This is a genomic window from Pseudomonas sp. SL4(2022) (genome assembly GCF_026625725.1).
Classification (GTDB): Bacteria; Pseudomonadota; Gammaproteobacteria; order Pseudomonadales; family Pseudomonadaceae; genus Aquipseudomonas.
This window is the reverse complement of record NZ_CP113060.1, coordinates 395854-509794: the sequence shown is the minus strand read 5'-3', so window position 1 is coordinate 509794 and position 113941 is coordinate 395854. Positions and strand designations below refer to the sequence as shown.

General features: G+C 59.2%; 99 protein-coding genes, 2 tRNA genes, 3 rRNA genes and 5 pseudogenes (2 of these 109 running past the window's edge). 60 read left to right on the top strand and 49 right to left on the bottom strand.

What is annotated here, in order from left to right; genetic code table 11:
* Together OU997_RS02455 and OU997_RS02450 are read left to right on the top strand one after the other, a co-directional pair.
* A pseudogene (locus OU997_RS02455) lies at positions 1 to 621 on the top strand (heme ABC transporter ATP-binding protein); it begins 146 nt to the left of the window's first position.
* A gap of 10 nt (positions 622 to 631) precedes the next feature.
* On the top strand, positions 632 to 1510 hold the full coding sequence (locus OU997_RS02450; RefSeq protein ID WP_267808782.1) for a ChaN family lipoprotein: 879 nt from the start codon (positions 632 to 634) through the stop codon (positions 1508 to 1510).
* Positions 1511 to 1980: 470 nt separating this feature from the next.
* Here the strand turns inward: OU997_RS02450 and OU997_RS02445 are convergent, their stop codons facing one another.
* From OU997_RS02445 to OU997_RS02425, 5 genes are all read right to left on the bottom strand, one after another.
* Positions 1981 to 2781, bottom strand: coding sequence for a Crp/Fnr family transcriptional regulator (locus OU997_RS02445; protein WP_108488656.1), 801 nt, complete (start codon positions 2779 to 2781; stop codon positions 1981 to 1983).
* 106 nt (positions 2782 to 2887) lie between these two features.
* Positions 2888 to 3160, bottom strand: a complete 273-nt coding sequence (locus OU997_RS02440) for a TfoX/Sxy family protein (protein WP_108488657.1) — start codon at positions 3158 to 3160, stop codon at positions 2888 to 2890.
* Positions 3161 to 3555: 395 nt separating this feature from the next.
* Complete coding sequence (locus OU997_RS02435; RefSeq protein WP_267808779.1) at positions 3556 to 3828, bottom strand: methyltransferase domain-containing protein; 273 nt, start codon at positions 3826 to 3828, stop codon at positions 3556 to 3558.
* Positions 3829 to 3947: 119 nt separating this feature from the next.
* A complete protein-coding gene (locus OU997_RS02430; RefSeq protein WP_267808777.1) occupies positions 3948 to 4292 on the bottom strand; it encodes a pentapeptide repeat-containing protein in 345 nt (114 codons plus the stop codon).
* 84 nt (positions 4293 to 4376) lie between these two features.
* The gene (locus tag OU997_RS02425) at positions 4377 to 5939 is read right to left on the bottom strand and encodes an AAA family ATPase (RefSeq protein ID WP_108488660.1); all 1563 of its coding nucleotides are present in this window, start codon (positions 5937 to 5939) and stop codon (positions 4377 to 4379) included.
* Between the two features lie 118 nt (positions 5940 to 6057).
* Here OU997_RS02425 and mrcB point away from each other — a divergent pair, with 118 nt between their 5' ends.
* Genes mrcB through OU997_RS02410 form a run of 3 tightly spaced genes read left to right on the top strand, consistent with a single transcriptional unit; the run spans position 6058 to position 9413 of the window.
* Positions 6058 to 8376, top strand: coding sequence for a penicillin-binding protein 1B (gene mrcB, locus OU997_RS02420; protein WP_267808775.1), 2319 nt, complete (start codon positions 6058 to 6060; stop codon positions 8374 to 8376).
* Between the two features lie 15 nt (positions 8377 to 8391).
* The gene (locus OU997_RS02415; RefSeq protein ID WP_267808774.1) at positions 8392 to 9084 is read left to right on the top strand and encodes a tetratricopeptide repeat protein; all 693 of its coding nucleotides are present in this window, start codon (positions 8392 to 8394) and stop codon (positions 9082 to 9084) included.
* Entirely contained in the window at positions 9084 to 9413 is a 330-nt protein-coding gene (locus OU997_RS02410; protein WP_108488663.1) for a YqcC family protein, read from the top strand. Before OU997_RS02415 ends, OU997_RS02410 begins: the two co-directional genes overlap by 1 nt.
* 15 nt (positions 9414 to 9428) lie before the next feature.
* Here the strand turns inward: OU997_RS02410 and OU997_RS02405 are convergent, their stop codons facing one another.
* A complete protein-coding gene (locus OU997_RS02405; RefSeq protein WP_267808772.1) occupies positions 9429 to 9872 on the bottom strand; it encodes a DUF4124 domain-containing protein in 444 nt (147 codons plus the stop codon).
* Positions 9873 to 10278: 406 nt separating this feature from the next.
* Between OU997_RS02405 and OU997_RS02400 the strand changes: the two genes are divergently transcribed.
* Together OU997_RS02400 and ilvN are read left to right on the top strand one after the other, a co-directional pair.
* A complete protein-coding gene (locus OU997_RS02400) occupies positions 10279 to 12003 on the top strand; it encodes an acetolactate synthase 3 large subunit (RefSeq protein WP_108488670.1) in 1725 nt (574 codons plus the stop codon).
* A gap of 2 nt (positions 12004 to 12005) precedes the next feature.
* Positions 12006 to 12497, top strand: a complete 492-nt coding sequence (gene ilvN / locus OU997_RS02395; protein ID WP_108488665.1) for an acetolactate synthase small subunit — start codon at positions 12006 to 12008, stop codon at positions 12495 to 12497.
* Positions 12498 to 12593: 96 nt separating this feature from the next.
* On the opposite strand, the gene ilvY is transcribed toward ilvN, so the two are convergent.
* Positions 12594 to 13475 carry an HTH-type transcriptional activator IlvY gene (ilvY, locus tag OU997_RS02390; RefSeq protein WP_267808771.1) on the bottom strand — a complete coding sequence of 294 codons (882 nt, stop codon included), beginning with the start codon at positions 13473 to 13475 and terminating at the stop codon, positions 12594 to 12596.
* Positions 13476 to 13599: 124 nt separating this feature from the next.
* Between ilvY and ilvC the strand changes: the two genes are divergently transcribed.
* From ilvC to OU997_RS02340, 10 genes are all read left to right on the top strand, one after another.
* Entirely contained in the window at positions 13600 to 14616 is a 1017-nt protein-coding gene (ilvC, locus tag OU997_RS02385; RefSeq protein WP_267808769.1) for a ketol-acid reductoisomerase, read from the top strand.
* Positions 14617 to 14771: 155 nt separating this feature from the next.
* Positions 14772 to 15584 carry a CDP-diacylglycerol--serine O-phosphatidyltransferase gene (gene pssA, locus OU997_RS02380; protein WP_108488671.1) on the top strand — a complete coding sequence of 271 codons (813 nt, stop codon included), beginning with the start codon at positions 14772 to 14774 and terminating at the stop codon, positions 15582 to 15584.
* A gap of 679 nt (positions 15585 to 16263) precedes the next feature.
* A 16S ribosomal RNA gene (locus OU997_RS02375) occupies positions 16264 to 17799 on the top strand.
* Positions 17800 to 17864: 65 nt separating this feature from the next.
* A tRNA-Ile gene (locus OU997_RS02370) sits at positions 17865 to 17941 on the top strand.
* A 31-nt stretch (positions 17942 to 17972) separates the two neighbouring features.
* Positions 17973 to 18048: transfer RNA gene (locus OU997_RS02365), tRNA-Ala, on the top strand.
* A 242-nt stretch (positions 18049 to 18290) separates the two neighbouring features.
* Positions 18291 to 21181: ribosomal RNA gene (locus OU997_RS02360) — 23S ribosomal RNA — on the top strand.
* Between the two features lie 133 nt (positions 21182 to 21314).
* A 5S ribosomal RNA gene (gene rrf, locus OU997_RS02355) occupies positions 21315 to 21430 on the top strand.
* Together the 16S, 23S and 5S rRNA genes with 2 tRNA genes alongside form the textbook arrangement of a ribosomal RNA operon.
* A 146-nt stretch (positions 21431 to 21576) precedes the next feature.
* On the top strand, positions 21577 to 22236 hold the full coding sequence (locus OU997_RS02350) for a paraquat-inducible protein A (RefSeq protein ID WP_267808767.1): 660 nt from the start codon (positions 21577 to 21579) through the stop codon (positions 22234 to 22236).
* Positions 22223 to 22843, top strand: coding sequence for a paraquat-inducible protein A (locus OU997_RS02345; protein WP_108487056.1), 621 nt, complete (start codon positions 22223 to 22225; stop codon positions 22841 to 22843). The genes OU997_RS02350 and OU997_RS02345 overlap by 14 nt, the downstream gene beginning before the upstream one ends.
* A complete protein-coding gene (locus OU997_RS02340) occupies positions 22836 to 25139 on the top strand; it encodes a PqiB family protein (protein ID WP_267808766.1) in 2304 nt (767 codons plus the stop codon). Before OU997_RS02345 ends, OU997_RS02340 begins: the two co-directional genes overlap by 8 nt.
* A 52-nt stretch (positions 25140 to 25191) precedes the next feature.
* Here OU997_RS02340 and mksF read toward each other — a convergent pair whose 3' ends face one another.
* Genes mksF through mksB form a run of 3 tightly spaced genes read right to left on the bottom strand, consistent with a single transcriptional unit; the run spans position 25192 to position 29965 of the window.
* Positions 25192 to 28026 carry an Mks condensin complex protein MksF gene (gene mksF / locus OU997_RS02335; protein WP_267808765.1) on the bottom strand — a complete coding sequence of 945 codons (2835 nt, stop codon included), beginning with the start codon at positions 28024 to 28026 and terminating at the stop codon, positions 25192 to 25194.
* Positions 28023 to 28718 (bottom strand): Mks condensin complex protein MksE, encoded by a 696-nt coding sequence (gene mksE, locus OU997_RS02330; protein ID WP_267808763.1) that lies wholly within the window; start codon positions 28716 to 28718, stop codon positions 28023 to 28025. Before mksE ends, mksF begins: the two co-directional genes overlap by 4 nt.
* Positions 28715 to 29965 (bottom strand): Mks condensin complex protein MksB, encoded by a 1251-nt coding sequence (gene mksB / locus OU997_RS02325; protein ID WP_267808762.1) that lies wholly within the window; start codon positions 29963 to 29965, stop codon positions 28715 to 28717. Before mksB ends, mksE begins: the two co-directional genes overlap by 4 nt.
* Before the next feature lie 274 nt (positions 29966 to 30239).
* Here mksB and OU997_RS02320 point away from each other — a divergent pair, with 274 nt between their 5' ends.
* The 12 genes from OU997_RS02320 to OU997_RS02265 all read left to right on the top strand — a co-directional run bounded on the left by OU997_RS02320 (position 30240) and on the right by OU997_RS02265 (position 44930).
* Positions 30240 to 31271 carry a DUF6160 family protein gene (locus OU997_RS02320; protein WP_108487061.1) on the top strand — a complete coding sequence of 344 codons (1032 nt, stop codon included), beginning with the start codon at positions 30240 to 30242 and terminating at the stop codon, positions 31269 to 31271.
* Between the two features lie 2 nt (positions 31272 to 31273).
* Entirely contained in the window at positions 31274 to 32467 is a 1194-nt protein-coding gene (locus OU997_RS02315) for a hypothetical protein (protein ID WP_108487062.1), read from the top strand.
* A 22-nt stretch (positions 32468 to 32489) separates the two neighbouring features.
* Complete coding sequence (locus tag OU997_RS02310; RefSeq protein WP_267809850.1) at positions 32490 to 33062, top strand: hypothetical protein; 573 nt, start codon at positions 32490 to 32492, stop codon at positions 33060 to 33062.
* An 11-nt stretch (positions 33063 to 33073) separates the two neighbouring features.
* Entirely contained in the window at positions 33074 to 35395 is a 2322-nt protein-coding gene (locus tag OU997_RS02305; protein ID WP_267808759.1) for a DUF6160 family protein, read from the top strand.
* A 257-nt stretch (positions 35396 to 35652) separates the two neighbouring features.
* Complete coding sequence (locus OU997_RS02300; protein ID WP_108487064.1) at positions 35653 to 36750, top strand: carboxynorspermidine decarboxylase; 1098 nt, start codon at positions 35653 to 35655, stop codon at positions 36748 to 36750.
* A gap of 134 nt (positions 36751 to 36884) precedes the next feature.
* Positions 36885 to 38129 carry a saccharopine dehydrogenase family protein gene (locus OU997_RS02295; RefSeq protein ID WP_267808758.1) on the top strand — a complete coding sequence of 415 codons (1245 nt, stop codon included), beginning with the start codon at positions 36885 to 36887 and terminating at the stop codon, positions 38127 to 38129.
* Between the two features lie 208 nt (positions 38130 to 38337).
* Positions 38338 to 39885 carry a 2-isopropylmalate synthase gene (locus OU997_RS02290; protein WP_108487067.1) on the top strand — a complete coding sequence of 516 codons (1548 nt, stop codon included), beginning with the start codon at positions 38338 to 38340 and terminating at the stop codon, positions 39883 to 39885.
* Positions 39882 to 40703: an energy transducer TonB gene (locus OU997_RS02285; RefSeq protein ID WP_267808757.1), complete on the top strand. Its 822-nt coding sequence runs from the start codon at positions 39882 to 39884 to the stop codon at positions 40701 to 40703. Before OU997_RS02290 ends, OU997_RS02285 begins: the two co-directional genes overlap by 4 nt.
* A 56-nt stretch (positions 40704 to 40759) precedes the next feature.
* Positions 40760 to 41212, top strand: a complete 453-nt coding sequence (gene rimI / locus OU997_RS02280; protein WP_108489490.1) for a ribosomal protein S18-alanine N-acetyltransferase — start codon at positions 40760 to 40762, stop codon at positions 41210 to 41212.
* Between the two features lie 139 nt (positions 41213 to 41351).
* Positions 41352 to 43262 carry a bifunctional metallophosphatase/5'-nucleotidase gene (locus OU997_RS02275; protein WP_267808755.1) on the top strand — a complete coding sequence of 637 codons (1911 nt, stop codon included), beginning with the start codon at positions 41352 to 41354 and terminating at the stop codon, positions 43260 to 43262.
* A 102-nt stretch (positions 43263 to 43364) separates the two neighbouring features.
* Positions 43365 to 44009 carry a carbonate dehydratase gene (can, locus tag OU997_RS02270; protein ID WP_108489488.1) on the top strand — a complete coding sequence of 215 codons (645 nt, stop codon included), beginning with the start codon at positions 43365 to 43367 and terminating at the stop codon, positions 44007 to 44009.
* 3 nt (positions 44010 to 44012) lie between these two features.
* Positions 44013 to 44930 carry a DMT family transporter gene (locus OU997_RS02265; RefSeq protein ID WP_267808751.1) on the top strand — a complete coding sequence of 306 codons (918 nt, stop codon included), beginning with the start codon at positions 44013 to 44015 and terminating at the stop codon, positions 44928 to 44930.
* A gap of 436 nt (positions 44931 to 45366) precedes the next feature.
* Here the strand turns inward: OU997_RS02265 and OU997_RS02260 are convergent, their stop codons facing one another.
* Entirely contained in the window at positions 45367 to 46044 is a 678-nt protein-coding gene (locus tag OU997_RS02260; RefSeq protein ID WP_267808749.1) for a DUF4197 domain-containing protein, read from the bottom strand.
* A 204-nt stretch (positions 46045 to 46248) separates the two neighbouring features.
* Between OU997_RS02260 and OU997_RS02255 the strand changes: the two genes are divergently transcribed.
* Positions 46249 to 47709: a transglycosylase SLT domain-containing protein gene (locus OU997_RS02255; protein ID WP_371920668.1), complete on the top strand. Its 1461-nt coding sequence runs from the start codon at positions 46249 to 46251 to the stop codon at positions 47707 to 47709.
* 1 nt (position 47710) lies between these two features.
* Here the strand turns inward: OU997_RS02255 and OU997_RS02250 are convergent, their stop codons facing one another.
* Both OU997_RS02250 and plsB read right to left on the bottom strand, forming a co-directional pair.
* Positions 47711 to 47932 (bottom strand): hypothetical protein, encoded by a 222-nt coding sequence (locus OU997_RS02250; RefSeq protein ID WP_267808746.1) that lies wholly within the window; start codon positions 47930 to 47932, stop codon positions 47711 to 47713.
* Positions 47933 to 48095: 163 nt separating this feature from the next.
* Positions 48096 to 50579, bottom strand: a complete 2484-nt coding sequence (plsB, locus tag OU997_RS02245; protein WP_267808744.1) for a glycerol-3-phosphate 1-O-acyltransferase PlsB — start codon at positions 50577 to 50579, stop codon at positions 48096 to 48098.
* Positions 50580 to 50790: 211 nt separating this feature from the next.
* Between plsB and OU997_RS02240 the strand changes: the two genes are divergently transcribed.
* From OU997_RS02240 to OU997_RS02220, 5 genes are all read left to right on the top strand, one after another.
* Complete coding sequence (locus OU997_RS02240) at positions 50791 to 51090, top strand: hypothetical protein (protein WP_108489482.1); 300 nt, start codon at positions 50791 to 50793, stop codon at positions 51088 to 51090.
* A gap of 23 nt (positions 51091 to 51113) precedes the next feature.
* Positions 51114 to 51956: a DUF692 domain-containing protein gene (locus OU997_RS02235; RefSeq protein ID WP_267808740.1), complete on the top strand. Its 843-nt coding sequence runs from the start codon at positions 51114 to 51116 to the stop codon at positions 51954 to 51956.
* Positions 51953 to 52660, top strand: a complete 708-nt coding sequence (locus OU997_RS02230) for a DNA-binding domain-containing protein (protein WP_267808738.1) — start codon at positions 51953 to 51955, stop codon at positions 52658 to 52660. The genes OU997_RS02235 and OU997_RS02230 overlap by 4 nt, the downstream gene beginning before the upstream one ends.
* 45 nt (positions 52661 to 52705) lie before the next feature.
* Positions 52706 to 53305, top strand: a complete 600-nt coding sequence (locus OU997_RS02225) for a DoxX family protein (protein WP_267808736.1) — start codon at positions 52706 to 52708, stop codon at positions 53303 to 53305.
* Between the two features lie 225 nt (positions 53306 to 53530).
* Complete coding sequence (locus OU997_RS02220) at positions 53531 to 54868, top strand: OprO/OprP family phosphate-selective porin (protein WP_108489478.1); 1338 nt, start codon at positions 53531 to 53533, stop codon at positions 54866 to 54868.
* A 630-nt stretch (positions 54869 to 55498) separates the two neighbouring features.
* Here OU997_RS02220 and OU997_RS02215 read toward each other — a convergent pair.
* Positions 55499 to 56068: a hypothetical protein gene (locus tag OU997_RS02215; RefSeq protein ID WP_108489477.1), complete on the bottom strand. Its 570-nt coding sequence runs from the start codon at positions 56066 to 56068 to the stop codon at positions 55499 to 55501.
* 173 nt (positions 56069 to 56241) lie between these two features.
* Between OU997_RS02215 and OU997_RS02210 the strand changes: the two genes are divergently transcribed.
* Both OU997_RS02210 and OU997_RS02205 read left to right on the top strand, forming a co-directional pair.
* Positions 56242 to 57363, top strand: coding sequence for a GNAT family N-acetyltransferase (locus tag OU997_RS02210; RefSeq protein ID WP_267808734.1), 1122 nt, complete (start codon positions 56242 to 56244; stop codon positions 57361 to 57363).
* A gap of 73 nt (positions 57364 to 57436) precedes the next feature.
* On the top strand, positions 57437 to 58177 hold the full coding sequence (locus OU997_RS02205) for an MgtC/SapB family protein (RefSeq protein ID WP_267808732.1): 741 nt from the start codon (positions 57437 to 57439) through the stop codon (positions 58175 to 58177).
* 37 nt (positions 58178 to 58214) lie between these two features.
* Here OU997_RS02205 and OU997_RS02200 read toward each other — a convergent pair whose 3' ends face one another.
* Genes OU997_RS02200 through OU997_RS02190 form a run of 3 tightly spaced genes read right to left on the bottom strand, consistent with a single transcriptional unit; the run spans position 58215 to position 60536 of the window.
* A complete protein-coding gene (locus OU997_RS02200) occupies positions 58215 to 58769 on the bottom strand; it encodes a peptidylprolyl isomerase (protein WP_108489475.1) in 555 nt (184 codons plus the stop codon).
* Between the two features lie 12 nt (positions 58770 to 58781).
* A complete protein-coding gene (locus OU997_RS02195) occupies positions 58782 to 59594 on the bottom strand; it encodes an alpha/beta fold hydrolase (protein ID WP_267808729.1) in 813 nt (270 codons plus the stop codon).
* A gap of 15 nt (positions 59595 to 59609) precedes the next feature.
* Entirely contained in the window at positions 59610 to 60536 is a 927-nt protein-coding gene (locus tag OU997_RS02190; RefSeq protein WP_108489473.1) for a LysR family transcriptional regulator, read from the bottom strand.
* 74 nt (positions 60537 to 60610) lie between these two features.
* On the opposite strand from OU997_RS02190, the pseudogene OU997_RS20915 reads away from it, so the two are divergent.
* From OU997_RS20915 to rarD, 3 genes and pseudogenes are all read left to right on the top strand, one after another.
* Positions 60611 to 60721 (top strand): annotated as a pseudogene (locus OU997_RS20915) (3-phosphoglycerate kinase); the annotation flags it as partial.
* Positions 60722 to 61086: 365 nt separating this feature from the next.
* A complete protein-coding gene (locus tag OU997_RS02180) occupies positions 61087 to 61686 on the top strand; it encodes an FMN-dependent NADH-azoreductase (protein ID WP_267808727.1) in 600 nt (199 codons plus the stop codon).
* A gap of 204 nt (positions 61687 to 61890) precedes the next feature.
* On the top strand, positions 61891 to 62787 hold the full coding sequence (rarD, locus tag OU997_RS02175; protein WP_108489470.1) for an EamA family transporter RarD: 897 nt from the start codon (positions 61891 to 61893) through the stop codon (positions 62785 to 62787).
* A 3-nt stretch (positions 62788 to 62790) separates the two neighbouring features.
* Here rarD and OU997_RS02170 read toward each other — a convergent pair whose 3' ends face one another.
* Positions 62791 to 63444, bottom strand: a complete 654-nt coding sequence (locus tag OU997_RS02170) for a 7-cyano-7-deazaguanine/7-aminomethyl-7-deazaguanine transporter (RefSeq protein ID WP_267808724.1) — start codon at positions 63442 to 63444, stop codon at positions 62791 to 62793.
* 252 nt (positions 63445 to 63696) lie between these two features.
* On the opposite strand from OU997_RS02170, the gene OU997_RS02165 reads away from it, so the two are divergent.
* The 3 genes and pseudogenes from OU997_RS02165 to OU997_RS02155 form a co-directional block, all read left to right on the top strand.
* Complete coding sequence (locus OU997_RS02165; protein WP_108489500.1) at positions 63697 to 65046, top strand: DEAD/DEAH box helicase; 1350 nt, start codon at positions 63697 to 63699, stop codon at positions 65044 to 65046.
* Positions 65047 to 65050: 4 nt separating this feature from the next.
* A pseudogene (locus OU997_RS02160) lies at positions 65051 to 65152 on the top strand (hypothetical protein); the annotation flags it as partial.
* Between the two features lie 147 nt (positions 65153 to 65299).
* Positions 65300 to 65572, top strand: a pseudogene (locus tag OU997_RS02155) (DUF1294 domain-containing protein); the annotation flags it as partial.
* Positions 65573 to 65607: 35 nt separating this feature from the next.
* On the opposite strand, the gene OU997_RS02150 reads toward OU997_RS02155, so the two are convergent.
* Positions 65608 to 66588, bottom strand: a complete 981-nt coding sequence (locus OU997_RS02150; protein WP_108489467.1) for a zinc-dependent alcohol dehydrogenase family protein — start codon at positions 66586 to 66588, stop codon at positions 65608 to 65610.
* Between the two features lie 160 nt (positions 66589 to 66748).
* On the opposite strand from OU997_RS02150, the gene OU997_RS02145 reads away from it, so the two are divergent.
* A complete protein-coding gene (locus OU997_RS02145) occupies positions 66749 to 67471 on the top strand; it encodes a substrate-binding periplasmic protein (RefSeq protein WP_267808723.1) in 723 nt (240 codons plus the stop codon).
* Here the strand turns inward: OU997_RS02145 and OU997_RS02140 are convergent.
* The gene (locus tag OU997_RS02140) at positions 67465 to 69717 is read right to left on the bottom strand and encodes an LTA synthase family protein (protein WP_267808722.1); all 2253 of its coding nucleotides are present in this window, start codon (positions 69715 to 69717) and stop codon (positions 67465 to 67467) included. The genes OU997_RS02145 and OU997_RS02140 overlap by 7 nt on opposite strands.
* Positions 69718 to 69924: 207 nt before the next feature.
* Entirely contained in the window at positions 69925 to 70113 is a 189-nt protein-coding gene (locus OU997_RS02135) for a hypothetical protein (protein ID WP_169852821.1), read from the bottom strand.
* A 322-nt stretch (positions 70114 to 70435) separates the two neighbouring features.
* On the opposite strand from OU997_RS02135, the gene OU997_RS02130 reads away from it, so the two are divergent.
* Positions 70436 to 71278, top strand: coding sequence for a S1 RNA-binding domain-containing protein (locus OU997_RS02130; protein WP_108489466.1), 843 nt, complete (start codon positions 70436 to 70438; stop codon positions 71276 to 71278).
* Positions 71279 to 71501: 223 nt separating this feature from the next.
* Here OU997_RS02130 and OU997_RS02125 read toward each other — a convergent pair whose 3' ends face one another.
* On the bottom strand, positions 71502 to 72191 hold the full coding sequence (locus OU997_RS02125; protein WP_267808721.1) for a thermonuclease family protein: 690 nt from the start codon (positions 72189 to 72191) through the stop codon (positions 71502 to 71504).
* A 131-nt stretch (positions 72192 to 72322) separates the two neighbouring features.
* Here OU997_RS02125 and OU997_RS02120 point away from each other — a divergent pair, with 131 nt between their 5' ends.
* Complete coding sequence (locus OU997_RS02120; protein ID WP_256583026.1) at positions 72323 to 72658, top strand: hypothetical protein; 336 nt, start codon at positions 72323 to 72325, stop codon at positions 72656 to 72658.
* Positions 72659 to 72860: 202 nt separating this feature from the next.
* Here the strand turns inward: OU997_RS02120 and OU997_RS02115 are convergent, their stop codons facing one another.
* The 6 genes from OU997_RS02115 to OU997_RS02090 all read right to left on the bottom strand — a co-directional run bounded on the left by OU997_RS02115 (position 72861) and on the right by OU997_RS02090 (position 76521).
* Positions 72861 to 73298, bottom strand: a complete 438-nt coding sequence (locus tag OU997_RS02115; protein ID WP_108489464.1) for an ABA4-like family protein — start codon at positions 73296 to 73298, stop codon at positions 72861 to 72863.
* Between the two features lie 121 nt (positions 73299 to 73419).
* Positions 73420 to 74082, bottom strand: coding sequence for a peptide-methionine (S)-S-oxide reductase MsrA (gene msrA, locus OU997_RS02110; protein WP_108489463.1), 663 nt, complete (start codon positions 74080 to 74082; stop codon positions 73420 to 73422).
* Positions 74083 to 74084: 2 nt separating this feature from the next.
* Complete coding sequence (gene msrB, locus OU997_RS02105) at positions 74085 to 74600, bottom strand: peptide-methionine (R)-S-oxide reductase MsrB (RefSeq protein WP_267808719.1); 516 nt, start codon at positions 74598 to 74600, stop codon at positions 74085 to 74087.
* A gap of 118 nt (positions 74601 to 74718) precedes the next feature.
* On the bottom strand, positions 74719 to 75756 hold the full coding sequence (locus OU997_RS02100; protein ID WP_267808717.1) for a GGDEF domain-containing protein: 1038 nt from the start codon (positions 75754 to 75756) through the stop codon (positions 74719 to 74721).
* A 130-nt stretch (positions 75757 to 75886) separates the two neighbouring features.
* Positions 75887 to 76366 (bottom strand): GNAT family N-acetyltransferase, encoded by a 480-nt coding sequence (locus OU997_RS02095; protein ID WP_108489460.1) that lies wholly within the window; start codon positions 76364 to 76366, stop codon positions 75887 to 75889.
* Between the two features lie 23 nt (positions 76367 to 76389).
* Positions 76390 to 76521 (bottom strand): hypothetical protein, encoded by a 132-nt coding sequence (locus OU997_RS02090; protein WP_256583036.1) that lies wholly within the window; start codon positions 76519 to 76521, stop codon positions 76390 to 76392.
* A gap of 280 nt (positions 76522 to 76801) precedes the next feature.
* Here OU997_RS02090 and OU997_RS02085 point away from each other — a divergent pair, with 280 nt between their 5' ends.
* The 4 genes from OU997_RS02085 to OU997_RS02070 all read left to right on the top strand — a co-directional run bounded on the left by OU997_RS02085 (position 76802) and on the right by OU997_RS02070 (position 81540).
* On the top strand, positions 76802 to 77575 hold the full coding sequence (locus OU997_RS02085) for a PP2C family protein-serine/threonine phosphatase (protein WP_108489459.1): 774 nt from the start codon (positions 76802 to 76804) through the stop codon (positions 77573 to 77575).
* Positions 77576 to 77598: 23 nt separating this feature from the next.
* Positions 77599 to 79101: a serine/threonine-protein kinase gene (locus tag OU997_RS02080; protein WP_267808715.1), complete on the top strand. Its 1503-nt coding sequence runs from the start codon at positions 77599 to 77601 to the stop codon at positions 79099 to 79101.
* 133 nt (positions 79102 to 79234) lie between these two features.
* The gene (locus OU997_RS02075; protein WP_267808714.1) at positions 79235 to 80092 is read left to right on the top strand and encodes an FHA domain-containing protein; all 858 of its coding nucleotides are present in this window, start codon (positions 79235 to 79237) and stop codon (positions 80090 to 80092) included.
* 122 nt (positions 80093 to 80214) lie between these two features.
* On the top strand, positions 80215 to 81540 hold the full coding sequence (locus OU997_RS02070) for a phospholipase (RefSeq protein ID WP_267808713.1): 1326 nt from the start codon (positions 80215 to 80217) through the stop codon (positions 81538 to 81540).
* Here OU997_RS02070 and OU997_RS02065 read toward each other — a convergent pair.
* The 7 genes from OU997_RS02065 to OU997_RS02035 form a co-directional block, all read right to left on the bottom strand.
* The gene (locus OU997_RS02065) at positions 81515 to 82402 is read right to left on the bottom strand and encodes a substrate-binding periplasmic protein (protein WP_108489456.1); all 888 of its coding nucleotides are present in this window, start codon (positions 82400 to 82402) and stop codon (positions 81515 to 81517) included. The genes OU997_RS02070 and OU997_RS02065 overlap by 26 nt on opposite strands.
* Positions 82403 to 82517: 115 nt before the next feature.
* On the bottom strand, positions 82518 to 84260 hold the full coding sequence (locus tag OU997_RS02060) for an N-acyl-D-amino-acid deacylase family protein (RefSeq protein ID WP_256583024.1): 1743 nt from the start codon (positions 84258 to 84260) through the stop codon (positions 82518 to 82520).
* Positions 84261 to 84374: 114 nt separating this feature from the next.
* Entirely contained in the window at positions 84375 to 84701 is a 327-nt protein-coding gene (locus OU997_RS02055; RefSeq protein ID WP_108489494.1) for a DUF2025 family protein, read from the bottom strand.
* A 141-nt stretch (positions 84702 to 84842) separates the two neighbouring features.
* The gene (locus OU997_RS02050; RefSeq protein WP_108489455.1) at positions 84843 to 85421 is read right to left on the bottom strand and encodes a hypothetical protein; all 579 of its coding nucleotides are present in this window, start codon (positions 85419 to 85421) and stop codon (positions 84843 to 84845) included.
* A gap of 14 nt (positions 85422 to 85435) precedes the next feature.
* Complete coding sequence (locus tag OU997_RS02045) at positions 85436 to 86044, bottom strand: hypothetical protein (RefSeq protein WP_108489454.1); 609 nt, start codon at positions 86042 to 86044, stop codon at positions 85436 to 85438.
* Positions 86045 to 86149: 105 nt separating this feature from the next.
* Complete coding sequence (locus OU997_RS02040; protein WP_267808710.1) at positions 86150 to 86770, bottom strand: hypothetical protein; 621 nt, start codon at positions 86768 to 86770, stop codon at positions 86150 to 86152.
* Between the two features lie 189 nt (positions 86771 to 86959).
* Positions 86960 to 87661, bottom strand: coding sequence for a YebC/PmpR family DNA-binding transcriptional regulator (locus tag OU997_RS02035; RefSeq protein ID WP_108489453.1), 702 nt, complete (start codon positions 87659 to 87661; stop codon positions 86960 to 86962).
* Positions 87662 to 87931: 270 nt separating this feature from the next.
* On the opposite strand from OU997_RS02035, the gene OU997_RS02030 reads away from it, so the two are divergent.
* A complete protein-coding gene (locus tag OU997_RS02030; protein ID WP_267808708.1) occupies positions 87932 to 88816 on the top strand; it encodes an EamA family transporter in 885 nt (294 codons plus the stop codon).
* Here the strand turns inward: OU997_RS02030 and OU997_RS02025 are convergent.
* From OU997_RS02025 to sstT, 3 genes are all read right to left on the bottom strand, one after another.
* Positions 88813 to 89061 (bottom strand): hypothetical protein, encoded by a 249-nt coding sequence (locus OU997_RS02025; protein WP_267808706.1) that lies wholly within the window; start codon positions 89059 to 89061, stop codon positions 88813 to 88815. The two genes, OU997_RS02030 and OU997_RS02025, sit on opposite strands and share 4 nt — an antisense overlap.
* A 139-nt stretch (positions 89062 to 89200) precedes the next feature.
* On the bottom strand, positions 89201 to 89482 hold the full coding sequence (locus OU997_RS02020; protein WP_108489450.1) for a peptidylprolyl isomerase: 282 nt from the start codon (positions 89480 to 89482) through the stop codon (positions 89201 to 89203).
* 126 nt (positions 89483 to 89608) lie between these two features.
* Positions 89609 to 90829, bottom strand: a complete 1221-nt coding sequence (sstT, locus tag OU997_RS02015) for a serine/threonine transporter SstT (RefSeq protein WP_108489449.1) — start codon at positions 90827 to 90829, stop codon at positions 89609 to 89611.
* A 267-nt stretch (positions 90830 to 91096) separates the two neighbouring features.
* On the opposite strand from sstT, the gene OU997_RS02010 reads away from it, so the two are divergent.
* On the top strand, positions 91097 to 91756 hold the full coding sequence (locus tag OU997_RS02010; protein WP_267808703.1) for a YceH family protein: 660 nt from the start codon (positions 91097 to 91099) through the stop codon (positions 91754 to 91756).
* A gap of 50 nt (positions 91757 to 91806) precedes the next feature.
* Here the strand turns inward: OU997_RS02010 and OU997_RS02005 are convergent, their stop codons facing one another.
* Positions 91807 to 92241 (bottom strand): phage infection protein, encoded by a 435-nt coding sequence (locus OU997_RS02005; RefSeq protein ID WP_267808701.1) that lies wholly within the window; start codon positions 92239 to 92241, stop codon positions 91807 to 91809.
* A gap of 446 nt (positions 92242 to 92687) precedes the next feature.
* On the opposite strand from OU997_RS02005, the gene OU997_RS02000 reads away from it, so the two are divergent.
* From OU997_RS02000 to OU997_RS01985, 4 genes are all read left to right on the top strand, one after another.
* Complete coding sequence (locus OU997_RS02000) at positions 92688 to 93929, top strand: glutamine synthetase family protein (RefSeq protein WP_177480006.1); 1242 nt, start codon at positions 92688 to 92690, stop codon at positions 93927 to 93929.
* A gap of 224 nt (positions 93930 to 94153) precedes the next feature.
* Entirely contained in the window at positions 94154 to 95482 is a 1329-nt protein-coding gene (locus OU997_RS01995) for an MFS transporter (RefSeq protein WP_267808700.1), read from the top strand.
* On the top strand, positions 95479 to 96171 hold the full coding sequence (locus OU997_RS01990) for a TIGR04283 family arsenosugar biosynthesis glycosyltransferase (protein WP_218278418.1): 693 nt from the start codon (positions 95479 to 95481) through the stop codon (positions 96169 to 96171). Before OU997_RS01995 ends, OU997_RS01990 begins: the two co-directional genes overlap by 4 nt.
* Positions 96168 to 96779 carry a TIGR04282 family arsenosugar biosynthesis glycosyltransferase gene (locus OU997_RS01985; RefSeq protein ID WP_108487582.1) on the top strand — a complete coding sequence of 204 codons (612 nt, stop codon included), beginning with the start codon at positions 96168 to 96170 and terminating at the stop codon, positions 96777 to 96779. Before OU997_RS01990 ends, OU997_RS01985 begins: the two co-directional genes overlap by 4 nt.
* 2 nt (positions 96780 to 96781) lie before the next feature.
* Here OU997_RS01985 and OU997_RS01980 read toward each other — a convergent pair whose 3' ends face one another.
* The 4 genes from OU997_RS01980 to flgA all read right to left on the bottom strand — a co-directional run bounded on the left by OU997_RS01980 (position 96782) and on the right by flgA (position 99424).
* Positions 96782 to 97531 (bottom strand): flagellar brake protein, encoded by a 750-nt coding sequence (locus OU997_RS01980; RefSeq protein ID WP_108487584.1) that lies wholly within the window; start codon positions 97529 to 97531, stop codon positions 96782 to 96784.
* Between the two features lie 80 nt (positions 97532 to 97611).
* A complete protein-coding gene (locus OU997_RS01975; protein ID WP_267808697.1) occupies positions 97612 to 98079 on the bottom strand; it encodes a flagella synthesis protein FlgN in 468 nt (155 codons plus the stop codon).
* An 87-nt stretch (positions 98080 to 98166) separates the two neighbouring features.
* A complete protein-coding gene (gene flgM / locus OU997_RS01970; RefSeq protein ID WP_108487588.1) occupies positions 98167 to 98511 on the bottom strand; it encodes a flagellar biosynthesis anti-sigma factor FlgM in 345 nt (114 codons plus the stop codon).
* Between the two features lie 154 nt (positions 98512 to 98665).
* Positions 98666 to 99424 (bottom strand): flagellar basal body P-ring formation chaperone FlgA, encoded by a 759-nt coding sequence (gene flgA / locus OU997_RS01965; RefSeq protein ID WP_108487589.1) that lies wholly within the window; start codon positions 99422 to 99424, stop codon positions 98666 to 98668.
* 74 nt (positions 99425 to 99498) lie between these two features.
* Between flgA and OU997_RS01960 the strand changes: the two genes are divergently transcribed.
* Positions 99499 to 100431, top strand: a complete 933-nt coding sequence (locus OU997_RS01960) for a chemotaxis protein CheV (protein WP_108487591.1) — start codon at positions 99499 to 99501, stop codon at positions 100429 to 100431.
* A 44-nt stretch (positions 100432 to 100475) separates the two neighbouring features.
* Complete coding sequence (gene cheR / locus OU997_RS01955; protein ID WP_108487710.1) at positions 100476 to 101303, top strand: protein-glutamate O-methyltransferase CheR; 828 nt, start codon at positions 100476 to 100478, stop codon at positions 101301 to 101303.
* Positions 101304 to 101361: 58 nt separating this feature from the next.
* On the opposite strand, the gene OU997_RS01950 is transcribed toward cheR, so the two are convergent.
* Positions 101362 to 104451 carry a transglycosylase domain-containing protein gene (locus tag OU997_RS01950; RefSeq protein ID WP_267808694.1) on the bottom strand — a complete coding sequence of 1030 codons (3090 nt, stop codon included), beginning with the start codon at positions 104449 to 104451 and terminating at the stop codon, positions 101362 to 101364.
* A 290-nt stretch (positions 104452 to 104741) separates the two neighbouring features.
* Between OU997_RS01950 and OU997_RS01945 the strand changes: the two genes are divergently transcribed.
* Positions 104742 to 105428 (top strand): class I SAM-dependent methyltransferase, encoded by a 687-nt coding sequence (locus OU997_RS01945; protein WP_267808692.1) that lies wholly within the window; start codon positions 104742 to 104744, stop codon positions 105426 to 105428.
* Between the two features lie 97 nt (positions 105429 to 105525).
* On the opposite strand, the gene OU997_RS01940 is transcribed toward OU997_RS01945, so the two are convergent.
* The 5 genes and pseudogenes from OU997_RS01940 to metR form a co-directional block, all read right to left on the bottom strand.
* Positions 105526 to 108672 carry an efflux RND transporter permease subunit gene (locus OU997_RS01940; protein ID WP_267809849.1) on the bottom strand — a complete coding sequence of 1049 codons (3147 nt, stop codon included), beginning with the start codon at positions 108670 to 108672 and terminating at the stop codon, positions 105526 to 105528.
* A gap of 42 nt (positions 108673 to 108714) precedes the next feature.
* Positions 108715 to 109755 (bottom strand): annotated as a pseudogene (locus OU997_RS01935) (efflux RND transporter periplasmic adaptor subunit); the annotation flags it as partial.
* Positions 109756 to 109760: 5 nt separating this feature from the next.
* On the bottom strand, positions 109761 to 110417 hold the full coding sequence (locus OU997_RS01930; RefSeq protein WP_267808690.1) for a TetR/AcrR family transcriptional regulator: 657 nt from the start codon (positions 110415 to 110417) through the stop codon (positions 109761 to 109763).
* Between the two features lie 107 nt (positions 110418 to 110524).
* A complete protein-coding gene (locus tag OU997_RS01925) occupies positions 110525 to 111289 on the bottom strand; it encodes a substrate-binding periplasmic protein (protein WP_267808689.1) in 765 nt (254 codons plus the stop codon).
* 36 nt (positions 111290 to 111325) lie between these two features.
* Positions 111326 to 112246: a transcriptional regulator MetR gene (metR, locus tag OU997_RS01920; RefSeq protein WP_108487605.1), complete on the bottom strand. Its 921-nt coding sequence runs from the start codon at positions 112244 to 112246 to the stop codon at positions 111326 to 111328.
* A 150-nt stretch (positions 112247 to 112396) separates the two neighbouring features.
* Here metR and metE point away from each other — a divergent pair, with 150 nt between their 5' ends.
* A protein-coding gene (metE, locus tag OU997_RS01915; RefSeq protein ID WP_108487607.1) for a 5-methyltetrahydropteroyltriglutamate--homocysteine S-methyltransferase crosses the window boundary here: on the top strand, positions 112397 to 113941 show its 5' portion. The gene runs 774 nt beyond the window's last position; 1545 of the gene's 2319 nt are visible here — the first part of the coding sequence; its start codon is at positions 112397 to 112399; its stop codon lies beyond the right edge, outside the window.

Here is a 113941-nt window from a genome sequence, read left to right as displayed (position 1 = left end):
CGAGTTGCAGCCGAGCCATGGCGACGTCTGGCTGGATCAACGGCGCTTGCAGGACTGGCCCGGCAGCGAGCGCGCGCAACGTCTGGCGGTATTGCCACAGACCTCGACATTGAACTTTGCCTTTCGTGTGGAAGAAGTGGTTGGCATGGGCCGCTTACCTCACGCCAGTGGGCGTGTGCGCGATGCACAGATCATCAAGCAGGCGCTGGAGGCGGCCGATGCCTTGCATTTGGCCGGACGCAGTTACCTGGCGTTATCCGGCGGCGAGCGCCAGCGCGTGCACCTGGCGCGGGTGCTGGCGCAGCTCTGGCCGGGGGGGAAGGGCAGATACTGCTGCTCGATGAGCCGACTTCAATGCTTGATCCGCTGCATCAGCACACCACATTGCAGGCCACCCGCGCTTTCGTCGAGCAGGGCGCCGCGGTACTGGTGATTCTTCACGACCTCAATCTGGCCGCGCGTTACTGCGACCGTCTGTTGCTGCTGGAGCGAGGCCGCCCCCATGCGCTCGGTAGTCCTGAGGCCGTGCTGCGCGCCGAGCCATTGCAGGCGGTGTTTGGTCTCGAAGTGCTGGTGCAGCAGCATCCGGAACGGGGTCACCCTTTAATCGTTGCTCGTTAAGGTCTTGTTTATGCGTATTGTGTTATTGCTGGTTGCTGCGCTGTTGAGTGCCTGTCAGGCGTTGCCGGCGTTACCCGTCTGGCAAAGCCCCGAGGGGCTGCAGCATCCTGAATTGGGGCAGATTGTCGAGTTGCGTACCGGCGCGCGGCTGACGCCTGAGCAACTGCTGACGCGTCTGGCTGCTGCGCCCAAGGTGCTGGTCGGCGAGCGGCATGACAACCCCGATCACCATGCATTGCAGCTCTGGTTGTTGCGGGCGCTTGCTGCGCAGCGACCACAGGGCAGTCTGCTGCTGGAAATGCTGACGCCGGATCAGCAGGTCAAAGTCGATCAGGTGCGTGCTGCCATCGTTGCCGGACAGGCGCCGCAGGACATGCTGGGTGCTTTGAACTGGCAGCCGGGCTGGGCTTGGTCGCTGTACGGCCCCCTCGTACAACATGCGCTGCGTCAGCCGTATCCGTTGCTTTCAGCCAACCTTGAGCGCCGCGAAGTTATGCAGATTTATGCCCGGGTACCACAACTCCAAGGTCCGGCATCCACGGCTGCGCCGGTGCGCGAAGCGCTGTTCAAGCAGATTCGCGAGTCGCATTGCAACCTGCTACCGGACAGTCAGTTGCCGGCCATGCTCGCCGTGCAGCAACAGCGGGATCGGCGTATGGCCGAAGCCCTGCTGGCTGCGCCTGAGCCTAGCCTGCTGTTTGCCGGCGCCTTCCATGTGCGCCGTGAGTTGGGTGTGCCGCTGCATTTGCAGGATTTGGGTGAAGCTGCAGGTGTGCAGGTACTGATTCTGGCGGAGGTTGGTAGCCAGGTGGCTGCGCAATCGGCCGATTACGTCTGGTACACACCGGCTCAGCCGGAGCAGGATCACTGCGCAAAACTGCGCCCATAGCCAGGCTGGCCAGCGGCTGAGCATTTGTCTGCGGGTTCTCCGGAGATTGTCCGCTCAGCCGTTGTATCTGCGCGAGGCTCGCAATAGGGCGTCGCATTGCATTTTAGTCTGAGTGCATCGGATTACGTGTCTGACGGATGTGCCCAATGCCGCCAGCCCTTATTCAATTCCAGGCTGGAGTCGATCTCTTTCCGGATTTTGTCCTGTGCGCGGTGCTTTCCCGTAGGCAAAAAAAGACCCGGCAGAAGCCGGGTCAATAACCGTGATTAGCCTGATGAGGAGATAATCTGAAGAGGCCGACTGAAGGTCTCTTAAGCTTATCGGCTGATCTCGCGACCAGTTGAGGTAATAATAACAATTCTCATTTTCAAGTCAATGTCTTTGCTAAAACTTTTTGCGGTGATGGCTGATTTTGTGACGGCCATTAACAACAAACCCGGCGCTAGGCCGGGTTTGTTAGCGTGCCGCATTCAGGCATCTGCAGCCGGCAAGCGTAGCTGTGTGACTTCTTTATTGAGCAGGTCGATGCGCTTGGCCATGCTCTCGATCAGGCTGTGGGCAATGCGTGGGTTGCTCTGCATCAGGCTGAGAAATTGCTCCTTGGGGATCACCATCACGGTGCAAGGTTCGCTGGCCAGTACGGTGGCGCTGCGCCGTTCGCGAGTGAATACGGCCATGGCACCGAAGATTTCATCTTTCTGCACGTCGCCGACCTTGTGCCCGTCTACATAGGCCTCGGCATGGCCCTCTATGATGATGAATACGTTGTCGGCCACATCGCCTTGGTGGATCAATTCTTCTCCTGCGGCAAAGTGTTGGAAGCCAGTGGAGGGGCGTATTTCAGGTTGTTTCAGACGAGCCAGTGCATCTGACAGCAAAGCGGTATGGCCAATCAGGTACTGGATAAAGAGTTCCTGGCGCTGCTCGCTGGCATAGATGTGCTGAAACACCTCACTGCGCGAGTAGGGAATCAGGCTCAGCTGTTCTTCGCTGCTGTAGCGGCAGCTCGGCATGTCCAGGCCCTGCCGCAGGCCGACCAGATCACCTTCTTGCAGATAGAACAGAGGTCGATCATCAACGACTGCATGTAAGAGACCGTTTTCAATGATGAACAACTGGTTGCTCGGCAGAATTTTGGCCAGATCATCCGCACGCTCGAGATGCAGTGGTGATGCCGCCGGGGCAAGGCCCTCAAGCAATTGCATCGGGATGCTTTGTAATCGGTTGATCAGCTGGTCGGCGTAAGCCGGTTGCTCCCCGAGTAAGTACATGAGTGAATTTCCTTGAACTGGCTGGGCATACTAAACCGTACGAACGTCCCTAAAACAATAGTTGCCAGCGGGCTTCCGGTAAATCGTTAGCCTTAGAGGTTGTGAGCTAGCTCTTGTTGTGGTGAGAAGTTTCATTGAGCTGGCCGTTCAGATCCGCTTTCAGGCTGGGTGGTAGTTCATTCCAATGAACATCCAGCAATGCTCCTTCGATTGCGTACAGCAGTACTTTCGATGCTCTAAAGCCTCGCGCTCTCACTGCTCGGTATGCGCTGACCGATCCCAGGCGGCGCAGGTCATTGGCGCTATGGATCCCCACTGCATGTAACCATTGGGCTGAGGTTTTACCGAGATTTTTCATGTGTTGCAGTTCATCGTTCATTAGGCCTCCTTGCGCTGCTGGGCAGTCGTGCGGATAGGGCAGTTTGGCGTACCTGCAAGAAAGTGTAGCGGCCACTGGATAAAGTGTGGTTGCCTGGTATACCCGCAGGTTCTGCGAGTCTCAGGCTCTAGTTGCTGCAACGGGTTTTGGCTGTGGTGTTGTACATAGCGCTGCAATGCTGATCACGTCCGCAGATACCCCTGTAATTGATCCAGTGACCAGTATTTTTGGACGGATGAGCTCGTTGGTTTCAGTCCGCTAAAGGGATTGGGCATATCACGGTAACCCGCATCAACACTGGCCCGACCTGCCGGCCAGAAATCGTCCAGCGTTTGCCAGTAAATATGGTCGATCAGTTCATCCAGCCCTGCGTTGATGCGCAGCGGGCCGTAACACTAAGCACAGTCGATCACGCCAGGTTTGAGCAGGCGGTGCATATTCTTGAAAAAGACCGGGGTGGCGAACCCATGCAATGCCTGCGCAATCACCATCAGGTTGATACTTTGGTTGGTTAATGGCTCGGCCTGTGCGTGCGTCGCAAAGAGCTGCACATGTGAGCGTGTTCGGCTTGCCTGCAGTTGTTCAATACTGCGATTGCATGTCAGAACCTGCTCCAAGTGTTCTAACCGCAGATAACTTGCCTGGCCATTGCCGTAAGCGATGTCCAAGGCGAGCAGGCACTGTGGGGGTCGGGCTGCCATCCAGGCAGATATGTGTGCTGGATAATGCGGGCGAAAAGTGGGGTAAGCGGCTGCCAGCGCGCCGAAAAGTTGGCTGACGTTGATGCTTACCGTGTCTTGTAGCGCAGGCGTGTACCAAAGTTTACGGACATGAGGATTTCATCTGCGGTCAGTTCGACAGGGAAGTAGGCTCCTGATATTTGCGCATGGGCAATACTGGCACCTTCAAGTTGAGAGTAGCGCAGATCCAGGCCACGCAAGTCGGCACCGCGGAAGTAGGCGTTGGTGAAATTGATGCCGTGCGCATCAAGAGCACGTAGATCCAGTCCGCGAAAGTCACCGTCGCTCAAATCAACGACGGTGTCTTTAGGCTTCTGCGCATTGAATGCCGATACTTTTTCATTGTGAATCAGTGCGTACAGTGGATTGTCCAACTGTTTGGGCTGGCTCATGGGCTATCTCCGTGTTGGGGCTTACTCCAAGTATAGAAGCCGTGGCGCAGTCTGCTTCCAGCAGTACTACGTCCTATGTGTCAATCAGATTCCCGGAAGGCGTTGGCGAATGCGCGCGATCAGGGTGTCCAGGCTGGCGCTTTCGTGGGTGTCGACACGCTTGCTGTGCAGCAGTTCACCGTCACTCAGTGCTTCGCGGCTCGCCTTTTGTGCGAGCACAACATCCATGGTGGCATCGGATGGGTCGCTACCAGCGGCTTTGCGCTGCTCCAGCCAACTGGCGATAACTTCGTCAGGGGCGCTGCACTCCAGAATGATGAAGGGAACGCCGCAGGCTTCGGCCACCTGACTGGCTGCCTCGCGCTGTGCCTGCTTGAGGTAAGTGGCGTCGATGATTACTGGAAACCCGGCATGCAGGGTCGCTTTGGCGAGTTGGTGCAGGCGCTGGTAAGTGGTGGCGCTGGCGTTCTGGGTGTAGATGCCGGCGCTCAACTTGCCGAGGTCTGCAAGCGACTGTTCGCCGAACAGTCGCTTGCGCTCTACATCCGAACGCAGTCGAATAGCACCCAGTGCCTCGACCAGGCGCATGGCCACATGGCTTTTTCCCACGGCAGAAACACCGTGGGTGATAGCCAGGAAACAAGAGGGGATGGCGCTGTAGCTTTCCGCCAGGTTGGCGTAGTTACGGTATTGGCGCAGGGTTACGGCTTTTTGCACCGCATCGGTCTGATGGGCCAGGCTGAACAGCGCGACTTTGGCGCGTACCAGGGCGCGGTAGGCCTTGTAGAAATTCAGCAACTCCAGTGCTGCGTAATCACCGGTGTGCTCCAGCCAGGCATTGATGAAGCGCCAGGCATGCGCCTTGAGGCCACGGTCTTCCAGATCCATGGCGAGGAAGGCCGCGTCCGAGGCGATATCGATCAGGCGGAATGGCTCGTTGAATTCGATGCAATCGAACAGCACGACCTGGCCGTCGAGCAGGGTGGCGTTGCCCAGGTGGATGTCGCCATGACATTCGCGGATCGAGCCACTGTTGGCACGTTCGGCAAGCAGTGGCTCCAGGCGGGTGTAGGTGGCTTCGGTCCAGTCTTGCAGAGCCGCCAGCTGCTGCAGGTCGGCGGCATCATTGAGCAGTGGGCGGATCTGCTCGAAGTTCTGCCGCATTGGCGCAACGATGGCGTCTGGCGAGCACAACGCATGGCTGCTTGCCACGGCAGGTGTGGTGCCATGGAAGTCTGCGATCTGCTTGGCCAGGTCGTCGATGTGCGCTTCAGTCAATTCACCGCGTGCCTGTACATCACTGAGCAATTGGCTTTGCGGGAACTGGCGCATTTTCAGCACATACTCGATGGCCGTTCCGCTACCGCCGAGTTGTGGTGCCTCGACACTGCCGCTGATCGGCAGCACGTCCAGGTAAAGGCCTTGAGTCAGGCGCTGATTGAGGCGCAGCTCTTCCTTGCAGAAGTGCTCGCGGGCGCTTAATTCGGTGAAATCGAGAAAGCCGAAATTCACTGGTTTCTTGATTTTGTAAGCGAAGGGGCCGGTGAGTATCACCCAGGAAATATGGGTTTCGATGACCTGAAACTGCTCCACCGGATGAGGGTAGAGTGCCGGGTTTTGCAATGCGGCGATCAGAGCTTGGCTCACGGGCGATCCTTGGCGTTGTACTGAAATAAGAGGCGTCCATTATGGCCGCTCAAGGCCAGTCTGCAAACCGTAGCGGCGGCCTGCTGGCAAGTGGGCAAAGTGCGTATAATGCCGCGCCATGACTCGTACCCGATCTTCCCGTCCCCGTTCTAAACGCCGCACCGGCGGTATGCGCCCTTGGCTGGGCTGGGCTCTCAAGCTCAGCCTGGTCGGTCTGGTGGTGCTCGCCGTGTTTGCGGTTTATCTCGATGCTGTGGTCCAGGAGAAATTCTCCGGCAAGCGCTGGACCGTGCCCGCCAAGGTCTACGCTCGGCCGCTGGAACTGTTCGTGGGGCAGAAGCTGGCCAAGGATGACTTCCTCAAGGAGCTGGATGCCCTGGGCTATCGCCGGGAAAACACGGTGGTCGGTCCCGGTGGCGTTTCGGTAGCGGGCAATAACATCGAGCTGCATTCGCGTGGCTTCCAGTTCTATGAAAGCGCGGAGCCTTCACAGCGTGTGCGTGTGCGTTTTTCCGGCGATTACGTTGCTGGGCTGACTCAGGCTGGCGGTGGCAACCTAGCTGTGGCGCGCCTTGAGCCGCTGCTGATCGGCGGGTTGTACCCAGCGCATCAGGAAGACCGCGTGCTGATCAAGCTGGAGCAGGTGCCGCCTTATCTGGTTGAAACCCTGGTGGCGATCGAGGATCGTGAGTTCTTCAATCACTTTGGTGTGTCGCCCAAGGGTATCGCCCGTGCGGTTTGGATCAACGCCACCGCCGGTCAGCTGCGTCAGGGCGGCAGTACCCTGACTCAGCAGTTGGTAAAGAACTTCTATTTGACCAATGAGCGCAGCCTCTCGCGCAAGGCCACCGAAGCCATGATGGCCGTTTTGCTTGAGCTGCATTACGACAAGAAGGACATTCTTGAAGCCTACCTCAACGAGGTTTTCCTCGGTCAGGATGGCCAGCGCGCGGTGCATGGCTTTGGTCTGGCCAGCCAGTATTTCTTCAGCCAGCCCCTCTCCGAGCTGAAGCTTGATCAGGTCGCCCTGCTGGTCGGTATGGTCAAGGGGCCGACCTACTACAACCCGCGGCGTAACCCGGAGCGTGCACTGGAGCGCCGTAATCTGGTGCTGGATGTGCTGGCAGAGCAGGGTGTTGTCAGTGCGGCAGATGTGAGCGCCGCGAAACAGAAGCCGCTGGGTATCACCCGTCGAGGCAGTCTGGCGGACAGTTCATTTCCGGCTTTTCTCGATCTCGTCAAGCGTCAGTTGCGCGAAGATTACCAGGAGCAGGATCTGACCGAAGAAGGCCTGCGCATTTTCACCAGCTTCGACCCGATTTTGCAGCTCAAGGCGGAAAGTGCTCTGGCGGACAGCCTCAAACGTTTATCCGGGCGTAAGGGGGTCGACCAGGTTGAGGCGGGCATGGTCGTGACCAGCCCGGAAAGTGGCGAGGTGCAGGCCATCATAGGTAGCCGTCAGCCGCGCTTTGCTGGGTTCAACCGGGCGCTGGATGCGGTACGGCCGATCGGCTCGTTGATCAAGCCGGCGATCTACCTGACCGCACTCGAGCGACCGAGTCAGTACACCCTGACCAGTTTGCTTGAAGATCAGCCGTTCTCCATCAAAGGCCAGAACGGCCAGGTTTGGAGCCCGCAGAATTATGACCGCAAGGCTCATGGCACGATTTACCTGTATCAGGGGCTGGTTAACTCTTACAACCTCTCGACTGCCAAGCTGGGGCTGGAAATCGGTGTGCCGGAAGTGCTGAAGACCCTCAGTCGTCTGGGTGTCGAGCAGGAGTGGCCGGCTTATCCCTCTATGTTGTTGGGAGCGGGTGGCTTGAGTCCGATGAGCGTTGCCAACATGTACCAGACACTGGCAAATGGCGGCTTCAATACGCCCTTGCGCAGTATCCGCAATGTGCTCACAGCAGACGGGCAGCCCCTCAAGCGCTATCCGTTTCAAATTCAGCAGCGTTTCGACAGTGGTGCCATCTACCTGCTGCAGAATGCCATGCGGCGCACGATGTCTGAGGGCACAGGGCGCTCGGTATACGGTCAGTTGCCGCGCTCGCTGGCGCTGGCCGGCAAGACTGGCACCAGTAACGACTCGCGAGACAGCTGGTTTGCCGGCTTCAGTCAGGATGTTCTGGCGGTGGTCTGGCTGGGTCGTGATGACAACGGGCCTACGCCGTTGACTGGCGCCACAGGGGCGTTGCAGGTGTGGACGGATTTTATGCGCAAGGCCGATCCGTTGCCGTTGGACATGCCGGTGCCGGAGAATGTGGTGCAGGCTTGGATCGATACCAGTAGTGGACAGGGCACTGATCCGAGTTGTCCGAATGCGGTACAGATGCCTTATATTCGCGGCAGCCAACCCGCTGCTGGGCTTGGCTGTGGCATTCAGGCGCCGGCCAATGAGGTGATGGATTGGGTACGCGGCTGGTTGGATTAAGTGAGAGGGTGTGTTGTGAATAAATGGTTGATTCCTGCTGTAACGGCCACTTTGGTTCTCGCGGGTTGCAGCAGTGTGCCGCGCGGTTCGATTCCTGTGGTTGAGGGCGGTTCTTCAGTCTCTTCCGGTCAGGCTTCTGCTGCTACCGGTTACCCGGCCGCAACGCCTCAGGTGAAAGCATTGCCGGAAGATTCCGGTGTGGTGGTGATGGTTCCAGGGGGTGGCACAACTACGCCGATTCAATCCTTCCCGGCCGGTAACGCGCCACTGGATGTCGGTGCGTCGAGCCAGCCTTGGAGAGCCACGCCGCCGGCTACCCAGGGTGGTTATGTTGCGCCGGCACCCAGCGGAATTCCCAGTAGTGGCCTGGCCATGGACGAACAGCTGGATGGTCCGGTGCTCGCCCTGCTGACCACCGCTCAGCAACAACAGGGTGGTGGCGATCTGAATGGCGCTGCCTCGAGTCTGGAGCGTGCCCAGCGGATTGCTCCGCGTGAGCCGCAGGTGCTCTACCGCCTGGCAGAGGTACGTCTGGCGCAAGGTGATGCCGCGCAGGCCGAACAGTTTGCCCGGCGTGGTTTGAGCTATGCCAGTGGGCGTCCAGCGTTGCAGGCCAGTCTATGGAACCTGATAGCTCAGGCTCGTGAGCGTCAAGGTGATACGGCGGGCGCAGCGCAAGCCCGTGAGCAGGCGAGAGTCAGCTTGTGATGGATGCGCGTATCCCGTTGCTGGCGGAGCAGTTGCTGCTGATCGAGCGTGAATTGCGCCTGCAGAACTGGTGGAGCGAACAGTCGCCAGCGGCTGAGGCGCTGGCCAGTCAACAGCCGTTCTGTGTTGATACTCTGGCGTTTGAGCAGTGGTTACAGTGGATTTTCCTGCCGCGCATGAAGCAGTTGCTCGAGTCTGCAGCTACCTTGCCGACAGCATCTGGCATCCAGCCAATGGCCGAACAGGTTTATCAGGGTGAGATGAAGCGTGCACGGGAGTTGATCAGGCTGTTGGGTGACTTCGATCAGTTGATTGCTGGCGCGACCTGAGTCGCGCCTATTATTTCACTCGCAGTTGTCGGTAATCGACTTCTGCGTTTCGCTGATGCGTGCTTGGCGTTCGTCTTCAGTCAGGCGGCGCACTTCACCGTCCACTTCCATGCTCAGGCGTGGATTGTTCTGCAGTTGCGCCAGATTGGTGCGCACGTTCTCACAATATTTTTTGCGTTCGGCTTCCTTGGTGGCAACGTCCTTCTTAACTTTTTCGTCAATCGCCGCCTGTTCGGGGTTCGCAATGCTTTCGAATGTCGGTGCGGGTTTCGGTTCTTCGTTGGCTGCTGGCTTGGGGGCCGGCACGGCGGTATTGATGCTGGTCGCCTCTTGCCCCTGCGGGGGCTGCGCGCTGAAGTGTGTCACGCCCTTGGCGTCGACCCACTTGTAAACCTGACTGGCCATTGCGGTGGCGCTCATGGCGAGCATCAAGCTGCTGGTGATCATCATGCGGCGCATGCGGTTTCCTTATGTTGAGCTGCGGTGCCTGCTCACTACTATAACCAAAATGTTTGAATCGTCATCCTGCGCTGCGTCACAGCAGAAGATTGCAGATTCAGTCACGGATTGCTTGACTTGGCCGCGCCGAATCTCAACAATTCCACGCTCACTGTAGTGGAGTCCGCCGCAAGCAGGCTTTAGCTCAGTAGACATGAGGTGCACACCCGCGCCGACCTGTTACACCCGCAACGCGTTACCTCGCGCTGGGTGGGAAAATCCCGCAACACCAAGGGACTTTCCCAATACTTGCTCAGTAGTAGCTGACGTAGTCGGCGACCACCGTCGCTCATGCTCTGCTGACAGTAAACCTATCTTAGGCCGTCCCTCTGTTGGACGGTTTTCTGGCGTTTTAGAGGTGAACAACGTGGAGCTTTTATCCGGCGCTGAAATGGTCGTCCGCTTTTTGCGTGACGAAGGCGTTAAGAACATCTATGGGTACCCGGGCGGTGCTCTGCTGCATATCTACGATGCCCTGTTTAAAGAACCGGAAGTGAATCACATCCTGGTTCGTCACGAGCAGGCCGCAACTCATATGGCTGATGGTTATGCCCGTGCCACCGGTAAAGCCGGTGTGGTGCTGGTGACCTCTGGCCCTGGCGCAACCAATGCCATCACCGGTATTGCCACTGCCTACATGGATTCCATTCCGATGGTGGTGCTGTCGGGCCAGGTGCCCAGCAACATGGTCGGCACCGACGCCTTTCAGGAAACCGACATGATCGGTATCTCTCGGCCGATCGTGAAGCACAGTTTCATGATCAAGCATGCCTCGGAAATCCCGGAAGTCCTGAAGAAAGCCTTCTACTTGGCGCAATCCGGCCGTCCAGGCCCGGTGGTTGTGGATATTCCCAAGGACATGACCAACCCGGCTGAAAAGTTCGAGTACGTCTATCCGAAGAAGGTCAAGCTGCGCTCCTACAGCCCTGCGCTACGCGGTCACTCCGGGCAGATCCGCAAGGCGGCCGAGCTGTTGCTGGCGGCCAAGCGTCCAATCGTCTACTCCGGTGGCGGTGTGATCATGGGCGGTGCTGCAGCGCCGCTGACTGAGTTGGCGCAAATGCTTAATCTGCCCGTCACCAATACCCTGATGGGATTGGGTGGCTATCCCGGCACTGATCGTCAGTTCCTCGGCATGCTTGGTATGCATGGCAGCTACACCGCTAACCTGGCGATGCACCATGCTGATGTGATTCTGGCAGTGGGTGCGCGGTTTGATGACCGGGTGATCAACGGGGCGAGCAAGTTCTGCCCGAATGCCAAGATCATTCACATCGATATCGATCCAGCCTCCATCTCCAAGACCATCAAGGCCGATATTCCAATCGTTGGCCCGGTTGATAGCGTGATGACCGAGATGGTCGCCATCCTCAAAGAGATCGGTGAGCAGCTGAACAAGGATGCTTTGGCGAGCTGGTGGAAGCAGATTGACGAATGGCGTGGCAGCGGTCGTCTGTTCCCCTATAACGAGGGTGACGGTAGCGTTATCAAGCCGCAGGCTGTGGTTGAGATGCTCTCTGAAGTGACGAAGGGCGATGCCTTTGTGACCTCGGACGTTGGTCAGCACCAAATGTTCGCCGCGCAGTACTACCGCTTCAACAAGCCGAATCGCTGGATCAACTCCGGTGGTCTGGGCACCATGGGCTTCGGCTTCCCGGCCGCCATGGGGGTGAAGTTGAGCTTCCCTGATGAAGAGGTAGCCTGTGTTACCGGTGAAGGCAGCATCCAGATGAACATTCAGGAACTGTCGACCTGCCTGCAATACGGTTTGCCGGTGAAGATCGTCAACCTGAACAACGGCGCGCTGGGTATGGTGCGTCAGTGGCAGGACATGATGTATAGCAGTCGTCACTCGCACTCCTACATGGAGTCGTTGCCGGACTTCGTCAAACTGGCCGAAGCCTATGGTCATGTTGGTATCCGCATCACTGATCTCAAGGACCTCAAACCGAAGATGGAAGAGGCTTTTGCGATGAAGGATCGCCTGGTGTTCCTCGACATCCAGGTTGATACCAGTGAGCACGTCTACCCGATGCAGATCAAAGACGGTGCAATGCGCGATATGTGGCTGAGCAAGACGGAGCGTACCTAATCATGCGACACATTATTTCCCTGCTGCTGGAAAACGAGCCCGGCGCATTGTCCCGCGTGGTCGGTCTGTTCTCGCAGCGCAACTACAACATCGAAAGCCTGACTGTGGCGCCGACTGAAGACCCGACCTTGTCGCGTCTGACCCTGACCACTGTTGGCCATGATGAAGTTATCGAGCAGATCACCAAAAACCTCAACAAGCTGGTCGAGGTGGTCAAGCTGGTTGATCTGTCAGAAAGTGCTCATGTCGAGCGCGAGCTGATGTTGGTCAAGGTCAAGGCCACAGGCGCTCAGCGTGCCGAGGTCAAACGCACCACCGACATCTTTCGTGGGCAGATCGTCGATGTGACCAGCAGCGTCTACACCATCCAGCTGGCGGGTACGAGCGATAAGCTCGATAGCTTTATCCAGGCCATCGGCACCACGTCTATTCTGGAAACCGTGCGCAGTGGTGTCACCGGCATTGCCCGCGGTGACAAGGTGCTGAGTATCTGATTGCGTTGCACTGATATAAGCAAAAGCCCCCGGGGGAATTTCTCCGGGGGCTTTTTCATTTCGAGAGTAAGTGCCTTGCCTATTGCGTAGCCGTTGTTAGCGTTGGCGATTCCAGAAAGCATTGATCAACGGCTCTTTCAGGCGCTTTTCCAGCGCGAACAGGCCGATGTCGTAGGCCGTCAGTGGCGGCTGAATATCGTAGATGCGGATGCGTGCCGTCAGCGGGCTGTTATCGAGGACGATCTGCGGCACGACGCCAATGCCGAAGCCCAGGCTGACCATGCTGACGATGGCTTCGTTACCGCTGACCTGGGCATAGATGCGCGGTTTGATGGTGTGGTTTTTCAACCATCGGTCGGTGCGAGTTCGGGCGAGCCCTTCTTCTGAGAGAATCATCGGTACGTCTTTCCAGGTTTCTGTGCCGGGGTGCTTCAGTTGCTCCTCGGTTAGCAACTGGGGAGACAGTGGGCCGATAAAGCACAAGGCAGAACGGGCAATCGATTGAAATGCGACGCCAGTTGGCAAACTGTCGGGGCGGGCGCCGATGGCCAGGTCCTCCAGCCCTTCCTGTACGCGTTCAACGGCTTTTGCCGGGTCACCTGTGTGCAGCTTCATTTCAATGCGAGGGTAGTCCTGGCGAAAGCTGCTCAGGATGTCATAGAGGAAGCTATAGCTGGCGGTTACCGAGCAATAGAGCGAGAGCTCCCCATGCAGAATTAATTGATCCTGTTTGAAGGTTTGGCGCATGGCTTGCCAGCCGTTCATGACCTCGCTGGCATACTCGCGAAATTGCTGTCCTTCGCGGGTCAGGCGTACCGAGCGGTTGTCGCGTAGAAACAGCGGTGCGCCGAGTTCATCCTCAAGCTGCTTGATGCTGCGGCTAAGTGCAGAAGGACTGACATGCTGCTCGCGGCTGGTTTTGCCGAAGTGCAGGTTGTCGGCCAGGGAGAGAAAGAGCTGGAGTGTGTGGCTGTCCATTATTGTTTCAATTATCGGCATATTGTGTTGCAAATATATCATTTTACGCAACGGTGCGAATCACTTAAGGTGTCTTCGTCGCGGTGCATGCACCCCATCTCCTTCGATTAAAAGAGCCAAAAACATGAAAGTTTATTACGACAAAGACTGTGACCTCTCGATCATCCAGGGCAAGAAAGTTGCCATCATTGGTTACGGTTCCCAGGGCCACGCCCAGGCGTGCAACCTGAAAGATTCCGGTGTCGACGTCACTGTTGGTCTGCGTAAAGGTTCGGCTACTGTTGCCAAGGCAGAAGCCCATGGCCTGAAAGTATCCGACGTGGCCACTGCTGTTGCCGGTGCTGACCTGGTCATGATCCTGACTCCGGACGAATTCCAGTCCCAGCTTTACAAGAACGAGATCGAGCCGAACATCAAGAAGGGCGCCACTCTGGCTTTCTCCCACGGCTTCGCGATCCACTACAACCAGGTTGTTCCGCGTAGCGATCTCGACGTGATCATGATCGCGCCGAAAGCGCCGGGCCACACTGTGCGCTCCGAGTTCGTCAAAGGTGGTGGTATCCCTGACCTGATTGCTGTCTATCAGGATGCTTCCGGGAATGCCAAGAACGTTGCCCTGTCTTACGCTTCCGGCGTAGGTGGCGGCCGTACCGGTATCATCGAAACCACCTTCAAGGATGAGACTGAAACCGATCTGTTTGGCGAACAAGCGGTTCTGTGTGGTGGTTGCGTTGAGTTGGTCAAAGCTGGCTTCGAAACCCTGGTAGACGCTGGCTACGCGCCAGAAATGGCCTATTTCGAGTGCTTGCACGAGCTGAAGCTGATCGTTGACCTCATGTACGAAGGCGGTATCGCCAACATGAACTACTCGATCTCCAATAATGCCGAGTACGGCGAGTACGTGACCGGCCCTGAAGTGATCAATGCCGAATCTCGTGCCGCCATGCGCAATGCGCTGAAGCGTATCCAGGATGGTGAGTACGCCAAGATGTTCATCCAGGAAGGTGCTACCAACTATGCATCCATGACGGCCTACCGTCGCAACAACGCGGCTCATGGTATTGAAGTGGTCGGTGAGAAGCTGCGTTCCATGATGCCGTGGATCTCGGCCAACAAAATCGTCGATAAGACTAAGAACTAAGGTTTTATGATGTAAGAAAAAACGCGGCCAAGGCCGCGTTTTTTCATGGTGTAGCAAGGCTTCTGGTATAAAGCCTGGGTGTGCATGGGTGCTTTCGTGAACGCTTAGCGTTGGTGCCTGTCGAATCTATCCAAATCCGTTGCAAGGTGTTGTTCATGAATGAACGTCCAGATGAGCCCAAGTCTCCCGTCGACGCCGAAGGTCTGCTGCCTATCGATGAGCATGTGGAGGAGGGGCGCGACGCAGAGGGGCGTAAGGTGCGCCACCGTGGCATCTATCTACTGCCAAATCTCTTTACCACGGCCAACCTGTTTGCTGGTTTCTACGCCATCATCAATGCCATGAACGGCAACTTCTATGTGGCTGCGGCGGCTGTGTTTGTGGCGATGGTGCTTGATGGTCTAGATGGGCGTGTGGCGCGCCTGACCAATACGCAGAGTGCGTTCGGTGCCGAGTATGACTCGCTGTCCGATATGGTTGCCTTTGGTGTGGCGCCGGCACTTCTGGCGTTTGAGTGGGCGCTGGGTAGCATGGGTAAGGTTGGCTGGATGGTTGCCTTCATCTATGTAGCGGGTGCAGCGTTACGACTGGCGCGCTTCAATACGCAGATTGGCAGTGTTGATAAGCGCTACTTCATCGGCTTAGCTAGTCCAGCAGCAGCTGGTGTGGTGGCGGGAACGGTTTGGGCTTTCAGTGATTTCGGTATAAAGGGCTCGAACATGGCCTTTGTGGTCGCGATCCTGGTCGCAGCTGCTGGCATGCTGATGGTCAGCAATATCAAATACAACAGCTTTAAGGATCTCGACTTGAAGGGGCGTGTGCCTTTTGTGGCGATTCTGGCTGTGGTGCTGGTATTCGCGGTTGTGTTCAGTGATCCGCCGCGGATTCTGCTGATCATCTTCCTGGCCTATGCGGCCTCGGGGCCTGTTCAGTACCTGCTGCGTTTGCGTCGCGGTAAGGGCGCCTAGTTACTGTGCTGTTGGTTCGACAAAGCCGTTGAAGCGCAAGCTTCAACGGCTTTGTCGTATCTACAGGCTGTGCGGTGCTTGGTTCTGTTCGCAGTGGCTGCCGTGTCGGCGAAACAAATATGAAACAATCAGTTGACCTCAGGGTTTGAGTCCCTATAATGCGCAGCTCTTAAGGCACATGCGGCTCCTTAAACTTCTTATAAAACAAGAAGTTAGATTTAAATAAGGGGTTGCAAAGCAGCGAAAGCTGCGTAGAATGCGCCTTCTCTTCAGGGGTGATGTTTGAGTCTGAAGGGTTCGGTCGAGGTGATCGGAAGCGGTAAAAGAGGATGTTGACAGTGGTTTTAAACGCTGTAGAATTCGCCTCCCGCTGACGAGAAGCTAGGTGTTGATCGAAAGCGCAAGTGGTTGAGATTGAAAAGAAATTTTCGAAATCGCTTGACGGAGAATGAGGCTGCTGTAGAATGCGCGCCTCGGTTGAGGCGAAAGACTTAACCAACCGCTCTTTAACAACTGAATCAAGCAATTCGTGTGGGTGCTTGTGAGGTAAGACTGTTAGTCGCAAGATTATCAGCATCACAAAGCAACACTCGTTAATTCGAGAGTTACCTTTCATTAAATTGAAAGTTTTGCGATTGCTGAGCCAAGTTTAGGGTTTTCTCAAAACCCAAGCAGTATTGAACTGAAGAGTTTGATCATGGCTCAGATTGAACGCTGGCGGCAGGCCTAACACATGCAAGTCGAGCGGTAGAGAGAAGCTTGCTTCTCTTGAGAGCGGCGGACGGGTGAGTAATGCCTAGGAATCTGCCTAGTGGTGGGGGATAACGTTCGGAAACGGACGCTAATACCGCATACGTCCTACGGGAGAAAGCGGGGGATCTTCGGACCTCGCGCCATTAGATGAGCCTAGGTCGGATTAGCTAGTTGGTGAGGTAATGGCTCACCAAGGCGACGATCCGTAACTGGTCTGAGAGGATGATCAGTCACACTGGAACTGAGACACGGTCCAGACTCCTACGGGAGGCAGCAGTGGGGAATATTGGACAATGGGCGAAAGCCTGATCCAGCCATGCCGCGTGTGTGAAGAAGGTCTTCGGATTGTAAAGCACTTTAAGTTGGGAGGAAGGGCAGTAACCTAATACGTTATTGTTTTGACGTTACCGACAGAATAAGCACCGGCTAACTTCGTGCCAGCAGCCGCGGTAATACGAAGGGTGCAAGCGTTAATCGGAATTACTGGGCGTAAAGCGCGCGTAGGTGGTTCAGTAAGTTGGAAGTGAAATCCCCGGGCTCAACCTGGGAACTGCTTTCAAAACTGCTGAGCTAGAGTACGGTAGAGGGTGGTGGAATTTCCTGTGTAGCGGTGAAATGCGTAGATATAGGAAGGAACACCAGTGGCGAAGGCGACCACCTGGACTGATACTGACACTGAGGTGCGAAAGCGTGGGGAGCAAACAGGATTAGATACCCTGGTAGTCCACGCCGTAAACGATGTCAACTAGCCGTTGGAATCCTTGAGATTTTAGTGGCGCAGCTAACGCATTAAGTTGACCGCCTGGGGAGTACGGCCGCAAGGTTAAAACTCAAATGAATTGACGGGGGCCCGCACAAGCGGTGGAGCATGTGGTTTAATTCGAAGCAACGCGAAGAACCTTACCTGGCCTTGACATGCTGAGAACTTTCTAGAGATAGATTGGTGCCTTCGGGAACTCAGACACAGGTGCTGCATGGCTGTCGTCAGCTCGTGTCGTGAGATGTTGGGTTAAGTCCCGTAACGAGCGCAACCCTTGTCCTTAGTTACCAGCACCTCGGGTGGGAACTCTAAGGAGACTGCCGGTGACAAACCGGAGGAAGGTGGGGATGACGTCAAGTCATCATGGCCCTTACGGCCAGGGCTACACACGTGCTACAATGGTCGGTACAAAGGGTTGCCAAGCCGCGAGGTGGAGCTAATCCCATAAAACCGATCGTAGTCCGGATCGCAGTCTGCAACTCGACTGCGTGAAGTCGGAATCGCTAGTAATCGTGAATCAGAATGTCACGGTGAATACGTTCCCGGGCCTTGTACACACCGCCCGTCACACCATGGGAGTGGGTTGCACCAGAAGTAGCTAGTCTAACCGCAAGGGGGACGGTTACCACGGTGTGATTCATGACTGGGGTGAAGTCGTAACAAGGTAGCCGTAGGGGAACCTGCGGCTGGATCACCTCCTTAATCGAAGACTTCAGCTTCTTCATAAGTTCCCACACGAATTGCTTGATTCATTGAGAAAGACGATTGGGTCTGTAGCTCAGTTGGTTAGAGCGCACCCCTGATAAGGGTGAGGTCGGCAGTTCGAATCTGCCCAGACCCACCAATTGTTGTGGGGTTTGGCCTTGTAAGAATATGGGGCCATAGCTCAGCTGGGAGAGCGCCTGCCTTGCACGCAGGAGGTCAGCGGTTCGATCCCGCTTGGCTCCACCATACACAGTCTCGTTTAGAGTTCAGAAATGAACGTTCCTGCTTGTCAGATGAATGTTGATTTCTGGTCTTTGACCAGTAACAAATCGTTCTTTAAAAATTTGGGTATGTGATAGAAGTGACTGATTGATTACTTTCACTGGTAATTAATCTGGTCAAGGTAAAATTTGTAGTTCTCAATTGCAAATTTTCGGCGAATGTCGTCTTCACGTTAGAGACAATAACCAGATTGCTTGGGGTTATATGGTCAAGTGAAGAAGCGCATACGGTGGATGCCTTGGCAGTCAGAGGCGATGAAAGACGTTGTAGCCTGCGATAAGCTCCGGGGAGTCGGCAAACAGACTTTGATCCGGAGATCTCTGAATGGGGGAACCCAGCCAGCATAAGCTGGTTATTACACACTGAATACATAGGTGTGTAAGGCGAACCAGGGGAACTGAAACATCTAAGTACCCTGAGGAAAAGAAATCAACCGAGATTCCCTTAGTAGTGGCGAGCGAACGGGGACTAGCCCTTAAGTTGATTTGAGAATAGTGGAAGGCTCTGGAAAGTGCCGCCGTAGTGGGTGATAGCCCCGTACACGAAATTCTCTTATCAATGAAATCGAGTAGGACGGAGCACGAGAAACTTTGTCTGAATATGGGGGGACCATCCTCCAAGGCTAAATACTACTGACTGACCGATAGTGAACTAGTACCGTGAGGGAAAGGCGAAAAGAACCCCGGAGAGGGGAGTGAAATAGATCCTGAAACCGTATGCGTACAAGCAGTGGGAGCCCACTTTGTTGGGTGACTGCGTACCTTTTGTATAATGGGTCAGCGACTTATATTCAGTGGCGAGCTTAACCGAATAGGGGAGGCGTAGCGAAAGCGAGTCTTAATAGGGCGTTTAGTCGCTGGGTATAGACCCGAAACCGGGCGATCTATCCATGGGCAGGTTGAAGGTTAGGTAACACTGACTGGAGGACCGAACCGACTACCGTTGAAAAGTTAGCGGATGACCTGTGGATCGGAGTGAAAGGCTAATCAAGCTCGGAGATAGCTGGTTCTCCTCGAAAGCTATTTAGGTAGCGCCTCGTGTATCACTGCTGGGGGTAGAGCACTGTTTCGGCTAGGGGGTCATCCCGACTTACCAAACCGATGCAAACTCCGAATACCAGCAAGTGTCAGCACGGGAGACACACGGCGGGTGCTAACGTCCGTCGTGAAAAGGGAAACAACCCAGACCGTCAGCTAAGGTCCCAAAGTTATGGTTAAGTGGGAAACGATGTGGGAAGGCTTAGACAGCTAGGAGGTTGGCTTAGAAGCAGCCACCCTTTAAAGAAAGCGTAATAGCTCACTAGTCGAGTCGGCCTGCGCGGAAGATGTAACGGGGCTCAAACCATACACCGAAGCTACGGGTTCAACGTAAGTTGAGCGGTAGAGGAGCGTTCTGTAAGCCTGTGAAGGTGAGTTGAGAAGCTTGCTGGAGGTATCAGAAGTGCGAATGCTGACATGAGTAACGACAATGGGAGTGAAAAACTCCCACGCCGAAAGACCAAGGTTTCCTGCGCAACGTTAATCGACGCAGGGTGAGTCGGCCCCTAAGGCGAGGCAGAAATGCGTAGTCGATGGGAAACGGGTTAATATTCCCGTACTTCTAATTACTGCGATGGAGGGACGGAGAAGGCTAGGCCAGCACGGCGTTGGTTGTCCGTGTTTAAGGTGGTAGGCTGATTTCTTAGGTAAATCCGGGAAATCAAGGCCGAGAACTGATGACGAGTTATCTTTTAGATGACGAAGTGGTTGATGCCATGCTTCCAGGAAAAGCTTCTAAGCTTCAGGTAATTAGGAACCGTACCCCAAACCGACACAGGTGGTTAGGTAGAGAATACCAAGGCGCTTGAGAGAACTCGGGTGAAGGAACTAGGCAAAATGGCACCGTAACTTCGGGAGAAGGTGCGCCGGTGAGGGTGAAGTATTTACTACGTAAGCCCATGCCGGTCGAAGATACCAGGCCGCTGCGACTGTTTATTAAAAACACAGCACTCTGCAAACACGAAAGTGGACGTATAGGGTGTGACGCCTGCCCGGTGCCGGAAGGTTAATTGATGGGGTTAGCTAACGCGAAGCTCTTGATCGAAGCCCCGGTAAACGGCGGCCGTAACTATAACGGTCCTAAGGTAGCGAAATTCCTTGTCGGGTAAGTTCCGACCTGCACGAATGGCGTAACGATGGCGGCGCTGTCTCCACCCGAGACTCAGTGAAATTGAAATCGCTGTGAAGATGCAGTGTATCCGCGGCTAGACGGAAAGACCCCGTGAACCTTTACTATAGCTTTGCACTGGACTTTGAGTTTGCTTGTGTAGGATAGGTGGGAGGCTTTGAAGCGTGGACGCCAGTTCGCGTGGAGCCATCCTTGAAATACCACCCTGGCAACCTTGAGGTTCTAACTCTGGTCCGTTATCCGGATCGAGGACAGTGTATGGTGGGTAGTTTGACTGGGGCGGTCTCCTCCTAAAGAGTAACGGAGGAGTACGAAGGTGCGCTCAGACCGGTCGGAAATCGGTCGTAGAGTATAAAGGCAAAAGCGCGCTTGACTGCGAGACAGACACGTCGAGCAGGTACGAAAGTAGGTCTTAGTGATCCGGTGGTTCTGTATGGAAGGGCCATCGCTCAACGGATAAAAGGTACTCCGGGGATAACAGGCTGATACCGCCCAAGAGTTCATATCGACGGCGGTGTTTGGCACCTCGATGTCGGCTCATCACATCCTGGGGCTGAAGCCGGTCCCAAGGGTATGGCTGTTCGCCATTTAAAGTGGTACGCGAGCTGGGTTTAGAACGTCGTGAGACAGTTCGGTCCCTATCTGCCGTGGACGTTTGAGATTTGAGAGGGGCTGCTCCTAGTACGAGAGGACCGGAGTGGACGAACCTCTGGTGTTCCGGTTGTCACGCCAGTGGCATTGCCGGGTAGCTATGTTCGGAAAAGATAACCGCTGAAAGCATCTAAGCGGGAAACTTGCCTCAAGATGAGATCTCACTGGAACCTTGAGTTCCCTAAAGGGCCGTCGAAGACTACGACGTTGATAGGTTGGGTGTGTAAGCGCTGTGAGGCGTTGAGCTAACCAATACTAATTGCCCGTGAGGCTTGACCATATAACACCCAAACAATTTGATGTTTGTGTGTCTCTATGAAGACTGCAACAGCCGAAAATTTGCTCAACTACAAACCAAGACATCACATACCCAATTCGGGATAGCGTCTCGCGACGATATCCCAGCTGAATCGCTTGACGACCATAGAGCATTGGAACCACCTGATCCCATCCCGAACTCAGTAGTGAAACGATGCATCGCCGATGGTAGTGTGGGGTTTCCCCATGTGAGAGTAGGTCATCGTCAAGCACCTATACCAAAACCCCCGACCGTGAAAACGGTCGGGGGTTTTACTTTTACCCGCAAAAACAAACCAGCCACAGTCGCGGCTTTGATAGGCAACATTACGGCACGTCGCTATCATGCTCTTGCGCACTTCCAGCAGAGTTCTTTACATGGCCGACCCGGCATCCCCTGACGCTTTCACCGAGCTTGAGCTCAAGCAGCTGATTGCCTGTCATGAGTGTGATCTGTTGATGCGTAAACCACCGACTGCAGCTGGTGATCGGGTTGAATGCCCGCGTTGCGGCTACGAGTTGTATACGCACCGCACGCAGGTTATCCGGCGCAGTATGGCGTTGGTGATTACCGCTTTGCTGCTGTATGTCCCAGCCAACTTCCTGCCGATCATGCGTCTTAATCTATTGGGGCAGGCGACCGAGGATACAGTCTGGAGTGGCGTTCTCGGGCTGTATAACAACGGTATGCAGGGCATCGCTGTTGTGGTCTTTTTGTGCAGCATGGCCGTGCCATTGCTCAAACTGTTGTGTCAGTTGGCTGTGTTGCTGAGTATCCGCCTGGATATTGGCCGCAGTTATGGCCTTTTGCTCTACCGTATTTATCATCACATGCGTGAGTGGGGCATGCTTGAGGTCTACCTGATGGGCATTCTGGTGGCCATTGTGAAGCTGGTCGATCTGGCCGAACTGAGTATTGGACTGGGGCTGCTGTGTTTCGTCGCGCTGTTACTGGTGCAGGTCTGGTTGGAGGTGACGATGTCGCCCCATCAGATCTGGGAAGCCCTGTCGGGAGAGGATGAGCATGCGTGCGATTGATGCTGGGCTGCTGATTTGTCATGAATGCCACCAGCTCAACCCGCAGCAGCGTGGTCACAAGCAGTTCTGTACACGTTGCGGTGGCCGCCTGCATGAGCGCAGACCTAACAGTCTGATACGTACCTGGGCGTTGCTGCTGACGGCTGCTGTGCTGTATATCCCAGCCAATCTACTGCCGATCATGACGGTCAACTCATTGGGCAAAGGACAGTCCGATACCATCATGTCGGGTGTCATCGAATTGGTGAACTACGGCATGCTGCCGATTGCCGCGGTGGTCTTCATTGCCAGTATTCTGGTGCCGACGTTCAAGCTGGTGGGCATTGCTCTGCTGCTGTATTCGGTGCAGCGCCATCAGCCGATGTCGGCGCGACAGCGGATATTGATGTACCGCTTTATCGAATGGATTGGGCGCTGGTCGATGCTCGACATCTTTGTCATCGCCATACTGGTGGCGGTGGTCAACTTCGGCAGCCTGGCCAGTATCGAACCTGGCTATGGCGCAACGGCTTTTGCCAGTGTGGTGGTGCTGACCATGCTCGCCGCTCTAACTTTTGACCCCCGCCTGATATGGGATAACACGGATTCGGATGACGACCATGAATGATTTGCCGTTAGCCAAGGCACGCCCAGCTTCGAACTGGTCGGCTATTTGGGTGCTGCCGCTGATTGCGCTGCTGATCGGCGGTTGGCTGGGATGGCGAGCCTATAGCGAAGCGGGCATCGAGATTCAGGTGACTTTCGAGACCGGTGAAGGCCTCCAGGCCGGCAAGACGGAAGTCATCTACAAGGGCATGTCGATTGGCAAGTTGACTGCGATGGAGCTGGACGACAGCGGCGAGCGGCGTGGCGTAAGAGCGACGCTGGAGATGGACAAGCGTGTGGAGCATCAACTGCTCAGCAACACCCGCTTCTGGCTGGTCAAACCGAGCGTTTCGCTGGCAGGGATTACTGGTTTGGAAACCCTGGTGTCAGGTAATTACATTGCCGCCAGCCCGGGTGATGGTGAGCCTACGCGCAAGTTCACTGCACTCAATGAGCCGCCACCGCTGGCCGATACCGCTCCCGGCCTGCACCTGACGCTCAAGGCCGAGCGCCTGGGTTCGTTGAATCGCGACAGTCCGGTGTTCTACAAGCAGATCCAAGTTGGCCGGGTTAAAAGTTACGCGCTGCTAGAGGACCAGAGTCAGGTTGAGGTGAAGGTGTTTATTCAACCGGAGTTTGCCTCCCTGGTACGCAAACACACGCGCTTCTGGAACGCCAGCGGTGTGTCCATCGATGCGGGGCTCTCGGGGGTGAAAGTGCGCACCGAGTCGCTGGCGAGCATCGTGGCGGGTGGTATTGCCTTTGCTACCCCGGAACACCGCAAGGACAGCCCACCGACCGATCCGTCCTTGCCATTCCGCTTGTATGAAGACTTCGACGCGGCGCAGGCCGGCATCCGCGTCAATCTCGCCCTGCATGACTTTGAAGGGCTGGAGCCTGGACGCACACCGGTAATGTACAAGGGCATCCAGGTCGGGCACATGAAGACGTTCAAGATCGATGACGACCTCAGCGGTGCGCGGGTTGAACTGATGCTGGACCCGCGCACAGAAGACTATCTGGTGCAAGGCACCGATTTCTGGGTGGTTAGACCATCGATTTCCCTGGCCGGTATTACCGGGCTGGAGGCACTGGTCAAGGGCAACTACATTGCCATTCGCCCGGGTGAGAAGGGCGCTGCGCCCGCGCGTGATTTTGCTGCCAGGGCCAAGGCGCCACCGCTCGATCTGGCCGCGCCTGGCTTGCACCTGGTGTTGTTCAGCGACGCGCGTGGCTCGCTGGAGGTCGGCAGCCCGATTTTGTTCAAGCAAGTCAAGGTAGGCTCGGTGCAGAGCTATCAACTGTCGCGGGATAACACACAAGTGGCGTTTGGTGTGCACATTGAGCCTGAGTATGCCCATCTGGTGAACAACAGTACGCGCTTCTGGAATGCCAGTGGCATTACCCTCAAAGGCGGTTTGTCCGGTGTCGAGGTCAAGAGCGAGTCCTTGCAGACCCTGCTTGCTGGGGGGGTCGCCTTCGAGACACCAGATCCAAAAGCCGCCAAGGATGATAAGCGGGTGCAGCGCTTCAACCTCTACAGCAGCCAGGAGCAGGCGTTGGAGAAAGGCGTGGCCTTGACCATCCGTGTGCCTCGTGGAGATGGGCTGAATCCGGGTACGGCGATTCGTTACAAGGGCCTGGACGTTGGCAAGGTTGAGCGTATCGAGCTCACCGATGATCTGCAGGCGGTGGTACTCCACGCCCGGGTTACCCAGGCGACGCAGCAGATTGCCCGGGTAGGCACGCAGTTCTGGGTGGTCAAGCCAGAGGTCAGCCTGACCCGCGCCGCCAACCTGGAAACTCTGGTCACCGGCCAGTATCTGGAAGTGCAGCCCTCAAATCAGAAGGGCGCTGCGCAGCTGAGCTTTACGGCTGCCGAAGCACCGCCTAAAGCCAATGCCCGTGAGCAGGGCCTGCGTCTGGTGTTGAGTGCCGCACGGCGTGGGTCGATCAAGCCGGGTGTGGTGGTCAGTTACCGCGAGGTGCCGGTGGGCAAAGTCACCGATTTTGAGCTGGGACCGACCTCGGATCGCGTGTTGATCCATATCCTGATCGAGCCGCGTTATGCACCGCTGGTGCGTACTGGCAGCCGCTTCTGGAATGCCAGCGGCATTGGTGTGGATGCCGGGTTGTTCAGTGGCGTGAAGGTGCGTACCGAGTCGCTGGAGGCTTTGCTGGAGGGCGGTATTGCCTTTGCTTCGCCGGATAACCCGCAAATGGGCGGGCCGGCGCAGGCTGGGCAGACCTTTGCCTTGCATGATGAGGTCAAGGAAGAGTGGTTACGCTGGGCGCCGAAGATCGCGCTGGAGAAATAACCGACGAGGGCCGCCATTGCGGCCCTCGTGCTTTATGGCGTGTGAGCCAGCGTTAGGCTGGCTCGATGGCTGCGGTTGTGGTTTCTGCCTTGTTCTTGGCGCTGTCACGGCGCTGGATGTATTTCCAATCCGCTTCGTCGATATAGATGCCATTGGGCCCACTGCCGCCTTCCAGGTCGATGGCCACGTGAGCCGAGACCTGCGGTTTCACCGAGGCAAGAATCGGCACAAAGCCCAGTTGCAGGCTGGTCTCGATCAGCGCCTGCTGGTTCTTTTCATCGATATCCGCTGCTTCGTCCAGGTAGTAAGGCAGGCGTACCTTGCCGGCTTGGTCGCGGTCCATCAGGTGCAGCAACAAGTACATGTTGGTCAGCGCCTTGATGGTCATGGTGGTGCCGTTCGACGCCGCGCCATCGATGTCGGTGTGGATCACCGGCTGGCCATGCACCTTGGTGATCTCGAAGGCCAGCTCGAACAGATCCTTCAAACCCAACTGGTTATGGTTGGCGGCGACCAGACGCGACAGATAGTCCTTGGCCTCCTCGTTCTTGCTGTCCTGTTCGCTGCTCTGTTGCAGGTCGAACACCGAGAGGGTTTCGCCTTCTTCGTACTGGCCGGCGCTGTGGATGATCTGGTCGATGTGTTTAAGCGCATCTTTATTCGGGGCGAGGACAATGCGGAAGCTTTCCAGGTTGGACACCTGACGCTTGTTGATTTCGCGGTTGAACAGCGCCAGTTGGTGTTCCAGGTTGTCGTAGTCGCTGCGGATATTGCGCAGGGTACGGGCGATGTCAGTGACCGCCGCGCGGCGCGCCTTGGCCAGGGTAATGGCTTCATCCTGGCGGTGGGCGTAGGCGTTGACCAGCAGGTGCAGACGGCGCTCGACGTCGTCTTCGCTGTCAAACTTGGCCACACCTTTGAGGCGAACCTGGGCGTACAGCGCCTCGATCTGCCCGTCGACACGTTGCAGGCCTTGCCAGGCGTCTTGGTAGTCGTTGAGCAGCGGCAGCAGGTTATCCAGGCTGTCATCCACCGGGTCGGTAAACGGCGTGCCGAACGGCAGGTTGGCCGGTAGCAGTTGGCGACGACGCAGGGCATCTTCCAGCGTGCGTTCCTTGGCTTCCAGATCGGCGAGCTGACGGCCGACCAGTTGCAGCTTGGCGGAGAGCTGCTGCACGCGTTCGGTAAAGGCATCGGCGGCGCGCTTGAGCTCGTCCTGGGCGGCTTCCAGTTGAGCCAGCTGCTCCAGCTTGTGCGGCTCTTCCACGGCCAGGGTCTGGCTGCGGCGGAAGTCTTCCAGGGCTTTCTGCGCATCCAGCACGGCCTGGTAGAACTGCTCGGCCTGGGCCTTGCTCGCTGCGCGGTCGGCCGCTACGGCCTGTTGGGTTTTCAGCTGTTTGTATTCGCGATCGAGGCGGTCTTTCTGGTCGCGCAGGGCGGCGCGGTCGGCCAGGGCTTGCAGGGCTGGCGGTTCGATATGGCTGAGGTCGATGGTGAGGCCGGGTACTTCGAAGTGTTCACCTTTAAAACCATCAAGGATGGCTTCGAGGGATTTGACCCAAGCATCACCCTCGGCCACCTGAATGCCTTTCTCACCCAGCGGCAGGCTAAACAGTTGGCCGTTGAACAGGCGCATCAGGCGGTCGACGTCCTGCTGGCTGAACTCTTCGCGCAAGCGTGAGTAGCTGTTGTTGTCGGCGTGTTCGAGTTGCTGCTTGACAGACTTTAAGCGCTTCTCCAAGTCGCGCAGACGCTCATCTAAGTCCTCGGCGGAGAACTGCCGTGACTGCGCCAGTGCGCCGGCCAGTTCGTCGTGGGCGTCCTTGGCGGCCAGCAGCTGTTCTTCCAGCACCTTGGCGTCGGTGACCAGGGCGAAACGGTTTTTCAGCACTGATAACTCGCCGAGCCAGCGCTGGATTTCGCTGATCTCGCGCTCCATGCGCATCAATTCCTGGGTGCCGCCACGTTGTTCATTTTGTAGACCGTCCTGCTCGCCGCGGTAGTGTTCGGCCTGGATCACCAGTTCCTCGCGGCGTGCGCCGGCGTAGTCCTGCCAAGTGCCGAGCAGCGAATCGAGCAGCGGCGAGAGGCGATGCAGTTTGCCGCGCAGCAGTTCGCGCTGAGCCACGCCAGCGGCCAGCGCTTCAATCAGCGGGCCGGCGGTAACCAGGGCTTGGTAGTCCTGTTCCATGCGCCGCACATCGCGGAAGGCTTCTTCGGTGGCGGCGATGTAGTCGACGCTGCCCGAGCGCAGGCTGTGCTCGAAGGCATCGAGGAACAGCTGCTTGAGTTTGGCCGCGGTGATTTCGCGCATGTGCAGCAGGTTGATAAACAGCGCGCGGAAGGTTTTCAGGCTCTGCTCGCTGGTCGAACGCAGCGGAATCAGCGTCAGGTCCAGCGGAATCGAGGTATGCCCGCCGACCAGCAGGCGGCGCAGCTCTTCCGGCTTCAGTTCGTAGGCCTTGATGCCCTCGCGCTCCAGGTTGTTGAACAGCTCGCGTTGACGCAGGCAGGTGCCGTTCTTCTGGTAGTGCTCCAGATTCAGGGTGCCCTGGTAGGCGAAGAACTGGTGGCCAAAACCGCCGCCCGGGCCGCGACCGGCCACGCCGATTACATGCGGGCCATGGGGCAGGGCGACTTCGACGAGGATGTAGCTGGTGTCGCTGGCGAAGTAGAACTTACGCGATTGCTCCAGGCTGTACTTGCCGAAGCTCATGTCCGACATGCGCGCCAGAATCGGGAACTGCAGGGCGTTGATCGAGGCGGATTTACCGAGGTTGTTGGCCCCGTAAACCGACAGCGGGTTTTCCAGTGGGAACAGGCCGAGGCTGTAACCGGCGGTATTCAGTAGGGCGAAGCGGCGGATGCCGTAGCGTTCCTGGCTCATGCATCCATCTCCTGGGCGTTACGTTCTTCAGCCATGGCGCGGGCCAGGGCGTCTTCTTCGGATTCGTCGGCATCGTTCTCTGCGAGGCTGATGATCTCATCTTCGACCTCTTCATCTTGCAGCACCGGTGTTGGCAGCGGCAGGCTGCTGTGCAATGTGGCGGCCAGGTCACGGTCTTGCTGCACGGAGAGGCACACATCGAGGAAGCGATGCATCGGCGCGAGGAAGCGGTAGATGCCGTTGTCTTCGCTGGCAAAACCGAGCTGCGTCAGGCGGCGCATGACTTTTTCTTCCAGTTCATCCTGGGTGGTGACTTCGGCCTGCAGGAACAGGTCGCGGTACTTTTCCAGTAACGCCGGCAGCTCGTCGCGCCCCAGGCTGCCGCCGTCGAGCACAGCCAGCGGGTCGCGGCCCTGGTCGGCCAAGTGTTCGACCAAAATGAAGGTGAACAGCGCCAGGCGTTGCGCGGTTTTGTTGACCTGCGCGCCCATTTGCTCGGGCACGAAATAGTAGAAACCACGGCTGTCGCACGTCAGTTCATAGCCGAGCGCCTTGAACAGGGCGCGGTACTGATCCTGCTGGCCGGCCAGCTGGGTATAGAGTTCTGGATTGCTGCGGCTGATGTGGTAGCCCTTGAACAGCTCGCGGAAGATCGGCGCGAGCTGGGTCAGTTCTTTTAGGTCGATATTCATAGGGCGGTGGTCCCGGCCGGCTTGATCAGGGCAAAGGAGCTCAGGCTGACCTGATGCTCGCGGGTGAGGTAGTCGCGGCGCTCCAGGCGCTCGCGCTGGAAGCGGCCATCGCGCGACAAGCGCGAGAACCAGTAGAGCAATTCGTCGGTGGCGCCTTCGGGCTCCTGTTCCAGCAGCCAGACCATCAGGTCCGGCAGCGGCAGGGCCTGCTCGCAGCGTTCGATCATCTCCCGCGCGGTGCGTGGCGCGCGTGGTGCTTCGCCTTTGCGGCTGCTGTGCGCTTTGGGGAACTGCGCCGGTTTTGGCTCGAAGCGGGCTAGGGCGTAGACATAGGCCTCAACCTGCGAAGCGGTGCCGAGAAAGGTGCTTTGCGGGCGGCTGAACAGCGGCAGTGAGGCTTGTGGCACGGCGTCCAGGCCCTTTTTGCGAATGGCCGACAGGGCGAGTGCTGCGCCACGGGTCACGGCGTTATGCCGGCGTGCTTCTTCGCGCAGTGGCAAGAGCAACTCGCGGGCGCGGCGCAGGGTCAGCTGAGCGGTGGTCTGCATTTCCAGTATGCGCGCATGGGTGCGTAGCAGCAGGTCGTCATCCACCAGCTGGCCGAGGCGCTGCTGTTCGCCTAGCAGGCGCAGCAGCACGTGTTCGACGCGGTAGACGCCCTGTTCGAAAGCGCCGTCGGCGGCGACCAGCTGGATCATCGGCTCGACGTATTCGTCCCAGGTGGCCAGCACTTCGGCGTAGCGCTGACGCAACGGAATCTGCCGGTCGCTGGTTTTGGCCCGCTCGGCCACTGCCACCAGGGCCTGCTCGTCGTTGGCCAGCTTCTTCAGCACGTCGCGCACGCGCATATCCAGCAAGCGCAGCTGGCGCGCCAGGTCGGCGGCGTCACGTACCTCGAAGGCGTCCTTGATATAGCCGGCCAGGCGCTCCAGATGGCGCAGGTAGGCTTCGATTTCCAGGCACAGGCCCAGGCGGTGTTCGCGGCGCAGGTAGGCGAGGAAGTCGTGAATCTGTGCGTTCAACTCGAAGCGATTGGGGCTCTTGGCCACCGGCACCAGGATATCCAGGCGAATCCACTGGTCGAGCAGGGCGGTGATGTCGGTGGGGCTGCCGTCTGGCAGTTGCACGGCCAGTTGGTTGCGCAGCTCCACCAAGCTCAGGGTGCCGGCATCGAAGCGCTCGCACAGCGGCTCCAGCAACGTCCAGTGTTCAGCAAGGGCGCGCAGTACGCGCTTGGGATCAATCATCGGGGCATCCGCTCCGCGGGCTTTCGCAAAAAACGCCGATTGTACTGCAAGGCGCGGCCAAGGCTTGAGTGTCAGTCATCGTCTGTGCGCCGCTCGGGCGGATGTAACCCGTGGTGTGGTGATGGGTAACAGCCTGACGGCTGCCTGTGACGAGTTTCTCGGGTTTTCTCGACTATGGGTCGGCACATTCAAAGGGCGAGCTTTTTATAGTGCTAATCAAGGCGTGGAGTCTTACAGAGACCTGCCACCGATAATAAAAAACAAGGAATTTGCCATGCGCCCAGCTTTGCGCTTTGCCAAGACTGCCTGTGTGTTGATCAGCTCGGCGTTAATGAGTGTGGCTGCCCATGGGGCAATGGTTGAGTTGGCCGACAGTGAATTGTCAGAAGTCACTGGCCAGGCTTTCATCAACCTGGCCACTGATAGCTATGCAGGGGTCAATTACACCCGCATCAATTTCGGCATGGACATTGAAACCCAGTTGAATATGAACAAGCTCAAGCTGGGCTTGTATGGCCGCACGGGTGAGGCTGCCAATACCGCAGATATCAATATCGACAATTTTGCCCTGGGGTCGGTGAATGCGAACGACACAATTAACCCATTCCGTATTTCCAACCCCTTTCTAGAGCTGGCCTACAAAGACAACAAGGTAGTGGGTGTGCGCCTCGGCTTTGGTGAAGCGCAGGGGCATTTATCCGGCAATATCAATACTTACACCGGTAATCTGGCCATCGATATCTTTGGCAAAGGTAGTTATCTGGGGCCGAAAATGAATTGCGGCTGGGATCCAATCTGCGGCATCGCAAAGTCACTTGTAAGTGGCACTTGGGCAAATGATGAGTTCAAAGCGCAGGCATCACTGGTCAACGGGGCCGGCAATGCAGATCCTGTGCGCGGCACCATGGCTGGCCTGCCTGATGGCACAACCCTCTCCATGCCCGCTTCAGGTGCTGTTGCTAACTTTCTGCTGGGGTTATTTAAGTCGCAGGACTGCGGTTTGCTGGGCGTTAGTACCTGCTTCAATCTTTCCGATTACGGCAGCATTCCTGTGGGTAAGTTTGACAATCAGACCCAGCAGTTTGTCGGCACTGCCAATGGTGTATTCCTCTCGATGCAGACGGAAAACGTGCAGTGGCGCGATCAGCAGGATGCCAGCAAGTTCATCACGGCCCTGGCGGGTGCTTTTATGAACTTGCCGCGCAATGCCGATGGTACGGCAGCCATTAACCTAAGCTTCCAGCAAGCGCTGGAAGGCATTGCACGCAAAGATACCTGTCTCGGCTCTGCGACTCACGGGTGCTAATCATGCTTCGATCAATTGGTTTCTGCGTATTGCTTTCGGTGACCACCTGCAGTGTTGCGGAGCTGCAGGAGTTGGCTGACGAAGAGCTGTCAGTGGTTCAGGGGGCCGGATTCGGTTTCGTGCTGGACGGCATCATGCTGGATGCGTCAGCCGCCAATATCACCATCAATGATATTGAGCGGGTCAAGGCCGACGGCACCAAGGAGAACATGCCGGTCAAATTATCGGAGTTCTACCTGAGCGGCAGCGGCAGTAACAAAGGAGCCAACAAGACTCCGGTTACATTGGGGCGGCTGAACCACCCCTTTACCGTAACCCTGGGTAAGGGCGAAGAAATGCGTGCGCTCAGTGACACCTGGGAACTGCGCAGTAAGGTCGTCCGCGAGGGGGGCGTCAACAAGACGGTTCAATACTGGGCGCCCAGTGGTGCATCGCAATGGGTGCAGACCACGCCGAGCAATGTGGCGGTGCTAACACTGGCCTTTCCGGAACGCATGACCTCGGGCGGTTCAAGCTGTATCAGCGGTTTCGCCGGTGCAGGGTTGAACTGCTCAAGTGACCCAAGCGGTCGTGCTGATCTGGGCATGCGCTTTGATTTCAGCGTGGGGGGAGGGCGTAAGGATATTCTCGATTTTGACTTGGCCCAGTTGACCATGGATGGCTCTTATTTGCGGTTGTGGGGGGATAACAGTCGCAAGCAGTTGGTGGGCGAAGCCTTGATCAATATCTTTGCCAAACACCTTGATATCAGTGCCTGTACAGCACCGGAGGCAGCTGCCAATTGCAGCGCTGCGGCGGCCTTGGGCGGCACGCTGTATCTGACCAATGCCTACGCCAATATTGCGCTGGGCTATGGTAAATCGCAGCCGCTGCAGTTTGATGTGAACAGCAACGGTCAATTTGTTCTGGAACTTAGCAACCCTGTGAATACCAGCGGTACGGCTGCCCAGCGCAATGCTCAGGCGGCAGATTTCTATGCCAATACCCCGCGCACCAATCTGGTATTCGACAACATGAATATCGGTTACGGACGGCCACCCGCCAACGGGTTCGCCAACATGCCGGGGGCGGTGGTGAACTCGAATGGTCAGGCCGTGGTAGGGGCTGGCGGCTTGAACGGCGGCTTTAACTTCGGTCGCAATGAAATTTCGGGGCTGAGCTTCAACTATCTGAAGGTGACCAGCCGTGATCTCTAGATTCGGGATAGTCGTGGTGTTCATGTTGGCAATGCCGGCGCTTGCCGAAATGCAGGCGCTGGATGACAACACGTTGAGCAGCATGAATGGTCAGGGCGGGGTGTATCTGTCTGGCGAGTTCAGTATCAACAAGGATGGCGGTGTGTTGTGGAGCAAACCGGCCAGCAACAACCCCAGCACGTGGACGGCCAGCCAACGTAGCTGCGCCAATGCGGGCGCCAGTACAGCGGAGAACTGCGGTATGCGCATCGCTATTCGTTCGGAAGAAGTTGGCGGATGGTATGTACTGGACAACCTCAAGGGTGTGTTCAGTTTCGAAGGGCTGACGTTGCGTACGCGGACTATCAACAGTGGTTTTAATGGTGATGGCGCAGCCTTCAATAAGGATGTATTGGAGTTCGGCCTGCCCAACGAGGTGAAGTTCAAGGATGGCAGCTTTGCCTTTGGCGTGGCTAACCAGGGCGGCTGGCAGAACAAGTCGCTGAGTGTGGCCAACGGCGGCAATCCGTCGTATCAGCAGACCAATATTTTCTCGGCGAAGATTGATGGCACCATCCGCATGCAAGGCAACGTGCTGATCTTTCCGCAGAACTGAGGAGCAGAGCCATGCACCGTCACTCGCTGTTGTTGCTCGCACTTCTGAGTCCGCTTACGCAGGCCATGCAGGCGCTGGATGATCAAGCGTTGTCATCCGTCAGCGGACGTGACGGTATCAGCCTGCAAACCAGTGGCGGTGGCTGGTCGGCGGGTAGTGTGAATTACACGCAGGATGGCCAGACCCTTAGCCTCAAGGGTGTCAGTGGCACACCGCAAACAGCGGGCAGCAACTCGACCACCACGCTTGATGTAGTCGGCGATCAATTGCAGGTGCAGCACAGCGGCAGTGCCCAGGTGCTGAGTGTGGATAACATCGAATTGGCTGGCAGCAGCAAAAGCTTTGGCGCCTTTCGTGCATTCTTCACCCTGGGCGCCAGCCTCAAACTGAGTGGCGGGGGGGCCAGCGGTGTCAGTGGTTTCAGCGTGGATGACAGTCAGCTGTCGCTGAGCGCGGCGACCTTCTATTACCGCGACAATGGCTTTGACCTGATTGTCAAAGGCCTGTCGTTCGATACCTACCTGAACAACGCCTACCTGGATATTGTTAGCGGCGGCAGTGGCCAGGAGATCAAGCTGGACCTGGGTACCTCGCGCTTTGTTGGCTCGATTGCCGGCATCAGCCTTGATCTGGCCCATGGCGACCCGACGCCAGGTGTGGCGGTGACGCCGAGCACTCCCGATCTGCGTGACGTGGATGCCCCGCGCAGCTTCGGCAAACTGAACATGGACTTGCGCCTGGGCGGCAGTATCAGCATTGCGGGTGGCGGGGCCAGTGGCGAAGGACTGCGGATCAAACCGAATATCACCATCGCCAACAGCCTGTTCCAGTATCAGGATGAAGGCGTGCTGCGCGCCGAGAACTTTGCCGGCAGCCTGATCAGCAATTCCGGTTTGACCCTGGATCTTGAACAGGATGGTGTTGGCAGTTACGCCAAAGTCGCCTTTCAAGATTTGAATCTCAACGCCACGCTGGGCGGTCTGATCATGGGCAACCCGAGCAATCAGAAACTCGGCGGCCTGGCGGTGGATCTGAACTTCCTCGACCAGGGCGCACGGCAAAACTGGCTGAAGCTGCGCCCGGGCGGTGACCCTAACTCGGGGCAAAAAGGTATCAGCGCCGACCTCAGCTGGAACATGGTCAACAGCTCGTTGGCGCTCACCGATAACGGTAACAGCATGTGGTTCAGCGGCCTGCGCACCCATGGCACGGGGCAGTTTACGTTTGACCTGACCAAGAGCTGCGCGGCGGGTGTCTCTGCCAGTTGTTATGCCGGTACCAATACCGACATGAACAGCGGTGGTTATAACGGTCACTTCGACGGCATGCGCTTGGGTTTCAAGAACGTGGTCGGTAGTTATAGTTTTGATGGTCTGCGTGTCGGCACACCTGGCGCACCGCTGCAGGGCGGTACCGAACTGCTGGTTCTAATGGAAATATTCCCGGCCTATGACTTTACCCTCAATGGCCACATCACCCTCAAGGCGGGCGGGGCGACGGGCGATGGTCTGCGTTACAACGCCGACTTCTATATGAGTGAAGCCAATGCGGCGATTACCGTCGACGAGAATGGCCGAGGCCTTTGGTTGGCAGGTAGCAGCTATGACATCCACTTTCGTGATGGCTCGCTGGATATCAGCAATAACGGCGTCGAGCTGCGCAAGGGGACGTACTGGTCCAAGCTTGATGTGAACGATGTGCGCTGGGGTGACCGGCAAACCGGTAGCAGCATTGGTCGTTTAGTGCTCAAACGCTATGAGCAAGGTTCGACCCTGGCCATTAATTCGGGCGGTGCTGGTGCGCTGTGCGTCGGCGGCAGCGGCAGTACTTCCAGCGCCTGTGTGGCCAGTGGCGGGCGTTGGGAAGATCGCGGTGACGAAGGCATCTCGGTCAAGCTGAAGAACGTGTTTGTACGTGATGGCTCCGGTAACCCGGCCAATAGCGTATCGAATAACGAGAAGCGCAATCAGATCATCATTGAAACCGGGCGGGTTAATAAGGTGAACGGCACAGGCAGCCAGTTGGTGGTGGACAACTTCCACACGTCTGACGGTAACCCGAGTAACCCGAACGCCAATGCCTATGGGTTCAATGTCGACCTCAACCTAGACGTGGCGCCGACCAAGGTCTGCAATAAATCAGCTGCCGGTTGTACGCCAGTCAGCCCCGATCCGCTTGGCTTTGCGGTCAACGGCCGGGTGCATTTCAAGGAAGTGAACATCGACCGGATTCAGAATGTTCATCCCACTGGCGGTGCCGTGACTTCGATGTACGGGGTCAAGCTGCAGAACGCCGATATCCGCGCCAACCTGACGGCCACGCCGATCAATTGATCCGCACAACCCCGGCGCGTTAACGCTGGGGTACGTCATACCCCTGTCACTCTGACTGGTCATCCTGCGGCGCGTGGGTTGTTTCACGTTGGCCGCGCAGTCGTTGCCGATAGTCACTGAATCGACGAAATATCCCCACTGCTCTTTCGGTATGTGCCGGTTGTCGGCACAATTCGCCTCCACTTTTCGGGGAGGGGTCAGCTTTGCTGATTGCCTGCCGGCCGACTTTGCATAGCATTCGGGGCACAGACACGCAGATGATCAAGACGCCGTACTACCTCATCGACAAGCAAAAGCTCTTGGGCAACCTGGAGAAGATCGCCTACGTACGCGAGCACTCCGGGGCCAAGGCGCTGCTGGCGCTTAAGTGCTTCGCCACCTGGTCGGTGTTCGACCTGATGCAGCAATACATGGACGGCACCACGTCCAGCTCGCTGTACGAGCTCAAGCTCGGTCGGCAGAAGTTCGCCGGCGAAACCCATGCCTACAGCGTGGCCTGGGCCGATGATGAAATCGAAGAAATGGTCGCCAACTGCGACAAGATCATCTTCAACTCCATTGGCCAGCTTGAACGCTTCGCCGAAGCCACCGAAGGCACCATTCGCGGCCTGCGTGTTAACCCGCAGGTGAGCAGCTCCGATTACCTGCTGGCCGACCCGGCGCGCCCATTCAGCCGCCTGGGCGAGTGGGACCCGGAAAAGATCGCCGCCGTGATGGATAAGATCAGCGGCTTTATGTTCCACAACAACTGTGAGAACGGCAGCTTCGAGCTGTTCGACCAGATGCTGACGACCATTGAAGAGCGCTTCGGTCATCTGCTGGAGCAGGTCGAGTGGGTCAGCCTCGGTGGCGGCATTCACTTCACCGGCGACGACTACCCGCTGGACAAGTTCTGTGCGCGGCTCAAGGCCTTCTCCGAGCGCTTCGGGGTGCAGGTGTATCTGGAACCGGGCGAAGCGGCCATCACCCTGAGTTCCTCGCTGGAAGTCACGGTGCTCGACACCCTGTACAACGGCAAGCACCTGGCCGTGGTCGACAGCTCGATCGAAGCGCACATGCTTGACCTGCTGATCTACCGCCTTAACGCCAAGATGGAACCGTGCAACGGTGAATACACCTACATGGTGTGCGGCAAGTCCTGCCTGGCCGGTGACATCTTCGGTGAGTATCAATTCGACACGCCACTGGCCATTGGTGATCGCCTGTCGTTTATCGACGCCGCCGGTTACACCATGGTCAAGAAGAACTGGTTCAACGGCCTGAAAATGCCGTCCATCGCGGTCAAGCAACTCGACGGCAGCGTCGAAGTGGTGCGCGAATTTGGCTTTGACGATTACCTGTCGAGCCTGTCTTAACCCCGTAGGGTGGGCGGCGCTTTTCCGGCCACCGCTCTGCAATCACACAGGTGGATGCAAACAGCGTCATCCACCCTACGTGTTTAAACCCGCTGCAACGCTCTCAATAACGCAGTACTCAGGAGGTGAAACAATTGAAGAAGAATGTTCTGATCATTGGTGCAGGAGGTGTCGCCAAGGTGGTGGCCCACAAGTGCGCGCAGCACAACGACGAATTGGGTCGGATTGCTATCGCGTCGCGCAACATCTCCAAATGCCAGGCCATCATCGACAGCGTTAACGCCAAGGGCAGTCTGAAACAGCCGGCCGAGATCAAGGCCTTTGCCCTCAATGCGCTGGATATTGAAGCAACCAAAGCACTGATCCGCGAAACCGAATCGCAGATCGTCATCAACGTGGGTTCGGCCTTCCTCAATATGTCGGTGCTGCGCGCCTGCATCGAGACCGGCGCCGCCTACCTCGACACCGCCATCCACGAAGAACCGGGCAAGATTTGCGAAACGCCGCCTTGGTACGGTAACTACGAGTGGAAGCACCTGGCCGAATGCCAGGAGAAGGGCGTGACCGCCATCCTCGGCGTCGGTTTCGATCCGGGCGTGGTCAATGCTTACGCCGCACTGGCGCAGCAACAGTACTTTGACAGCATCGAGTCGATCGACATCCTCGACGTCAACGCCGGTTCCCACGGCAAGTACTTCGCCACCAATTTCGATCCGGAAATCAATTTCCGTGAATTCACCGGCCAAGTCTGGAGCTGGCAGAACAGCCAGTGGACCAGCAACCGCATGTTTGAAGTCAAACGCACCGACGATCTGCCGGTAGTCGGCGAACAGAATCTGTACTTGACCGGGCATGACGAAGTGCATTCCCTGTCCAAACACCTGAACGTGCCCAACGTGCGTTTCTGGATGAGTTTCGGCGAGCACTACATCAACGTGTTTACCGTGCTGAAAAACCTCGGTCTGCTGTCCGAACAGCCAGTCAAAACCGCCGAAGGCCTCGAAGTCGTGCCGCTGAAAGTGGTCAAGGCCGTGCTGCCCGATCCGTCCTCGCTGGCGCCGGGTTATAGCGGTAAAACCTGCATTGGCGACTTGGTCAAAGGCACCAAAGACGGCAAGCCAACCGAGTTGTTTATCTACAACGTCGCCGACCACAAAGATGCCTATGTCGAGACCGACAGTCAGGGCATTTCCTACACCGCTGGCGTACCGCCGGTCGCCGCTGCGCTGCTAGTCGCGCGTGGTGACTGGGATGTGGCGCGCATGGCCAACGTCGAAGAACTGCCGGCTGAGCCGTTCCTCAAACTGCTGGACGTAATGGGTCTACCGACCCGGATTAAAGACGCCAATGGCGACCGTCCCTGGGATCAGGCGCTTTGATTGGCCTGATCTAGCGGCGCTCTAGCTCGCTTAATCAGCAAAACGCCCGCCATTTAGGTGGGCGTTTTGCTTTCTACCGTTTTATCCGCGACCTGGCATCCATATGCGCCGCGCTTCCCGCCTGCGGCATTTCACGCGACAATCATTCCTTATCGACACGCGCCCCCACGTCGGGTGTGTGCTCCGGCGACTCCGTGAGGACACCAGCATGAGCAGCAACGATCGCGTCATTATTTTTGATACCACCCTGCGTGACGGCGAGCAGAGCCCCGGCGCGTCGATGACCGGTGAGGAAAAGTTGCGTATCGCCAAGGCGCTGGAGCGCCTGCGTGTCGACGTGATTGAGGCGGGCTTTGCTATCGCCAGCCCGGGCGACTTTGCCGCGGTCAAGGCGATTGCCGACAGCATCAAAGACAGCACCGTGTGCAGCCTGTCGCGGGCCCTGGATGCGGACATTGATCGCGCCGCCGAAGCCCTCAAGGGCGCCAACAGCGGGCGTATCCACACCTTTATCGCCACCAGCCCGATCCATATGCAGCACAAGCTGCGCATGCAGCCGGATCAGGTGGTGGAACAAGCCGTCCACGCCATCAAACGTGCGCGCAACCTGTGCAGCGACGTGGAGTTTTCCTGCGAGGACGCCGGCCGTTCTGAGCTCGATTTCCTCTGCCGCATTATTGAAGCGGCCATCGATGCCGGTGCGCGCACCATCAATATTCCCGATACGGTTGGCTATGCCATACCGCATCAGTACGCCGAGACCATTCGCCAGTTGCTCAACCGCGTGCCAAACGCCGACAAGGCGGTGTTCTCCGTGCATTGCCACAACGACTTGGGCTTGGCCGTGGCCAACTCGCTGGCGGCGGTGGTGGCCGGTGCGCGCCAAGTGGAGTGCACCATCAACGGCCTCGGTGAGCGCGCCGGTAACGCCGCGCTGGAGGAGATCGTCATGGCGATCAAAACCCGTGAAGACCTGCTCGGCGTGCACACCCGCATCGACACCCCGCATATCCTCAGTACCTCGCGGATGGTCTCGGGCATCACCGGTTTCCCGGTGCAGCCAAACAAGGCCATCGTCGGTGCCAATGCCTTTGCCCATGAGTCGGGCATTCACCAGGACGGCGTGCTCAAGCACCGCGAAACCTACGAAATCATGTCAGCGCAGTCGGTTGGCTGGCACACCAACAAGTTGTCGTTGGGCAAATTAAGCGGGCGTAACGCCTTCCGCTCACGCCTGGATGAGCTGGGCATCGTGCTCGCCGGCGAGGCGGAGCTGAACGCTGCGTTCGCCCGCTTCAAAGACCTGGCGGACAAGAAGCAGGAGATCTTTGATGAAGACCTGCAGGCCCTGGTGTCCGACACCCTGACCGAGGAAGCGCCGGAGCATTTCAAGCTGATCACCCTGGAGGTGGCGAGCAAAACCGGTGAGGTGCCGCAGGCTCAGGTGGTGGTCAGTGTTGCGGGGACCGAGCACAGTGGTAATGCCCAGGGGTCGGGGCCGGTGGATGCCACCTTCAAGGCCATCGAGTCGATTGCCCGCTCCGAGGCCAACCTGCAACTGTATTCGGTTAATGCCATCACCCAGGGCACCGACTCGCAGGGTGAGGTAACCGTGCGCTTGGAGAAGGGCGGGCGCATCGTCAACGGCAACGGCGCGGACACTGACATTCTGGTGGCCTCGGCCAAGGCCTATATCAATGCGCTGAACCTGATGCAGGCCGGGCAAAAGGCGCACCCACAGGCGGCTGACGTTTGATCGCTGAACTGCGCCGCCGTGCTTACCTGAGTGCCATGCAGGTGGCCAGTTGGCTGCCGCGCGTGGAATTGCCCTTTGCTGCGCCCTCGCGGCCGGAGTTGCTACAGCCGCTGGTTGAGGCCGAGCCCGAGCCGGAGGTAGCCGCTGCCGTGCCACCGGCGGTGGCTGAAGCGGCGCCGGCCTATGAGCCGCCGCATGCCGAAACCGCCGTTGTCGCGCCAGTTACCCGGCCCAAGATCGACGTGCCGCGTCCGGCGCCTCAGGGGCGCATGGCCAAGGTGGAACCGGCTACAGTCGACGCCGAAACGCAGATCACTTCCCAGCCAACGCCCGTTGCCCCCCCGCGCTTTGCCTTGCAATTGCTGCGCGCCGGTGCCTGCGCGGTATTGGTCGAGTTGCCCACCGGTGAGCCACTGCAAGGGCGCGACCCCGCGTATCTGCTGCTCAAGGATCTGCTGCGCGCCGCCGGTCTGCCGGACAGTCCGCAACTGATTGGCGAGCCGGTGCGCTGGCCACTGCTGGTGCGCGGGCAGATCGACCAGGGGCCGCAAGCGGCGCTGGAATATGTGCAGAGCTTTGTTGGCGCGCGGCTGGAAGAACAGGAGCCTTGCAGCTGCCTATGGCTGGTGGGGTTGCCGGCGATTCGGTTTGCCGGTGAAGCGGATGCCGAGGCCTATAACCGTGAGCTGCAGGTCGAGGGGCTGGGCACTGCCTGGGCGCTGCCGGGCCTGGAACTGCTGATGGACGAACCCGAGCGCAAGCGCGAGCTGTGGCAAGCCATGCGGCGCGTGCGTCAGCGCTGGTTGGCTGCCAATTGAAGACTTCTTTCCCGGCCGTTTGGCCGAGGTTTCTACCGTTTGCCGAGTCAACCTGAATGAGTGATGCAATCAGCTTCCGCCCGATGACGGCGGCGGATATCGATGCGGTGCTGAAAATCGAATATGCCGCCTTTAGCCACCCTTGGACGCGCGGCATCTTTACCGACAGCCTGACCGCCTACAACTGCTGGGTGATGTTTGAAGGCCAGCAGCAGGTCGGCCACGGCGTGATCCAGATCATCATGGACGAGGCGCACCTGCTCAATATCACCGTTAAGGCAGAAAGCCAGGGCCGTGGCTTGGGCTTGAAGCTGCTCGAACACTTGATGCAGCAGGCCAAGAAGCAGGGCGCCAATGACTGTTTTCTGGAGGTGCGTGCGAGTAACCAAGTGGCTTACCGCCTGTATGAGCGCTACGGCTTTAACGAAGTGGGCCGGCGCCGCGACTACTACCCGGCCGTTGGCGGCCGCGAAGACGCGTTGGTGATGGTCTGTCCGCTGTTCGATTAGGCCTGCCCATCGCCTGCTGACTCGATTAGCTACCGCCTACGGCGCTATTCGCCGCTGACCTGACGCAGAGCTTGTCGCATACTGGCGCGTGCTGCCATCAGCGGTAGCGGTATTCGGCCCATTGCCCCAAGGACTTGTCATGCGTCTGTCTGCTTCGTTGCTTGCGGTGTTCTGCCTATTCATCAGCGCTCAGGCCTCCAGTGCCGAACGCAGTTTTACCATCCTGCACACCAACGACTGGCAATCACGCCTGCTCGGCTTTGGCCCGAACAACGAATATTCCCCCGCGACCACCGGCGATGACGATACCGTCGGCGGCGTCGCGCGCCTGGCCACCTTGCTGGAGCAGCGCCGCGCTGCTGCTGGCGAGCAACCGGTGCTGCTGCTCGATGGCGGCGACTTCAGTATGGGCACGCTGTTTCATACCGTGACCCGCGAAACCGGCGGCGAGCTGCGCCTGATGACCGAGCTGGGCTATGACGCAGCGACCCTGGGCAACCACGAATTCGATTTTCGTCCGGCCGGCTTGGCCGCGATGATCAGCTCGGCGCACAAGATCAAGGGCGATGCGCTGATGCCGCTGCTGTCGAGTAACCTCGGCTTTGACCCCGCGCGCAAGGAAGATGACAGCCTGCAGGCCCACTACGAGGCTGGACGCATTGCGCCGTACAAGCTGATCGACAAGGGCGGCATTCGTTTTGGCCTGTTCGGCCTACTCGGTAACAACGCCGTGGCAGTCAGCCCGATGATCAAACCGGCGGTGTTTGCCGATCCGGTCGCGACTGCTCAAGCCATGGTCGCCAAGCTGCGCGAGGAGGGTGCCGAGGTGGTGATTCTGCTTTCGCACATGGGCGTGGTGCAGCAGGAAGACGGCAGCTGGCGCGGTGAAGAGGTCGAGCTGGTCGAGCAGGTGCCGGGCATCGATATCGTGGTTGGCGGTCACTCGCACACGGCCCTGGCGCAGCCTGTGCTGGTCAATGGGCGCACCCCCGTGATGCAGGCTGGTTCCGAGATTCAGCACCTGGGCGAGCTGCGCATGCGTCTGCCGGCGGACGGCAAACCGCAGGTGGTCGATTACCAGCTGCACCCGATCAATGACCAGATTGCCGGCAGCGCTGCGGTGACTGCCAAGGTCGAGGACTTCAAGCAGGTGGTCAGCGCGCAGATGCTGGCGCCAAAGGGATACACCTTCGACCAGCCGCTGGCCAAGGTCGACAAGACCCTGACCCGCGCCCATGACGATCCGATTCTTGGCAATCTGGTGACCGATGCACTGCGCCATGCGACGGGCAGCGATGTGTCATTTACCGGCAACGGCACTATTCGTGACAACCTGATCATGGGTCGGCATGGCGTGCAGGCGGTGTCCGACCTGTTCCGCATCGCTCCGCTGGGCGTTGGCGAGCTGGATGATGCGCCGGGTTATCCGCTGATCAAGGTGTACGTCAGTGGGCAGGAGCTGAAGAGCCTGCTTGAAGTGCTGCTGCTGGCCTATCAGGTCCGTGAAAGTAAAAGCTATTACCCGCGCGTGTCGGGCCTGCGCTTCAGTTACAACCCCTGGCGGGTGCCATTTGACCGCGTCAGCCGAATTGAGCTCGGCGACCCGATCAAGGGCTATACGCCGCTCGACCTGGCCGACCAGCGCCTTTACAGCATTGGCGCCACCAGCTATGTCGGCAGCTTTACCTGGCTGGTCAGCGACCTGACCAAGGGCCTGCTCAGCGTGCAGCCCAAGGATGCCGAGGGACGGCCACTGGCGGCGATCAAGGATGCAATCATTGATGCTGATCCGCAGCAGCCCGGCGTGCAGGAATATAAAGAGTGGCAGGGCCTGCTTGACCATATTCGCAGCATGCCGGACCTGAACGGCGATGGCCTGGCTGATATCCCGACCCAGGGCGCGGCCGCCGAGCAACGCATGCTGCGTGTGCCCAGTCTGCAGCCAGCCGAGCTTTACCGTTACGCCGGGCCGCTGCAATGGGGCGTGAGCCTGGTGCTGTTGGCGGGTGTGTTGCTGATTCTCTGGTTGTTGCGTCGTCGCCGCGCCTGATCAAGCCTGCTGCCGGCTGTTCGCTGTGAGGGCAGCTACTCCGTGCTTGTCAAAAGCCGGTGGCGCTCCTATGGTGCGCATCGACGAATCCGGGAGTGACGCATGAGCGACCTACAGCACCTCTTCGACAACAACGTGCGTTGGGCCGAAGCGATCAAGGAAGAAGATCCCGAGTTCTTCGCTAAGCTGGCCCAGCAGCAGGTGCCCGAGTACCTGTGGATCGGCTGCTCCGATGCGCGTGTGCCGGCCAATGAGATTGTCGGCCTGCTGCCGGGCGATCTGTTCGTGCACCGCAACGTCGCCAACGTGGTGCTGCACACCGACCTCAACTGCCTGTCGGTGATCCAGTACGCGGTCGATGTGCTCAAGGTCAAACATATCCTGGTTACCGGGCACTACGGTTGTGGCGGCGTGCGCGCATCGATGCAGGACACCCAGTTCGGCCTGATCGACGGTTGGCTGCGCAGCATTCGTGACCTCTACTACGAGCACCGTGAACACCTGGCGCAGTTGCCCAGCGAAGAGGATCAGGTCGATCGCCTGTGTGAGCTCAACGTGATCCAGCAAGTGGCGAACGTCAGCCACACCACCATCGTGCAGAACGCCTGGCATCGTGGGCAGCCGCTGGCGGTGCATGGCTGTATCTACGGCATCAAGGACGGCCGCTGGAAGAACCTCAACGTCACCGTCAGCGGCATGGAGCAGCTGCCACCGCAATACCGCCTGCGTCCTCTCGGTCAGCGTTGAGGTATGCCGTCCTCCGTGCGCATCGCGCTGGCCGGTTTGCTGCTGGCGACGCTGTGCTGGTCCGGCAATGCCCTGGTGGCGCGGGCGTTTGCCGGCGAAATCCCGCCGTTCGCCCTGTCATTCTGGCGCTGGAGTCTGGCACTGGTTCTGCTGTTGCCCTTTGTGGCCAAGCCGCTGTGGCAACACCGCGCGGCATTGCATGCGGCCGGCTGGCGTTTGCTGGTGCTCGCCGGCATCGGTATCGCGGGCTACAACAGCCTGCTCTACGCCGCCGCGCAAACCACTGCAGCGATCAATATAACCCTGGTCAATACCTGCCTGCCGCTGATGACCTTTATCGGCGCGGGCCTGCTGCTTGGCGAGTGGCCGCACAGTCGCGCCTGGTGGGGCATGGCAGTGGCCGTAGTTGGACTGCTGGTGCTGATCAGCACAGGCAGCTGGGCCAGCCTCCGCGGTCTGGCATTCAATCAGGGTGACCTGGTCATGCTGCTGGCGGTGGCTGACTGGGCGCTCTACTCATTGCTGTTGCGACGCTGGTCGGCTCACCTGCTGCCGATTCCGCCACTGGCGCTGCTGGGCGTGCTGATGCTGCTGGGTGTGCCGTTGATTCTGCCGTTCTATCTGTATGAACTGGCCCAGGGCGCACGCTTTAGCTTTACCACAGCCAACCTCGCGGCTATAGGCTACACCGCGATCTTCGCCTCACTGCTCGCCTACCTGGCCTGGAACCACGCCATCCGTGTACTCGGCGCCGCCAAGGCGGCACTCTCCAACTACCTGATGCCGGTGTTTACCGCCGTACTGGGGTGGTTGCTGTTGGGGGAGGGCTTGCAGCCTTATCACTGGCTTGGCGCAACGCTGATCTTTACTGGCCTATTGTTTGGTACGTACGGTGCAGTTAAGGCCGCAAAAGGCGGGTAGGCCAAAGAAACGGCAATTGTGAAGGCTGTGCAGTCAGAGCATGCTGTTAACTAGCAGGCGTTACTTGACCCAGCTATACGCAATGTTTGGCAGTTCGACTACCTGGGCGTTTCTGTCATCAATCCTTGGGAAGCCTAGATATTGAGGTCGCTGCGCTCATTAGGCGCGAGTGAATAAAACAGGCACGCAACAATAACGATTAAAAAGCTAAGCGCTGCTTTTTCCAGGGAAACCAAAGGTATGAGAGTACAGCTAGCGCAGCAGCAATAAACAACAGATACCTGCTTACAGTGATCGCGACTGCGTAGCAATAAATGACAGGGTGAAGGGTGCGATTTCAAACAGGGATAGATGTGTTTTCCGATAAGGCAGGTTGCTGCAGTGCCCAAAAAGCCAGATCTCATTGTCTGGCTTTTTCATATCCATCCCCGCCTTCTTACAGCGCTCCAAACACCTTCTTCGCCAAATTGGTCGCCGCACCCGCCGGGTTCTCACGGATGCTGGCTTCCTGCTCGGCGATCATGGCGAACAGGCCGTCCAGCGCCTGCTCGGTTACATAGTTTTCGATATTCGCGCTTTTCGCGTCGATCACGCCGAAGCTCGCGGCTTGGCCGGCGAAGCTGTTGTATTGCTTGGCCAGACCGACCTGGTCGGTGGCTTGCTTGACGATAGGCAGGAACTTGGCGCGGATCTGTTCGCGGCTGGTCTTGTTCAGATACTGGGTGGCGGAGTCCTGCGGGCCACTGAGGATGCTTTTGGCGTCCTGCAAGGTCATCTTTTTCACCGAGTCCACCAGCAGTGCCTGGGCTTGCGGCACGGCGGCTTCGGCGGCCTTGTTCATGCTCGCTTCCAGCTGATCCACCTGCGCGCCCATGCCCATCATTTTCATGGTTTTTGCGGCTTTACCGAGGTTGCCCGGCAGTTCGATGCGTACGTCCGGGTTGTTGCTGAAACCACCGGGTTTGCCCAGCTGCTGAACGGCCACTTTGGCGCCTTGGCTGAGGGCATCCTTGAGTCCGCCGCTGGCGTCGCTTTGCGAGAGGTCGGCGAGGGACAAGGCCATGGCATTGGAGGAAAGAACAAAACCGGCAGCCAGGGTCAATAGACGAAGCATGATGAGCATCCTTGTAGGTGAGAGGCCAGCGTTGGAGCTTAACGGAGAGTGCTAGCCCAGACTACCGGCACCGCGGCTTGGCGACGATAGCGGGCCTGAGCCAGTATTGTTAAGGGCGGGCGCAGCAGGTCGATTAACTCGGGTGAGGGAGCATGCATGAGGGGTTATGGTTGGGTGATGAAGGTACTGCTGGTCGGGGTGCTGATGGTGGCGATTTCGCTGTCGGCACAGGCGAGCGTGCTCGACTGGCTGGCGGTTGAGCTGGATGAGGCCGAAGAGGCGGAAGTGGAAGAGCTGGTGTTGCCGGTGCCGGACGACTGGATTGGCGACTTCGACGGCATGCGGGAGCGTCGCTTGGTGCGGGTGCTGGTGCCTTACAGCAAGACCTTTTTTATGGTCGACCGTGGCCGTCAGCAGGGCATCAGCTATGAAATGGGCAAGGCGCTGGAGGTGTGGCTGAACCGGCATCACCCCTACCCGCAGAAGTCGCTGCGCTGGCAGGTGATGTTTATTCCGGTGGCGCGCAACGAATTGATGCCCAAGTTACTCAGTGGTATTGGTGATATAGCCGCTGGCGGTCTGACCATTACGGAGGGGCGGCTGCATACGGTGGATTTTGCCGCGCCGTTTTCCAGCAATATCCGTGAGGCGGTCATCACCGGGCCATCCAGTGCAGCGCTGAGTCGGCTGGAGGACTTGTCCGGGCAAGAGGTGACCGTACGCGCTTCCAGCAGCTACTTCGAACATTTGGTGGGGATTAACCGGCAGTTCAAGGCGCGTGGGTTAAAGCCGATCAAGATCATCCCCGCAGATGAAAATCTGGAATCCGAAGACCTGCTGGAAATGCTCAACGCCGGCTTGCTCAATGCCGTGGTGGTGGACCGCTACATTGCCGAGGCCTGGAGCCCGCTGTACAAGCAGTTGAAGATTCATGACAGTTTTTACATCCGTGAGGGGGGCGAATTCGCCTGGGCGATTCGCAAGAGCAGCCCGCTGCTCAAGCAGGAACTGGCAGCCTTTGTGGACAAGCACAAAGCGGGTACTGCATTCGGTAATAGCCTGCGTAATAAGTACGTGAAAAACAGCACGCGTGTACTCAATGCCACTACGGAGGCGGAACTGCAGAAGTTCAATGCCCTGGTGGGGCTGTTTGAGAAGCATGCCGGCACCTATGACTTCGACCATCTGATGTTGATGGCTCAGGGGTATCAGGAATCGCAGCTCAATCAGGCTGCGCGTAGTCCGCGCGGTGCGGTGGGGATTATGCAACTGTTGCCCAGTACCGCCGCAGACCCGGTGGTGGGCATCAGGGGCATCGACAAAAGTGCAGATAAAAACATTGAGGCCGGCAGCAAATACATGCGTGTGCTGGCCGATAAATACCTCAACGACCCCGAGCTGACGCCAATGAACCGCACCCTGCTGAGTTTTGCCGCGTACAACGCCGGGCCGGGCAATTTGCGCAAATTTCGCCGTTTGGCCGAGAAGTCAGGTTTGGATAAGAACGTCTGGTTCGGTAACGTCGAACATTCAGCCGCGCGGGTGGTGGGGCGTGAGACGGTCGATTATGTCGGCAATATCTACAAGTACTACGTGGCGTACAAACTGGCCGAAGCCAAGAACCGCACCCGTCAGGAACTGACGCAAAAGTCCGCGCGCCCTTGAATCAGGGGGCGTCGCTTAGCCGCTGCAGTTCACGGCGCACCATCTGTGCATAGGCCGCGGGTTTGAGGGCGTACAGCTCGGCGGCGACCCAACTCAGCCAGCGCCCACCCAACTCGGGCTTGGCCGCCAGCAGGCGCTGGGCTTCAGCTTCGGCGCGCGCCTGGTTGGCCTGGTGAAACTCGGCGCGGGAGGGCTTGCTGGTTTGATCGTTGTCTGGATGCATGAGTGACTGGATGTCTAGGGGCGATCTGGGTGTTATCTACAGGCTTCTCGAACCGTAGGGTGGATGGCGCTTTACCCATCCACCGGATCGGTCGCAGGGTGGATGAACAGGGCGTCAGCTACGCGCCCCGATCCACCCTACGTCGCATTTACGATTGGGTGGTTTACACCGGCTCGGCGACATCCTCGTTGCGGTCCATGGCCACTTGGCGAATCGACAGGCGAATCTCCGCAGGCAGCACGCGCTTGGCCGCGCCTTCGGCCAGTTCGCTGAGCAGCGGGTGGTGGCTGAGCTTGCCGGCCTCATCCTGACGCAGCACGCCTTGATCCAGCAGGCTCTGGATAAAGTGACGGAACAAGCTCTTGTCGAAGAACTCCGGGGCATTCAGGCCATGCAGGATCGACAGGCGCTGGGCCATCACGGTGCAGAGGTCTTCCAGCTCTTCGGCGCTGATGGCGTTCTGCCCGGCATTGAGCAGCAGGGCGGTGGCCATGTAGAAGCGCTGCAGGGTCTGCACGATGGCGCGGGCCAGCAGGGTCAGCAGGACGAATTCGCGCGAGCTGGGTGCCGGGCGCACGTACATGTCGCCATCCAGCTTGAGCAGGCCTTGCTCGACAAAGGCGGCCAGCCACTGATCGACCACGCCGTCCAGCTCTTCCAGGTTCCAGCGGATAAACAGCTCGGACTGCAAGTAGGGGTACAGTGCACGGGTAAAGCGCAGGATCTGTTCGCGGCTCATCCGTGAACTGCTCTGGAAGAAGCTCGCCAGCAGCGCCGGCAGGGCGAAGATGTGCAGCACGTTGTTGCGGTAGTAGGTCATCAGAACGGCGTTCTGCTCGTCCAGATAGAGGATCTTGCCGAGGGCGTCCTTCTGTTCGGCGAGCAGGTCCATCTTCTGTACGTATTCGATCAGCGCCTGGCCGTTGCCCTCCGGCAGGGTGGTGTGCGGCGAGTAGGGCACGCTGCGCAGCAGGGCCAGGTACAGGTCGAGCACCCGCGACAGGGCGCGCTCGTCCAGCGCCAGTTTGCTGGTGGAGAGCAGCGCCAAGCCCACCAGATTGACAGGATTGATCGCCGCCGCTTCGTTCAGATGCTGCGCCACGCGCTCGCCAAGGCGGCTGGTGGTTTCATTCAGCCACGCCGGGCGGAACTGCGTGCCGTAATCCTGTTCGCGCCAATTGGGCTGCTCGCCGTCGAGGAATTCCGCCAGTTTGATTGGCTCGCCAAAATTCACCCAGACATGGCCAAAGCGCTGCTTGAGCGCGCCGATGACTTTGAAAATGTCGAAGATCGATTCTTTCTTCTTGCTCGCGCCGCGCAGCTCGCCCAGGTAGGTGCGGCCTTCCAGCACGCGCTCGTAGCCGATGTACACCGGCACAAACACCACCGGCAGGCGGTTGCTGCGCAAGAAACTGCGCAGGGTGATGGCCAGCATGCCGGTTTTCGGCTGCAGCATGCGCCCGGTGCGCGAACGGCCGCCTTCGACGAAGTACTCGACCGGGAAACCCTTGCTGAACAGGGTGTGCAGGTATTCGTTGAACACCGCGGTATAGAGCGGGTTGCCCTTGAAGGTGCGGCGCATAAAGAACGCGCCGCCACGGCGCAGCAGGCCGCCGATCAGCGGCATATTGAGGTTGATGCCGGCGGCGATGTGCGGCGGCGTCAGGCCGTTGCGGAACAGCAGGTAGGACAGCAGCAGGTAGTCGATATGGCTGCGGTGGCAGGGCACATAGATCACCTCATGGCCCTGGGCGACTTCCTGCACGCCCTCGATATGGTTGACCTTGATGCCGTCGTAGATCTTGTTCCAGAACCAGCTCAGCACCAGTTCGAGGAAGCGAATGGCGGTGTAGGTGTAGTCCGAGGCGATTTCGTTGCCATAGCGCAGGGCTTGGCCTTCGGCCTTCTCCAGGCTGATGTTCTCGCGTTCGGCTTCTTCGATGATCGCCTGACGCACCTGCGGACCGTGTACCAAGCCTTTGACCAGGTTGCGTCGGTGCGAGACGTCCGGGCCGATCACGGCGGCTTTCTGGTTGCGGAAGTGCACGCGCAGGATGCGCTGGACCATGCGCAGGGTGCGCTCGTGGCCTTTGTCCTGCTCGACCAGCTCGCGCAGATGAATCGGCGTGGAGAACTGCACGCGGGTCTTGCGGCCGAGAATCAGAATGCTCACCAGTCGGCGCAGGCGTCCGGTCACCGCCCAGCTGTCGGCGAACAGCAGCTTCCACGGGCTGGTTTCACGGTCCGGCGATTGGCCCCAGAACACGCTGACCGGAATGATCTGCGCATCGTCCACGGCATGCTGGCTCAGTGCGCTGACCAGGCGTTGCAGGGTCGGCGAGATGCCGCGTTTGTCCTGCCGGCCGAGCCAATCGGGCTCCGGGGTCAGGTAGAAGAAGGCGGCAGGCTCCAGCAGTTCACCTACGGCCGCCGGCAGCACCGGGCGCGGCAGGCCGGCCTTGCGGCATTCCGTATCGACCACTGCCAGGTCACTCAGCGACGGCTGTTGCAGCACGTAGAACACCGGCTTGCTGCGGTCGAGCTTGAGGGTAAAGGCGGACTGGTTGATGGTTTCCGAGCGCACCCAGAGGTACAGCACGCGGCGCAGGGTGCCAAAAACGAGACGGCGGAGCGGAGATCGGGTCATACGGAGTCTGCAGGCTTGAAAACGAGCATTTGCTCGGGAGGCGTAGTGTGCCGGATCGGCTGCCTGGCGGCAAAAATCTTCTAGGGTTTAGCAGCCGTCAGCTGGGTTGCGAATTTTTTCCGGTGCAGCTGTAACAGCCGCCGGTCGGGCGCGTCTATTGGGCCGAGGCAGCCAATCGGCCGCCACTGTAAACCACCATTGGAGCGTTGCCATGAACCATCTGAACACTGTTGTTGCTTCCCTGGGCGCGGTACTGCTGAGCAGCGCTGCATTGAGCGTGCAGGCCGCGAGCAACCCGTTTGCCGCACAGGAACTGAGCAGCGGCTACAGCCTGGCTGCTGGCGAAAAATCCGCTGAAGGCAGCTGCGGCGAAGGCAAATGCGGCGGCGAAATGAAGAAAGCCGAAGGCGAAGGTAAGTGTGGCGAGGGTAAATGCGGTGGCGAAGCCAAGGCCGAAGGCGAAGGTAAGTGCGGTGAAGGCAAGTGCGGCGGCGAGCAGAAAACCGAGTAACGGACTGAGTGCAGGGGCAGAACATGCAGATGGATTTCGTTAACGGTGCCGGGCTGGGCCTGCGTCGCGGCCTGCTCGGCGCGCTGCAGAACTGCAGCACAGACGAGGTGGACTTCCTCGAACTGGCACCGGAGAACTGGATCGGCGTAGGCGGGCGTTTAGGCAAGCAGCTGCGCGCCATAAGCGAGCGCCTGCCACTGCTCTGCCATGGTCTGTCCCTTAACCTCGGTGGCTTTGCGCCGTTGGATATCGAGCTGCTCAAAGCCATCAAAGGCTTTCTCGACCTGCACGGTGTGCGTGGTTACAGCGAGCATTTGTCGGCCTGCGCCGACCATGGCCAGCTGTATGACCTGATGCCGCTGCCGTTTTCCGATGAGTCGGTGCTGCGTATCGCCGAGCGCGTGCGCATCGTGCAGGACGTGCTGGAGCGGCCGCTGATCATCGAGAACGTGTCGGCCTATGCGCAGTTGCCGGGCGAGCTGGACGAGGCGACGTTTGTCAGCGCGGTGCTGGAACAGGCCGACTGCCAGCTGTTGCTCGATGTGAACAACGTCTTCGTTAACAGCATCAATTTCAACTTCGATGCGTCGGCGTATATCGCCAGTCTGCCCAGTGCACGCATCGCCTATTTGCATGTGGCCGGGCATTACGACCAGGCCAGCGACCTGAAAATCGACACCCACGGCGCGCCGGTGATCGACCCTGTCTGGGCGCTGCTGGAACAGGCCTACGCCGTGCATGGCGTGCGTCCGACCTTGTTGGAGCGCGATTTCAACTTTCCGCCGATTGCCGAGCTGTACGCCGAGGTGGCGCAGATTCGTCAGCTGCAAACGGCGGCGGATCCTTTGCGGGGTTACGCAACATGAGGGGCGTTGACGCACAGTGCGCGTTTGCCGCGCGTATTCGCCAACCGGCAGTGCAGCCCTTGCTGGAGGGCATTACGGCCGAGCGGATGGCAGTGTATGAAGCGCTGTTCTTCAACAATATTGAAGGCTTTATCAGCGGCGCTTTTCCGGTGCTGCACCGGCTGATCGAGGCCAGTCGTTGGCAGCGTTTGGTGCGCAGTTTTATCGCCGAGCACCCGGCACGCACGCCGTATTTCTTGCAGATCAGCCAGGAGTTTCTCGCCTGGTTGCAGCAGGGCTATGTCGCCGAGGCCGGCGATCCGCCGTTTATCCTCGAACTGGCGCATTACGAGTGGGTTGAGCTGGCGCTGGATGTTAGCGAGGCCGAGCTGCCTGCGCAGGGTTGGTCGCCCCTAGCCTGGCCGTTGGCCTATCAGTGGCCGGTGCAGCGCATTGGTGGCGATTTCCAGCCGACAACGCCGCCGGACGAGCCGACGTGTTTGCTGGTCTGGCGCGATGGGCAGGATAGGGTGCGCTTTATGCAAATCAGCCCCTTTGCCTATCAGTTGGCGACACGCCTGCAGGCTGGTGAAGCCGTTGACGCCGCGTTGTTGGCTTTGGCCCAGCAGCATGGACTGAGCGCTGATACGCAGTACTTCAGCAACGCCCATGACCTGCTGGCGGAGTGGTGCCGCCAGGAAATCTGGTATTCCTCCATTACCTAATCACTTGATCACGGCACCCTCGGTGTCGACCTGCGGAGATGTCCCATGCTGAGCTTTTTCAATCGTCTCCAGGATGCCCTGGACGCTACCCGTTGTCTGGATTTTCTCGGCCCGTTATTGCTGCGCCTGTACTTGGTGCCCGTGTTCTGGATGGCCGGCATGCACAAGCTGGCGGACATCGACGCCACCGCCGCCTGGTTCGGTAACCCGGATTGGGGCCTGGGCCTACCATTTCCTGAGCTGTTGGCTTGGGCTGCAGCGCTCACCGAGACGGGCGGGGCGCTGCTGCTGTTGTTCGGCCTGGCGGTGCGCTGGGTCAGTATTCCGCTGATCGTCACCATGTTGGTGGCGATCTTCGCCGTGCACCTGCCCTACGGCTGGCAGGCGATTGCCGATGCCAGCGCACCGTTCGCCAATGAGCGGGTCATGGCGGCGGTGGACAAGCTCGAGCGTGCCCGTGAGCTGCTCAAACAGCACGGCAATTACGACTGGCTGACCAGCAGCGGCAAGCTGGTGGTGCTGAACAACGGTATCGAGTTTGCCGCCACCTACTTGGTGATGCTGGTGGCGCTGTTCTTCAGCGGTGCCGGGCGTTGGTTGAGCCTCGACTATTGGCTGGCCAAGGCTCTGCGTAAGCAGCCTTGAGCCGAATACAGTGCGCCACTGCAGGGTGGCGCACGGTTGGCTAAGCGCGGGGTTGGAGCAGTTCTCAGCTGCTTATAGGCGTAAGAAGTAAAAAGTTCCGCTGTAATCAAATCTTTATATATCGGCAACCGAGCTGAAATATCCCGTAGCCAAGATTCCCCCCAGCACGAACGAGCCCAGACGCTCGGGTGTTTTCAACACTAAAGACCAATAGGGGAATCTTTGATGATCCGTAAGCACTTCGCCGGTTTCGCAGCCAGCGCCCTGGCTCTGGCCGTTTCCGCCCAGGCTTTCGCAGGTACCGTAACCACTGACGGCACCGACATCGTTATCAAGACCAAGAGCGGTCTGGAAGTCGCCACCACCGACAAGCAATACAGCTTCAAGCTGGGCGGTCGTATCCAGGCGGACTTTGATCACTTCGACGGCTTCTACACCACCAACAATGAAGCCGGTAACGAAGCCTATCTGCGCCGTGCCCAGCTGGAGTTTGGTGGTAACTACAAAGACTGGAAATACCAGATGAACGTCGACTTCGGTGACAACCGCAGCGGCAGCAACAAGTTTGATGAAGCCAGCGTTACTTACACCGGCTTCTCGCCGATCAATATCCGTATCGGCCGTTTCGATCCGGATTACAGCCTGGAAAAAGCCACCAGCTCCAAGTGGGTAACCGCCAAAGAGCGTTCGGCGATTCTTGAACTGGCTCCTTGGACTACCGATCATGAAACCGGCATGGGCATTCAGGTTAGTGGTACTACCGCCGGGATGTTCTATGGTTCGGCCAGCATTCAGCAGCAAGATTCCAGCAACAGCCTCGAAGATGAAGACGGCAAAGACGTAAACAGCTTCTTCACTCGTGGTGTGTTCGCTCCCATCGTCAGCGAAACCCAGGTTTTGCACTTCGGTCTGGATTACGCCAAGCGTAGCTACGGCAACGAAGGCGATGGCACCAAGTTCAACGGCTCCATCACGTCTCGTCTGGGCGCACGTGGTGTGACCGAGAACTCCACCAGCGTGAACTCGGGCGCATTGACCTTGGGTAACAGCGATGCTGCCGGCTTTGAGGATGATGCGGTTGTAGGGCTTGAATTTGCCTACATGACCGGTCCGTTCTCTGTGCAGAGCGAATACCTCAAGCGCAATATGAGTGGCTTCCGCACTAACGGTGATCGTGAAGCGACCGGCTATAACATGCAGTTTGCCTACACCCTTACCGGTGAGTCGCGCATCTACAAACTCGACGGTGCCAAGTTTGACGCCATCAAACCGAGCAATAAGCAGACTGGCGCGTGGGAAGTCTTCTATCGCTATGAAAACCTGAATGTTCAGGATGACGACATCATGGCAACTGTCGGTGGTGTGGCGATTGACGAGACGGAAGCCAAGATCCACACCCTGGGTGTGAACTGGTATGTCAACGAAGCAGTCAAGGTGTCGGCTAACTACCTGATGACTTCGACTGACGATGACACTGTCAAACTGCAGACCGGCCGTTTCGCGGCAGGCGATGATGATGACAGCGGTAATGCCATCTCGCTGCGCGCGCAATACGTTTTCTAATACGCTGTAATTACGTCTTAGCTGCTCCTTTTTATAGCCCCGCCGCGTGCGGGGCTTTTTTATGCTGTGCAATAAATACGTGGGTTAATGAACTGGCGGCTGCGGACGGACATGCTGCCTGTATATACGAGTCCGACACGCCAACTCTTTGAGCACCCCGAAAGGCAGATTGATTTCTCCCGTCCGGTGTTCGGCGGTCACTGCCCACCGGCCCAGCTTTCTTGAGCTGGTCGAAGGCAACTCGGTGATAAAACGACGTGATTGCCGGGAGTTCGAACAACAGGTGTATCGCTCGTCAGCTTGGCAAGCTGCAGACGCTGACCCGCATTGCTGCTCGTCCCGATAAACCTAGAGACAATCGCCCCAACGACTACATGTCGCCGGTATTTCTCGGCCGACCGCCGCTGACAACATCATTACGTTTTGCCAGCAGTCGATGTTGCCAGGCTCATCGGCGCGTGCAGCAGTATTGTCAGGCGTTAAATGGGGTGAGGACTTAAGCGGCAGGAGGCAGGAGAGCGGAGGCGCAGTTAGTCCGCAGCAGGCAGGTGCGACAGGTGAAGGGGGGATTAAGCGAGAGTGCGGTAACGAAGGTCTGGCAGCGGATTGCCCGCTGCCAAGTCAGCCTGATTAGCTGGCAGGGGTGATGCCGTAGTTCAGCTGGAACTGTTTGATCAGGGCTTCTGGTTTCTTTTCTTCTTTTTGCATCAGGTAGATCACCCGCTCACCCTTAGGGCCGCTGGCAATCTCGGTGTGGCGAAAGATAGGTTCGCCGATATTGTTCAGATCGACCATGTCACCATAGCGCTGACCCACGAAAATCACGCCTTCCTGGCGGATTTCACCATAGAACTTGCCAGCTGGCGGCAGGTTCTGGCGCAGGAAGCGGTAAGCAGAAATATCTTCCAGCTTCTTGCTGGAGTCCTCAGCGCGCAGAGCCAGGATAATGTTCTGCCCATGCTTGTCTTTTTCACCGAGGTCTTTGATGACCGGTGCAGTACCGCTGACCAGGAAGTCGCGATAAACCTTGTAGTCATCAAACAGGAACAGCTGTTCTTCAGTACGAACCTGATACCAGTCTTCGTTATTCAGGCTGGCTTCTGTTTTGGCTGCCGGTGCTGCCGAGTAGCTGCTGCAGGCACTGATGCACGCAGCCAATAAGGCGATGGATAAAGGTTTGATGGTGTTTTTGACGGACATCGAATTCCCTCCCTAGGAAGTTGGCAAGAGATTTTCGCTGTGCTTGGTGACAGCCTGATGACGATTGAGTGTCGATTGACGCCGGCGGCCCACGGCCGCAATGCTGTCTGCTAATCAGCCTGGCGGCTATAGTGCAGCTTTGTCTGACCGCGACAGACCTGACTGAGCCGCCCATGTTGCCGACCTGCCTGAATTCCATCCATGACATTGCCGCCAGCCAGTGGGATGGCCTGCTGGCAGATACGCAGCCGTTCTTGCGCCATGCTTTTCTCGCGGCACTGGAAGACAGCGGCAGTGTGGGTGGGCGCACTGGCTGGCAGCCGGCCCATGCGGCGTTGCTCGATGCGCGGGGACAATTACTGGCCGCCATGCCGGGGTATGTGAAAAGCCACTCCTATGGCGAGTACGTGTTCGATCATGGCTGGGCGGATGCCTGCTACCGCGCCGGCATCGACTATTACCCCAAGCTGCTCGGTGCAATTCCCTTCTCTCCGGTTACCGGTCAGCGCCTGTTAGGCGCATCTGAGGCGGTTGGACAGCTGCTCGATGGCCTCTGCGCCGGGCTGGAACAACAGGGTCTGTCGAGCCTGCATATCAACTTCACCTCCGAGGCCGAAAATGCGCTGCTGCAGGGCCGTGATGGCTGGTTGCAGCGCCTCGGCTGTCAGTTTCACTGGCGTAATCGTGGCTACCGGGATTTTCAGGATTTTCTCGATGCACTCAGTTCGCGTAAGCGCAAACAGATGCGCAAGGAGCGTGAGCAGGTGGCGGGGCAGGGCATCGCGTTTGACTGGCGTGAGGGCCATCAGCTCAGTGAGCTGGAGTGGGATTTCGTCTACCTGTGTTACGCCAACACCTACCGTGTGCGCGGCCAGTCACCCTATCTGACGCGCGCCTTCTTTAGTCTGTTGGCCGAGTGCGTGCCTGAGATGATCCGCGTGGTGCTCGCTCATCAGGCTGGTAGACCTGTGGCCATGGCCTTTAGCCTGGTCGGCGGCGACAGCCTGTATGGCCGCTACTGGGGTTGTCTGGCGGAGTTTGATCGGCTGCATTTCGAAACCTGTTTCTACCAGGGTATGGACTTTGCCATCGCCAATGGCCTGCACCGCTTCGACGCCGGTGCCCAGGGCGAGCACAAGCTGATTCGCGGCTTTGAACCGGTCATCACCCACTCCTGGCACTACCTCTGCCACCCCGGCCTGCGTGCGGCCGTGGCGAACTTCCTCGCTGAAGAACAGTACGGCGTGCGCGGCTACGCCGAACAGGCACGCGAGCTGCTGCCGTACCGCCAATAGTGTCGCTGGCTCGCGCAGTTTAGTGGAGCGGCAACTACGCTCAGAGCATGTTCGCTGCTGCGCGAGGTGTGTGGTGAGTGTATTGGCCCTAGTCGATCAGCTCTGGCTGCTGCCCGGCGTGGCGGTCAACCTGACCCTGTTTCTGAATATGCTGGGTGCGCTGCTGCTGGGGCTGCTGGTGGGTTATGAGCGCTCCTACCATGGGCGTGCAGCAGGCATGCGTACTTATGGCATGGTCTGCATGGCGTCCTGTGCATTGACGGTGTTGTGCGTGTACCCGCAGCACTGGTTGGGCGATCACTCGTTGGCAGGGGTTGATCCCACGCGGGTGATTCAGGGCGTGGTCACTGGTATTGGTTTTCTCGGTGCCGGGTTGATCATGAAAGATGGCATGAGCATCAGCGGCCTGACCACCGCGGCCTCAATCTGGGCCTCTTCAGCAATTGGTGTGCTGGTTGGCGTCGGGTTTTACTGGGCGGCCTTGCTGCTCAGTCTGATTTCCGCCGGGCTGATGATGTGGGGCGCCAAGTTGGAGGCGCGGCTGCCATCGCGGCCGGCCATTGCCATTGTGCTGCGTTTTGCACCGGGATTTGTCCGGCCTGAAGAAAACACACTGCGGCGCATTGCCCGCGAGCGCGGTTATGTGATCGCCGGTGGTTCGTTCAGTGTGAGCTACGAGCATGGGCAGCTGGAGTGGCGCTTTGTTGCGGTGGCAGTCGATGGGCAGAAGAGTGCGCGGATCAGCGATATGGCTGATGAGTTGGCGCAGTTGGACGGGGTGGCGAAGTTTCAGATGACTCATGCGCGCAACTGACGGCTGGGCAGCGGGCTACCCAGCCGGTTGAACAGGTTTACAGGCGTTTGGCGGCGGTGATCAGCACCGGCTCACGCGGGACGTTCTGATGGCCGCCACGGTTGGCAGTTGGCACCTGGGCGATCTTGTCGACTACGTCCATCCCCTTCACCACCTTGCCGAACACCGCGTAACCGAAGTCACGCGAGCCGTGGTCGAGGAAGGCGTTGTCCTTGTGGTTGATAAAGAACTGGCTGGTGGCCGAGTCGCGTACTTGGGTACGGGCCATGGCCAGGGTGCCACGCACGTTGTGCAGGCCGTTGTCGGCTTCGTTCTTGATTGGTGTCTGGGTATCTTTTTGCTGCATGTCGGCATCGAAGCCGCCGCCTTGCACCATAAAGCCCGGAATCACGCGGTGGAACTGGGTGCCGGCGTAGTAGCCGCTGTCGACGTAGCTGAGGAAATTGGCGGTGCTGATCGGCGCTTTTTCGGCGTTCAGTTCGATCTCGATGTCCCCAAGGCTGGTGGTCAGCAGCACTTTCGGATTTTCTGCGGCCAGCAGGCTGCTGGCAAACAGGATGGAGCAGGCGGCGAGGGTGAGGGTCTTGAACATGCGGGGTGGTCCTTATTGTTGCTTGGCTGTGGGCGCGGCCTGTTCGACTTCAGCGAGGAAGGTCAGCAGGCTGCTGTTGAAGTGTTCGGGTTGGTCCAGCGGTGTGGCGTGGCGTGAATCTTCGATCACCAGCAGGCGGGCATTGGGCAGTTCATCGACATACGCCTGCTTCTGCGCCACCGGGGTGTAATCGCGGTCGGCGGTGACCACCAAGGTCGGACAGCTGATTCGCGTCAGGCGTTCCCGCACGCCCCAGCCGATGATCGCGTCCAGGCTGGCCAGGTAGGCGCGTTTGTCGTTCTGCGGCCAGCGTTGGAGAATTTTCTGCCGCAACTCTTCCTGCTCCGGCTTGGGGAACAACAGCTTGCCCAAGGCTTTGGCAATGGTATCGAGGCTGAGCAGGCGCGACAGGCTCCAGCGTTTGGCGATTTCTACGTAATCACGCAGGCTTTTGGCTTTGACTTCCGGGCCGCTGTTGACGATGCACAGGCTCTTCAGCAGTTCGGGGCGATCCACGCCCAGCTGGAAGCCGATCATGCCGCCCATGGAGATACCCACCAGATGCACCTGTGGCAGCTGCAGGTGCTCGATCAGCGCCGCCACATCCTCGGCAAAACCTTGAATGCTGTAGCGCTCGTGGGGTTTGTCCGAGCGACCGTGGCCGCGCACATCGAGGGCGATAACCCGGTAGTGACGAGCCAACTCGGGGATCTGGTATTCCCAGTCGCGGGTGCTCGAACCGAGGCCGTGGACCAGCAGCACGGGCGCGCCGCGGCCATATTCTTCGTAGTGCAACTGACAGTCGTCGTGTTCGAAATAGGGCATCCGCTGAATTCCAGATCAAGTGGGGGGCAGGGGTGCAGCAAAGGCTGTATCCAGGGTGACCGAGTCGAAACGTTGAATCAGCTCGACGAGAATCTGCGTGGCCGGACCCAGGGGTTTGTCTTTGTTCGAGTACAGGTAGAACAGTGGGTTACGGCTGCCGCCCTGATCCAGCGGCAGGGGCTTGAGCAGGCCGTCCTTGAGCTCGCGTTCGATCAGATGGCGCGGCAACCAGGCAAAGCCCAGGCCGTTGCTGACAAAGGTGGCGGCGGTGGCCAGGCTGCCGACTGTCCAGCGTTGTTCGGCGCCGAGCCAGCCTACATCGCGCGGCTGCTGGCGGCCGGAGTCGCGGATCACCACCTGCATCTGGGTTTCCAGATCCTGGAAGGTGACGACGCGCTGCAGGCGGTGCAGCGGGTGTTCAGGGTGGGCGACGGCGACAAACTCCACGGTGCTCATTTCCACGCCGAGAAAGCCGGGAATGTTCAGCGCGCTGATGGCCAGGTCGGCCATGCCATCCTTGAGCACTTCTTCCACCCCGGATAGCACTTCTTCGCGCAGGCGCACCCGGCAACCACGGCTTTGCGGCATAAAGGCCGTCAGGGTCCGTACCAGGCGCGCGTTGGGGTAGGCGGCATCAACCACCAGGCGCACTTCGGCTTCCCAGCCCTGCTCCATATGGTGCGCCAGGTCTTCCAGCTGGCTGGCTTGCTTGACCAGCTGACGCGAGCGGCGCAGCAGCACATCACCGGCTTCGGTGAGCACCGCCTTGCGTCCATCAATGCGCAGCAGCGGCACGCCGAGCTGCTCCTGCATGCGTGCAACGGTGTAGCTGACCGAGGATTGCGAGCGGTGCAGCACCTCGGCCGCTTGAGCAAAGCCGCCGTGGTCGACCACCGCCTGCAGGGTGCGCCATTGGTCGAGGGTTACGCGGGGGGCTTTCATAATCGATTCCCGTACTCAGGGTGCAAAGACCCACTCAATCAACCTAAACTGGCCGTCTTTTGCCGGAGACAGCCCTGATGAAAAAGCTCTGTTGCGCACTGCTGGCCTGCTTGCCTCTGAGTGTAATGGCCTACCCGATTGAGGTGGAAAAACAGCTCAACGGTGCCGAGGTGGCGGCCACCACTCAGGAAATCGATCACAACATGGGTGGCTTGCAGCTGTACAACTATGGCCGTGCGGCCGCCCAGTGCACGGCGTTGTTCCGCAATGGCCCGGAAGCCCCGCGTACCCGCAAGGTCAGACTGAGCGCTGGTGAAAGCAGCAGCCTGGCGGTGAAGTTCAGCCGCAGCATTATCAAGCTGCGGGTCAAACTGACCTGCGAAGTCAGCTAGCCAAGGCTGTTAGCGCAACAGCCCTGAGACTAAGCCGGGATGCTATATAAATCAAATTATTCGATTGTTTGATGCGAATATTTGCGCTTTTTAATCAATCATAGCGCTTATATTCTTTGCCCATCGACGTTCAACACCCCTTCGATGGAGCAAACAACATGGCTAATGTCCTGGTAATTGAAAGCAGCGCCCGCCAACAAGGTTCGGTTTCCCGTCAACTGACTGAGCAATTTATCGCCAGCTGGCGAGCGGCGCACCCCGCCGATCAGATCAACGTGCGTGACCTGGCGGTGGATCAGGTGCCGCACCTGGATGCCAATCTGCTGGGTGGCTGGATGACTCCCGCTGCGCAGCAGAGCGAAGCGGAGCAAGCGGCGCTGGCGCGCTCCAATCTGCTGACCGATGAGCTGCTGAGCGCTGATGTGCTGGTGCTGGCCGCGCCCATGTACAACTTCGCCATTCCCAGCACCCTGAAAGCCTGGCTCGACCATGTGCTGCGCGCCGGGGTGACCTTCAAATACACCGAAACCGGCCCGCAGGGCCTGCTCAGCGGCAAGCGTGCTTTTGTGCTGACCGCTCGCGGCGGTATCTATGCCGGCGGCAGCCAGGACCACCAGGAACCCTACCTGCGTCAGGCGCTGGCCTTTGTCGGTATCCACGATGTCAGCTTTATCCACGCCGAAGGCCTCAATCTGGGCGGCGAGTTTATGGAAAAGGGCCTGAATCAGGCCAAGGCGCAACTGGCTCAGGCCATCTGATTCTCCGCTGCATCCTGTTCTCCTGACGTCCGGTGCTCCTGGACGTCTCTGCCCGCCCTGCTGCTGCAGTGCGGGCTTTTTTATGGGCAGCGCCCGGATTTTTGGCTGTATGGGTGTTTCAGTGCCTAGCTGTGTCGCTTTGTGGCTGTGGTCTTAACTACAAGCCAGGCAAGATGCCGAGGACTGATTGAGCAGGGTGGTGTGATGCAGCTGTCTGGGCGCGGCGTGGCGCTGTCGATTATTGCTTCGGGGCTGTTTGCCCTGGTGCCCGGCTATGTGCGGTTGCTGACGCCGCTCGATGGCTTGCAGGTGTTTGCCCAGCGGGTGCTATGGTCGATGCCGGCAGTGTTGCTGCTGATCACCTTGTCGCGGCAATGGCCGGTGCTGCTCGCCGCCTGCGACCGCGTGCGGCGCGAGCCGTTGCTGTTCGCCAGCCTGCCGTTGGCCGCGTTGTTGATGGGGATTCAGTGGGCGCTGTTTGTCTGGGCGCCGCTGGCTGGGCGCATGCTGGACGTGTCGTTGGGCTATTTCCTGCTGCCGCTGGCCATGGTGCTGGCCGGGCGGGTGTTCTATGGCGAACGGCTGAGGCCGTTGCAGCGGCTGGCGGTGTTTTGCGCTTTGCTTGGCGTCGCCCATGAACTGTGGCTGACCCAGGCATTCTCCTGGGTGGTGATGGTCACGGTGCTGGGCTATCCGCCGTATTTCATGCTGCGCCGCTGGATGCGCCTGGACGCCTTGTCCGGCTTTGCCTTCGAGATGCTGTTTATGGCGCCGGTGGCGATCTGGCTGGTGCTGCAATGGAGTCCGCCGCAACTGTTCAGCCAGGCGCCGCAGCTCTGGTGGTTGCTGCCAGGGTTGGCGATCCTCAGCTCGCTGGCGTTTGCCGCGATGATGGCTGCCAGCCGGCTGCTGCCGATGGGCCTGTTCGGCATTCTCAGTTATGTCGAGCCGGTGCTGTTGTTTCTCGTCGCGCTGCTGTTTCTTGGCGAGCAGTTCGACAGCGCGCAATGGCTGACCTATCTGCCAATCTGGCTGGCGGTGCTGCTGGTCGGCTGGGACAGCGCGCGCCTGCTGTTCAAACAGGCGCGGCAAGGTGGTTAGAACTTAGCTGGTCACCTGATTGCGTCCGGCCAGCACGCGCAGGATGGCATTGAGCAACATGCCATAGAGCGGCACGAACAGCAGCAGGCTGACGACCAGTTTGACCCCGTAATCGACCGTGGCGATTTCCACCCAATTCTCGGCCATAAACGCGTTGCTGCTGTTCCAGAACGCCACCGAGAAGAAGACGAAGGTGTCGAGCAGGTTGCCGAGAATGGTCGAGGCGGTTGGTGCCACCCACCAGAGTGGCAACTGACGCAGACGGTCGAATACCTGGATGTCGAGAACCTGCCCCAGTACGTAGGCGAGGAAACTGGCCACGGAAATGCGCAGAACGAACTCGTTGAACTCCAGTAACGCACCAAAGCCGCGGAAGCTGGCTTCCTGAAACAGCACCGAGACGATGTAGGAAATCAGCAGTGCCGGCAGCATGACTCGGGCAATGACCCGGCGCGCTGCCTGTTTGCCGAGCAAACGCACCGTCAGGTCGGTAGCCAGGAAGATAAATGGAAAACTGAAAGCACCCCAGGTGGTGTGCCAGCCGAACAAGGTAATCGGCAGCTGCACCAGGTAGTTGCTGGCTATGATGATCAGAATGTGAAATAGCACCAGCGCCATAAGCGCATTGCGCAGGCGCCGAGGGGAAGTCAGGAGCATGACATAACCTTTTTAGTGAATGGGGTTAGGGAACCCATGCGGCTCGGGATTGAACAGCGGCGCGCATTCTAACGGCGTGACGTGAGGCTTGCGTAATGGTCTGACGAGAGGCGTCAAATCCCCCCATCCAGCTCCCAGCAATGCATTCGTGAGCGAGGCTGTAGACGCCGTTGGCCAGGCCGTTCGGGCTTTTAGCTGGCAGAACCGGTAATCTATGTCGCTGTATTGCTGATTTTTTGCCGAGGTATGCCCGTGTTTTCCCAATTCGCCCTGCATGAACGCCTGCTCAAAGCCGTGGCCGAGCTTAACTTTGTCGAGCCCACCCCGGTGCAGTTGGCGGCCATTCCGCTGGCGCTGCAAGGAAAAGACTTGCGGGTTACCGCGCAGACCGGCAGCGGCAAGACCGCAGCCTTTGTGCTGCCCATGCTCAATCGTCTGCTCGGCGATGGTGCTTCTCAGCCGCGTATGAGCGTGCGTGCGATGATCCTGCTGCCAACCCGCGAGCTGGCCCAGCAAACCCTCAAGGAGGTCGAGCGCTTCGCTCAGTTCACCTTCCTCAAGGGTGGCCTGATCACCGGTGGTGAAGACTTCAAGGTGCAGGCCGCCATGCTGCGCAAGGTCGACATCCTGATCGGTACGCCGGGTCGCCTGATCGAACACGCCAACGCCGGCAACCTGCTGCTCGATGAAGTCGAAGTGTTGGTCCTCGATGAAGCCGACCGCATGCTCGATATGGGCTTTGCTGAAGACGTGCAACGTCTCGGCGAACTGTGCAATGCCGATCGCCAGACCCTACTGTTCTCTGCCACCAGTGGCGGCGCAGCGCTGCGCGAAGTGGTCGGCAAGGTGCTGAAAGAGCCTGAGCACCTGCAGCTCAACCGCGTCAGCCAGCTCAATGAGGGCACCCGACAGCAGATCATCACCGCCGACCACAACCATCACAAAGAGCGTCTGGTCGACTGGCTGCTGGCCAACGAAACCTACGAAAAAGCGATCATCTTCACCAACACGCGAGTGCAGGCCGACCGCCTGTACGGCAAGCTGGTGGCCAAGGATTTCAAGGTCTTCGTGTTGCATGGCGAGAAAGACCAGAAGGACCGCAAGTTGGCCATCGACCGTCTCAAGCAGGGCGCGGTGAAAATTCTGGTGGCCACCGATGTGGCGGCCCGTGGTCTGGACGTTGATGGCCTGGACCTGGTGATCAACTTCGATATGCCGCGCTCCGGTGACGAATACGTGCACCGCATCGGCCGCACCGGCCGTGCTGGCGCCGAAGGTCTGGCGATCTCGCTGATCTGCCATAACGACTGGGCGCTGATGTCGAGCATCGAGCGCTACCTCAAGCAGCGTTTTGAGCGCCGCAATATCAAGGACCTCAAGGGCATCTACCAGGGACCGAAAAATCTCAAGGCGTCCGGCAAGGCGGTTGGTCCGAAGAAGAAAAAGGTCGACCCGAAAACCGGTAAGAAGCTGGCCAAAAAGCCAGCCACCAAGGCGCCAAGCAAGCGCAATACCATCAACAAGCCCAAGGCGGATGCGCCCGTGTTGGTCAGTCAGGACGGCCTGGCCCCGCTGAAACGCCGTAAGCCCGCTGCCGAGTAAACCTGTGGCTCGCTGTCTGCTCCTGTCTGCCGCGTTGGCGCTGGCCACGCAGGCGCAGGGCTCAGTACACAAATGCGTGCAGCCTGACGGTGTGGTGCTCTACACTGATCAGCCCTGCAGCATTGCCCATCGCAACCTGGCCTTGAGCATCAGTGACTACGCCAGCTATCCGCCTTTACTGCAGGGCGTTGCACAACTCTGGCACGAACGGCTTCAGCCGCTGCTGGTCGAGGTTGATGTGCTGGCCATGCTGGTGCTGGTTTACGGGCTGATGAGCCTGGTCTGCTTTATTGCCTACTACCGCGACAAACAGTTCGCCATCCAGGGTCAGCAACGTACGCCTGAGGCGCGCCTGCACCTGTATGAGTTGCTGGGTGGCTGGCCAGGCGGATTGCTGGCGCAGCGGTTGATTCGCCACAAGAACCGCAAGCTGAGTTATCAGCTGCTGTTCTGGTTGATTGTGCTGTTGCATCTGGCCCTGTTGGGGCTGGTGCTGTGGCTGAGCAGTACACCTGCAGGTGGCTGAAGACGGCGGGCTAGCCGCCGTCTGTCGCTTGATCCTTACTTCGGTACGATCAGAATCTTGCCGCCACGCTCACCACTGGCGGCGGCCGCCACGGCCTGCTTGATCTCACTGACGTCATAGGTAGCTGCCACACGGGTGTGCAGCTTGCCGCTGGCGATCAGCTGTACCAACTCACCAAATACCTTCATCTGTTCGGCCTGGCTGGCGTTCTGGAACCACTTGGCCAGCCAGAAGCCGCGCAGGCTGACGTCGCGGAACACGAAGGATGCTGGCGATACCTGACACGGCTGGCGGCTCATCATGCCGTAGTTAACCAGTACCCCGCCTTCGCACAGGCTGGCCGCCAGGTGGTCGGTCGACTCGCTACCTACGGCATCGATACCCAAACGCACGCTTGCACCGCCAGTGGCTGCGCGCACGCGCTTGGCCAGGTCCGGGCCATCGACCAGCACCACGTCACCGCCTTCGGCCTCAACACTGGCTACGGCCGATTCACGGCGTACCACGTTGATGGTTTTGAAGCCGCGCAGCTTGGCCAGCTGGATCAGGTAGCTGCCGACGCCTGAGTTGGCGGCGTTCTGGATTACCCAATCACCGGGCTTAAGGTCCACGAACTGGCTGAGCAACAGGGAGGCCGTCGGCGGGTTGACCGTGAGCATCGCCAGTTGCTGCGGATCCGCTTCCGGTAGCGGGATAAGCTTGTTGGCCGCTGCATTCAGATGGCTGACCCAGGTACCGCAGCCCACCGGCAACAGCACCATCTGCCCGACCTTCAGGTTGCCGACCTCGGCGCCCAGCGCTTCCACTCGGCCAACCCCTTCGTTGCCGCCAATTGCGGGTAGCGGCGGTAGCATGCCGTATTCGCCAGTCAGGGTGAGTACGTCGGAGGGGTTGATGGGCGCTGCGAGCACCTTGATGCGTACCTGGCCAACTCCGGGTTCGGGTAGCTGCAACTCGACTGCGGCAATCACTTCATGGGGTTGCGGGCCGCGTTGCTGGTATTCGGCTTTGAGCATGAACAATCTCCACATGTGCATCGACTGATTGGGGTGCAGAGAGTCTAGCCCCACGTCTGTACCTGGCGACTAATACGGGTGAATCGATCTCAGTGATGGCCGCGTGCAGTTTCAGCGCATAGCCGGCTATGCTGGAGGCTGGCTCAGTTGGGATATGGTCATGAAATGGATCGGGGTGTTGGGCCTGCTGCTATGTAGCCTGACGGTGTCAGCGCACAATCTGCGCATCGGTTTCGGGACGCATAAACCGCCCTATATCTTCGAAGATGAGGACCGTGGGCTGGAGCACGATATCGTTATGAGCGCAGCTCGTCATGGCGGTCTGCAGCCGACAGCCTATTATGCGCCCCTTGAGCGCTTGAACATGATGCTGCGCAAGGGGCAGTTGGATGCGATTGCCGCAACCAATGAACTGAACGGTGGCGATATCGTTTATTCGCACAGCTATATCCGCTACCAGAATGTGGCGGTGGCGTTGCGCTCACGCAATCTCGAAATCCAGCAAATCAGCGACTTGGCACGGTATTCGGTCAATGCCTTTCAGCGTGCGCGGTTTCTGTTGGGTGCTGAGTTTCAGCGCATGGCGCAGGCCAATCCGCGTTACCGCGAAGAGGCCTTCCAGATCGCGCGTAACCGCATGCTCTACAGCGGCCGCGTGGATGTTGTAGTGACAGACATGCGTATCCTTCGCTACTTCAACCGTGAGGTGTATACCCAGGTCGACGTGACTCAGCCCCTGACCTTGTTTCCCATTTTTGCAGCCAATGATTACAAGCTCGGTTGCCGTGAGTGGGCCTTGTGTGAGCGTTTTAACCTGGGGTTGGCAGAGCTTAGAAAGACCGGCGAGTACGCGCAGATCGAAGGGCGCTATGCGATCTATTGAGCCTCACTCATCTGGATAAGCTCGTACCCGGTTGACTGAACCTCATCCAGGCTTTCCTGAGCTGCGAGCAGTTCTTCTTCGGTCTGCAGTGGGCTGCTGCGCACACTGAAATCGACAATTTCGATGGCGCCCTGCCCCTGTCCAAGCAAGTGAAAGGAAAACGCCTTGCGTGCGTCTGGGTTGTCGAAGGAAAAGCTGATTTCGACTGGTTTATCGTGCGTCAGTAGCGGCAGTTCCGGGATTGGCAGGGCCACGTCACGGTCGTACTCCTTGGTTTTCAATTGCAGCCTGGCGCCTGCTTTACCTACGCGCTGGGCGCGGATCTTCAGGGTTACGGTGGTTTGAGTGGCGGCGCTTAGCGTCAGGTACTGAGCGCCAACCAGGTTGTCGGTCCAGTCATCGCTGACACCAGGGGTGAGTTTGATCGGTTGCGGGTTGGCAAACTGGTAACTTTGTTCGCCTTGGCTACTCGTTAGCGACTGGTCGAGCATGCTGGCTTGTTGGCTGATAAGGCGTGCCGGCTTGCCGGTGAAGCGGCCCAAGTAACGGGCGCTGTCAGCAATGAAGCGGTGGCTTTCATAGCGGCGGCAGATACTTTGGAAGTCGCATTCGGTCAGCGTGGCGTTTCCGTCATGCTGGCGCAGCAGGCCATTGGTGTAGGACATGATGGGTCGACCGTGGCTGTAGTCGCGCAGCAATGAACGGCCGGAAATGTTAGTCGGTACGGGGAAGGCAAAGTAGTCGAGTACCGAGGCGGTCAGGTCGACATGGCCGTAGATGCCATGTTTGAGTGCGGGCAGCTTCGGCTGCTCGGGCGCCAGCAGCAGGTTGAAACCCCAGGCCGAGGCCAGGCGGACATTCTCTATGCCATGGGATTCGTCCGAGGTGATGATCACCAGGGTATCGTTCATCACGCCCTGTCTTTCCAAGGCGTTGAGGAAGTCCGCCACCGCGTCATCCAGATAGGCAATCGCGGCCAGCTTGGCGTTGGGATGGCGGTCGAGATAGCCCTGCGGCGCTGAATAAGGTTGGTGAGTACCGACGGTCAGCAACGTCAGCATCCAGGGTTGGCGTTTGCTACGCAGTTGCTTGACGTAGCCCAGCGCGCCCTCGAAAAAGGCCTTGTCATCCATGCCCCAGGGGAACTCGATATAGGGCTTGTTCTTGAACCAGTCGCGCCCGTGAGTCTGGTCGAAGCCCATGCGCGGCATGATCTGATCCTTGGCCATAAAACGCAGCCCTGCACCTTGCAGAAAATGGGTGCTAAGGCCGCGCTCACGCAGTTGCGCGGGCAGGCAAAGATCGCTGCGAGCAGGATTATTGAGCAGCTCCACACCTTTCGGGGTGCTGGAGTCGAGTTTGTTGTAGTCGCCACAGAGCATGGCGTAGAGCCCGCGAATGGTCTGGTGACCATGCAGCACGTAGTCATAGGTGAGCATGCCGCGCTCGGCCCACTGACTCAGACGTGGCATCGGCTGTTCCAGGTAGCTGCTGCCAATGGCCTGGCGGCTGGCGCGCAGATAGGCCCCGGTTACCCCTTCCAGGGTAATGATCAGCACGTTGCGTGCACTGCCGGCCTGGGCCAGCAGTGGGGTTCCGTTAAGGTCGAGCTGGTTCAGGGCGCTGATATCCGGCGGGCTGCCGGGCTCATTGCCGTCAAGCCAGTCAGCCAGGTGCTGCTGGCCGCTGCTGGTGCTTTCCGCTAGCAGCTTGTGCGGCAGGTTGAATTGCAACCATTGATCCGCTTCGCTGGGCTTTAGCTGCTGAAAAACGCTGTGCACGGCAAATAGCGACAACGGCAACAGCAGCCAGGCGCGGGATAGTGATGCGGCGCGGCGTGGCGTCTGCCAGCTGCGCAGACCGAAATAGAGTGCCGTCAGCAGTGCCAGGGCCAGCGCCAGCAACGGTTGACCTAAACCGCCGCCCTGCGTGGAATGGCTGACAAATTGGGCGTCGCCCAGGTATTGCAGATCGGCCGGTTCCGGCATGCGGCCGACGGCATTGACCAGTTCGGCGGTGCTCAGGTTGAAGATGCACCAGACCAGCAGCAGCGGCACCGCCAGCAGCCAGGAGCGCTGATGCAGCACCACCAGCAGCAAGCTGCCAATCGCCAGGTCAGAGAGGTAGCCATAAGGGTGGGACCAGCCCAGTGCGTAGCGGCTGAGCATCGGCAATGCGAGCAACAACAGGCCGAGCACAAACAGCGTGCTGGAAGGGCGTCGCAGCCAATTGCAGGTAAAGCGCACGGGTACTCCTGGGGCATTCGCCATCATTCAGCAACGGCAATGCCGAAACAGCCGCAAGGTGCGGGCTGACATGATTCTGAAACAAGGTTGTGCTAAGCGCCAGAGGGCTAGGTGTAAATGGATAAAACAGCGGGGGAGGAAGAGGTTCAATCAAGCACTGGCCAGCGCCTTGTCATTGCGAGCAAAGCGCTGCATGGCCAGAACGCGTTACTTCTTGCCGATGGTGATCTGCTTGGTGGTGCCGTACACCTGGCCGCTGACACCTTTGGCGATTTGCTGGATTTCCCCACCAGACTTCAGGAAGGCCTCGATTTGTGCGTCGATTGAGGCGCTGGTTTCCACGGCTGGTGCCGGCTTGGGTTTACTGTTGGATGCTTTTACGCGCATGACGGCCATTAACCTATTTAAAAATTAATTTGGCCGCGCATGGTACTCGAAATGCTTGACAATTGCTTGGTAAATAAAGACCGGATGTCGTGTTGTGCCGAGGAATAATTTTTCAGCGGGTTGATTTAATACAGCAGCAGTTCACTAAGTAATTGTTTTAATTGACTACACATGCCTGCACAGATTTTCCCAATGCGCGAAGTGGCGTAGCCCGCCACTGGTCAGTTGCACCGACCAACACGCGTTTAGGCGTTGGCATATGTGCCGGGTTGTCGAGAAATTCAGGGGCGACTCGTCTAGAATGCCGGCTTGGTAATGAGGGTAGGGCATCATGGCGGTTATTGGACGGATGAATAGTTTGCAGGTCGTGAAGCACACCGACTTTGGCCTGTATCTGGATGGCGGCGCAGATGGCGAAATTCTCTTGCCAAAACGCTATATCCCAAGCGACAGCCCAAGTGAAGTGGACGACTGGTTGAATGTCTTTATTTACTTGGACAGTGAAGACAAATTAATTGCCACCACGGAAAAACCAAAAGTTCAGGTGGGCGAATTTGCCAGTTTGAAAGTTGTGGATATAAATCGCGTGGGCTTATTCCTTAATTGGGGTTTGCCAAAAGATTTGTTGTTGCCGCACTCCGAAGAAAAACGCCCATTGCAGATCGGTGATTACTGCGTGGTGCATGTCTTCCTCGATAAACGCAGCAAGCGCATCACCGCCACTGCACGCCTGGATCGTTATCTGGATAACGTGCCGGCCAACTACACGGCGGGCGAGGAAGTCGACCTGTTGGTGGCCGAATCCACCGATATGGGCTTCAAGGCCATTATCAATGGCAAGCACTGGGGCCTGATCCACAAGAACGAACTGTTCAAGTTTGTGCGCAGCGGCATGCAGGAAAAAGGCTTTATCAAGGAAGTGCGCGCCGACGGCAAAATCAGCCTGAGCCTGCAGCCAGTTGGCCAGGAAGCTGCCAGCAGCCTTGGTGAACAGATTTTGGCCAAACTGCGCGAGCATGATGGTGTACTCAAGGTGAATGACAAAAGTTCACCTGAAGAAATTGCCGGGCTGTTTCGAGTCAGCAAGGGCAACTTCAAGAAAGCCATCGGCGGCTTGTACAAACAGGGGCGCATCGTGATCCACGAAGACCGTATCGAACTGCCGAGCAAGTAAGCAGTTGCTCTCTGCGTTTACGACTCATGGCCGCGTACCAGCAGTGAGTCGTACGTTCTGTAGTTGGCTTGCTAGGCTTGAGGGGGCAGCTTGAGTCGCGTTGCAGTTGGCGCACTGCGCGACTCAATGAGCATCTTGCCGGTGTAGCTCAGTCGCTAGAGCAGTGCACTCGTAACGCGAAGGTCGCAGGTTCGATTCCTGTCTCCCCATCCACATCAATCGGTTAGCCGTCACCAAACTGGGAGAACGACGCGGTTCGGCCTGTTTTGCTTTTTTGCGGTGCCTCAATTCTGCCGGCGTAGCGCCAGTCCCAGGGCGCGACGATGTCTTCGGCGGGAAGCTGCCAGAGGCCTTTGCCCATGTTTCTGGCCAGGGTCTCGGCATCTTTCAATCGGTGGTCTTTTAGCTGTTTGGTATAGGCCCAGGCGGCGCCCTGTGCGACCAGGGTGTAATTCACATCAACGCCGCTGACATAGGCCCGAGCCAGTGTTCTGCCGTAGCGGTCGACTTCTTGCACATGCAGGACTACCTGCTTTTCCAACACCAGATCAGACAGGGCCAGCTTGGCTTCGTCGCCATAGGGCTGCTTTCTTTCTGGTGCGTCGATTTCCGCAAGGCGCACTCGTAGCCGTTTGTTGTCAGTGTTCAGGCAACTGAAGGTGTCGCCTTCGCTGATGGTCATCACCCGGCAGATGAATTGCTCAGCAAGCGCCAGGCCGGGGAGGCAGGCGAGAAGGAGTAAAGCGATACGGATAGTCATCTGGTTGGCGATGCTCAGGCGAATACATAGCCCGTGATAGTAATAAACGCTCCGTAGATTAAGCGGGACGGGTATCGCGAAACTGTACGGCGGGTTTACAGGGTGTTTTCCTGCACTGGCGCCTGGGGTTGCTTGTGCTTTTTCGCCAATCAAGGATGATTGCTCATTATTTGAGCGATTAAGCAGCTCGCGTGCGCCTCTCCCGGATCAACGGTCGGAACCGCAGGTGGGCTGGTGTTGCCAAACTTTTAAGTTCGTTGCGCGCCGATGGCGCAGAGGTTGTGATGACGATGTGCAGATATGTGGTCAGTCTGGTGGGGTTACTGCTGGTGACTCCGCTGTATGCCGAGCAGCAGGCGCCGCAGACGCTGCGGGTCATTCCGAAGACCTATATCAGCCCCGGTGCCAGTGGCAGCATCGGCAGTTCGCAGACCATCGAAAGCCATAACCTCTATGGTGGGCAGCGCCTACCCGACGGCCTGCAGCGCCATGAGCAGCGCTACGGCAGTCAGTCGATAGAAAATCGCGGGACGATCAAGCAAACGATCGAGTACCCCAATGGCTACCGGGTGCAGCAGTATCCAGGGCAGAGCTCTGAATACTATGAGCGCAGCCGCTAACAGGCCGTTGAAGAATTACTTACGTTGCCGATACTGCGTTGAAAACAGGCTGGGACGCGGCGTCTCGCAATGTTTATTTACAGCTCGTAAACTCGTGCGCCAGCCCAGTCCGCTTCCTTGCCACTTTGGACAGCCGTAGGCTGTTACTAATCTAGCGCCTTGTCTCGACTGCCTCGCCAACATTCTCAACGGCCGGCTAGCTTCAGGCCACCATCACCAAGCCCCAGCGTAAGCCTAGAAACGCCAGCAGGCCCAGCGGGCCGAACATCAGCGTCAGTACATAGCAGGGCAGCAGTGCCCAGTGGCTGATGCCGGCGATGGCGCCTTCGTGGCGGATATACAGCCCGACCATCAGATCGAACGCCAGAATATGTATCCAGGCTGCCAGTGCGGCTGTGGGTTGGCGCAGCAGAGATAGAACTCCACCGAGGCTGAAGAATCCGGGCCTGCCGCTACCCGGCTCCGGGCGCTGGCGCATCGCGACAAACAGCAGCCAGCTATAGACGATGGCCAGTAGAACCACGCTGAGGCCCAGCACCAGTTCGTCGGTATAGGGCCAGAACGGCAGACAGACCAGCATCAGCCAGCCGCTCAGAGCGATCAGCGAGGTGAGTTTGAACAGGGGTTTCAACGGTACCATGGTGTGCTCACTGGGCAAGGTGTGAGTTCAACCATAGCGGATGCGGCGATTGCTGCCCTTATGTATCAGCGGCTGAATACAGCGTCATCAGCGGGCCCGAGGGTCCGCTGATGGGGGCGGTTTACTGTTTTTTGCCCCAGAGTTTTTCCAGGCGTTGGTCACGACCGCAGCCATTGCGGTAGTAGTTGTAGCGCAGCGGGTTACGTTGGTAATAGTTCTGGTGATAGTCCTCGGCCGGGTAAAAGGTGCTGGCGGCGAGGATTTCTGTGACCACCGGGGCTGGCAAACGCCCGGACTTATCCAGAGTCGCCTTGGAGGCCTCGGCCAGTTGCTGTTCTTCGCCGTTGCTATAGAAGATCGCGCTGCGGTACTGCGGACCGCGGTCGCAGAACTGGGCATTGGCCGTGATTGGGTCAATGGTAGGCCAGAAGGCTTCCAGCAGCTGGGCGTAGCTGGTTTTGCTTGGGTCGAAGCGCACCCGTACTGCTTCGATATGCCCGCTGCTGCCGGCCGAGACCTGCTCGTAGGTGGGGTTGTCGACATGCCCGCCGATGTAGCCGGAGGTGGTTTCAATCACCCCTGGGACCTTGTCGAAATCCGATTCAGTGCACCAGAAGCAGCCGCCAGCGAAGATCGCGACACCGGGGCTTTCAACTGTTGTTGCACTGGCCTGAGGTTGTGGCGCCTGCGCGGCGGTGGGTTCACAGGCGGCCAGCAGGCCGCCCAGCGCGAGGATGCTGCTAGCCAGCAGATGGCGTCGCCAGGTCGAGGGGATGACAGTCATGTTCAGCTCCGCAGCTCAGGTAAGGCTTCGCCTTGCGGGATAAAGCGCAAGGCCACGCCGTTGTTGCACCAGCGTTCGCCCCGCGGTTTCGGGCCGTCATCGAAGACATGGCCCTGATGCCCGCCGCAGCGTGCGCAGTGGTATTCGGTGCGTGGGAAGAACAGCTTGAAGTCGCGCTTGGTGCCCATGTGGCCGGCAATTGGCTGGGTAAAGCTGGGCCAGCCGGTGCCGCTTTCATATTTGTCCTGGCTGGCGAACAGCGGCAGGTAGCAGGCGGCGCAGAGGTAGGTGCCGTCGCGTTTTTCCTGATTCAGCGGGCTGCTGCCGGGGGCCTCGGTGTCTTCTTCGAAGAGCACGGCATAGGCTTCGGGCGTCAGTAGATCGCGCCAGTCGCTGTGGGGTTTATTCAGCGGTATCACGCTGCTGGCGGTGGCTTGCGCCAGGCTGAGCGAGGCGTGGCCGAGCAGGGGCAGGGCTGGCAACAGGGCCATCCCCTTGAGCAGTGAGCGTCTTTTCATGGCGGTGCTCTGTGTGAGGTGTGGCCAATAGACAGAGACAACGCTGAGTTGTTACAGCCTTACCCGCCGCGCGCGCGAATTTTCCCGCGCAAGTTGTAAGCAAAGATAAACCGTGCGGTCAGGTAATGGGCAGGCTGCTGGACCTGTCGACACCGTCATCGATGACGATGCAGTTACGCCCGGCATTCTTGGCGCGATACAGACGCTTATCGGCACGCTGCAGCAGGGTTTCCCAGTGCTCATCGCGGCGCAGGATGGCCCCGCCGACTGACATGGTCACCGCTCCACCAGGCCCGCGCAGGTGCTGCGCCACTTGCTGCTGCAGGTGTTGCGCGGCCGCCAGCAGGCCCGCATGCTCGGTGTTGGGCAGCAGGAGGAGGAATTCCTCGCCGCCGAAGCGGAACAGCCGGTCTTCCTTGCGCGATGAGCTTTTGATCAGTTCGACAAAGTCCACCAGCACCTGATCGCCGGCCTGGTGGCCGTGGCTGTCGTTGATTCGTTTGAAATGATCCAGGTCCATCACCAGTACGCCGTAGCTGTTGCCGTGGCGACGGTAGATGGAGGCGGCGATCTTCAGCTCTTCATTCATGGCCCGGCGGTTACGGGCGCCAGTCAGCGGGTCCTGGATGGCCAGTTGTTGCAGCTGATCGCGTTGGCTGCTGGTGCGGTAGGCAAATACGAAGCTGAGGATGCTGGCCATCATGCTGGTGACCAGGAATGAAACCATCTGGTAGTCGCTTTCGAATACCGTGCCGGGCTTTAACTGGCCGTAACCAACCAAAGTTATGAGCACCAGAATGGTGGCCAGCAAGGCCTTGGTGGGTGAAACCATAAAGAAGTTGAAGAGAATCAGCGGGTAGATCCAGAACAGGCCGTTGACGCCCAGATTGATGGCGATCAGCGTTGCGCCGGCAGAGAAGATGGTGGCCAAGTAAATGCCGGGTTTGATCGTGTCACCGGTGCGCCAGGCATAGAGCACTGCGACCACAGTGGAGACGACAATTATGGTGTCGGCGAAGCCTACCAGGTAGTTACCGGTGGCTAGCCGGTAGACGGCATAAGGGGAAATACCAATCACGCCAAAGAAGCCCATCAAGGTAATGATGGACAGCTGGAAATCGTTACGCAGACGCCTGAGTAGCCGCGATATGCGCATAGGTAGGGGCCATTGTTGTCGTTGTTATGAGCTAAGCATGCAGAGCTTGCCCTGGCGATGGCAATAGTGAAAATGAGCAAAGTGCCAGTATTTGCTGGTTCCTGCCAAATGGTGTCTGTTTGACTTGGTACTAAGGCTCCAGTCCTTGTGCTGTAAGGCTTGGGCAAGGCGCGCGGAAGAATGCCTGCAGGCTTTTGCTGCGCTGATAGCGGGCCAGGCGCTCAGCCAATGGTTGAGGCAGCTCGGTGCAGGGCGCAAAGCCCAGGCGCAGGTAGAAGTCGCTGAGCTGCGGATGGCAGAACAGCCAGACCGGAGCGGCACAATCGGCCAGAGCTGCTTCGATCAACCGGCGGGCCACGCCTTGCCCACGCTGCGTGCTATCGACCAGCAGGCTGGTTAGCCAATGTCCGTGCGCGACCTGCTGCAGGCAGAGTGCGGCGACGATTTCCCGATCTTCTGCCACCCACAGCTGTGCGCCGGCAGTGGCGCGCATGGCTGAGTGTTGGCTGCGGTAGAACTTGTCGGCAAGTGGTTTAAGCGGGGCGGGGAGTAGGCGGTAGTGCATGGCAGGTACGGGTGCGACGGTGAGTGGATGCCTGAGCGCAAGCATGGTGCTTGCCTCAGACCGGTGCGTCAGATATTGGCGGCGTGGCTGCCGAGCAGGGTTTTCGCACCTTGCTTGTCTTTTTTGTCCATGCGCTTTTCGCTGGCGGTTTTCAGCGGCTTTTTCTTCACTTGTTTCTTTGAGTCCATACCTTTGCTCATGATCTTCACCTCTGACACTGTCGTGGTTGAATGTTCTGGAGCGGGCCATTCCCTCGCGGTGAGGCGAGGTTGGTACTTAGGAGTCTACGCCCATGTTGGGTGAATAGCTGGGGGCGTTACCCGGGGCTTGGATGCAGGACAGGATTCGACTGGTTAACAGTTCACCGGCAAAATCGGTGGCTGGCGGTGACAGCCTGTGCGTGCCGCCGCATCATGGGCGTATTACGCCGCGCACAGCCTGCTTGCAGTGCGACTGTTGAACCCCTGAGTCGAGACATTGATGGAACAAGCGCTGATTTATGCCGGCCAGAGCGTGCCTGGGCGGGTGCGTGGGCACAATGAAGACGCTCTGCTGTGTTGCCCGCAGCTGAATCTATGGGCGATTGCTGACGGCATGGGCGGTCATCAATGTGGCGAAGTGGCCAGCGCCCTGGCATTACAGGTGCTGCAGGCGGCCTGCGCCGAAGGTCAGGAATTGCTCGGTGCGGTGCATGCGGCCAATCGGGCGATTCTCAGCGTGGCGCGCGCCGATGAGCAGCGTGGCATGGGCACAACCCTCGTGGCGGTGCGCTTCGCTGGCGCGGCGTTCAGCATTGTCTGGGTCGGCGACAGCCGCGCCTATCGGGTCAGTGCTGGACATATCGAGCGCCTGACCCGCGATCACAGCTGGGTGCAGACCATGATCGATGCCGGGCAGATGAGCGCCGAGGTGGCGCGTAGCCATCCACAGCGTAATGTCATCCTGCAGTGCCTGGGCCGTGATGATCAGCCGCTGGAGATCGGCATGCTGCAAGGCTCGCTCGGTGAGCATGAGTTGCTGCTGCTGTGTAGCGATGGTCTGACCGGCGAGCTGGACGACGTGCAGATCCAGCAGCTGTGCAGCAACGCCCAGACCCTTGATGAGCTGGTGGAACAGTTGCTGGCGCAGGCCAACGAAATGGGTGGCAAGGACAATATCTCCTGTATCGTGCTCGGCCGTGATGCGGCCGCGCCCAGCGTCGAGGCTAAACCGCGAGGTTTGCTCAGCCGCCTGTTTACCTCCCGCAAGTCCTAATTCGCCGGTGTGCACTGACCTCCATGACTGAACAATTGCTCGATATTCCCGGTTATCAGGTGCACGGCCGCCTGGGTAAAGGCGGCATGGCCGAGGTGTACCTGGCCACCCAGACGTCACTGCAGCGCAAGGTGGCAATCAAGGTGCTGCTGAGTGCAGATGATCAGGCGTTTAGTCAGCGCTTTCTCAAGGAAGGCCACATCGTGGCGTCCCTGCATCACCCCTCGATCATCACTATTTATGACATCAACCAGCTCGCCGATGGTCGCCACTATCTGACCATGGAGTTTGTCCCCGGTGGTGATCTGGCGCAGTACAAAGGCGAGGTGTTCGACCTGCCGCGCGCGCTGCGCATCGTGCAGCAGGTGGCCAGCGGTCTGGCCGTGGTGCATGACCAGGGCCTGGTACACCGCGATATCAAACCGGCCAACATCCTCTTTCGCAGCGACGGTACGACGGTGATCACCGACTTCGGCGTGGCCAAGGCGCTTGAGCTGGACCATGACCTGACCCAGTTCGGTATCGCCGTTGGCAGCCCGTCCTACAGCAGCCCCGAACAGGCGCAGTGCCAGGCATTGGATGCACGCAGTGATATCTACAGCCTGGGCGTGATCCTGCTGGAGATGCTCACCGGCACCAATCCGTATCGCGCCGCCAACTACCCCCAGACCGTGATGAACCACCTGCAGATGGACGTGCCGCAGTTGCCTGCACATTTGCAGCGTTATCAGTGGTTGCTTGAACGCATGCTGGCGAAAGAGCCGGATGAGCGTTTTGCCGACTGCAAGGTGCTGCTGGCCAGCCTCGATGAACTGACCCGCGATGACCCGGACAGCACACGCATCGCTCCGGCGCTCAGTCTGGGCAAACCGGCCAGACGCAAAACTGCGCGCAGTGCGCTATGGGTCTTGCTGCTCGCCGGCGTCGTGTTGCTGGCCGGCGTCGCCGGCGGCGGTTATTACTTGTATCAGCAGAAGCAAATCAGCGATTACCTGGCGCGTGCCGAGCTGCGCCTGCAAAACGGCAGCCTGCTGGAGCCGCCGCAGGACAACGCCGATTACCTGTTCCGCCAGGTGCTGGCACTCGATGCGGATAACCCCGCGGCCCTTGATGGTCTGGCGCGCGTGCTGCAGGCGCGGATCAATCAGTCCTTGGTGTTGGCCGAGCAGCGCCTGGCTGATCAGCAGTTGCTGCTGCCGGAAGATGACAGCGCCACTCACTACTTCCGCCAGGTACTGGCCTGGGAGCCGGACAACCTGCTGGCCTTGGCCGGGATCAACCGGGTGGCGCAGCGCTATATCGAGCAAAGCGAAGCCGCCTACAAACGCCGCGAGTTTGCCCTGGCTCTGGCGCTGGTACAGCAGGGCCTGGAAGTGGAACCGGCCAATGAGCAGTTGCTGCAGTTGCGGGATGGCCATGAACGACGCGTGCGCCTGGCCCAGGCGCCCCGGCGCCGTCCTGCGGCTGCCGAACAATCGGCACCGGTTAACCCGGTCAAGCGGCTGTGGAACAACTTATTTAAGTAAGCCTCCGTGCGGGCGTATTGCTACTGGCCTGGATGACAGGCAGCATGCGCGGCCGTGACAGCACGCCGTGTCGAAGCGCGGCGTAGCTCAACCCGCAGTGGGGTGTTCAACAGGTTAATGGCGGAGTGCGCAAATGCTCAGAATTCACTTCAGTGACAATCGTCAGGCGCCGATCTGGCTGGTCGACGAGCGTTTCACCATTGGCCAGGACAGCCGCAATAGCCTGGTGTTGACGGTGCCGGGTATTGCACCGTTCCATGCCGAAATCCGTCAGGATCAAGGCTTCTATTTCCTCACCGATGTCGGCAGTGCTGGCGGTTCTTTTGTCAATGACGAGAGGGTAACCACGCGTTTTCAATTGCGTGCCGATGACCGCGTGCGACTGGGCGACGTGGAGCTCCTACTGGTCGACCCTGCGCGCAGTAAGACCCCGGTTGAGCAAGCCCCGCGCTGGTTTTTGCAGGTGATTCAGGGCGAGCACGAAGGCAAGAAATTTCATATCAGCGGCTCGATGACCTTTGGTCGGTCGGTGAAGTGCGAGTTGTGCTTCAGTGATCAGGAGTTGTCGCGTCGGCACTGTGAGTTCTACCTCCGCGATGACGTCCTGGAGGTCAAGGATCTGGCATCAGCCAACGGCCTTTGGGTTAATCAGCAAAAAGTCAGCTCGGCCGCTCTGCAACCGGGTGATCAGCTGAAAATGGGCTCGGTCAGCCTGTTGGTGATCGGCCCGAAAAGCACCGTGGCGGCCAGCGAAGATGAAGATGCCACGCTGTTTATGCGTGCGGTGGATCTGCCCAAACCGCTCAAGCAAGCGCCTCTGTCCAGCTCGTCGAGCGGCCAGGCCAACCCGCTGCGTACCGCCGCGCCGGCCAATCCCATGCGCGCTGCTGCGCCCGCCAGTGCACCCAATGGCCTGAACAAGCCCTTGCTGGCACTGATGGTGTTGCTGGTGACTGGCTTGGTGGTGGCGGCTGTGGTGTTTACGGTTTAACTCAGCCTGGTTGGGTGCGCAGGCTGCCCGATTAGTGAATGGGCTGACTTGATACGACAGTGCCAGCTGGCTGCTTTGGCGTTAGTCTGTGCGTTTTTGTACTGCCTGCTGTCGGAGTTCTGATGAAGCCATTATTCCTGTTGTTCTCTGCCTGTTGCCTGGTGCTCCAGTCAACAAGTGCGCTGGCTTGGTCCAATCACTCGCTCGGTAGTCAGCTGGCGTTGCAGGCTCTGCCGGAGCTGCAGCGCACCTTGCGTTATGAGCCGCTGGAGGCTTTTCTCGATGCGCAGGCGCCGGCCATCGAGCAGCTGCTGGATCAGCAGGAAGCCTTTGCCCGTGCGCATTTCCCGGACTATCCAGCGCGTCCGGATAATCTGCGCTTCGATGCCGCTCACACCGCGCCGGAGCAGCGCCGCTTGGCGTTTCTGCAGGCGTTGCGGGTCAATCCACAGATTCGTTTGGCCGGTTTTGTGCAACAACTACCGGGGCAGGCTGATGATGGTCGGCCGCTTCTGCCTGCCGAGCAGGTGCTGGTGTTTCGCAAGATCGGCCCCTGGAGTCACTGGCGCTACCTGGCCTTGCAGCCCGGTGAGGACGTGAGTGCGATTCAGGTACTCAGCAGTGCGGCCGATGAGCCGGACTATGGTCACGATATCAACCTGTTCAGCGACAACCCGGGTGAAGTCGGCGCGCAATACAACTTCGGTGTGCAGCCCTTTGGCGATGCGCGCTTCGAGTACTCCTCCCAGGCGCCTTTCCATATCGGCTACTACCACGAGCCGGAGTTGGTCTTCCAGGCCGCGCCCTATCTGCGCCGCACCCTGCCGCACTGGCGCATCTACCAGTACACCGGCCTGGCCCGGTTGGCTTTGGAGCATGGTCATGAATACTGGGGTTACCGTTTTCTCGGTTGGGCACTGCACTACATGCAGGACCTGACCCAGCCCTATCACGCCAAGACGGTGCCGGGGTTCAATACGCCAGAGCTGATGCTGATTGCCCTCAAAGGCGCCGCCGGTTATCCCGAGGACCGTCTGGCAGCGATTGCCCGCGTAGCGGATCGGCATACGGCCATCGAGGAGTATCAGCTGGAGCGTATGCAGCAGCTGATGAATCAGCAGGCGGCCTCGCCCTTGCTGCAGGCTTATACGCAAAACCCTGCGGGTTCTGATTACCCGGCCTTCTCGGTGGACTACCCGCAACAGGTGGTGGCGGCCGAAGCCTACGCCAGTGCCGATAGCTTTGATGAGTTGATCGGCCAGTGGTTGGCGCGCAAGCCAGCGGCCGCGCCAGGTTTCAGTGGCGGCAATCAACTGGCCCTGGCGCACGCCGATCCCGTGCTGGAGCAGGTGCTGGTGGAGTTGTTCAAACGTTTCGGTGCGCATAGCCGCAAGGCGGTGCAAACCACGTTGGCTGTGCCAGTCAGCGTTTCAACGTTGCCGGACTGAACCACAGCTCACGGCGCTTAAGCGGCGTGGCGCTGGGCAGGAGCGGGTTGGGCAGTTCGATTACCTGGCGCTGCGCAAGTGCTGCCTGCTGCAGAATGGCCGCGAAATGTTGCTGAAAGAGACGCTCAAATGAGCCGTCTGCGATGGCTGCTTCCATCCCGCGGCGCACCGTCTCGGCCAGTTCTGGACGCTGCGGTGAAAAGAAAAAATACAGCGCGGTGGGGTAGTGGAGCAGCACGTGTGGGTCGGCGACCAGTTGCTGTGCACGTGGGTGTTGCAGTTCGTCGCCGATTTCCAGCACTGAGCGTGGGAAGTAATCAAAGCGCCGCGCCTGCAGCATATGAAACAGGCTGGCATAGCTGGACGACACCACAACCGGCAAGCCTTGATTGCGCAGAATTGTGGTGTCCGGCCAATCATGGCCTTGGCCAGCTGAAAACTGGCGCAGGTCAGCAAGGCTATTGACCTGTTTGAACAAATTCATGCGCTCGCGTGGCAGCAAGGCGATACGCCAGCCGAACAAGCCCTTGTCCAGGGGAATTCGCACGGCCAGTAGGCGTTCCTCGCGTTCGCGACTGGTCATGCTCCAGACCACATCCAGATGCTTGCCGTGTTGCAGGTCAATTAATGCGCGTTCCTGCTCCATGCTGGCGGGTGAGGGTTTCAGGCGCAGCGAACTGCCTGCTTTGTCCAGTGCCAGGCGCAGTTGGGCCAGGGCATAGTCGGGACGGGATTCGTCACCATCGCTCCAGCGTGGGTAATAAATATCGGCAGCTTCGCCAGCCTGTACGGATGTCAGCAGGCCACACAGCAACAGGCCTGCAAGCCAGCGCCAGACGGTCTGTTGTAGGGGGGAGGGCATAGCGATATGAGTCCTTTCAATACCGGAACGGCATGCTTTGCCAGAGCGTGCGGCGCGCATTATGCCAGCCTGGCGCCGTTCCGGTGCGCCGTAGGTCGCATGCCGTCTAATCGGCTCAGGCGCGGCTGCGCAGGAACTCACCGTAGCCGCGTGTTGTGCCCAGGTTGGCGGCGAACTCGTTATGTTGGAAGGCCACGCGGCCATTGATCAACACGGCATCCACCGCCGCACCGCGATTGACCATGCGCTGCAGGCCACCAAAGGCCTCCATCGGCGCTTCCTGGTAGCTGGCCAGGGATTCGTCCAGTGCCGTCGGGTCGATGATCACCAGGTCAGCCCTGGCCCCTTCGTAGAGTGTTCCCGCATCGATATTGAACCACTCGCCCAGCTCACCGGTCAGGCGCCAGATGGCCGTTTCGATCGGCATCACCGGTTGCCCGCGCAGCTCGGCATCGCGCACCAGCTTGAGCAGGCGCAGGCCGAAGTTGTAGAAGGCCATGTTGCGGATATGCGCGCCGGAGTCGGCAAAACCGATCAGGGTGCTGGGTTCACACACCAGTTTTTCCACCACCTCGGGGCGATGGTTGGCGATCAGGGTACGCCAGCGCAGGCGCGGGCCATGAGCCACCAACAGGTCGAGAAACAGATCGGCCGGGTGTTCATTACGGGCCTTGGCCAGTTCGCCGACGCTGTTGCCGACCACGCTGGCGTCCGGGCAATCGACGATCCAGGCGTCGTCAAAGTCGCGGTGCCAGACCCGTGGGCCGAATTTCTTTTCCACGTCCTGGCGAAAGCGCAGGCGGTAGGCGGGGTCCTGAAACAGCTGGCTGCGCATGTCATGACTCGCCAGGTGCAGGGCGGCTTGGCCGGCGGGGAATTCTTCGAAGACTACGAACTCCATACCGTCGGCATAGGTCTCAAACGGCACCGGCAGGGTTTGCCAGCGGAAGTCGGCGTTGCTCAGTCGATTGATCCAGCGCGTCAGTGGGCCGAGGATCGGCGCCAGCCAAGGGTCGGCTTTGACATCCATCAGGGTGATCAGGGTGGTCTTCAGCGGCTTGCGCCACCAGCCGCCGATGCTGTCCCAGAGAAAGGCCAGCACGTTGAGTTTGGTCACCAGGTTCGGCGCGCCCTGATGGATGCGTCCGCGCCGGCGCAGGATCTTGTTCAGCCGCGCGTACTCGGCCCAGGGCGCATACACCGACGGCAGGGACTTCGAGCGCTGGCGGTCGCCATCGAGTTTGTCCCAGGGGTTGGTCATGCTCGACAGGCCGAGCAGGCCGGCATCCAGTGCGTCTTCGAGCAGGCGTTCCATCTGCTGCAGTTGCTGTTCGCTGGGGCGTACCTTGGCGTCTACCGCGCGCTCAAGGCCGAGCACGGCAACGCGTAAATCGGAGTGGCCGAGGAAGGAGCAGATATTCGGTCCCAGGGGATGCTGATCGAGAAAGGCGGCGAATTCGCTGGCGCTGTTCCAGGTCTTGCGTGCCTGCAGCAGTGGCAATACATGCTCGCGGGGTACCGATTCGACGCGGGTGAACAGGTCCGAGCAGTCTTCCGGGCCGGACAGCACCATGCTGATTGAGCAGCTGCCGATCATCACGGTGGTGACGCCATGGCGCACCGACTCCTTAAGCGCTGGGGCGGCCACCAGCTCGGCGTCGTAATGGGTGTGCATGTCGATAAAACCGGGCGTCACCCAGCGGTTTTGCGCATCGATTACCTGGCCACAATCGCTCTCATCCAGGGCGCTGGCGCTGATTGTTTGTAGCTTGCCATCGCGGATACCGAGGTGGCGCACGACACCGGGTGCGCCGCTGCCATCGAAAAACAGCGCGTTTTTGATCAGCACGTCGAACATCGGCAGGCTCCTTGGCGAGTGATTCTGACCCGTCGAGCTTAGTCTGCCGTGCGCCGTTGTTGTGAGGGTGCAAGTGAACAAGCCTGGGTCAATTCGGCCACCTCGCCAAGCTGCTCAAGCGTTCAGGCGTCGTCGCTCGGCGCTGATCTCCGGCATATCGGTACGGCGCACGTAGACCCGCAGCGGTTCGCTAATCGCCAGGCGGTCATCGATGTTCTGTTCCAGCAGCAGTTGCAGGCGCGCGCGGTCGAGGTTCATCAGTTCGCCGTCAAAGGCGCGCCAGACGAATTCGCAGGTGGGGGTGATGCTCTGTTCGAGCACGTCGAGGCCGAAGGAATCTTCGGAAAAACGCACGATATAGCGCCCGGTCTTGGCGTTGAAGCCGACAAAACCCTGCAGTTGGTCGGCGGCGGCGCAGATGCTGGCAGAGGTGATGCTCATGGAAACCTCGTCGATGGCAGTGGAAGTCATCGGCATAGGCTAAGGGGCTACGAGCAGGGCATCTTGCGATGGATCAATAAGTGGGCGGATGGGTTGTTGGGCACCACGACCGTTGCGGTCGTGGTGCCAGGTGCGGTGTGACTAGATCAACTTCTGCCGTGCGGCTTCTTCCAGGCTGCTCTGGGTCAGCTGGTTGAGGATGGGGTCAATCGACTCGTTGAAGGGCACCGCCACGATCAGCAGCAGCTGCATCCAGGTGGTGATGGTTTCACGCTTCTCGATACGCCCGAGCACCTTGCCGTCACCGTCCTTGAAGGTGGTTTCCATGCTCAGTTCATTGCTGAACTTGCCGGGTATGACAAACAGGGTGAGGCCGGTGATGACCGCGCTTGCCAGGCTGCCCCGCTCATGGTTGCTGACGCGCACGCTGATATACAGATCAGCTTTCTGCTTGGCCGTGGTGACGTTGCTGAACCGCTTGCTGTCCTGGTACTGCGTGACGATCAGCTTTTCCAGGTTGGCCTGGTTGAAGCCGCCGGCGCGAGTCTGATCGTTGAACAGGTATTGGCTATCAACCTTGAGGTAGGCCGACTGAGTCTGCTGTTCGGTGGTCGTCAAAGGCCATTGCTCAACCTGGGCCAGGTCGTGATGTGAATAGGACAGGCAGCCGGTCAGCGACAGCAGGGCAGCGGCGAGTAGGGCGGTAAAGACGGCTTTCATGCGTGACATCCTTGTTAGGGGTGAGCGAGTTGACGGGTGCTGTCCTGCAACAGCTGTTCAACCAGTTGGTTGAGCTGGTCTGAGCCGAGCGACATGTTGAAGTAGTCGTTGTCCCAGAGGCCGGTGTTCTGGTCGAGCTTGACCTGCTGGCGGCTGCTGGCGAGCAGCTTGCCCTGGGCGTCAGTAATCGACAGTTCACCGGCCAGGTCGTATTTGTCGACATAGATGGGGCCATTGACCCAGATCCACATGGTCAGCGTCAGCAGGGCGCCGGGGACGTAGGCTGGATGCGGCGTGCGCTTACCTTTGAGCGAAGTCAGGTTGAGCTTGAGCAGCACATCCTGTTCGCCGAGGGTGGCTGGGAAGCTGATCACCTTGGCGAAGTACTCGCCCCGTTCGATGCGGTTATTCAGCTGTTCGGTGAACTGGCTGCTCAGGGTTCTGCGCAGGTTGTCGTTGATCTTGTTGTCGGTGATCTGTACGTCATCGACCATCACGGCGCGGGGTTGGGTGTAATTGGCAGGCTGCTTGGGGTCGCCAATCGGGCCGGCCGGGGTGAAGGATACGCAGCCGGTCAGGCTCAGGCTGAACAGTGCGGCTACAAGGTAATGCAGCGTTTTCATGGCTCATCCTTGATAAGGTATTGCACGGCATAGGCCATGCCAGACAGTGCGTTAACACTGTCTGGCATGGCGCTTTGGTGAGGGGCTAATGAATGTGTAGCGGAGTCATTTCTTACGGGGGCTGGAGAACGCGCTGATCTTGCCGAACGGCGCACTCTGCATATCAACCTTGACTGCCATCAGCGGCGAGTTGTTGACCCACACATCATCAATCACGATGGTCTGGCCGATGTCGTCGTTATCGGCGGCTACCAGGAGGTAGTAGGTGCCATCTTCGGCGGCTTCACCATCCCAGCTCAGGTTGATTTGGCCGACCACGGCTTCGGCACGCGAAGGCTTGTCGGCAATCACTGTGCCGTAAGCGTCCAGCAGCATGGCGCGTGGTTTCAGGGCGTATTTGCTGACGCCCATGCATGGCTTGTTGCACAGCGAATGCACATTGAGGGTGTAACGCTCACCCTTTTTCAGCTGCAGGGAAAAGATCCGGTAGTTGGAGATCGAACTGCCAAAATCCAGGCGTGGCTCGTCGGCGCTGATCGGCCATTGCGGGGCCAGCAGGCCAGGGTTGAGCGGCAGCGGGATGGCCTGGGTGTTGTGGATGGCTTCCAGGGCGCTCTTGGCCATTGGCGTTTTGCCCGCCTTGACCTCTTGCTGGTAGGTCGTCTGCGGGTTGTTGGCGCAGGCGCCGAGCAGCAGGCAGGCGGCCAGAATCAGAAACTTGTGCACGGTAAAACTCCTGTGTGACAACGTCCTTGTGTACACGCCGGGCGCTGGTGGCGCGGCGGGCGGCGATTCTACCCGCTTTGTCGAGCGCGGGCAGTGGTCAATCGGCCGATTCGACGAACTGCGCACATTGAACCGTGCCGTTCGTGGACCCGCCGCGCCTCCTGCGCTGCGGGTCTGGTCAGCCTGGGGTTAGCCGGAAAGCCCGACGTAGACGTTCTGCACGTCATCGTGGGCGTCGAGTGCTTCGAGGAAAGCCTCGACTTCTTCGAGCTGCTCGGCGGTCAGGCTGCTCACCGGGTTTTTCGGGATGTAGCCGATTTTCGCCGAGTTGACGCTGAAGCCCTGCTCCGGCAGGGCGCGGCACACGGCGTCGAGGTCAGTCGGTTCGGTGATGAACAGGGTGTTGCCTTCGTCAGCCGGCTCGAAATCCTGAGCGCCGGCTTCGATGGCGGCCATTTCCGGGTCGGCATCGCTTTCGGTGCTGGCTTCGATCATGCCCACATGGTCGAAATCCCAGGTCACCGAGCCAGAAGCGCCCATCTGGCCCTTGCGGAACAGCACGCGGACTTCGGCCACGGTGCGGTTGATGTTGTCGGTCAGGCACTCGATGATCACCGGCACCTGATGCGGGGCAAACCCTTCGTAGGTGGCGGAGTGGAAGGTCACGGTGTCGCCCAGAAGGCCGGCGCCTTTCTTGATCGCCCGCTCGAGGGTTTCCTTGGGCATCGAGGCTTTCTTGGCCTGATGGATGGCCAGGCGCAGCTTGGGGTTCAGGTCCGGGTCGGCGCCGTTGCGGGCGGCGATCATGATTTCCTTGACCAAGCGGCCGAAGATCTTGCCTCTGGCGTTGGCCGCGGCTTCTTTAGGTTTGGCTTTCCACTGGGCGCCCATAGGGTATCTCGTCGTTGCGGGTTAATAGGTGGATTTCGGACCTGCTGTGCGCCGGCGATAGCGCGCTAACAATGGCCACGCTCGCGCGGCTCAAGATCCGAAAAATGCTAAGGGCTGCGATTCTAGCCCTTCGAGACGTTTGCGGCACCTGTGGCGCTGCAATCTGCCGATCAGTGAGGTGCTGTACGGCTTATTTGCGCGGTCTCTGTATGGGCGCTATGGCGCTGCTGGCAGGTCTAATAAGTGCAGATTGATTAATCCGGAGCGCTTATGCAGCCCAAGGATTTACTGCTGGCCCTGGTGGTGATCATCGTCTGGGGCATGAACTTTGTGGTGATCAAGATTGGCCTGCACGAGATGCCGCCGATGCTGCTGGGGGCGTTGCGTTTTCTTCTGGCGGCCTTTCCGGCCGTGCTGTTTATCAAGCGCCCCCAGATTGCGCTGCGCTGGCTGCTGGCGTATGGCTTGACCATTTCGTTGGGGCAGTTTGCCTTTCTATTCTCGGCTATGGCGGTCGGCATGCCGGCCGGGCTGGCGTCGCTGGTGCTGCAGTCGCAGGCGTTCTTTACCTTGCTGTTCGCTGTGTTGCTGCTGGGCGAGCGCTTTCGTCTGGTCAACCTGTTCGGGCTGCTGGTGGCGGCCAGCGGTTTGCTGCTGATCGGCGCGCAGGGCAGCGGCCTGATGACGCTGGCCGGTTTTCTTCTCACGCTCTGCGCCGCGGCCATGTGGGCGCTGGGCAATATCGTCACGCGCAAGCTGGGCAAGGTGAATCTGGTGGGGTTGGTGGTGTGGGGCAGCCTGGTGCCACCGTTGCCGTTCTTTGCCCTGTCCTGGCTGCTGGAGGGCCCCGAAGCGATCGAGGCTGCGCTGCGCGGGTTCAACCTGAACAGTTTGTGGGTGCTGGGTTACCTGGCGTTCGGTGCGACCATCCTTGGTTATGGCTTGTGGAGCCGCCTGTTGTCGCGTTATCCGGCCAGCCAGGTGGCACCCTTTTCGTTGTTGGTGCCACTGGTAGGCATAACATCATCCGCTTTGCTGTTGGATGAGCGGCTGGGCTGCCTGCAGTGGCTAGGCGCGCTGCTGGTGATGCTGGGCTTGCTGCTGAATGTCGCCGGCAGTTGGCTGCCGGCGCGCTGGCGGGCCCGTTACAGCTAGCGTTTGCCCATGGAACGACGCGTACCGCTCGGTGCCGGGCCGATCTTCTTCTCATGGCTTGAGGGGATGCCCTTTTGCGGCTTGCGCTGTCGATCCTGCTTGCGGGTCGCGGCTTTGGCTGCGCTGAACAGGGAGGCAAAACCACGGGGTTGCAGGCTGTGGGCGGCGGCTGGCAGATCGGTTGACGGATCGTCGTCGTGAGTCTGAGCGGCGAGGGTGGGTTCATCTGCGCTGGTAGGGTGCATGACAAGGTCCGCATTACGGGAGATTGGCCGGCGAGTATACCTGGCGATTGCCGTGCGGCTGCGGCGCATGTTGCGCGGCGGTTGGCGTGCTGTAGAGAGGGGATGTGCTGGGCTTGGATAGCCCAGCGCGAGGAGTGGATCAGTCCTGACGGCTGGTCACTTCCAGCAGGTGATAACCGAACTGGGTTTTCACCGGGCCTTGCACCACGTTGGTTGGGGCGCTGAATACCACGGTGTCGAATTCTTTGACCATCTGGCCTGGGCCGAACGAGCCAAGGTCGCCGCCGTTGCGGCTGGACGGGCAGCTGGAGTTGTCTTTGGCGACCTGGGCGAAGTCGGCACCGCCTTCGATGGCAGCTTTCAGTTCGTTGCACTTGTCTTCAGTGGCAACCAGGATGTGACGGGCAGTGGCGCGGGCCATGGGCATTGCTCCTTAATAGAGAAGCGGCAAAGCCTACCGTAATCGTTCGGTCAGGCAAACGCCGCAAGGGTAACCAGGGGTAAACAAGGCCTGCTGCGGGAGCAGGCCGTCTGTGTTGCAGGCGGTTTAGCTGCGCGGTTGAGCGGCCTGGCAGGCAGCGGCAGTAAACAGGACGTCGGTGGAGGAGTTCAGCGCGGTTTCCGCCGAATCCTGCACGATGCCGATGATAAAACCGACTGCCACGACCTGCATGGCCACCTCATTGGGAATACCGAAGAGGCTGCAGGCCAGTGGAATCAGTAGCAGCGAGCCGCCGGCCACGCCGGATGCACCGCAGGCGCAAATGGCCGAGAGCACGCTGAGCAGCAGCGCAGTCGGCAGGTCCACGGCGATACCCAGGGTGTGCACGGCAGCCAGGGTCAGCACGCTGATGGTGATGGCTGCGCCGGCCATGTTGATGGTCGCGCCCAAGGGGATCGACACCGAGTAGGTCTCTTCATGCAGGCCCAGGCGCTGGCACAGCTGCAGGTTGACCGGGATATTGGCGGCCGAGCTGCGGGTGAAAAAAGCGGTCAAGCCGCTTTCGCGCAGGCAGGTCAGCACCAGTGGGTAGGGGTTGCGACGAATCTTGGCGAAAACGATCAGCGGGTTGACCACCAGGGCCACAAACAGCATGCAGCCCACCAACACCAGTAGCAGGTGCAGGTAGTCGAGCAGTGCGGACATGCCAGACTCGGCCAGCGTGGCGGCTACCAGGCCGAAAACGCCCAAAGGCGCCAGACGGATCACCAGTTTGACAATGCTGGTCACGCCGTCGGAGAGGTCGGCGAGCATCTGTTTGCTGCCTGGGCTGGCGTGACGGAAGGCAAAGCCCAGGGCAATGGCCCAGGCCAGGATGCCGATGAAGTTGCCTGTGAGCAGGGCGTTGATCGGGTTATCCACCACATTCAGCAGCAGGGTTTTCAGCACTTCGAGGATTCCGCCAGGGGGCGAGAGTTCAGCGCTGCTGTCGGTCAGGGTCAGGCTCGAGGGAAAGACGAAGCTGGCCGCCACGGCGATCAGCGCAGCGCTTAAAGTGCCGATCAGGTACAACAGCAGAATCGGTTTGATATGGGTTTCCTGGCCCTGCTGATGGTTGGTGATGGAAGCCGCCACCAGTACAAAGACCAGCACTGGCGCCACAGCCTTCAGCGCCGAAACGAATACGGTGCCGAGGAAGCTGGCGCTGGCGGCAGCCGCCGGAAAAAACAGAGCCAGAGCGATACCAGCCAACAGGCCGATGACGATTTGCAGTACCAGGCTGGTGCGATTCAGCAGCTGTAGAAGTGGGTGTTGGGCAACGGTCATGACAGGTGTCTCGATCAGGGCATGCAGCCTGTGCTCCCTGTGGGGCGCGGTGGCTTGTGGCCAGGCGCTGGGGGCGTGGTTGCAGTGCACGTTGTGAGGCTTTTCGCGAGGGTGAAGCAGGGCCACGCTGAAAAATAGCGCGCGACTCTATCACAATGGTCAACTTTTATTCCTGCGCTCGGAAACTGAGCTGCCCAATGGTGCTCATGCCTATCAACCAGCCTTCAGCTGGGCTAGGTTAGTGCCTTTGTCAGTCATGAGGTGGTTATGTCCAACGAAGAGGCGCAGGCCGTGGCCGTTGAAACCTTGAGCGCTGTAGAGGCGCGGGTACTGGGTTGCCTGATCGAGAAACAGCTGACAACACCGGAAGCCTATCCCCTGACGCTCAATGCCCTGGTGCTGGCCTGCAATCAGAAAACCAGCCGTGAACCGGTGCTCAACCTTACCGCCGGCCAGGTCGGCCAGGCTCTGCGCAGCCTGGAGGGGCATGAAATGGCGCGCCTGGTGATGGGTAGCCGGGCGGATCGCTGGGAGCATCGCGCCGACAAGGCGCTGGAGCTGGTCGCGGCGCAGGTGGTGCTGATCGGGCTGTTGCTGCTGCGTGGCCCGCAGACTATCAACGAGCTGCTGACGCGCAGCAGCCGCATGCATGATTTTGATGATGCCGAGCAGGTGCAGCATCACCTTGAGCGGCTGATCAGTCGCGAATTGGTTTGCCTACTGCCGCGTCAAAGCGGGCAGCGTGAAGATCGTTATATGCACGGACTGGGTGATGCGGCGGATTTGCAGGCCGCGTTGGCTGTCAGGGCCCGTGAGCCGCAGCGCGCGACGGCGAGCGGTCAGCAGGATGAGCGTCTGGAAGCTCTGGAGGCGCGCATCGCGGCGCTGGAAGAGCGCTTGGCGCAGTTGGAGTTGCCTGTGCAATAAACAAATAAGGTGCTCGATTGAGCACCTTATTTGTTGTCTCTGAGTGCTGATCAGCTAACGCGCAGGCCGTGTGTGCGGTCAGCACCGTCTTCGGCAACACGTAGCCGCTCTTGCAGGCGATCAGCGCCGCCTTCGGCGACGCGGTTTGCGCCAGTGCGGTCGGCACCGTCTTGGGCTACGCGCAGGCGCTCTTGCAGGCGATCAGCGCCGCCTTCGGCGACGCGGTTTGCGCCAGTGCGGTCAGCACCGTCTTGGGCTAAGCGCAGGCGCTCTTGCAGGCGATCAGCGCCGCCTTCGGCGACGCGGTTTGTGCCAGTGTGGTCGGCACCGCCTTCAGTTTGCAGGTTGCTACCAAAACCCATCAGGGTTTTTACGCTGCTGTCCCGTAATTCACCCAGCAGTGGCTGCGTGTTGTTCTGTGGCAGGGCAAAGGCGCTGATGGACAGGCTGCTCAGGATCACGGCGGTGAGAATGTGCTTTTTCATGTTCAGGCTCCTCGTAAGGGCGGGTGTAAGTGAGTACGGAGCGAATGATACGGATGAAAATTTGATGAAGAAGTGCAGGCTGGGCATGGTAATCATCGATGGTATTGATAGTTGATTTTATTTATTATTTATCAATTAGTTATGTTTGTTTACGAGTGTCTAAAAGAGAATTTATGGAGTGTTTGTGCATGATCATTAATATCTAATTAATCGATGTATTCTGTTCGCTAGCCTGCGCTTCAGGTGGCAGACATAGCTTTGCTTGAAATATCGAACGCCTGGTGCGTATTTTGTACGCCTCGCCGTTCGACTACGGCCTCTTGCATCAATAAGGACAACAGCAAATGAGTACCCTCGACCGCACCGCCCTGGCTGAGTTGTTGCGTGGTGTTGATGAAGTTGAATGTGTGACGCCTGACCTCAATGGTGTGCCGCGCGGCAAGGTGATGACGGCGGAGGGCTTCCTTGAGGGGCGGCGTTTGCAGTTGGCGCGAGGGGTTTTGCTGCAATGCATCATGGGCGGCTATCCAGCTGCACGGTTCTACGGCAGTGATGACGGTGATCTGGCACTGAATGCCGTGGCGGGGCAGGTGCACCGCCTACCCTGGAGCGATACACCACGAGCACTGGCGATCTGCGATGCCGATGAGTTGGACGGGCGCAGTTCCGGCCTGTCGAGCCGTGGGCTGCTCAAGCAGGTTGTGGCGCGCTATGCCAGTCATGGCTGGCAGCCCGTAGTGGCGACCGAGCTGGAGTTTTTCGTGTTTGCCCGCAATGCCGACCCCTTGCAGCCGTTTCAGCCGCCGCTGGGTCTGGATGGTCGACGTGAGGATGGCGCGTCGGCTTTCAGTGTCAGTTCCAACAACGGCCTGCGCGCCTTCTTCAATGAGGTGTATCAGTGCATGGCCGCCTTGGGGTTGCCGCGCGATACCTTTATGCATGAGATGGGCGTCAGTCAGTTCGAGATCAACCTGCTGCACGGCGATCCGCTGTTGCTGGCGGATCAGACTTTTCTGTTCAAACACTTGCTCAAGGAAGTCGCGCTCAAGCACGGTCTCACTGTGGTGTGCATGGCCAAACCGCTGGCGCACACGCCTGGCAGCTCCATGCATATTCATCAAAGCGTGGTGGAGCAGGGCGGTGGGCAGAATATCTTCAGCGCGGCCGATGGCCAGGCAACGCCGGCGTTCTATCAATTTATTGCCGGACAGCAGGCGGCCATGGCCGATTTCACCCTGCTATTTGCTCCGCACGTGAACTCCTATCAGCGCCTTTGCCATCCTTATGCTTCTCCGAACAATGCCTGCTGGTCCGAGGATAATCGCGCCGCCGGCCTGCGCATTCCGGCCAGTGCGCCGGTAGCGCGGCGGGTGGAGAACCGCTTGCCAGGCGCCGATGCCAACCCATATCTGGCGTTGGCGGCGAGCCTTGCGGCGGGGCTGTATGGGATTGAGCAGCAGTTGCAGCCTAGTGCGCCTATCCAGGGTGAGTTCGAAGTACCGGACGAATTGGCGCTACCCTGTACCATGCATGCCGCGATTGAACGTCTCAAGCGCAGTGCGTTAGCGCTGGAACTGTTCGGCAAAGAGTTCATCGAAGGCTACATTGCCAGCAAGACACTGGAGCTCACCAGCTTCTTTGATGAAATTACCCCGTGGGAGCGCCGCGTGCTGGCGGCCCACGCCTGAGAACCTGCCTACGATCTGTTGCGCGTCGGCCCTGCTGCGCGAAAAACCGGCTCGGATGCTCATGTACAACGCGTACACACCGCTTCCTCGTCTGTTTTGACCAGCCGCAGGCTGTTACTAACGTAGCGCCTTGCAGGGCTTTAGCTCGCGAGATCGTAAACAGGCTCTAAAAACCTGACTGCCGAGCATGGTTTCGGCGGCCCATTGGAGCCAAGCGCCACCCCATGTCCGTGATCCTCAAGTCATTCAGTTCGTTGTATTTCGCCACCCTGTTGATGCTGCTCGGCTCAGGGTTGCTGAGTACTTACCTGGCGCTGCGTCTGGCCGAAACGGCGGACGGCTTGTGGGTCGGTGCGCTGATGGCGGCCAACTATGTGGGATTGGTGCTGGGCGGCAAGATTGGTCATCGGCTGATTGCCCGGGTTGGCCATATTCGCGCTTATGTGGCCTGTGCCGGCGTAGTTACCGCTGCAGTGCTCGGGCATGGGCTGAGCGACTGGCTGCCCAGCTGGCTGTTGCTGCGTATGTTGGTCGGCCTCGGCATGATGTGCCAGTACATGGTGATCGAGAGCTGGCTCAATGAGCAGGCGGAAACCAGCCAGCGCGGCCAGGTGTTTGCCGGCTATATGGGGGCCTCTTACCTCGGTCTGATCCTTGGTCAGCTGGTGCTGGTGGTGCACCCGACGCTGGGCCTGGAGCTGCTGATGCTAGTGGCGCTGTGCTTTGCCCTGTGTCTGGTGCCTGTAGCTCTGACGCGCAAGTTGCACCCTGCGCCCTTGCATCCAGCTCCGCTGGAAATGCGCTTCTTTATCGCGCGAGTGCCTCTGTCCTTAACCACTATCGTCGTATCGGGGCTGCTGATCGGGTCGTTCTATGGCCTGGCACCGCTGTATGGCACGCGCATGGGCCTGTCCACCGAGCAGGTGGGGCTGTTTATGGGCTGCTGCATCATTGCGGGCTTGTTGGTGCAGTGGCCGCTTGGCTGGTTGTCTGATCGGCATGACCGCGTGCGACTTATTCGTGGTTGTGCGGCTTTGTTGGCCCTGGCCGCGCTACCTCTGGCGCTGTTGCCAGAGGCGAGCGTGCTGCTGCTGTTTGTCGTAGGTTTCCTGGTTTGCGCCCTGCAATTCAGTCTTTATCCACTGGCGGTGGCGCTGGCCAATGACCATGTCGAAGCCGAGCGTCGGGTATCACTGACGGCCATGCTGCTGGTTACCTTCGGTGTCGGCGCCAGTATCGGGCCGTTGCTGGCGGGCGTGCTGATGCGCTTTCTCGGCGCCAATATGTTGTACGCCTTCGTCTGCGGCTGTGCGCTGATTCTGGTGCTGCGGGTGCGGCCGGAGCGGGTCACGCATCTGCATCAGGTTGTAGACGCTCCGCTGCACCATATCCCCATGCCTGACAGCACCATCAGCTCACCCCTGACCGCTGCCCTCGACCCGCGTGTGGCTGAGCAGGTGGTGCAGGAGCAGATGCATGACAATAGCGCCGCGCCAAGCGCGGATGAGGGTGTACCAGCGCAAGCGGCAGCTGAGTCTGAGGTGCGCAGGTGAGGCCGCTGCTCAGTGTGGTAATCCCGGTGCGTAACGAGGCGCATGCTTTGCCTGCGTTGCTGGACGATCTGGCAGCGCTGCGGGCTGAGGGTGCGGAGCTGATTGTGGTTGATGGTGGCAGTAGCGACGGTACCGTTGAACGGGCGCGCGGGCGGGCTGACCAGGTGCTCAAGACCGATCCCGGTCGTGCTCTGCAGATGAATGCCGGCGCTGCGCGCGCGCAAGGGGAATACTTGTGGTTTGTGCATGCCGATACACGGGTCAGTGGGCCGTCGCTGCAGCGCTTACAGGATGTGCTGCAGCATCGTCCGCTGTGGGGGCGCTTTGACGTGCGACTCTCTGGTCCAGGCGTGGCATTTTGGGTCATTGGGTCGATGATCAGCCTGCGTTCGCGCCTGACCGGTATTGCCTCTGGGGATCAGGGGATTTTTGTGCGCAAGGCGGCCTTTGCCGCGTTGGGGGGGTATGCCCCGATTCCGCTGATGGAAGACTTGCAGCTGTGTCGCCAGCTCAAGGCGCAGGCCCGCCCGCGTTGTCTGCGCCCGCCCCTGTCGACATCCAGCAGGCGCTGGGAGCAGCACGGTATTTGGCGTACCGTAATACTCATGTGGTGCCTGCGTTTGGCTTATTACTGTGGTGTCAGCCCAGAAACGCTGGCCCGCCAGTACCGTCGAGGATCACTGTTATGACCCTTTCGATTTCCTTGCATCTACTGGCGCGTGTACCGGTGGCGGGGCGGGTAAAGACCCGTCTGATTCCGGCCCTGGGTGCACAGGGTGCCTGCGATCTGCAGCAGCTCCTGCTGGAGCGTGCCTTGCAGTTGCCGGCCAGTGGTTTCAGTGAGCGCTTTCTCTGGCTGGATGATCTGCCCAGTGCCGAGTTGCAGGCGCTGGCCGATGCCCAGGCATGGACGCTGGTCGAGCAGCCAGTGGGGGATCTAGGGGAGCGCATGCGCCGTATCGCTACATTGGGGTTGGCGGACAGTGATGCGGTGATTCTTATCGGTAATGATTGCCCGGCCCTTGATGGCGTATACCTGCAGGCGGCTTGTCGTGCGTTGCAGGAGCACAAGGTGGTGATCGGGCCGGCTGAGGATGGCGGTTATGTGCTGCTGGGTTTGCGTGGCATGGCGCCGACGCTGTTCAGTGACATGCCGTGGGGTACTGAGCGGGTGTTCGACCTGACCCTGCAACGCCTGCGGCAGTTGGATTGGCCACCGGCGTTGCTGCCTGCGTTGTGGGATGTGGATCGGCCCGAGGATCTGTCGCGCCTGGCGGTGCTGAATATCCTGCTCTGATACTAAAGCAAGCCGTCGCTGTCAAAGCGGCGAGCTTCACGCTGAAGTTGATAGACGAAACGCTCCACCGAGCGCTGCTCTTGGCCATTGATCCTGTGAAACCGTGCCCCGATAAAGCTGATATCCAGCTTGTCGTCATACTGCACGTGGCGCACCTCGATCGCTGTAGTCATCGCGCCAAAAGGAAAGCGAGCGGTAAAACGCTCATAAACCTGACCGGCTTGCAGGCTATTGGTGATATCTCCGGGGAAGCGCAGTTTGCATCCGGTTGCTGAGATGTCCAGAAGTAAGCCTGATACGGTGGTACTCAGCTTGTCGCCGCCCAGTTCAACTTTGATCAGCTCACTTTGTTTAAGTGGTGCACGGAAAGCGCTGCGGCGTTGATGGTAAGTGATTTCAAGCGGTATTTGGCTCAGGTAGCAGCGTGAGCCCTCGTATTCACTGAAACGTAGGGTTTGCTCGCATGTCCATGCTACACGCACGCCTTCGTGAAAGGCTTCGACGTGGAAGGTTTCACCATTCTGCAGGTAGCGCTCACCATCGTTGGGCATCAACTCGTCAAGAATGACGAGGTTCTTGTCGCGGTCAACTGCAATGACATAGCTCTGAAAACGTTGTTTTCGCTCGTCAAACGTTATGATCAGTGGATCGTGGTTCTGTTGCAGCTGGCGCAGGTTGGCAACAATTTCCACAGGCGTCTTAAGCACCTTGGGGGGTTGAGGGCCATCTTCCTGATTAAAAGGACTGGACACGGTCCATTACACTCCGGGCAAATGCGATGGCACTAGAATACTGGCTATATGACAGCATGTCCCTGTGCCTTATGGAAAATTCAGGCCTGGCTGAGCGGGCGCTGCTGGCCGATTCTAGCGGCACTGCCACGGCTGTCATAGAGGCTTGGAGTTTCGTTGCCACGCAGAATGCCAAGCATGCTATTGGCTGACGCCTGGCTGGAGCGGATTAATCTGCCGTTGCGCAGATTAGCTGCCTGGCAACGCTCAAGCAGAGTGCTGAGCTGCTCACTGTGTTCAAGCAATGCTTGGGCGTGATCAGAGCTTCTGGCGAGTGTGTGCAGGCCTTCGCGGTCTGCCGAAAGACCAAGGTCAGTGAGAAGTTGGCTGCGTTCCTGACCGTGTTGATCAAGCTGACCCAGCAGCGGCAATTTCTCGCTTAGCAAGGCCTGCAGGTAGGGGAGATCGCGGTCACTGAGTGCTTGAAACTCTTTATTGATGAGTGCAAGCAGTTGCTCTGCGATGCCGATGTCATGGTTAAACAATTCAAGCAGTTTGGTGTCGTGCATTGCGGGCTCTTTTGGGGAACGGCAGTTCCAGTGCTGAGACATGAAACTTCCGTTGGGCGACCAACAGCCCCAAGCGCAGCCCTTTGACTAGCGCTGGGATTCGAAATTTAGCAATTTACTGGCAACACGCTGGCTGTCGACCTGGTAACTGCCGCTCTCGATAGCTTGTTTGAGTTGCGCAACGCGCTCTTTGTTGACGCTAGGTTGGTCGCGCAACTTTTCACTGGCTTTCTGAAGTTGTTGAGCCTCGCGACTCAGCTGCACAGATTCTCCGCCTTTGCCCGCCTGCTGGGATTGCTCGGTAGGTGTGGGCATATTGCCAGTGGGCTGATTGCTTGTGACTGCGCTCTGGCCACCTGCCTGGGCACTGCCTGCACGCCCCGAACTGGCTGGCGTTGCGGCATTGTTAAGCCGGTTGATGTCGATGACCATGATGCAGAACCTCGAACAGTGTTTGGACGCTTGCCTAGCGTGTCGGCCTTGATAGCGAAAACTTTAGGGCTGAGTGTTGCGTTTATTGACAGTCTAAACACACTGAGAACAATCGCCAGCGTGAGTTATCCGCTAAGTCAATCAAAATTCATGCCTACATTGGGACTTCAACTTGGCCTGGAGCGGTTACTCGTGCTCGTACTACCCGGTTTGATTTGATGTTGCGCACGCTGATTTGCTTGCCTACTGACCCTGATGATAGCGCCTCTCCGGGCATGCGGACACTGATTATCCCGCTCTTGGCACTGATGACCACGTGATCACCCTTACGAACGGCTTCTGCCAATTGAAGCTGGGTAGGGGTTATGACTTGGTCGATAATTGCAGCGCGCGTCAATTTTTTGCCAACAACCTGATGTTTTTCCGTCAGGTAACCCTGGTTCAGTAAGCCGACATCTCTTTCCGCCAGGCCGACATCCATTTCTGTTATCAGACCGTCTCGTTTGAGTGGGCGGCTGGCAACTACTACCTCACGAAATAAACGCACCTGGCCAGGAATAAATACTGTCCATGGCGCATTACTTTCACAGCGAATCCGCAGTGTCACGCGACCGACAGGCTGTGCTGGACTCTCGAGGGTCGTCATCAAGGGTGTGCCACACAGCGGTAAGCGCAGGCGAGGGTCGAGTTGGTTTATTTGTATCTGGTGACGTGCAGTGATGTTGCTACGCTCTAAATAATCATCCACGGCTTGCTCAAGAAAAGCGTTGCCGGCGCCGATAAGTTCTTCGGCGTGAGTCGCCTCTGCTGGTGTTACGTTGCTATAGCCGAGTGCCATCAAAGCGGGTAAAACTGCCAGCCAGTGGCAGAATCTCGATGATGAGCGTCGATTCGTTGTCGTTTTGGTTTTCATAGTGGGTTAGATAGCAAGCTGCGTGCCGCCTGCTAAGCTGACAGTAATCTGTTACTCAAATAAGGAGTTTGGGTATGGCCGGTGTGATGGACTCGGTTAACCAGCGAACTCAGTTGGTTGGCCAGAATCGTTTGGAATTGCTGCTGTTTCGTCTTAACAGCAATCAGTTGTATGGCATCAACGTGTTCAAGGTGAAAGAGGTGCTTCAGTGCCCCAAACTCACCATCATGCCCAAATCCAGCCCGGTTGTTCGCGGGGTGGCCAATATCCGTGGCGGCACCATCCCGATTCTCGATTTGTCCATGGCCACAGGCAACATGCCGTTGTCCAATATCGATAACAGTTTCGTGATCATCACTGAATACAACACCAAGGTTCAGGGTTTTCTGGTGCATTCCGTCGAGCGCATTGTCAACATGAACTGGGAGTCGATTCATCCGCCACCCAAGGGTACTGGTCGCGATCACTATTTGACGGCAGTGACGCACCTGGACGACAAGATGGTTGAAATCATTGACGTCGAAAAAATTCTTGCAGAGGTGGCGCCGACCTCCGAGGTGATTTCTGAAGGTGTTCTTGATGCGCGTACTCAGGCCCGTGCAGTGAGTAAACGGGTACTGACCTGCGACGACTCATCGGTTGCGCGCAAGCAGGTTACGCGTTGTTTGGAAACTGTAGGCGTGGAGGTGGTCGCGCTGAACGATGGTCGTCAGGCGTTGGATTATCTGAAGGCTATGGTCGAGGAGGGCAAGAAGCCGGAAGAAGAATTCCTTATGCTGATTTCCGACATCGAAATGCCCGAAATGGACGGTTATACCCTGACGGCGGAGATTCGTTCCGACCCTCGAATGCAAAAACTGCACATCATCCTGCATACTTCGCTTTCTGGTGTTTTTAATCAGGCCATGGTCAAGAAGGTGGGCGCGGATGATTTCCTCGCCAAGTTTCGGCCGGATGACCTGGCTGCACGGGTAGCTGACCGCATCAATATAGCGGCAGGGGACTGAGGGCTCGGCCCTCAGTGGAAAATTTGTTCGTCGAGGCTTCGCGAGTGTCTACAGGTAATTTGGATTTCGAGCAGTTCCGGACCTTCCTGGAAAAAGCCTGCGGCATCCTGCTGGGTAGCAATAAGCAGTATCTGGTTTCCAGTCGACTGAACAAACTGATGGAACAGAATGACATCAAAACTCTGGGTGAACTGGTGCAGCGTATGCAAAGCCAGCCGCGCAGTGGTCTGCGTGAGCAGGTTGTTGATGCCATGACTACCAATGAGACCCTTTGGTTTCGCGACACATACCCTTTTGAGGTGCTGAAAAGCCGTGTTCTGCCGGAGTTGATCAAGGCTAGCCCGGGGCAGCGTTTGCGTATTTGGTCGGCGGCCTGCTCTTCGGGGCAGGAGCCCTACTCATTATCAATGACCATTGATGAATTCGAAAAAACCAATCTTGGCCAACTCAAGGCCGGAGTGCAGATTGTTGCGACTGACCTGTCGCCGTCCATGTTGATCAACTGTAAATCGGGTGAGTACGACAGCTTGGCGATGGGGCGTGGGCTTTCACCGGAGCGTCTGCAGCGCTATTTCGACCCCAAGGGGCCGGGGCGCTGGGTGGTCAAACCGGCCATTCGCAGTCGCATTGAGTTTCGCCCGCTGAACCTTCTGGACAGTTATGCCAGCCTGGGTAAGTTCGATGTGGTGTTCTGCCGAAACGTATTGATCTACTTTTCTGCGGAAGTGAAGAAAGACATCCTCACGCGCATTCATGCCATGTTGAAACCGGGTGGTTATCTGTTCCTCGGGGCTTCCGAGGCGCTCAATGGTCTGCCTAATCATTATCAGATGGTGCAGTGCAGCCCGGGGATCATCTACAAAGCGAAGTGATCCGCTGCACTTGCCAATAAAAACGGGAGGCTTGGCCTCCCGTTTTTATTGGCCCACGTTAATTTGCACCTGAGGCGGCCTGTTCACTGCCTGTCATATGGCACAGGCTGCGGGTACCAGGCTGCAAATAAGGTTGCAGGATAGGCGCCATGCCTTTGAGTACCTGCACGGGGAGTGCTGAAGTGAAGCGGAAGTTTTCTGCTGCTTGCCCGGGAACGAAGGCGGTAAGGGTGCCGTAATGGTTGTCTCCTAAATAGAAGACAAATGTGGCGGTGCGGTTCATCGCGCGTGAACTGAGGACCCGGCCACCGGCGCCGACGGTTTCGATGCGATTATCTCCAGTGCCGGTTTTGCCGCCGACTTTGAGCGGTTGTCCGTCAGCCTGGATGAAGCTGCCAAGTAAGCGCCGCGCAGTGCCGGCCTCAACCACATCGGCTAGAGCGTTGCGCAGTGCTGCGGCCACCTCGGGTGCCATGACGCGTTTTCCTGCGCTGTGGTCTCGCACCACAAGGGTGTCGTAGGGTGTATCCGCAGCAAAATGCAGGCTGTCGATACGGGCTGTGGTCTGGCGGATACCGTCGTTCTGAATGATCCCCATCAACTCGGCCAGTGCTGCTGGACGGTCACCTGAGCTGCCAATCGCAGTGGCCAGTGAGGGCACCAGGTGGGCGAAGGGGTACCCCAGGTTCTGCCAGCGGCGATGAATATCGAGAAAGGCCTCGACCTCCAGCATGATGCGGATACGGCTATCGCGGGCGCTTTTGTGGCGGCTGCGGAATAGCCAGCCATAGACCTCCTGACGTTCATTCTGGCTGGCAGCGACGGCATCGCTGAAGCGCGCCTGCGGTTGTTCGATCAGATACCCCAGCAACCAGAGCTCCAGAGGGTGAACGCGAGCGATATAGCCTTGATCGGGCAGGCTATAGGCGCCTGGCCCGTAACTTCGGTACAGCTCGTTAATTCGCTTATCGCTGAGCGTTTCCTGTGGCAGATATTTGCGCAGAAAGGCGGCAAAGCTGGCTTCGTCAGCAGTAGGTTGCAGGTAGCGGTGTACAGCCGCGAGGCGTACTGAGGTGTGGCGCAGGCCATTGAGGAACGTGTCCAGGCGCTGCTGTTCCGGTTGCCCCTGATACTTGCGCCAGAAACGCTGCAGGAATGAGGTGCCTTCCCGATCGGCAAAGTCGCGTAGATAAACCTGACGGCGGGGATCTTTGTCGTCCTTAAGCAGTTCAGCGCTGTTGTTCGGGCCCTGGTAAGTGCTGTAACGCACCAGGTCGCGCATCAGGCGGATAAACGGTAGGTTAAGCGATTCGCGCAGGGCTTCGCGCATGTTGGCAATGCGTTGGTTATCTTCGCGCCGGAAGTTGTTGAAGGTGTGGATGCCGCCGCCAGTGAAGAAGCGCTCGCCTGGACTGGCCGAGTATTTACGTTCCATGGCGGCGTTCAGCATGCCCGCCAGGCTAGCGTTGGGCGTGCTGAGCAGGTAATCAATTGCCCAGCGAGTCAGGTTATCTCGGGCATTGACGGCGCGCAGTTGATTGGCGCTTTGCCCCGCGTGACGCTGGTGCAGTTCGGCGATGATTTCCAGATAGGTGGCCAGCACCCTGAGCTTGGCAGTGGAGCCCAGTTCCAGCTTGCTGCCCTCGTTGATGTCGAACGGCTGGTCGGTGCTGTCGGTCTGTACCCGTACCATGCTGCCATTTTCTGTGCGCTCGAACAGGGTGAAGCTGTAGCGCACATCAGCGGTTTTTTCCGGTGAGAGCAGGCGTTCGCCAAACAGGCCGATCTGTCCGGCAAAGGTGGGCTCGGCCAGCTGCTGAAGGTACTGGCTGACGGCCTGTTGCAGGTCATTGTTGAGGGTGCTGGTCGCGCTCAGATCAAGGCGGTCGAGGTCGTACAGTGGCATGTTGAGCATGGTCGAGAGCCGCGCCCGCGAAACGCTGATGCCCTTGTTGCTGTCCACCGTCTGCAGGTTCGGCTCAAGAGCCCAGTCGCGGTAGCTGAGTGTCTGCTGCAGGGCGGCGTCGCGCAGTGCGATGTCGATGAGGCCGCCGCCGGCCAGCAGGCGGATATGGCTGTTAGTCAGTTCGGCCAGGTCATGGCGGCCTTGGGCCAGGTAATAAGACGGGCGGCGCTGGGCAATCATGAGGGCCAGCACCTGACGCAGGGCGAGGCCACGTTCGGCCAGGCTGGCATCCGCTGACTGTGCGGGGTCGAGCAGCCGGTTGACCTGGGCGAAGTCCGCGCCGAACCAGATGCGCAGGCCATCGGCCAGACCATGAACTTCGCCATGCCCAGGCGCGGCAGACAGCGGCACGCTATTGAGGTAGTCGCGAACGATATTCTCGCGCGCAGCCATGGTCTGCGGGCCACTCTGGTAGGCGCGTACGCTGGCGGAAAGCATTTGTCGCAGTTTTTCCGTCGCGGACACAGTCAAGCCGTCCGGTGAGTGGCGGTATTTCTCCAGCTGAGTAGCCAGGGTGCTACCGCCTGCCGACTGGTCCTGCATGTCCAGCAACTTGCCGACCTGAGAAATGGCGGCCATGAAGAAGCGCGGCCAGTCCACGGCCGGGTTGGCCAGTGGCTGTTCAGGGTCAAGCAGCGTGCGGTTCTCGATAAACAGCAGGCTGCTGGCTACCAGTGGCGGGATGGCGTTGAAGCTCGGGTAGCGCTGTTGCGGGTAGCGGAATTCATAGAAAGGCGTACCGCTACAGTCACTGATGCTCAGTCCGCTCTGAATCTTCTCCGGATAGGGGATGAACAGGCCGCGTTGGGCATAGTCGAGTAGGGCGGGGGAGAACTGCGCCTGTTGCTGCACGATAAAGTTGCGCTGGCTGAGTCGCTCAAGCATCAACGGCAGGTAGGTGTAACCTTGACGTTTGTCGAAGGGGCCTTCTTTGGGGTAGACGATAGCATTGCTCGGGCCCGGTTCGACGCGGTAGCTGAGGGTTTGCGCGTAACGGCTGATTTCTTGGGCTTGATAGCGTGAGGTACGCAGCTCTTCGGCGAGCAGTAGACCGGCGACTATGATCAGAACCAGCACGAGCAGCCAGAAGGTGATTTTTAATGCGCTGCGATGTTTACGTGGTGCCGGTCGCTGCTGATTGGCCGTTAGTGGGGTGATGCTGGGTTGCCATGATGCGCCCATATTCATTTAGCCTGATGTACTCGTCCATAGGTTTGACAGGTTGCTGAATCACATCAGCGGGCTTGTTCACTGAGCTCCGCTCAGTCGGCCTCTGCTTGCAGTTTAGCTGCTGCTGTGTCGATGACGCCGGGACGGGTTTGGCAGACGCAAGATTTTCTCGGTCTCCACCGGGCGCTGAATAAGTGATCAGCGGCAATGCGCACGCGAGGTGAACAGCGCAGGATTGCCAGTGGCTGCACTTGCTTTGGCGGGTGTGCTCATACAGATGTTGAACAGGCGACGAGTGAGCTATGCAACGCGACCATCGGGAGCAACTCAACCTCAGCTGGCAGGCCAATGCCGATGCCTGGACGGCGGCCGTGCGCGAGCAACGCATTGAAAGTCGCCGACTGGTGACCGATGCGGCCATCGTTCAGGCGATTCTCGCCCTTGCACCCACGCGCGTGCTGGATCTGGGCTGCGGCGAGGGCTGGTTGTGCCGTGGGCTGGTCGAACATGGTATTGAGGCGGTGGGCGTGGACGCCTCCGCCCCGCTGATTGCTGTGGCGCAGCAGGCGGCGTCAGGCACGTCGCAGTACCGCGTATGCGGTTATGCCGAGCTGGAGAGTCAGGCTGGGCTGCTGGGGCGTTTCGATATGCTGGTGTGCAACTTTGCCCTTCTGGAAGAACCCCTGGCGCCGACGCTGAATGCCCTGCATGGCCTGCTGGCGCAGGATGGCCGGTTGCTGATCCAGACTCTGCACCCCTGGCGCGCCTGCAATGACGTGGGTTATCGCGACGGTTGGCGGGTGGAAACCTTTGCTGGCTTCGGCGAGGGCTTTGCTCAACCGATGCCCTGGTTTTTCCGCACATTGGAGTCCTGGTTGGGCTTATTCAGCGATACCGGCTGGCGCCTGCAATGGCTGCAGGAGCCGTTGCACCCGGAGAGCGAGCAGCCGGTGTCGCTGTTGATGCTGCTGAGTTCCGAGCGCAATTAATCCGGTCTGATAAAGCCTTCGGTCGACGATAAACAGCCGAACCCCGCTGGCGCTGTATTCGACCATGCCCAGGCCACTGTTGACCTGGGCGAACAGCTTAGGGCGTGCGTTGCAGCTCGACCTTGCCGGTGGCACTGGCCAGCAGATGCTCCGGCAAGTCGAGCAGGTCATCGTCGAAGGTTTCCAGCGGCGGCGGGCGACGTTCGAAACGCGAGCCGAGTACCAGCATGCAAGGCGTCAGCAGCAGGGTCAGTACGGTGGCGAAGCTCAGGCCGCCAGCGATGGCGCTGGACAGCTGGGTCCACCACTGGGTCGACGGCGCGCCAAAGCCCAGGCTTGGGGTGAGCAGGTCAACGTTAACCCCGATCACCATCGGCACCAGGCCGAGGACCGTGGTCACGGCGGTCAGCAGCACTGGGCGCAAGCGCAGGCTGCCGGTTTCCAGCGCCGCCTCACGCGGCTCCAGACCCTGGCGGCGCAGCTGGTTGTAGGTGTCGATGAGGATGATGTTGTTGTTCACCACGATCCCCGCCAGTGCGATCAGGCCCATACCCACCATCACGATGCCGAACGACTGGCCATTGACCAGCAGGCCCATCAGCACGCCGGCGGTGGACAGCACGATGGCCGAGAGCACCAGCAGCGACTGGTAGATGCTGTTGAACTGGGTCACCAGGATGATAAACATCAGGAAAATCGCCACCGCAAAGGCGGTGCCGAGGAAGGTCGCGGCTTCACGCTGGTCGGCATCTTCGCCGGCGAACTTCACCTGCACATCAACGGGCACCTCGCCCATGGCTTCACGCAGGGCTTGCAGGCGCTCGTCCAGGCGCGCGCCTTCGGCGATGTCAGCTTGCAGAGTGATAGTGCGGTTGCCGTCGACCCGGCGCAGGGTGCCGACCTTCGGCGCCTGTTGCAGCGAGACGAAGTTGCTCAGCGGAATCTGCCCGGCCGGGGTGTTCAGGGTCAGGCGGCCGAGCTGGTCAAGGGAGCGCCAGTTGGCCGGCAGGCGCACGCGGATATCCACCTCGTCGGTGGCGTCTTCCGGGCGGTAGGTGGCCAGTTTCAGGCCGTTGGTGACCATCTGCACGGCATTGCCCACGCTCAGCACATCCGCGCCGAAACGCGCAGCCGCCTCGCGGTCGACCTTGACCCGCCATTCGATACCCGGCAGAGCACGGTCATCCTCGACATCCTTGAAGCCGCCCAGGCGCTGCATGTTGGCGCGCACCTGTTCGACCCACTGATCGGCCTTGGCCGGGTCCATAGAACTGACCTGTAGCTTCACCGGCTTGCCGCTGCTGGGGCCTTCTTCCTGTTTGCGGAATTCCAGCACGATGCCCGGGATATCCGCCGTTCGCGTGCTCATGTCGGCGAGGATCTGGCCGGCCGAGCGCCGCTCATGCCATTCGACGAACTGGAACTGCAGGGTGCCGATCACGTCCGCACCGAGCTGGCCGTCCGGCTGCGCCAGGGAGCGGGCGTACAGCGCTTTGACCTCGCTCATGCCGAGCAGGCGCTTTTCCACCTGTTGCAGCAGGGCGTCTTTTTCTTGCACCGACAGATCGCCACGGGCGCGCAACCAGATCTGCGCGTTTTCCGGCTCGACTTCGGGGAAGAACTCCACGCCATGGTTGAAACGGCCATAGGCGGTGTAGATCAGCGCAATCAACGCGAGGATGCCCAGCAGGGTGAGCCCTGGGCGCTTCAGCAAGGCGCCCAGCAGGCGGCGATAACCCACGGCTGCTCGGCCTGGCTGAGTCGGCTGCGGCAGCGGTTGGCCACCGGTGACCGCACCGAGCACCGGCAGAAACACCAGGGCCATGGCCAGTGAAGCGAGCAGGCAGACGATCACCGTGGCCGGCAGGTATTTCATAAATTGGCCGACCACACCGGGCCAGAACAGCAGCGGTAAAAACACCACCAGGGTGGTGGCGGTGGACGAGATGACCGGCCAGGCCATCCGCATGGCGGCATTGGCCCAGGCTTGGCGTGGCGTTTGCCCCTGGTGCAGGTAACGGTCGGCCAGTTCTGAGACGACGATGGCGCCGTCCACCAGCATGCCAGCCACCAGAATCAGGCTGAACAGCACGACGATATTCAGGGTGAAACCGAACATCCAGATCACTAGGATGCCGGTTAGAAAGGCCCCTGGAATGGTCAGCCCAACCAACAGCGCCGAGCGCATGCCCATGCTCGCCACCACCAGAATCAGCACCAGCACGATGGAGGCAATCACGTTGTTGAGCAGATCGCTGAGCATGCTCTGCACCTGCTGCGACTGATCCATGATGTAGCTGACCTTGAGGCCCTCGGGCAGCAGCGGCTGGGCCTTGGTCATCAGCGCCTTGACCTGCTCGATGGTGTCGATGATGTTGGCGCCGCTGCGCTTGGACACCTCCAGCACCACCGCGGGCTGGCCATTGATCCTCGCGTAACCGGTGGGGTCCTTGAAGGTGCGGTGAATGGTGGCGACATCGCCAAAGGTCACCACGCTGTTGCCCACCACCTTGATCGGCATGGACAGTACGTCTTCAAGGTTTTCGATCACCCCGGGCACTTTCATGCTCATGCGCCCGGCACCGGTGTCCAGGCTGCCGGCGGCGACCAGGCGGTTGTTGCGGCTGACCAGGTTGAACAGCTCGTTGTAATCGATGCCGTAGCTGTCGAGCACCTGCGGGTCGACGACGATTTCCAGCAGGTCTTCGCGGTCGCCGCCGATTTCCACCGAGAGCACTTCGGCGATGCCTTCGACGTTCTCTTTCAGGCGGCGGGCGATGTAGACCAATTCGGTTTCGGCAATCGGCCCGGACAGACCAATCGACAGCACCGGAAACAGCGCCACGTTGACTTCATTGACCGTGGGTTCTTCGGCTTCCTCTGGCAGCTTGCTGCGGGCGGTATCGACCTTCTCGCGCACATCGGCGAGGGCCAGCTTGGCGTTGAAGCCAGCATCGAACTCCAGGGTCACCGAGGCATGGCCTTCGCTGGCCATGGAACGCATTTCCTTGACCCCTTCGAGGCTGCGCAGTTCTTGCTCCAGCGGGCGAACCAGCAGGCGTTCGGCGTCTTCCGGGCTGATGCCTTCGAGGGTTACCGAGACATAGATGATCGGGATGCTGACATCCGGATTGGCTTCTTTGGGGATGGCGAAATACGCCGCCAGCCCACCTAGCATAAGAAATAGCAGCACCAGCAGGCTGGTGCGGCTGCGATCCAGCGCCGCAGCGATCAGGCCATGCATATCAGCTACCCCCTTGGCCAGCTGGCTGATCACCTGCTGGCCCGGCTCGACAAAGCCCTGGCCGAGGGTGATCAAGGCCACCTTGTTAGGCAGGCCGCTGACCCAGGCGCCCTGGTTGTCGACGCTGATCAGCTGCACCGGGGTGAACTGCACCTGTTGCTGCTCATTGACCCACTTGACGCCATGCCGGCCGGCTTTATCCAGACTCAGCAGGGCAGGTGACAGGCGATGGGCCAGGGCTTCGCCGGTTTGTACATGCAGGGTCGCACTGGCACCGGCCAGGCGCAGGGCCTGAGGGTTGGCGACCTTGACCTCGATACGGAAGCTGCGTGAGCCAGGCTCGGCGGCGGCGGCGATAAAATGCAGTTCGCCTTGCAGTTCGCGGCCATCAAGCAATTCGACCCGCACTCTCTGGCCCAGGGTCAGGTGGGTGACCTCCTGTTGGGCAATCTGCGCGCTGACTTTGAGCAGGCTGATGTCGACCAGGGTTAACAGGCTTTGCCCCGGTTGGACGAAATCGCCTAGCTCGACCGTGCGCTGGTCATACACCCCGGCAAAGGGCGCGCTGATCTGCGTATTACCCAGCTGAATGCGCGCCAGGTCCAGTTCAGCCTGGGCCTTGGCCAGCTCACTTTGCAAGCGGATCAGCTCGTTGGAGGAAATCATCTTGCGTTCGTGCAAACGGTTGGCAGCACTGGCATCGGCGGCGCGCTGGCGTACATCAGCTTCACCCTTGGCTACCTGGGCCGGGCGGTTGTCGGTGGAAAGGCTGAGCAGCAACTGACCTTGCTTGACCGGGTTGCCTTTGTCTTGATCCAAGCGCGTCACCGTACCGCTGATCTGCGAGCGCAGCTCAACCCGGCGCCAGGCCTCGATCTGACCCTGCACCACATGCTGGCGCTGCATCGGGCTGGCTTCCAGCCACTGCACTTCAACCTTGGTCAGGCCCTTTGCCTCGGCAGGCGCATCGGCGGTGGCGGTTTCCTGGGCCTTGAACAGCGAGCCGCTGAACAGCCACAACACGAGCAGCAGACTGATGGCGACGGCGATCAACCAGGGGCGTTTGGACAGTTGACTGAACATGGTGGCTACTCGTGGCGATGAGGTTGAGCAAGCAAGTCGGCGGCCTGGGTGCGCAGGCCGGCAATGATGAAATCGGTGACGCGAGCGAAATACTCATCCAGGGCTATCGGCTCGGCCCAATGGGCAAAACCACCGGAGGCGATACGCGCCATCACTCCGTTGACGCAGGCTTCCACGCCCCACAGCAGGTTCTGGCAGTCGCTCTGGCTCAGCGCCTGGTTGTTCAGGGTGACGCCGAGCATGTCGCTGAAGAACAGCTGGAATTCCTGCTCTATATCGAGGAATTGCTGGCGGTACGGGCTTTCCAGGCGCTCCTGAAACTCCGGGCGGTCGCAGTGCAGGCACAGCTGCGCCTGGATCGGGTTGGCCAGCATCTGCTCGAAGGCGCGCTGAATGACCCGGCGCATGGCGTCCTGCGCCGGACTGGCGGCATGCAGTTCGCGCAGTTCCAGCAGGTTGGCGCGGCTGAGGTCGAGCACCAGGCGCGCATACAGCGCTTCCTTGCTGGGGAAGTGCTTGTACACCGTGCCTTTACCGATGCCAGCGGCAAGCGCCACTTCGGCAATCGTCACGCGGTCCCAGGGCTGCTCGGCAAACAATTGGCGGGCAGCGTCGAGGAGGGCGTTCTCGCGTTGTTCGAAGAGTTGATCTTGGTAGCGCATGGGGGGTTATCAATGTCTGTGACCGGTGGTCATGCTATGACTGCTGGTCACGCTTGAGCAAGCCGGCAGTTGTAACAGGCTTTGCCGTGGCTCAATCCGATAGGGGCTCAGAGGGCGGTGGGCGAGTTGAACTGTTGCCAGAGTTGCACATAACGGCCGCTGTCTTTCAGTTCACGCAGACCCTGATCGAAGAGTTGCTGCAGGCGTTCGCTCTCCGGCAACTGGCGGGAGAAGATCACGTGGTAATCCCAGGTTTCATAGGTTTGCGTGGTGGTCAGGCGGGCGCGTTCATTGGCGCTGAGCTGGCTGAGCACATGGCTGCCCGAGCCTTTGACGATGTCCACCGCATCGATGCGCCCGGCAGCCAGTTTACGCAGGTTGATCAGCTCATCCCCGCTGGCTTCGTACTGCACCCAGCCGCGCTGTTCGGCTTGCTCCAGCACCGGCATCTTCGCCGATCCCAGCGGAATGCCGATGCGCAGGCCATTGAGCTGCTCGGCCCCGGTCAGGCTGCCATCCCAGTTGACCGGCTTGTCGCGGTGATAGAACAGCACCAGTTCATCGCTGTACACCACTGCAGAAAACAGGCAGTCGGCTTCGCGCTCCGGCGTGCGGCCCCAGATGGCCGAGGCTTGCCAGCGGCCCTGCTTGACCTCCGTGTAGGCGCGTTTCCAGGGGAAGAAACCGTATTCCACGCTGACGCCCTGGGTGGCAAAGGCTTCGTTGATCAGCTGCGGCACCACGCCATAGTGCGGCAGCGATGCGCTAATAAACGGCGGCCATTCACCGATGGCGATGTGGATTTTCTCCTGGCTATGCAGCGGCTGGCAGAGGCCAGTCCAGAGCAGCAAAACGCAAAGCAAATAACGCATGCAGTGCTCGCTATTCAGGCAGCGGGTTGTTCGAGTTTAGCCGCGTGCCACGCTGACGCCTTCCAGATTGGCAAAAGAGGTGTCTTTGGCAGTCAGCAGGAAGTCGCGCATAAACGGCGCGTCGAGCATGTCGGTGCGGATGCCGGCATACAAAGTGGCAAACAGGCCCTTGTCACCCAGGCGCTTGGCGGTCACATAGCCGCGCGAGCTGTATTCATGCAGCGCCCAGTTGGGCAGGCCGCACACGCCACGGCCGCTGGCCACCAGCTGCATCATCATCACCGTCAGCTCGGAGGTGCGCACCTGCGCTGGTTCGACATCCGCCGGCTCAAGGAAGCGGGTGAAGATGTCCAGGCGATCGCGTTCCACCGGGTAGGTGATCAGGGTTTCCGTGGCCAGGTCCTGCGGCTTGATGCACGGTTTGCTGGCCAGCGGATGCTGGTTGGCCACGGCGAGCATGGCTTCATAGGTAAACAGCGGCACATAGGTGATGCCGGCCAGCTCCAGCGGATCGCTGGTCACTACCAGGTCCAGATCACCGCGGGCCAGGGCGGGCAGTGGCGCGAAGGAGAAGCCCGAGGCCAGGTCCAGTTCCACTTCCGGCCAGGCATCGCGGAATTGGTCGATGGTCGGCATCAGCCACTGGAAGCAGCTGTGGCATTCGATGGCCATGTGCAGCCGGCCGGCGGTGCCACCGGCCAGGCGGGCTAAATCACGTTCGGCACCGCGCAGCAGCGGCAACACCGTGTCAGACAGCTGCAACAGGCGCAGTCCTGCGCTGGTAAAGCGCACCGGCTTGGTTTTGCGCACGAACAGCGGCATGCCCAGACGCTCTTCCAATTCCTTGAACTGGTGCGACAGCGCCGATTGCGTCAGGTGCAGGCGTTCGGCTGCATCCACCAGGCTTTCGCTTTCGCGCAGGGCGTGCAGGGTTTTCAGGTGGCGCAATTCGAGCATGGCGGGCCTCGGTGTTTGGCGGGTCGGCGTTCTAGCGATAAGCAGAACATGAGAAAAACTATAGATCAAGGCGAATAGATTGAGTTTGTCTCACTTAGACGGGGTGCCGAGAATAGCCAGCATCTTATTGATCTGCTGGAGCGTTCTGACATGGCCCTGTCCCATTCCCTTGGTTTTCCGCGTATCGGTCGCGACCGTGAACTGAAAAAAGCCCTGGAGGCCTACTGGAAGGGCGAACTGGACGAGGCCGGTCTGCAGGCGGTGGGGCGTGAGCTGCGCGCCGCCCACTGGCTGCTGCAGAAGGACGCGGGTATCGACCTGCTGCCGGTCGGCGATTTCGCCTGGTACGACCAGGTGCTGACGCACTCGTTGAGCTTCGGCGTGATCCCCGAGCGCTTTCGCCCGGCCAACGACAAGCCGACCCTGGATACCTTGTTCGGCATGGCGCGCGGTGCCGTTGCAAACAAGAGCAGCCAGAACGCCTGTTGCGGTGCCCATGCGCAAGAAATGACCAAATGGTTCGATACCAACTACCACTATCTCGTGCCCGAATTCAGTGTCGAGCAGCAGTTCCAGTTGAGCTGGGAGCAACTGTTCGAGGAAGTCGAAGAAGCTCACGCATTGGGTCACCGCGTCAAGCCGGTGCTGATCGGCCCGCTAACCTATCTGTGGTTGGGCAAAGCCAAGGGTGCCGCTGCTGAAACCGAGAGCTTCGACAAACTCGATCTGCTGGAGCGCCTGTTGCCGGTCTACGGCGAAATCCTCCAGCGCCTGGCCGTTCAGGGTGTGGAGTGGGTGCAGATCGATGAGCCGATTCTGGTGCTGGACCTGCCGCAAGCCTGGAAGAACGCCTTCGAGCGCGCCTACAACCTGCTGCAGCGCGAGCCCTGCAAGAAACTGATCGCTACCTATTTCGCCGGCCTGGAAGACAACCTCGGTCTGGCCGCCAGCCTGCCGGTGGATGGTCTGCATATCGACCTGGTACGTGCGCCCGAGCAGTTCCCGACCATCCTCGACCGTTTGCCGGCCTATAAGGTGCTGTCGCTGGGCGTGGTCAGTGGCCGCAACGTTTGGCGTACCGATCTGCAAGCGGTGCTGGAGACGTTGCAACAGGCCCAGGAGCGCCTGGGCGAGCGCCTGTGGGTGGCGCCAAGCTGCTCGCTGTTGCACAGCCCGGTGGACCTGAACCGCGAGGACAAACTGGATGATGAGCTGAAAAGCTGGCTGGCCTTTGCCGTGCAGAAGTGTGAGGAAGTCGCACTGCTGACCACGGCGCTTAATAACCCGCAGGATGCTCAGGTGCAGGCCGCACTGGCGGCAAGCCGCGCCGTGCAGGCCAGTCGCGCGCAATCGCCACGCATCCACAAGCCGGCAGTGCAGGCGCGTTTGGCTGCCATTACTGCCGCTGACAGCCAGCGTCAGTCGCCATTTGTCACACGCATCGAGCAGCAGCGCGCACGCCTGCAGCTGCCGGTCTTGCCGACCACTACCATTGGCTCGTTTCCGCAAACCGCCGCCATCCGTCTGGCGCGTCAGGCGTTCAAGGCTGGCAAGCTGTCGGCGGGGGATTACACCGAGGCCATGCACAGCGAAATCCGTCATGCCGTTGAGGTGCAGGAAAACCTCGGTCTGGATGTGCTGGTGCACGGCGAGGCCGAGCGCAACGACATGGTCGAGTACTTCGCCGAGCAGCTC

What these genes read in the sequence shown, in the direction of transcription:
- OU997_RS02030 (WP_267808708.1), top strand. Translation starts at nt 87,932, where the DNA reads ATGCAGCCCAAGGATTTACTGCTGGCCCTGGTGGTGATCATCGTCTGG.
- OU997_RS02255 (WP_371920668.1), top strand. Translation starts at nt 46,249, where the DNA reads ATGGTGGCGATTTCGCTGTCGGCACAGGCGAGCGTGCTCGACTGGCTG.
- OU997_RS02195 (WP_267808729.1), bottom strand. Translation starts at nt 59,594, where the DNA reads ATGCCCTATTTCGAACACGACGACTGTCAGTTGCACTACGAAGAATAT.
- OU997_RS02235 (WP_267808740.1), top strand. Translation starts at nt 51,114, where the DNA reads ATGCAGATGGATTTCGTTAACGGTGCCGGGCTGGGCCTGCGTCGCGGC.
- OU997_RS02075 (WP_267808714.1), top strand. Translation starts at nt 79,235, where the DNA reads ATGCTCAGAATTCACTTCAGTGACAATCGTCAGGCGCCGATCTGGCTG.
- OU997_RS02275 (WP_267808755.1), top strand. Translation starts at nt 41,352, where the DNA reads ATGCGTCTGTCTGCTTCGTTGCTTGCGGTGTTCTGCCTATTCATCAGC.
- OU997_RS02450 (WP_267808782.1), top strand. Translation starts at nt 632, where the DNA reads ATGCGTATTGTGTTATTGCTGGTTGCTGCGCTGTTGAGTGCCTGTCAG.
- OU997_RS02010 (WP_267808703.1), top strand. Translation starts at nt 91,097, where the DNA reads ATGTCCAACGAAGAGGCGCAGGCCGTGGCCGTTGAAACCTTGAGCGCT.
- OU997_RS01985 (WP_108487582.1), top strand. Translation starts at nt 96,168, where the DNA reads ATGACCCTTTCGATTTCCTTGCATCTACTGGCGCGTGTACCGGTGGCG.
- OU997_RS02190 (WP_108489473.1), bottom strand. Translation starts at nt 60,536, where the DNA reads ATGAAAGCCCCCCGCGTAACCCTCGACCAATGGCGCACCCTGCAGGCG.
- OU997_RS01995 (WP_267808700.1), top strand. Translation starts at nt 94,154, where the DNA reads ATGTCCGTGATCCTCAAGTCATTCAGTTCGTTGTATTTCGCCACCCTG.
- OU997_RS02430 (WP_267808777.1), bottom strand. Translation starts at nt 4,292, where the DNA reads ATGAGCCAGCCCAAACAGTTGGACAATCCACTGTACGCACTGATTCAC.
- OU997_RS02340 (WP_267808766.1), top strand. Translation starts at nt 22,836, where the DNA reads ATGAATGATTTGCCGTTAGCCAAGGCACGCCCAGCTTCGAACTGGTCG.
- ilvN (WP_108488665.1), top strand. Translation starts at nt 12,006, where the DNA reads ATGCGACACATTATTTCCCTGCTGCTGGAAAACGAGCCCGGCGCATTG.
- OU997_RS02350 (WP_267808767.1), top strand. Translation starts at nt 21,577, where the DNA reads ATGGCCGACCCGGCATCCCCTGACGCTTTCACCGAGCTTGAGCTCAAG.
- OU997_RS01950 (WP_267808694.1), bottom strand. Translation starts at nt 104,451, where the DNA reads ATGGGCGCATCATGGCAACCCAGCATCACCCCACTAACGGCCAATCAG.
- OU997_RS02060 (WP_256583024.1), bottom strand. Translation starts at nt 84,260, where the DNA reads ATGTTCGACGTGCTGATCAAAAACGCGCTGTTTTTCGATGGCAGCGGC.
- OU997_RS02265 (WP_267808751.1), top strand. Translation starts at nt 44,013, where the DNA reads ATGCCGTCCTCCGTGCGCATCGCGCTGGCCGGTTTGCTGCTGGCGACG.
- OU997_RS02305 (WP_267808759.1), top strand. Translation starts at nt 33,074, where the DNA reads ATGCACCGTCACTCGCTGTTGTTGCTCGCACTTCTGAGTCCGCTTACG.
- OU997_RS02080 (WP_267808715.1), top strand. Translation starts at nt 77,599, where the DNA reads ATGACTGAACAATTGCTCGATATTCCCGGTTATCAGGTGCACGGCCGC.
- OU997_RS02005 (WP_267808701.1), bottom strand. Translation starts at nt 92,241, where the DNA reads ATGAAAAAGCACATTCTCACCGCCGTGATCCTGAGCAGCCTGTCCATC.
- OU997_RS02130 (WP_108489466.1), top strand. Translation starts at nt 70,436, where the DNA reads ATGGCGGTTATTGGACGGATGAATAGTTTGCAGGTCGTGAAGCACACC.
- OU997_RS02320 (WP_108487061.1), top strand. Translation starts at nt 30,240, where the DNA reads ATGCGCCCAGCTTTGCGCTTTGCCAAGACTGCCTGTGTGTTGATCAGC.
- ilvC (WP_267808769.1), top strand. Translation starts at nt 13,600, where the DNA reads ATGAAAGTTTATTACGACAAAGACTGTGACCTCTCGATCATCCAGGGC.
- OU997_RS02150 (WP_108489467.1), bottom strand. Translation starts at nt 66,588, where the DNA reads ATGCTCAAAGCCGAATACCAGCAACGCGGCCCGCAACCCCATGAAGTG.
- sstT (WP_108489449.1), bottom strand. Translation starts at nt 90,829, where the DNA reads ATGACCGTTGCCCAACACCCACTTCTACAGCTGCTGAATCGCACCAGC.
- ilvY (WP_267808771.1), bottom strand. Translation starts at nt 13,475, where the DNA reads ATGGACAGCCACACACTCCAGCTCTTTCTCTCCCTGGCCGACAACCTG.
- OU997_RS02120 (WP_256583026.1), top strand. Translation starts at nt 72,323, where the DNA reads ATGACGATGTGCAGATATGTGGTCAGTCTGGTGGGGTTACTGCTGGTG.
- OU997_RS02135 (WP_169852821.1), bottom strand. Translation starts at nt 70,113, where the DNA reads ATGGCCGTCATGCGCGTAAAAGCATCCAACAGTAAACCCAAGCCGGCA.
- OU997_RS02050 (WP_108489455.1), bottom strand. Translation starts at nt 85,421, where the DNA reads ATGAAAGCCGTCTTTACCGCCCTACTCGCCGCTGCCCTGCTGTCGCTG.
- OU997_RS02210 (WP_267808734.1), top strand. Translation starts at nt 56,242, where the DNA reads ATGTTGCCGACCTGCCTGAATTCCATCCATGACATTGCCGCCAGCCAG.
- OU997_RS02090 (WP_256583036.1), bottom strand. Translation starts at nt 76,521, where the DNA reads ATGAGCAAAGGTATGGACTCAAAGAAACAAGTGAAGAAAAAGCCGCTG.
- msrB (WP_267808719.1), bottom strand. Translation starts at nt 74,600, where the DNA reads ATGAAAAGACGCTCACTGCTCAAGGGGATGGCCCTGTTGCCAGCCCTG.
- OU997_RS02065 (WP_108489456.1), bottom strand. Translation starts at nt 82,402, where the DNA reads ATGCCCTCCCCCCTACAACAGACCGTCTGGCGCTGGCTTGCAGGCCTG.
- rimI (WP_108489490.1), top strand. Translation starts at nt 40,760, where the DNA reads ATGAGTGATGCAATCAGCTTCCGCCCGATGACGGCGGCGGATATCGAT.
- OU997_RS02345 (WP_108487056.1), top strand. Translation starts at nt 22,223, where the DNA reads ATGCGTGCGATTGATGCTGGGCTGCTGATTTGTCATGAATGCCACCAG.
- OU997_RS02115 (WP_108489464.1), bottom strand. Translation starts at nt 73,298, where the DNA reads ATGGTACCGTTGAAACCCCTGTTCAAACTCACCTCGCTGATCGCTCTG.
- OU997_RS02220 (WP_108489478.1), top strand. Translation starts at nt 53,531, where the DNA reads ATGATCCGTAAGCACTTCGCCGGTTTCGCAGCCAGCGCCCTGGCTCTG.
- OU997_RS02070 (WP_267808713.1), top strand. Translation starts at nt 80,215, where the DNA reads ATGAAGCCATTATTCCTGTTGTTCTCTGCCTGTTGCCTGGTGCTCCAG.
- OU997_RS02290 (WP_108487067.1), top strand. Translation starts at nt 38,338, where the DNA reads ATGAGCAGCAACGATCGCGTCATTATTTTTGATACCACCCTGCGTGAC.
- OU997_RS02260 (WP_267808749.1), bottom strand. Translation starts at nt 46,044, where the DNA reads ATGCTTCGTCTATTGACCCTGGCTGCCGGTTTTGTTCTTTCCTCCAAT.
- metR (WP_108487605.1), bottom strand. Translation starts at nt 112,246, where the DNA reads ATGCTCGAATTGCGCCACCTGAAAACCCTGCACGCCCTGCGCGAAAGC.
- OU997_RS02230 (WP_267808738.1), top strand. Translation starts at nt 51,953, where the DNA reads ATGAGGGGCGTTGACGCACAGTGCGCGTTTGCCGCGCGTATTCGCCAA.
- OU997_RS02300 (WP_108487064.1), top strand. Translation starts at nt 35,653, where the DNA reads ATGATCAAGACGCCGTACTACCTCATCGACAAGCAAAAGCTCTTGGGC.
- flgA (WP_108487589.1), bottom strand. Translation starts at nt 99,424, where the DNA reads ATGAAAACCAAAACGACAACGAATCGACGCTCATCATCGAGATTCTGC.
- OU997_RS02250 (WP_267808746.1), bottom strand. Translation starts at nt 47,932, where the DNA reads ATGCATCCAGACAACGATCAAACCAGCAAGCCCTCCCGCGCCGAGTTT.
- OU997_RS02240 (WP_108489482.1), top strand. Translation starts at nt 50,791, where the DNA reads ATGAACCATCTGAACACTGTTGTTGCTTCCCTGGGCGCGGTACTGCTG.
- OU997_RS02170 (WP_267808724.1), bottom strand. Translation starts at nt 63,444, where the DNA reads ATGCTCCTGACTTCCCCTCGGCGCCTGCGCAATGCGCTTATGGCGCTG.
- OU997_RS02035 (WP_108489453.1), bottom strand. Translation starts at nt 87,661, where the DNA reads ATGGGCGCCCAGTGGAAAGCCAAACCTAAAGAAGCCGCGGCCAACGCC.
- OU997_RS01945 (WP_267808692.1), top strand. Translation starts at nt 104,742, where the DNA reads ATGCAACGCGACCATCGGGAGCAACTCAACCTCAGCTGGCAGGCCAAT.
- OU997_RS02405 (WP_267808772.1), bottom strand. Translation starts at nt 9,872, where the DNA reads ATGCGCCGCATGATGATCACCAGCAGCTTGATGCTCGCCATGAGCGCC.
- flgM (WP_108487588.1), bottom strand. Translation starts at nt 98,511, where the DNA reads ATGGTCATCGACATCAACCGGCTTAACAATGCCGCAACGCCAGCCAGT.
- OU997_RS02310 (WP_267809850.1), top strand. Translation starts at nt 32,490, where the DNA reads ATGTTGGCAATGCCGGCGCTTGCCGAAATGCAGGCGCTGGATGACAAC.
- can (WP_108489488.1), top strand. Translation starts at nt 43,365, where the DNA reads ATGAGCGACCTACAGCACCTCTTCGACAACAACGTGCGTTGGGCCGAA.
- OU997_RS02145 (WP_267808723.1), top strand. Translation starts at nt 66,749, where the DNA reads ATGAAATGGATCGGGGTGTTGGGCCTGCTGCTATGTAGCCTGACGGTG.
- mksB (WP_267808762.1), bottom strand. Translation starts at nt 29,965, where the DNA reads ATGATTGATCCCAAGCGCGTACTGCGCGCCCTTGCTGAACACTGGACG.
- OU997_RS01925 (WP_267808689.1), bottom strand. Translation starts at nt 111,289, where the DNA reads ATGCGTTATTTGCTTTGCGTTTTGCTGCTCTGGACTGGCCTCTGCCAG.
- OU997_RS02315 (WP_108487062.1), top strand. Translation starts at nt 31,274, where the DNA reads ATGCTTCGATCAATTGGTTTCTGCGTATTGCTTTCGGTGACCACCTGC.
- OU997_RS02445 (WP_108488656.1), bottom strand. Translation starts at nt 2,781, where the DNA reads ATGTACTTACTCGGGGAGCAACCGGCTTACGCCGACCAGCTGATCAAC.
- OU997_RS02225 (WP_267808736.1), top strand. Translation starts at nt 52,706, where the DNA reads ATGCTGAGCTTTTTCAATCGTCTCCAGGATGCCCTGGACGCTACCCGT.
- plsB (WP_267808744.1), bottom strand. Translation starts at nt 50,579, where the DNA reads ATGACCCGATCTCCGCTCCGCCGTCTCGTTTTTGGCACCCTGCGCCGC.
- OU997_RS02045 (WP_108489454.1), bottom strand. Translation starts at nt 86,044, where the DNA reads ATGAAAACGCTGCATTACCTTGTAGCCGCACTGTTCAGCCTGAGCCTG.
- OU997_RS01960 (WP_108487591.1), top strand. Translation starts at nt 99,499, where the DNA reads ATGGCCGGTGTGATGGACTCGGTTAACCAGCGAACTCAGTTGGTTGGC.
- OU997_RS02085 (WP_108489459.1), top strand. Translation starts at nt 76,802, where the DNA reads ATGGAACAAGCGCTGATTTATGCCGGCCAGAGCGTGCCTGGGCGGGTG.
- OU997_RS02100 (WP_267808717.1), bottom strand. Translation starts at nt 75,756, where the DNA reads ATGCGCATATCGCGGCTACTCAGGCGTCTGCGTAACGATTTCCAGCTG.
- OU997_RS02000 (WP_177480006.1), top strand. Translation starts at nt 92,688, where the DNA reads ATGACGGCGGAGGGCTTCCTTGAGGGGCGGCGTTTGCAGTTGGCGCGA.
- OU997_RS02215 (WP_108489477.1), bottom strand. Translation starts at nt 56,068, where the DNA reads ATGTCCGTCAAAAACACCATCAAACCTTTATCCATCGCCTTATTGGCT.
- pssA (WP_108488671.1), top strand. Translation starts at nt 14,772, where the DNA reads ATGAATGAACGTCCAGATGAGCCCAAGTCTCCCGTCGACGCCGAAGGT.
- OU997_RS02200 (WP_108489475.1), bottom strand. Translation starts at nt 58,769, where the DNA reads ATGTTCAAGACCCTCACCCTCGCCGCCTGCTCCATCCTGTTTGCCAGC.
- OU997_RS02055 (WP_108489494.1), bottom strand. Translation starts at nt 84,701, where the DNA reads ATGAGCATCACCTCTGCCAGCATCTGCGCCGCCGCCGACCAACTGCAG.
- mksE (WP_267808763.1), bottom strand. Translation starts at nt 28,718, where the DNA reads ATGAATATCGACCTAAAAGAACTGACCCAGCTCGCGCCGATCTTCCGC.
- OU997_RS02410 (WP_108488663.1), top strand. Translation starts at nt 9,084, where the DNA reads ATGGATGCGCGTATCCCGTTGCTGGCGGAGCAGTTGCTGCTGATCGAG.
- mksF (WP_267808765.1), bottom strand. Translation starts at nt 28,026, where the DNA reads ATGAGCCAGGAACGCTACGGCATCCGCCGCTTCGCCCTACTGAATACC.
- OU997_RS01975 (WP_267808697.1), bottom strand. Translation starts at nt 98,079, where the DNA reads ATGCACGACACCAAACTGCTTGAATTGTTTAACCATGACATCGGCATC.
- OU997_RS02440 (WP_108488657.1), bottom strand. Translation starts at nt 3,160, where the DNA reads ATGAACGATGAACTGCAACACATGAAAAATCTCGGTAAAACCTCAGCC.
- OU997_RS02180 (WP_267808727.1), top strand. Translation starts at nt 61,087, where the DNA reads ATGGCTAATGTCCTGGTAATTGAAAGCAGCGCCCGCCAACAAGGTTCG.
- mrcB (WP_267808775.1), top strand. Translation starts at nt 6,058, where the DNA reads ATGACTCGTACCCGATCTTCCCGTCCCCGTTCTAAACGCCGCACCGGC.
- OU997_RS02020 (WP_108489450.1), bottom strand. Translation starts at nt 89,482, where the DNA reads ATGGCCCGCGCCACTGCCCGTCACATCCTGGTTGCCACTGAAGACAAG.
- OU997_RS02025 (WP_267808706.1), bottom strand. Translation starts at nt 89,061, where the DNA reads ATGCACCCTACCAGCGCAGATGAACCCACCCTCGCCGCTCAGACTCAC.
- msrA (WP_108489463.1), bottom strand. Translation starts at nt 74,082, where the DNA reads ATGACTGTCATCCCCTCGACCTGGCGACGCCATCTGCTGGCTAGCAGC.
- OU997_RS01930 (WP_267808690.1), bottom strand. Translation starts at nt 110,417, where the DNA reads ATGCGCTACCAAGATCAACTCTTCGAACAACGCGAGAACGCCCTCCTC.
- OU997_RS01940 (WP_267809849.1), bottom strand. Translation starts at nt 108,672, where the DNA reads ATGCATGGCCTGATCGCTGCGGCGCTGGATCGCAGCCGCACCAGCCTG.
- OU997_RS02095 (WP_108489460.1), bottom strand. Translation starts at nt 76,366, where the DNA reads ATGCTTGCGCTCAGGCATCCACTCACCGTCGCACCCGTACCTGCCATG.
- rarD (WP_108489470.1), top strand. Translation starts at nt 61,891, where the DNA reads ATGCAGCTGTCTGGGCGCGGCGTGGCGCTGTCGATTATTGCTTCGGGG.